Source organism: Larkinella sp., from assembly GCF_965227735.1.
Lineage (GTDB): Bacteria > Bacteroidota > Bacteroidia > Cytophagales > Spirosomataceae > Larkinella.
In genome coordinates, this window is sequence record NZ_OZ245776.1 from 1,787,562 (window position 1) to 1,902,904 (window position 115,343).

Below are 115,343 nucleotides of genomic sequence, written 5' to 3' on the forward strand. Positions count from 1 at the left end.
TTTTACATTTAATATTCATCATTTTACATTTAATATTTACAATTCTATCCCTTTACTGAAACCGGCATTTTGCAGGCAAATTACCCCGGTTGGCAGAACTATTTTTGAGTCGGTGTGGAGTTGTTCCAATTTTGATGCAAGTTTAAAACCAGACTGTTCGCATCATGAAAAAGCTCCTCTCCCTCGTTTTCCTGCTTTCCCTCCACCCGGTTTTTGGACAGCCCAAAGGACCCATCAAAGACAAGGCCTACCGGCAGGCCATCCAGCGGGCCGAACACTTTGTCGATTCCCTGCGAAAACGGCAGGACATTCCGGGCCTCTCGGTGGCAGTTGGCACGGGCGACAAAATTCTGTGGGCGGAAGGCTTCGGCTTTGCCGATCTGGAGGCTCAGTTGCCCGTCACGATCGACACGAAATTCCGCATGGGTTCGGTCTCGAAATCAATGACATCACTGGCCGTCGGAAAACTGGTGGAGGATGGAAAACTGGATCTCGACGCACCCGTTCAGCAGTATGTGCCGACTTTCCCGGCCAAAAAATACCCATTCACCAGCCGACACCTGGCAACACACACCGCCGGCATCCGGCATTACCGGAACAGCGACCCGCTGGCGTGTCCGAAACGGTATGCCACGGTGCAGGAAGGCTTGTCGATCTTTGATCAGGATAGTCTTTTGTTCAAACCGGGTACGGCCTATAACTACTCGACCTACGGCTATTCGCTGCTGAGTGCGGTGATCGAAGGCGCGAGCCAGACGGATTATTTGTCATACATGCAGACGGCGGTTTTCAACCCGCTGGCGATGACCAACACCGGTGCCGATTACAGCGACAGCATTGTGACCAACCGCGTGCGGTTTTACGAACACCGGAACAAGAAGCTGGTTCATGCTGCGGCCGTAGACAACAGCTACAAATGGGCTGGTGGCGGTCTTCTGTCGACGCCCGTCGATCTGGTGAAACTGGGCGCAGGACTAATCCGGAACACCTCGCTTCGGAAAGAAACGGTGACCTTGCTCTTTGCCCCGCAACACCTGCTGGATGGAAAAAACACGCAGTACGGTTTGGGCTGGCGCAATGGCACCGACCCGCAGAACCGGAAGCTGATTCACCACGGCGGACTGATCGACGGGGGCCGGACGTTTCTGCTGTTGTATCCGGAAAACGATCTGATTGTGGCCATTACCGCGAATATGAGTGGCGTCAGCATCAATCTGCCCGAAGCCGAAGCCATTGCGGGGTACTTTTTCGCCATGAAGCGATGAGAAAGTCGACGGTTATTCTCCTGCACGCGGGCTACTGGCTCCTCTACGCGGTGGTGGTTTCGTTGCTTTTTGTACTATCCAACGAGACGCCCGAATTGGCTTTCAGGGATTGGGAGGACTGGCTGACCATTCTGGCGATTTCGCTACTCACCGGATCAATCAGTTTCTACGCGTTTTATTCGTGGCTGGTTCCTGCCTATCTGCCAACCCGGAAGATCCAGAAATTCGTCCGATGGGGGCTGGTGGTTACGATCGCCATCACCGGGGGAATCATAGCGTTGATTGCGGTGGCCCTTTCGGTATTGCTTTCGGTGGTCTTTGAAAATTTTTTCCTCATCAGACTCTCCGTGAGTGATCTGCAAATACTGTTTATCATCCTGTCGTTAATTGCGCTGGTCAACGGCATTCTGGGCACCACCATCCGGGGGTTCATTACCTGGTATACCGACATTCATGTCCGGGAAACACTGGCCAACAAGGCTTTACGCATGGAACTGGCTTTACTGAAAGCCCAGATCAATCCCCATTTTCTGTTCAATACCCTGAACAACATCGATATCCTGATCGAACACGACGCGCCGAGGGCGTCGCTGTATCTCAATAAACTTTCTGATTTGCTGCGGTTTGTGTTATATGATACCCAGGCCGATTTGATTCCGTTGACGCAGGAACTGGACTACATCCGAAAGTACATTGACTTGCAAAAAATCCGGACCACCAATGAACGCTTTGTGAAACTGCAAATCGACGGCCCAACCGATGATGTCCTCATTGCGCCGATGCTTTTTGTGCCGTATATTGAAAATGCGTTCAAGTATGCGACCAACAAGAAGGTCAGCGACGCGATCCGCATTCAGATTTCGATTGACGAAACGCAGATCCGGTTCCAGTGCGTCAACGTCGTCGACCCCGGTAAAACCGGGTTGGATACGCCCGGCGGTCTGGGCAACGACCTGATTCGGCAGCGGTTAACGCTGCTGTACCAGGATCACTATACGTTGACGATTCAGGCGACGGAAGATGAATACCACGTTACCCTGTTGTTACCCGTAAAAGCGCATGAACTGTCTGCTCATTGAAGATGAACCCCTGGCGATGCTGCGGCTCAAAGCGTACGTGCAACGGGTACCGTTTCTGACGTTGAGCCATGCCGTCGACAACGGCATGGAAGCCATTCCGATCCTGCAACGGGAACCCATCGATCTGGTCTTTCTGGATATTGAAATGGACGGTTTTTCGGGAATCCAGTTGCTGGAAGCCCTGCCAAAACGCCCCGCCGTGATCCTGACCACGGCTTTCGACCAGTACGCACTCAGGGCCTTTGACCTGCAGGTCGTTGATTACCTGTTAAAACCGTATCCATTCGACCGTTTTTTGCAGGCCGTAACCCGCGCACAGGAAGGCTTGAAAACCGCCCCAGCCGAAAACCACCCGCCGTTTCTGTTTGTCAAAACCGAATACCGGCTCCAGAAAGTTGCTTTTGATGACATTCTGTATATTGAAGGCATGCGCGACTACCGGCGCATTCACCTGCGTACCGAAAAAATCATGACGCTGGAAACCTTCGGCGATCTGGAGCGACACCTGCCCCGACACCGGTTTTGCCGGGTGCATAAATCCTGGCTCGTCGCCCTCGACAAAATCGAATCCATCGAACGCGACCGCATCACCATTCAGCAGGCCCTCATTCCGGTTTCGGATACCTACCGGGAACGGTTTTATCAGGCAATTGGACGGGCAGGATAGCAATTTGGACGGTCGTGCCCGGTACAGAACCCGCCCAAAACCAGCAACAAACTGGCATACTTCAGGTTTATTTAGTATTTTCCGACGGTTTTTGCCTTTTCTGAAAAAAGCACGAAGCGCACTACTTTCTCGATTTATGAAACCACTCTTCCGACTAAGTCTTGCCCTCGTTGTTCTGCTCACCCTGTCGTCCGTGGTCTGGCTGACCGTCCGGGAAGATCGCGTCGATTTTAACACGCAAATCAAACCGCTGCTCAACAAAAATTGCATTGCCTGCCACGGTGGTGTCAAGAAAGCGTCGAATTTCAGCCTCCTTTTTGAACACGAAGCCCTGGCGGCCGCCAAATCCGGCAAACACGCCATCATTCCCGGCAATGCCGACGCCAGCGAGCTGATCCGCCGGCTCACGCTCACCGATCCGGACGAACGGATGCCGCTGGAAGCGCCCCCACTGAAAAAGGAAGAAATTGAGTTGCTCCGCGACTGGATCAATCAGGGGGCCGAATGGGGCAATCACTGGGCGTATCAACCCGTTGAGAAACCGGAAGTACCCCAAATCGGAACGTTCTGGTCGAGGCTGGGACTGGTTGAAAACGATGAGGTAAAGTGGGCGAAAAACGAAATTGACCACTTTGTTCTGAATAAGGTTTCGCAGGATAAAGAATTTGCTCCGGTGCTAAAACCGTCGCCCGAAGCCGACCGCGCCACGCTCATCCGCCGGGTGTCGCTCGATCTAACCGGCCTGCCGCCAACGGAGCAGGAAGTAACTGATTTTCTGAAAGATACCTCACCGAATGCCTACGAAAAAATGGTGGATCAAGCCTTACAATCCCCGGCTTACGGCGAACGCTGGACCGGCATGTGGCTCGATCTGGCCCGCTATGCCGACACCAAAGGCTACGAAGCCGATCTGGCGCGGCCCATGTGGCGGTATCGCGACTGGCTCATCAAGGCCTTCAACGCAGACAAACCGTTCGACCAGTTTACCATCGAACAACTGGCGGGCGATTTGTTACCAGACCCCGACGGAAAAACCGACAAGAACGAATCGGTAATTGATAATCCGTTGATTGCGACTGCTTTTCACCGCAATACAATGACCAACGACGAAGGCGGAACGCAGGATGAAGAGTTTCGCGTGGCCGCCGTGCTGGACCGGGTCAACACGACCTGGGACGTCTGGCAGGGCACCACGTTTGGCTGCGTGCAATGCCACAGTCATCCGTATGATCCGTTTACGCACGAGGATTATTACAAATACCTGGCGTTCTTTAACAACACCCGCGATGAGGACGTGCCCAGCGACACGCCGACTTTGCGGTTTTACAAGGCAGCCGATTCCATCAAAGTGCAGGAATTAAACGACTGGGTCAGTCGACACGCGACGAACCCGCAGCAGGTGAAAACCGCCAATCGGTTCACACGACTCACCGAACCCAAAGTCAATTCGCACAGTTTCGATCAGTACGTCAAGGCGTCGCTGATGGGTGCGATGTATACCGCCATTCAGGACGGTGGTTCGGCGCGGATCAAAAACATGGATCTGAACGGAAAAAACCGCCTGATTCTGGCGTGGGGGACCAAGGCCGAAGATGCCGTAATGACCATTCGTCAGGACAGTGTGAACGGCCCGGTTTTGACCCGGCAACCCGTCCCGAAAACCGGGAGTCCGTGGAGAGATACCACGCTGGTCTTCGCGCTTCCCAACGTGTCGGGGCGGCATCACCTGTACCTGACGCTTAGCAGCCCGAAAAATCCGAAAGAATGGGTCATGGTCAAGTGGGTTTCGGTGCAACCCGCCCTGCCGGGTCAGCCGGAAACCGCCCTGGGCGAAATGGATCACAAACTGACCGAAATTCTGAATGCCAAAGCCGAACTGGTTCCGGTGATGCAGGAGGGCGTTGGCGATCAGGTGCGGGAAACCTTTGTTTTTGAGCGCGGAAACTGGCTGGTAAAGGGCAAGAAAGTGCGTGCCGACGTGCCGAAATCGCTGCCACCGATGCCGGCCGATTTGCCCCGAAACCGCCTGGGTCTGGCCCGCTGGATGGTGAGTCGTGAGCACCCGCTGACGGCACGGGTGGCCGTCAATCGCTTCTGGGAGCAGTTGTTCGGAACCGGGATTGTCGAAACCGTCGAGGACATCGGCACGCAGGGCATTCCGCCCTCCCACCGCGAGTTGCTCGACTGGCTGGCCGTGGAGTTCATGGAAACCGATCACTGGAGCGTCAAGAAACTGCTCCGGCGCATCGTTCTTTCCGCCACCTATCGCCAACGTTCCAGCGTTTCGCCCGAAGCCCTGGACCTGGACCCCTGGAACAAAATGCTGATGCGGGGGCCGCGCGTTCGGCTGACGGCGGAGCAGGTGCGCGATCAGGCGCTGGCAACCACCGGATTACTGAGCAAAAAGCAGTTTGGCCCCAGCGTCATGCCCATCCAGCCCGACGGCATCTGGCAATCGCCCTACAGCCCGGAAAGCTGGAAGCTGAGTCAGGGCGAAGACCGCTACCGCCGGGCGCTGTACACCTACTGGAAACGGACGGCACCGTATCCGTCGATGATCACCTTCGACAGTCCCAGCCGGGAATTCTGCCAGTTGCGCCGGTTGCGCACCAACACGCCGTTGCAGGCCCTGGTGACGCTGAACGACCCGGTGTATGTGGAAGCCGCCCAACACCTGGCCGACTGGATGCGGTATCAGGGAAAAACGCCGGAACAGCAGATTCAGGCCGGTTTTCAGCGGATCATGCTCCGGCCGCTTTCTTCTGCCAAACTGGCCGTGCTCACGCAGTTATACCGCACGACGAAAACGCATTACCAGCAACAGCCCGAAGAAGCCCGGAAGCTGCTGGCCTGCGACGATGGCACGCCCGAACTGGCGGCTTTGGCAGTAACGGCCAACACAATGCTGAATCTGGATGAGGTGGTGACGAAGGAATAGGGCAACACCCTCAAAACCAGACGCCAAAATGAAGGCCCGGCTCACCTCTCTGATATGCCCCGGGCTTTTCTTCGGGAGCTTGAAATGAATCGCCCTAAGGGATGCTTAAGGGCCAGGCGTAGCTCCGCCACCCGCTTGCACGAATGGGGCATAGACATTCAAATGTCGTTACCGACAATACAAAAAGTAAAATGCAATAAGTACAAATATTTCATCAGAAAATACAAATTTACAGGTAACGTACGACAAAAGTTTCGTATCTTACAGAGATGGTGGCAAGTGTAACAGAAGGCAACAACATAACAACATCTAAGAACAATGCAAGACATACTATTTGACTTTATATCAAAATACATCTCTCTGACAGAAGATGAGAAGAACGCAATACTTTCGTTAGACCTATTCCGCTCAGTAAAAAAAGGTACGATTTTACTCAAAGAAGGACAGAAATCACAAGAATGCTATTTTGTTTTGAAAGGATGCATGCGGAAATATTACATCATAGATGGTGAAGAAAAGACAACGGCTTTCTACACAGAAATGGACGCCTTAACACCTCATTGTGTTATGAATAGAGCCCCTTCTGACTATTTCATTAGTTGTGTTGAAGACAGTATTCTTACCGTTTCAAATGCTGATATGGAAGTAGAAATAAACAGTAAATTTCCAAAGTTTGAGACAATGTGTGGAAAATTATCGGAAGAATTGTTAGCCAAACAACAAATCAATTTTGACGAGTTCAAGACTTCTTCACCTGAACAACGATACCTGAACTTACTACAAAACAGACCGGACCTTATTCAACGTGTTCCACAACACCAACTAGCGAGCTATCTGGGAATCAAACCTCAATCATTAAGCAGACTAAGAGCACGGATTCTTGAAAAAAAGAGCTAAAACGTATTTCTTAACTTAAGTGAACGAGTGACAGTATCTCGCCAATCTACTTTTGCAGTATCGTTTCACACAAAAGAAAAGAAATGCAAAAGAAAAATTTATGGATTGGACTTGCCTTCTTGTGGGCAAGCAGTTTACAGGTGGATGCTCAACCTGCCAAACAAGACAGTACCTATAAAAAGTGGTTTGTTGGGAGTTCATTCCTGATGTTAGGAAATTTTTCCAAAGTAGGAAACCCTGAGTATGTACAAGTAAATGTTGGATATAGGATAACACCTAAAGATGTTGTTTCCTTTGAATTTAAAAGATCCATTTATTCTTGGCCATTAGGTATCCCTTTTGGACCATCATTTGATGCACCGGGACTAAACTATCCTGGTCATGCACGCATACTTGCACCTACAATAGGATACCAGCGTTTTTGGTGGAAAGGAGTTTATACATCCGTTCATGCATTGAATGCTTTTGAAAAATATATAGATGAGAATAAAAAAAAGATTGGCAATGGATACACGTTATATCTGAATTTCCATTTGGGTTACCAGTTTAAATTCTTTAAAAACCGGTTCTTTTTTGAACCAGCTATTGGATGTAGTTATTGGCCTGTAAGAACTAATGTTCCAGAATCTTTTAAATTAGCGGAAGAAAAATGGCCTAACTACTTTATTCAGCCTGGGCTTCATTTTGGGTTTAATTTTTAGCATCCTAACCGGAAAATTAACCGGATATTTTTTTAACATAATAGTACTCCCATCAGCAGCTTCCTCTGTTCAAGAATAGGTTTTTTATAAAACCTTCATACACGTATAACCATAAATAATTACTAAAATGAAAAAGATCGGCATTTATTCCGTGTTGTTTTTGTTCACGGCATTTCTTAGTTCATGTGGCATCGGCACCGCCCTTGTTACCAACCACAATCAAAACGCCACTGAGGTGCACTTAAGTGGGAACAACTTCAAAGTAATTGATCAGGTAAGTGGAAGTTCAGAGACGTCTTACATATTGGCAATTGGAGGGAAGAACAAAAGGCAATTGTACGAAAATGCGTATTCAGCGATGATGAAGAAAGCCAACTTGCTGAATGGTTCCAAAGCCGTAATCAACGTGATGACAGAGGAACACTTCGGTGGTTTTGCCCCTTTCTTTGTCAGAAGAACTATAACTGTGAGTGCTCACGTAGTGGAATTTACAAGGTAAATTAAAAGAAATGGGCGGTGCACTCTATTAAAAAAGGCAAAACGTATTTCTTAACTTAAGTGAACGATTTATGGCATTTCACTAATCTAAATTTGCAGCATCGTTTGACATAAAAACAAAAGAAATGCAAAAGAAAATTTTATTCATTGGTTTTGTCTTAATGATGACAAGCACGTTCCACCTCAAAGCACAATATGACAAAACGGACAACTACAAACGCCATTTCGTCGGTAGCACGTTGTTTGTATTGGGCAATCTGGATAAAGTAAACCCTCCGGGCTTTGCTCAACTGAATGTAGGTTATCGGATTACAGGAAAAGATGTTATTTCTCTCGAACTAATAACCTGGAAACATGCATGGCCACTTGGCATTAACCCTTTTTATAATAAGGCCTACGGAACACCTGAAGAGAAATTTCCTGGTTATATAAGAGAATATGGAATTGGTCTAGCTTATCAAAGGTATTTTTGGAAAGGTCTTTACGCAGCAGTACATGCAATGCCTATGTGGCAAACATTTAAGAATGAAAGCGGTGATAAGGTGGGTAATGGCTTCATTATTTTCAATACTTATCGAATTGGTTATCACATCAAACTCTTTAAGGATAGATTTTTTATTGAACCATCACTTGGTATTGCCGGCCGTCCTGTTTTCACTAAAATGCCTGATGGTTTTAAAGAAAAAGATGACAAGTGGCCAAAATGGACACCTGAACCCGGGCTGCATTTCGGTTATAACTTTTGATAAAATAGCAGTGGATTAAAAATTGTCTTTCATAAATCATAAAGACAGACAAAATACCGGCCACCAACAGGCGTTTGGCAAAAAAGTGGGCTCAGTGCTTAAATGAAGCTTTGTGTTTCGTATCAAGTTCAGTGCTGGCAGACAATTTAGTGCTTCGGAATCCGCTCTTTCAACAGCACCTGTTCCACTTCTTCCTTGTAGTTGCGACCAATCGGAATCTGATTGCCGTTCACCACCAGCCGGTTGCGCTCGATTCGGGTGATTCTCGAAACGGCCACGATAAAGGATTTGTGAACACGCATAAACCGGCTGACGGGGAAAATGTCGTGCATGAATTTGATGGAACCTTTCAGGACGATTTTGCCGGTATTGGTGTAAATAATGGCGTAATCTTTCAAGCCCTGAATGTGGGTCACTTCGTCAAAATTCAGCTTGATCCGCTGCACCCCGCTTTTGACAAAAACCGACCCCAGCGGGGCTTCTGCCGGGTTTTCTTCAATAGTAGTGTTTTGATCTTGCAGGGCCAAAAAGTCCCGGATTTTTTCCATCGCCAGCAAAAACCGGGGGTACGAAATGGGCTTCAGCAGAAAGTCGATGACGCCCAGCTCAAAGCCTTCGAACGCATAGTCGCGGTAGGCCGTCGTGAAAACCGTGATGGGCGGGTGGGGCAAGGCGGCTCCGGCGATCCGGTTCAGAAACTCGATGCCGTTCATTTCGGGCATTTCAATATCCAGAAACAGCACATCGGCTTCGTGGTTTTCGAAGTACGCCAGCGCGGCCCGGGCCGTATCGAAGGGGTGGATCGACCCGACGAAAGGCAACCGGCGAAGGTAATCTTCCAGAATACCACGCGCCAGCGGCTCGTCGTCGATCACTACGCAGTTTAGCATACTAGTTGACTCGCCCCTAAATCTCCTTGAGGGGAACGGGAAAAAATTAAGCTCAATTAACTATCTGTTTCCGGGTATCGCTCAACCACGAATCGCCAACTCTGAAATTTCGTTCCTGATCTTTCAAACGAATCGGTATTTTCATGACATTTTGATTTAATCCGAACCCGTGCAAGATTCAAACACCTGTATGGTCTTGAAGACCTTGCAGGTGTGGCCAGCTCAATTTATCGCAGAAAATACGATTCGCAGTGACGCCTTGTAGCTATCCGGCCCATCTTCGGTGTGAAACGTGTACCGACCGGGGTACAGCAGTTCCAGGCGTTTGCGAAGGTTGGCCAGACCAATACCGCCTTTTGCAGTTTTTGGACTGGCCGCCGGTTTGCTGTTCTCCACCGTAAATTGCACTTCGGACGGATTGACGTGCAACGTGCTGTGCAACCGGGCGTTTTCGGCCTGTTTGCCCACGCCGTGTTTAATGGCATTCTCGACCAATGGCAACAGCAAGAGCGGGGCAATTTCCTGCCCATTGGTATTGCCGTCGATTTTCAGGCTGATGTCCGAATACTCGCGGTATCGGATGCGCTCCAGGTCGATGTAATTCTGCAAATAGTTGATTTCCTTTTCCAGCGGCACGTAGGCATTGTCGCTGTCATACAGCATGTATTCCATCATTTCGGACAATTTCAGCACCATGTCCGGCGCCAGATCGGATTTCCTGAGCGTCAGGGCATACAGGTTATTCAGGCTGTTGAACAGAAAATGCGGGTTCACCTGCGACCGTAAAAAGTTGACTTCGGCCTGTAATTTCTCGACCACGATCCGCTGCAACATCCGCTGCTGTTCATACCAGTCGATGCTCAGTTTCAGCGCCACCATGAGGCCCAGATACCAGAGCGTACTGAAAAAATTGTAAGACAGCGCTTCCACCCAGTCGCTGTTGCGCATCGGCCCCAGGACATAGCCGTAGAGGTAATAATCGAAAAGCCCCTGAAAAATCAGGTAGCCGAGGATGGAGAGCAGCACCATTGAAACATAGCGGGCATACCGTTTTTTCAGCAAATAGCGGGGCAGGAAATAGTGCAGGTTCAGATACGCAATGCCAATCAGCAGACCAATGCGGACTACGACGCAAAGGGCAAAATACGACAGGCTGGCTTTGTAGATCAGATACTTTTTTTCGTAGAGAAAAAAACCGGTAATCAGGATCCAGTAGGCCGCATGAACCAGTGCATATTTGACCGGAACAGTTCGGTTGGAAAGCGGCAACTTGATGGATCGGTCCAGAAAGTCCATACAGAAAACGAGTCTTGACGGGAAACCGCCGGGTGGCAGTCAACTGTAAATGAATACAAAAGGCGAGTGGATTAAAAATTATATCGACCAACGACCCAAAAAGTAGAGGAAAGGATTGGGTCCTGCGGTTGATCTACTTTCCCGGTCGTTGCTCTACTTTTTTTTAGAATGACGGATTGATCGGGTTGTTTTGTGTCAGAACCAGTCACCATTCCGCCAAACGACCATGAAAAAGCTACATTTTCCGCTATTCATCCCCCTCCTTTTCAGCGTTCTAAACGCGTTCAGCCAAACGGCCAAAGTAGGCGGCCCCTGCGAAGGCTGCGAAGCGATTTACGAAAACCCGGTGCCGTTCGATAAACTCGACAGTGTTGTCAAACTCCCCGATGCGGCCTGGGACGGCAAAAAACCGCTGGGAATCAACGGAACGGTGTACAAAGCCGATGGCAAAACCCCGGCGCCGGGCGTCATTCTGTATGTTTACCACACCGACGAAACCGGACATTATTCCCGGAAAGGGGATGAAAAAGGCTGGGCCAAACGGCACGGTTCCATCCGCGGCTGGATACGCACCGACGCGAAAGGGGCCTACAAGTTTGTCACCCTCCGCCCGGCCCCCTACCCTGGTGCCAGCGATCCGGCGCACATCCACATCTTTCTGAAAGAACCGGGCCTGAACGAGTATTACATCGACGAATTTCTGTTTTCCGATGATCCGCTTTTGACCGCCGACAAACGCCAGAAGCTGGAAAACCGGGGTGGAAGCGGTATTCTGGTGCTCAAGGATGTCGGCAACATGTACAAGGCCGAACGGAACATCTACCTCGGCAAAAACATTCCGAACTATCCGGTGACGCCGTAGTCAGCGGCTGGCTTTTTTTGTTTTCAAAACCGGTGCCGGGGCTTTCAGCAAAGGCTGGAGTTTGGCCGCAAACTGCCGGTAGCCTTCTGCGTTGGGATGCAAACCATCGCTGAAAAGCGCTTCGTCGATTTTGCCGTCCGGTTTCAGGAAAACCAAACCGGGCTGGGCAAAGTGAATGTTGGCTTCCCCGGCCATCTGCGCCAGTTCTTCGTTTAGGTTGACCAATCGTTTTTCTTCGTTTCGGCGCGGCAGAATCCCGATCAGCAGAATATCGGCCGTGGGTTGCCGTACTTTGATGGCCTGCACCAGAAACTTCAGTCCGGCGGTGATCTCCGCATCCGAGTTGTGCTGCAGGTTATTCGTTCCGATCATCAGCACCACCTGGGCGGCAGAATAGCCATCCAGTTCGCCGTGGTATACCCGCCACAGCACATTTTCGATGCGATCCCAGCCGTAGCCCATGTTCTGAACCCCCAGCGGTTCCAACGCGGTTTTCCAGGAATCGGCACCAGCCGCACGGGGCGCAATGGGTTCGCCACCCCAGTAGTGCGTGATGGAGTTCCCCAGGTAAACGATTCGGGGCGGGTGGGTTTTCAGCCGGGCCAGAATTTCGTGGTGGCGGGTCTGCCAGTCGTAAATCCGGGAATCGCGGGACTGGGTGCGTGGTTTTGTAGTCGAAACCGTTCCGGACGGTTCGTTGAGAATACCGCGCAGACTGCGCTCGTAGGCTTCGGCGTATTGCTGCATGCCCAGATCAGACGGGTGCGTCCCGTCCACCATCGCGTCCGAATCTAGGTTGATTTGTGATTTGGGCAACAGATACAATTGATCGATGCCCTCCCCTTTCAACTGGGTAAAGGCCCGGCGCATTACTTCATTGACATCCGTGTAATATTTCCGGCGGAGTGGACTAACGCCCCCATCGGTGTAGCCCGCGTGTTCGACCAGCAAAATGGGCGTCGTCGGCTGTTTGCTCCGCAGGTTTTTAACGGCGTCCACAATGAGCGTATAGACGTCGGTGTTGGACACCAGGTTGGGCAGGCAATCCAGAACGTAGATTTTGGCTTCGATCTGCGCCACCCGGTCCACCACTTCTTTTTCCAGCCGACCGTTGCCGGAAAAGGCCAGATTGATCAGCGGCCGGTCCATTTTCCGACCCAGAATGGACGTCCATGCCATCCCGGCCCGCGAGGCACAAGCGCCCTGCGCAATGGACGTTCCGTAGACGACGATGGGTTTATCGTCCCGAATGGGCAGGGGCGTGAGCGTAACGCCTTTCGGAACGCCGATTTCGAGCCACTGAACGGAATTGTAAAGCGGCAGATACAGGCGGTATTCGCGGCCTTTCTGGTGGTAGGCATCATTCGGTTCCAGGTTGGCAAACTGGTACTGGATCGTATCGCCGAATGCATATTTTCCGTTGCACCACAGCCAGTCACCGTCACTATTACCGGCATACAGATCGACGCCACTGACGCCCGTTGCGGGCATATGCGGCATGCTCTGTTTCCCCTTGACAATGTAGCGAACCGTGATCCGGTCGGTGCTGGCCCGGAAGCGGATCATCAATCCGGCCGCATTGCGCGACAAATCCCAGACGGCTTTCCGGACACTTTTTTCGGCTTCAGCCGGTAAGCGGTCGTAGGGACTCAGAATGTCTTTTCCCCGCCAGGCCTGTCCTTCGATCACCGGGAATTCGGATTGGGCGGGGTTCCACCAGACAAAGTCGGCTGGCGTTTGGGCCAAAACCGCAACGCCATGCAGGGAAACGAACAAGCAAACGAAAAGAAGCCATTTTTTCATACAGGGTCAGGGTGCGCGCGAGGGCAACGGAAGGGTGAAATCTTCCAAAAATACGCAGGAAGTTGACAAAATAAACACCCCGACCCCAGTTATGACGTTGCTACCGACTACGGTCCGACGCTTCCACCGACCTTCGTCACCATACTGCTCGTGGTGAAGGTGGTGGATTGCGTTCCCAGGGTGTAAGTTCCGCTCGTATACAAACCATTCACGTTGGTACCACCGGCTACGCTCCCGCCCGCATATACCTTGTACGACTGCCCGGTTTTCAGTTTCGGACTCGAAAAAAGCATCGTCGTGTAGGTTTTCGGAATCAGGAAGGTCAACACTTCGGCGCCCTCGCCCGACTGAATGTGCATCAACTGATTGGCGGATCCTCCGCCGAGCAGGACCGAAGGCTGGGTGCTGACACTCGCCGTTGGCGTACTCGTAGCCCCAGCCACACCGACCGCGATACCGCCGGTTATTTTGAATGTATTCCGGTCGCAATCAAACCCTTCTTCGGGAGCGGAAGCCCCCACGGAGACGGTTTTACCACCCGTGATGGTGATTTTCCCGTTCGAGTCGATACCGTCATTCGAGCTGCTATAGGCATACACCGTGCCGCCGTTGATGTAGATGAAGGTTCCGGCGTTGATGCCATCGTCCTTCGTTTTGGCAATGATGTTCCCGTTATTGATCGTCAACACACTCTTGCTTTCGATTCCCTCTCCGGCCGATGAGTTGATCGTGATGGTACCGCCGTTGATGGTCAGATACGGATCGATTGTCGTGTCGGTATCATACGAAGCCGCGATGCCTTTATCCACCACATTGATCGTGAAGGTGCCGCCATTGATGACGATGTAGCCTTCTTCGCACTGAATTCCGTCGCCCAGCGTGGTCATGGTAACCGTGCCACCGTCGGCAATAAAGGCGTCATTGGTATGAATTCCATCGGATGCGGCACTGGTGATGGTCATGGTTCCGCTGATCAGCCGAATGTAATCGTCGCTGGCAATCGCGTGTTTGTAATTCCCTTTCAGATTTAGGCTTCCGTTGCCGCTGAAGATCATCTGTCCTTCGCTGAACAGCGTCGCTTTCATGTCTTCCGTTCCGCTGGCGGTATACGTCGCACCATCCGTCAGCGAATTGTTGGTGTTATCAGCCAGGACAATGAATGCTCTTTTCTCCGACTGGATGTTGATGGCGGGGCCGTCGGCATTCGTGATGTTGACGCCGTTCAGTGTCAGTTTGAATTTCTTATCGGAGTAAATTTTGACGGAACCGTTCGTCGTGGTTCCGGCCAGCACAAAATCGACGCCCGTTGCGGTGGAGGTGATGACGACGTCGCCGTTGGTCTCTGCAATCGATACGCCATTTCCCGCCAGGGGATTGGTAATGCTGACTGTCGTGCCGAACGTGATGCTAACGGTGGACGAAAACGTCGAGTTCGCCAGCAAATCATCCGCGTTGGCGGCCTTGTCGGTATTGCCTTCCGGCGTTGCGGAGGAGGTCGTCGTGCTGTCGATGGCAACAGAGCTGCCGGTGGTGGTGCCCGTTCCGGTAGTGCCGGTTCCGGTGGGCGTCAGGTCCTCGCTTTCTTTGGAGCAGGCCAGCAACAGGGCCATCAACAGAAGTTTGGAACCCAGACCGACAATGCGTTTTACAGGTGGTTTCTCTACAATTCTCTTTAAAATCGGTTGGTGTCTCATTCTTATGATTGTGTATGGGAAGACTCACTACCAACCGATACGCGGATGGCTTCCCAAACGTTGCCACAACGAATACTTTTGAGGTAAATAGACCGAATGTGTCGGTTTTATCGACACAAGTCAAGTTATTACACAGAGTTGATCAGAGGACATCAGAGCTTATCAGAGATTTTCTAAGATACTTTTTTCCTCTGATAAACCCTGATTTCCTCTGATCAACTCTGTTTAACAATCACAATCCGTACTGATCCAGCAAGTACACCAACGCCGTCATTGAAGCCGCCCCCAGTTCCAGTTCCCGCTTGTTGATCGCTTCAAAATTGTCGGTGCCCGTGTGGTGAAAATCGAAATACCGCTGGGAATCCGGCTTGAATCCGAACAAAACCGTCCCCAACTGCGCCAGCGGACCAATGTCTGCCCCTCCCGAACCCGCACCGATTTCGTGCAATCCGTAGGGAGCAAATAGCGGTTTCCACGGCATCACTTTGGCCCGTTGCTGCGCCGTTCCGACGATGCCGAAACCGCGGGGTGTAAAACCGCCATTGTCGGACTCGACGGCGGCAATGTGTTTCTCGTTGTTCTTTTTGGCGTAATCCGCATAGCCGACTCCACCCCGCAACCCATTTTCCTCGTTCATGAACATCACCGCCCGAAGCGTTCGTTTTGGCTTGATTCCCAGGGATTTGAAAGTTCGCAACACGTCGATGGACTGCATGCAGCCGGAGCCGTCGTCGTGTGCGCCCTGGGCCAGATCCCAGGAATCCAGGTGACCACCCACGACGATAATTTCATCCGGTTTTTCCGAGCCTTTGATCTCGCCCACAACGTTGTAGGATTTGGCGTCGGGCAGGGTTTCGCAATTCTGCTTGAAATAAAACGTCAGGTTTGCATTCTCTTTCAGCGACTTACTGAGCAACTCCGCTCCGTTGGTACTGATGGCCGCCGTCGGAATCAGCGGCACCCCCGTGGCATAACGCATCCCGCCCGTGTGCGGATTGTCGTCCAGCACGGTGGTCATCGAACGAACAATGGCGCCCACTGCGCCGAGTTTCCCGGCTTCGTTCGCACCGTTTGCCCTTTGTTCAACCGCCCCGGCGTAGGCTTCAAAGGTGTTCAGTTTGGTCGGGTCCATCGGGCGGTTGTAAAACACGATCTTGCCTTTTACCTTTTCCGGTCCCAGATCCCGCAATTCCTGAAAGCTCTTCACCTCAATCACCTGAGCTTCAACGCCTTTCGGGGCCGTGGCTACCGAACCGCCCAGGGCCGCAACCGGGACGGTTATTTTTTGTTTCCCATTCCGTATATACGCCACTTCTTTGGCCCCGCGAACCCAGTGCGGCACCATCACTTCCTGCAAAAACACCCGGTCGAACCCCTCCTTTTCCATCAGTTGCTTCGACCAGTCGACAGCTTTCTGCGCACCTTCCGAACCGCTCAGGCGCGGACCAATCTTTTGGGTCAGCTCTCGCAGCCATTCGTACGACGGGCTATTGGTCAGGATTTCGTTGTAGATTTTACGAATGGTGACGGAGTCGGTCGATTGCGCTTGAACACCGGTTGCGAAGAGGCAGAAAGCAAGGAGTAGTTTTTTCATCGGGGGTTGGGGTATCTCCTAAAAAAAGAAAACCCGGCCTGATTTCCAAAGCTGGGTTAAAAGTTATGCAATTCGTCCAATTGGTTATCCGGGAATTGCTATTTGGTTGACTTTTCAGGAACGGTTTTCAGTAGCTTCCTCATCGCGGTTTCTACCACCTGCTGGTACGAGCGCGTTCGCGTCTTGTTGTACATTTCCAACTCCTCCACGATCGCAGGCAGGTAAATAAATTTTCGATCTTCGATATAATGGGTTCTTAACCGTTGCGCATCGGCATGATTGCCAAGGTTTTGAGCGATTACGATCTCCCCCGCCCGTACAAAGTGTTCGTATAAACAGGCCTTCCAACGGGTATAGCCCTGGTTGGCCATGTCACTCTGAATGGGTATGAAAAGCGTTTCGGTTCCAGTAATGAGTTCCGGGGGGAGCTGGTCGATAGCGGGGTTGACAAACGAATGACCAAACTCATGGGTACTGAGTTCCAACAGGTGTTTTCTGTCGTCAAAACCCATATCTAAATTGGACTCATTGCTAAAATTTTGAAGTCCGAAAGGACCGAAAACATGAAAAATTGGGGTTTTATCCTGTACCGTATAGCTGACTCCAAATCCCATACCCGTAGGAATGGTAAGGCTCGGCACCAAGGTATACCGATCGAACCGTTGCCCATAGAAATCTTCCAGCGCGGGAATAAACCGTTTATCCGGCAGGCCCTTTTCCACCTGAGCCAAAGCGTTCGCATACTTGTTTTGATTCTGCCGGAAGTAGGTATCAAAATCGACTTCCCGATAGAGTTGATTCATCGCTTCAATAAAAAGAGCAGCGTTCTTTCTGGCTTCTTCCGGGTCTCTTTTTGCGGAAAACCGGAGGTAGGCACTTTCTCTTATCTCGTCTTTCAGTTTGGCATTGGGAAAATTATCCAGTTGGATCAACAGATGAATCAAATAATCCAGCCAAATGTTCTCGGCAAAAGCAACCACAACCGCCAGGTGTTTGCTGTTCTCGTAGGTTTTGTATTGTCGGTATAAACCAAGCCCGTAGCCATACCAGTCCCTTTTTCGGATCGCGCGTCCTCGCAAATAGGTATCGTTATTTTCCAACTGACGGCCTTCATAGCCCAGGAAGTACGCAAAACCCAACAGCTCTACATTCCGATTGGTTTGTATTTGAATGGCGGCAACGGTGCGGTTAGGGAGCGCGTCGGACTGCTGACCAAAAACAAAGGGCGACCAGAAGAAGACCGCCAGAAAAAACACGAACTTTTGCATGACTGAAGATTGAAGCGTGAAGCACAAATCAACTCAATCCAGCTTCGTCATGCGCTCAGAAACGGTTTTCCGGACGTCCGGAATCGTGTTTCCGGACGTTATAGCCCTGATATGAGGCCCGTAAGGCGATTGGCTACCCTTCTTTTTTTTCCAGCAGAAAGTATGAGGGCGCTTGTCCGGTGTGTTGTTTAAATACCTGATTGAACGTTGATTTCGAATTAAATCCCGCTTCAAGCGCCAGGGCCAGTAAGGTTTTGTGGTGTTCTGCCGGATCATTCAGTTTTCGAATGACGGCTTCCACCCGGAAGCCATTGACAAAATGAGTAAAGTTTGCAGCACACCGGGTATTGATCAGATACGACACATACCGGGACGGTAGCTGGAGCCGTTTGGCCACGTCATCCACCGTCAATTTCGATTGCGTATAGAGGGCATCCTGCCGGAAAACCGTTTGCAACCGTTCCAGTTGTTTCGCATCATCATAATGCAGAAATTCTGGCTTTTCCGACGATTTTACATCAGGAAGAACAGGCAGGGTAAAAAAGGCGGGATTGGCATACCCGATATAACCAAAGGCAAACAGAAACAGAGTTAGTACGATTTCCAGACCCGCAAAAACCGGCCATTTCAACAGTACGCCAGCGGCCCAGATGACCGTTGTAAGCAGCAGAAAACAAAACAGGCTATACAGCCGCACAAACAAACCGAATGACAATCGGAATGCATGCTCTTTTAACGACCGGTGAAAAAAGATCAGTTTCCGGCCATAAAACCAAAGGGCGATGGCGGTGCCAAAAATCGGCAGGAGTTCCGTAAGCAGAAACCAGCCTGGATTGTCGAGCAGCGAAGGTAATGCTCCGGTGGAACGGCGGTAGAAACTCCAGCCAGACCGCACGAGCACTTCCACACCCGCAGGCAGGTAAAAAAGCCCGTATTTTGGCCGAAAGGCATACCCAGGTGTCGTCGTTAATTGGGCAAAAAACCAGATTGAAGGGGGCAGTAACAGGTACGATTGCAGATTCCAAAACGGAAAAGAAGCGGGCGAGTCATGATACTGCACCTGCATGCCCCAGGCGTTGAGCAGTTCGAGCGCGATGACATAAAGAATGATGCCCAGGAACAGGTTCGACCGTTCCTGGCGCAATCCTTTTATTACCAATGCCAAACTGAGCAATAACCCTTGCCCGGAGGCCAGAAGAAAGGCAATCGCTTTCCCGGTTTCCATCACATATGAATCGCCCGGTTATCCGTCGCAGCCAGGCACGCTTCCTTGATGGCTTCCGTGTAGGTCGGGTGGGCGTGTGAAATCCGGGCAATGTCCTCCGCCGAAGCCCGGTATTCCATGGCCACAACGCACTCGGCAATCATGTCGGCCGCGCGGGCACCGATGATGTGCATGCCCAGAATTTCGTCGGTTTGCTTGTCGGCCAGCACTTTCACCAGACCGTCTACATCCATCGAAGCGCGGGCGCGACCCAGGGCTTTATACGGAAATGAACCCACTTTATAGGCCTTGCCTTCCTGCTTCAGTTCCTCTTCGGTGAAGCCCACACTGGCGACTTCCGGCCAGGTATAGACCACGCCCGGAATCAGGCGGTAATTGATGTGCGGTTTTTGCCCGGCCAGAGTTTCTGCCACAAAAACACCTTCTTCTTCGGCCTTGTGCGCCAGCATCGCGCCCCGAATGACGTCACCAATGGCGTAGATGTTCGGGACTTTCGTTTGCAGGTGGTCGTTCACGTCGATGCGCCCGCGGTTGTCGGCAGCCAGTCCGGCGGCTTCGAGGTTCAGGCCATCGGTATACGGTCGGCGGCCGACCGAAACCAGGCAATAATCTCCTTCGAGCGTAATCTGTTCCCCTTTGGGCGTATCGGCTTTCACGATCACCCCTTCGCCGGTATTTTCAACGCTGGTAACTTTATGGCTGAAGTAGAAATCGGCACCCAGCTTTTTAACGGCTTTTTGCAGTTCTTTCCCCATTGTTTTGTCCATCGTCGGAATCATCGAATCGGCGAACTCCACGAACGACACTTTCGAACCGATGCGGGCATATACCGAACCCAGTTCGGCGCCAATCACCCCCGCCCCAATCACGATGAGGTGCTTCGGTATTTCCTGCAACGTCAGGGCTTCGGTCGAACTGATGATGCGTTTTTTGTCGATCTGCATCGACGGAAACGAAGTTGGTTTGGAGCCGGTCGCAATGATGAAATTTTTCGCCGTGATCTGCTCTTCGCTGCCATCGTCTTTCTTGACTTTCAGCGTACTGGCATCGATAAACGACCCAAATCCCTGGTGAACCGTGATTTTGTTTTTCTTCATCAGAAACGAAATTCCGGTCACGTTGGCTTCCACAACGCCTGCCTTCCGTTTGATCATCTGGGGCAGATCGACCTGCAAATCCGCCAGTTTAATCCCGTGTTCGGCGAAGGTATGGGCGGCATTGTAGTAATGCTCCGAAGAGTCGAGCAGGGCTTTTGACGGGATACAGCCGACGTTGAGGCAAGTGCCACCCAGCGTCTTGTATTTTTCCACGATGGCCGTTTTCATGCCCAACTGGGCGCAGCGAATCGCGGCCACATAGCCGCCCGGCCCGGAGCCGATGACGATGACGTCGTATTGCATAAAATTACAGATCTATTTGCAGGTAAATTGTCTCTATACAAATGTAGGACGGAGTGTAAACCGCTTAGCCAACGAGCATGTTCTGGCTCGAAAGGCGGTTTTACAATCCGTCCTACTACTTATTCTTATACGCCCAGTAAAATTCGGGCCGGGTCTTCCAGCAACTGTTTTACGCGAACGAGGAAACTCACAGAGTCTTTGCCATCGATGATCCGGTGATCGTACGAAAGCGCTACGTACATGATCGGGCGCACGACGATTTCGCCGTTGACTACCACCGCCCGTTCCACGATGTTGTGCATACCGAGAATGGCCGACTGCGGGGCGTTGATGATCGGCGTCGACAACATGGAGCCGAAAATACCGCCGTTGGTGATCGTGAATGTCCCACCGGTCATCTGCTCGATCGTCAGTTTGTTGTCCCGCGCCAGAACGGCCAACCGGATAATTTCTTTTTCGATTCCGGCAAAATCCATGCTCTCGGCATTCCGGATTACCGGCACCACCAGACCGCGCTCCGTCGAAACCGCGATGGAAATATCACAGTAATCGTTGTAAACAATCGAATCGCCGTCAATTGTGGCATTCACATTCGGGAAGTCCTGCAAGGCAATGCAAATCGCTTTGGTGAAGAACGACATAAAGCCCAGACCAACCGCATTTTTGTCCTTAAACTTATCTTTGTATTTGGCCCGTAAATCCATGATCGGTTTCATGTCGACCTCGTTGAAGGTCGTCAGCATAGCCGTTTCATTTTTCACGGCCACCAACCGGCGCGCAATGGTTTTCCGCAACGAACTCATGCGTTCGCGCCGTTGTCCACGGTTGCCACCAGCGGGAGCCGGGGCCGAAGCGACCGGAGCCGGGGCCGGTTTGGGGGCTGGAGCAGCCGTCGGTTGCGGGGCCGGGGCAGCCGGTTTTTCGGCTTTTACCGCATCTTCCTTCATAATCCGGCCACCAATGCCGGTGCCGTTCACTTCTTTCGGGTCGATGCCTTTTTCGGCCAGAATTTTGGCGGCTACCGGCGACGGGTGATTGGCCGCGTAGCCATCGGCCGACGCGGCTGCCGGTTGTGCGGCTGGCTGAGATGCCGGAGCAGGTGTAGGTTGGGCAGCGGGTTGAGCCACGGCGGCTCCCACTTCAATCCGGCAGATTACGGCACCAATGGCCAGCGTGGCACCGGCTTCGGCCACAATCCGGAGGGTACCGGCGGCTTCGGACGGCAACTCAAACGTGGCTTTATCGGATTCGAGTTCGCAAAGAACCTCGTCCAAAGCGACCTGATCACCATCCTTTTTATTCCAGGAAGCAATCGTCACTTCCGTGATCGACTCGCCAACCGGGGGCACTTTCATTTCAATGCTTTTCGAGGCTGCGGCAGCAGCGGGTTCAGGGGCCGGTTGGGGCGCGGGTTCCGGTTTGGGCGCTTCGGGCTGCGGAGCCGGAGCCGCTTGTTCAGCCGGTTTTGGCGCCGGTGCTTCCGCTTTCGGAGCCGCGCCATTGGACGCCCCTGCTGCTTCGATGGTACACAAAACCGCACCGATGGGCAACACATCGCCTTCCTGCGCCATAATGTGCAACACGCCATCGGCTTCGGCCGGAAACTCAAACGATGCCTTGTCCGATTCCAGTTCGCACAACACCTCGTCTCTCTTCACCGAATCGCCCTCTTTCTTATGCCATGCCCCAACGGTTACTTCCGTAATGGACTCCCCAACCGGGGGTACTTTCATTTCTATTGCCATTTTCTCTTAGTTTTCAGTTGTCAGCTACCCGCGATGGGAAACCGTAAACTCTTATTCAAACGCCCGGCGGATAATGTCGGCCTGCTCCTGAGCGTGGACTTTGGAATAGCCGGTTGCGGGCGACGCGCTGTTTTTCCGCGTAATGCCACGCAGTTTCAAATCCAGGGCCGAACGCAGCAGGAAGGTCCAGGCCCCCATGTTCGACGGTTCTTCCTGTACCCAAACCAGTTCGGCGGTTTTGCTATAGCTGGCCAGAATGGCATCCAGTTGCTTCTGTGGGAACGGATGCAGTTGTTCCAGCCGAATGATGGCCACGTCTTCCCGCTTATCCGCCTGCTGTTTTTCGAGCAATTCGTAATAAATTTTACCGGTACAGAGCAGAATCCGTTTCACTTTCTTGCCCGTGGCAAAACCGTCGGGCAGCACTTCTTTGAAACTCCCCCTGGTAAGGTCTTCCAGGGGTGAAACTACTTGTGGATGGCGTAATAATGATTTGGGCGACATCACGATCAGCGGTTTGCGGAACGGCCAGGTCAACTGACGACGCATCAGGTGGAAGAAGTTGGCCGGGGTAGTTACATTGGCCACCACCATATTGTATTCTGCCGACAGTTGCAGGTAGCGTTCCGGGCGGGCGTTGGAGTGTTCCGGTCCCTGGCCTTCATAACCGTGTGGCAACAACATCACCAGACCGTTCATCAATCCCCATTTTGATTCACCGGACGAGATAAACTGATCGATAATCACCTGGGCACCGTTGGAGAAGTCACCAAACTGGGCTTCCCAGATCACCAGCGCGTGGGGCGTGGCCATGGCATAGCCGAACTCGAAGCCCAGAACACCGTATTCCGACAGCAGGGAGTTGTAAATCTGCATTTTCTGCTGACCATCCTGAATGTGATCCAGCAAGCTATACGACTGGTTGGTTTCCGAATCGTGCAGAACGGCATGGCGGTGCGAGAACGTTCCGCGCTGCACATCCTGACCGCTCAGACGAACCACCTTGTTTTCGAGCAGAATGGACCCGTAGGCCAGCAGTTCCGCCGTGCCCCAGTTGACCTGCTTATTCTCAAAAACCATCTGCCGACGGTCTTTCAGTAGTTTATCGATTTGCTTGAGCGGTTTAAAACCGGTCGGAATCGTGACGAGTGCGTTCCCGATTTTTTCGAGCGTTTCCATCGGCACACCGGTTTCGGGCGACCGTTCGAAATCTTCCGGCGTACTGACCCGCAACTCGGCCCACTCCCGATCCAACCGCAACGGTTTGTAGGGAATCTCGGCCTTTTGCTTCACCATGTCGAGCCGGTCCTGCAATTCTTTCTTGAACTCAACGTCCATGTTAGACGCCAGTTCGGCATCGACCTCGCCCCGCTCGATCAGGCTTTTGTTATAAATTTCGCGCGGATTGGCGTGTTTTTCGATGATGTTATACATCGTCGGCTGCGTAAACTTGGGCTCATCCGACTCGTTGTGCCCGTAGCGACGGTAACAGACCATGTCGATAAAAACATCCCGGTTGAATTTTTCCCGAAATTCGACCGCCAGTTTGGCACAGAAAACCACCGCTTCCGGATCGTCGCCGTTGACGTGAAAAACCGGAGCATCGATGATTTTGGCAACATCCGAGCAATAAATCGACGAACGGGCGTCTTCAAAATCAGTCGTAAAACCAACCTGGTTGTTGATCACGAAATGGAGCGTTCCACCGGTTTGGTAGCCGGCCAGTTTCGCCATCTGGGTCACTTCATACACAATACCTTGACCCGCCACAGCCGCATCGCCGTGGATCAGAATCGGCATAATCTTGTCGAAGTTGCCCGCGTATTCTTCATCGGCCTGCGCCCGCACGAACCCTTCGATGATCGGATTAACCGCTTCAAGGTGCGACGGATTCGGGGCCAGTTTCAGGCTGATCTGCTTGCCCGTCGACGATTCGATCAGGCTCGAATAGCCGAGGTGGTATTTTACGTCACCGTCGCCAAACACCTGGTCGGGAACGTTGCCTTCAAAACCACTGAAAACGCTTTCGTAGGATTTGCCCAGGATGTTGACCAGCACGTTCAGACGGCCCCGGTGTGCCATCCCGATCATCACTTCTTCAACGCCCAGTTCCGACGCGTAGTTGATGATGGCGTCCAAAGCCGGGATAGTGGTTTCTCCGCCTTCGAGCGAGAACCGTTTCTGGCCTAAATATTTGGTATGCAGGAAATTCTCAAAAACCGTTGCTTCATTCAGTTTCGTCAGAATCCGTTTTTTCTCCTCAATCGTTGGGTCAAAAACCAGCGCTTCTTTCTCGATTTTATTCCGAAGCCAGTTTTTAACGTCAATTTCGCGGATATACATATACTCGAAACCGATGGTGCCGGCATAAATTTTCTCCAGCGATTCCATAATTTTCCGCAGCGAACTCGGCCCGATTCCCAGCAGTGTCCCGGCTTCAAAAACTGTGTCAAGGTCGGCTTCGGTCAGGGCATAATCTTCCAGACCAATCCGTGGACTGCGGTCTTTCCGGTTCCGGATGGGGTTGGTTTTAGCCAAAAGGTGCCCCCGCGAGCGATAGGCTTTTATCAGACTAGCTACCGATACTTCCTTTTCTGCGTGTTTGGTGTCAATAACCGGTTTTGAAGTCGTTTGGTCGGCGTTGCTGTGGCCGTTGCCATTTCCATTTTCGCCATACGACTGGGAAAACTCAAAACCTTCAAAAAATTTTTGCCAGCTTCCATCCACTGAGCCGGGGTCTTGTTTATAAGCCCGGTATAAATCGTCGATGTAGGCTGCTTCTGAGTTAGCTATATACGAGAATCTGTCCATAATTCGGGATCACCCATGTTCGAATGGCAAAGTTAAACGATCAAATAGAAAGATGTCTTCTATTTATTCAATTCTTTATAAATACACCTACAGTTTTGCTTTGGTAACAAGAGCCGCTCGAAATAAGTTAAAAAAAAGGAAGAAAGCAGGAAACGAAGACCGGATAAAAGGGCCTCCAACGGCCGCCTGATCCATGCTTCGTTTCCTGCTTTCTTCCTTTTTTCTTTTCCCTGCTTACACCAGGTTATTCTTGAAGGCGTAGGCGACCATTCCCGCCGTGTTTTTCGTGCCGGTTTTTTCCAGAATCCGCAGGCGGTGGCCTTCGACCGTGCGCGGACTGAGGAAGATTTTCTCACTGATTTCGGCCGTCGACAACCCTTCACAAATCAGTTTAAGCACTTCTTTTTCGCGCTCCGACAGCAGCACTTTACTATTATAGAGTGTCGAGGTGGAGGTTTGTTTGATGACGGTAGTGGGTTTGTTCACCATTTTCCGGTGCATGACCTTGGAGACGAAGTCGTTCAGGTATACGCCGTCGTCCATCACCCGGTGAACGGCTTTTTCCACTTCGTCCAGATCTGCATCTTTCAGCACATACCCGCTCACGCCTTTTTCGAGCAGGTGGAGCACAAACCGGTCTTCATCGTGCATGGTCAGCATGATGATTTTGACGTCGGGGTGGTTTTCCCGAATGTATTCTGTGGTGGCAATGCCGTCCATCACCGGCATTTCCAGATCCAGCAACACCACATCGGGCATTCGGCGGGTGAGTTTGTCGATCAGTTCCTGTCCGTTGCTGGCTTCGAGCACCAATTCAAAATCAGGCACCTGGCTCAACACGGAAGCCATTCCTTTCCGGAATAAATTATGATCGTCGGCTAATGCAATCTTGATCTTTTTCATGGTTAGGGGCTAGATGGCTATTATGGCTGAATGGTTCGAAATGGTTGGATGGTCAATGGCAGGCTGGGTAGAGGGTTAACCATTCAACCATTTTAACCATCCAACCATTTTAACCCTGTTAACCATCTATTCTATACCGCTTCCACTTCAACCTCAACTTCTGGTTTCAAATTTTTAACCTGGATGTGTATCCGGGAACCACGGCCTTCTTCCACGTCGAACGTAACATGCCCGTCGATGACGTTCAGGCGGCTTTCGATATTTCGCAGACCCAGCCCGCGCTTTTTGTCTTTCAGAATCTCGTCCAGATCAAACCCGCGCCCGTCGTCGATCACCGACAGCAAAATTCCGGTGGGCTGGCAATGCAAATCGATGATGATGTTTTCGGCATTGGCGTGTTTGATGGCATTGTTGATCAATTCCTGCGCAATGCGAAACAGCGTCAGATCCAGTTGTGGAAGCAAGGTCGGCATTTTATCCGAACACGACAACTCGACGTGAACTTCGCCGTTGCTGGCTTTCTCGGCCAGTTCTTCGAGGGCCGACACAAGGCCAAAGCGTTCGAGGGTGGTGGGAACCAGGTCACGGCTGATGCGCCGGACGTTGGCAATGGTTTCGTCGAGAAGCGAGCGGGTTTTCTGCACCAGCACCGTCGAACCGGGATCATTGTGTTCAACGGTTCGACCCAACTGATTGAGGCTCAACTTGGTAACCGACAACATCGTACCGATCTCGTCGTGCAAATCCTGCGCAATCCGCCGGCGTTCGTGTTCCTGCGCCTGAAGGGTGGCAGCCAGGAGGCCTTTGCGGTATTTCTCCTGCCATTCCTTCAGAATCAGTTGCTGACGAATTTGCTTTTGTTGGTAATAAGCGACAAATACGATGATGAAAATCGCCATCACCAGCAAAACGGCCGTTCCTACGGCAATATATAATTTCATGTCCTCGTTCACAGCGAGCCCGAAGCGAAGTGCGTTCCCATACACGGGGATAATTAAACCAATTTGCGAAATATAAAACTCTGGCACCAGAACCGCAAGAACGATGTATTAAACGGTCAGCCGGTCTGTTACCCGAAATTCCCGCCTGCGGAGCCAGAAACTGACCAGCAGGACCAGGTAGAAAAAAGCCGAGAACGTTCGGACAATGGTGATGTACAGATAGTAATGCGAATCAAGAGATGAAAGCCATCATGTACAGCCCTGCGGCCAGCCTACCCAGACAGTGCAGTAGCAACCCTTTCTGAGAACGAACTTTGGAAGCCGTTTGGATGTGAGTTTTTTCAATTAGCCAATTAAAGAACGATTCCACCGGCTGACGGATCGAACTGACATAACTCGAATAAAGCTGGTCGGCGGCATCCAGCCGTTTTTGACCCTTTTTAAGTTTAATGGGCGTCACCATTTCGACCTGCTGCTGACAAAGCTGCGCTTGCAAAGGGGCCGAAGCATAGATTTTGTCTCCGACCAGGATCCGTTGCTCTACATAGGGCAACGTGGTCTGTTTGAGAACCGTCAGGTCATTGGCCGATGCGGGAGTAAAGTAAAAATGCTCCGGCAAAGGAATCGTCTCCCGGCGATCAAAGCCCACAAAGTGCAGTTTAAGGCCGTGGTAGTACAGCTTTTTAGTCGCGCAGAATCCTTTATCGGCCCAGTCCCGAGCTACTTTAGCTTGATAAGGCCGTTTGGAGACAATGATCGGCAGGGAATCGACCAGGCTAATGTGGTGATGACAAGGTCGGGTCTGCAACTGATGAACTAGCTCATCGATCAATACCTCGAATTGCCAGCTCACTTGATTGAGTCGGTAGTTGAAGGCTTGATAAGAGGGTAGTTTAGGAAACCAATCCAGCCAGTGATCCACGATGTAATCATAACTCTGTCGCATGGTGTAGCGTTGTTTAAGCAGCCCAAACAGATAAATCGTTATCAGTTCCTGGTCAGTAAAATCGGGTTGTCGATTATTACTTTGCCGTTGGAAATGTAAGCACAAGTGCCTATCATAGCACCGGCAAACGTAGTCGTAGAGAGCAATAAGTTGTAGTTGTAGCATTCTACAAACTTACATCTCAGACTGCGTTTGTCCATTTTAGTCTAATTCAACTCTTGATTCGCATTAGTAACTGCCGTTTGAACTCAAGTCCCCCAACGTCACCTTGACGAACAGAAAAACAAACAACGTGCCAGCCGCATGGACAATGGCCCCGGCGCTCACCCAGAACATGGAATGAATCAATAAATTCTGGATCTGCATCTTCGTCAGGATGTAATGAAAATACAGAAGTGCATACAAAATCATGATGATTCGTTGCACACCGAGGGCTACACCGGCAATATTGGTCCAGCTAAAATCGTACAGAAAGACCAATACATAAATCACAAAACCGCTTAGAATCAGCGTCCGGTTTCGCCGGGATTTTAGCTCAATCCAATACGCTACGGCAAATCCGCTCATTTCAACGAGCGAATTTAAATTATAGAGGTATAAGTTATTCTGGCGAAAGGCAGCATCGTGAATTTGGATCAAACTGATTACGAATGAAAAAATCAGCATTCGCAACAACCAGCGGTTTGGCTTGTCCAGAAAAAAATAATTTACCAGACCTGTTCCGATGGCGAGCAAAATGAACAGATCTGGCAAAAAAGAATCCGGATACTTGAGTATTAACCGGACGTAAGGATGATCAATCATCATTTTAACAGACTTCTATTTCCCTACGGATTGCACTCGGGCGGACACAAGGGGCCGTCGGCTAACTGCCCTTCCCGACCGGACGGCATATCTTTCATTCCGGCTTCGGCAGGAACGGTCAGTTCCAGAATTTCCCGGCCACTTTTGTCGATGCCCACCAACACAACGCGCGGCACCAGGTGCTCATTTCCGTTGACGGTTTCCCGGCGTTTGGCGTGATAAACCCGGATGCCGATGCAGCCCGGCTGAGCCAGAATCTGCTGCAAATTATCGCTGCCAAAAAACTCGGAGCGAACCGTATCGGCCTGCGGAATCTGTTGTTGTTTTTTACGCTCCTGATAAGCACCTTTGAACTGATCGGCTTCGTCTTTGGAAATAAAGCGTCCCGCACCGGGGTTAATATTACTCATGATAAAAAGAGGTTTTAATAGACTTGTGATGTTGTAAATCGTTTCCCAAAGTTGCACAAGCCTGTTATGGAAAGCAATCTTACCCAGGCACCTTTGAGTAAACGGAAAAATGAACGGTAATATGTTGACTGTTTCTGTTTGTGATTCATAAATTAATCCCGTAGTTTGTTAAAATAAAATGCAAATTACGGGATTAATGTGGATCAATCGAAATCAGCAAAAGCATATTATTGACTTAATTGCGTTCTACCCAGCTATAGCCCTCATCGGTTCACGCCAGGTGGGAAAAACGTCGCTGGTAAAACAACTTCAAAATTATTTACCGAAGCCAAGTCTGTATTTAGACATCGAAAGGGCAGCCGACCGTCGGAAGCTCTCCGATCCTGACTTATTCCTGTCAGCTTATGAGAATCAGACCGTTATCCTCGATGAAGTCCAGTTGATTCCGGACATATTCCCCGAGATGCGATCATTGATCGACCGGCATCGGGAACCCGGGCGTTTTATTCTGTTAGGTTCTGCCTCCCCAAAGCTGCTAACCCGTAGTGGGGAATCGCTGGCTGGTCGAATCGCCTATATTGAGTTGGAACCGATTCATGTTCGTGAAGCAACTGAAGTACCTTTTGAACAGCACTGGCTGCGGGGCGGTTATCCGGAGTCCTTACTAGCGCCAACGGACGCCCTCTCGTTTAGCTGGCGCGATAACTTCCTGAAAAACATTGCCTTTCGGGATTTACCGGCCCTGGGTTTGACGCAATCACCCGTAAACATTCAACGGTTTATGATCATGCTGGCAGGTTTACAGGGCGGTCTTGTGAATATCTCTCAATTGGCCAATTCGCTCGCCGTAACCCGAACGACCTTAATCGATTTCGTTGATTTTCTGGAACACAGTTTTCTGTGTCGCCGATTACCACCTTACTATACCAACATTGGAAAACGGCTCACCAAAATAGCGAAATTCTATTTTAGGGACAGCGGCCTGGTTCATCAGTTGTTAAATATCGAAAACCGAAATCAATTGTTTGGTCATCCGTTGGCTGGTGAATTGTGGGAAGGTTATGTTATCCAGCAGATCGTTACGCGTTTATCGACCGGTACACAGGCCTATTTTTACCGAACCCATGATGGCAGTGAACTTGACCTGGTGCTCGTACAGGGCAATCGGCCGGTTGTAACTATAGAAATCAAGTTGTCGAACGCGCCCACCTTAAGCCGGGGTAACACCATAGCCATGCAGGATTTAAAAACCGAACACAATTTTATCATAACCCCCTCCGCCGGTGACTATCCCCTGCGCCCAAATGTTCAGGTAACGGACATTCAAACGATCTGGGCACATCTAATAGAGATTGGGGTTGTGGTGAATGTGTGATGAACTGATCCAACTGAGTTTATGTAAAAACCACACGTATAGCATCCGGTGTAATTATCTTTATCGGATTTACTGACCCCAAAGCCGACCTTTGAAAAAAGACTAAAAATCATATATCGCTTCAGCGAAGAACCTAAATGAAGGTTTTGGACTGGATTTTTGCCAAAAAAACCACAATACAGTCTTTGGTTATTCTACTGAATAGAATCGTATGTGTAAAACAAGTACCGACCATTGCATCCAACTGTTGATTGAGCTTTTCAGGGAATCTTATAAGCACAATTCTGAAAAAATTAAAACTTATGGTATTAATTACCGAAGAATATCTCATGACCTAGATATATAAGAGTGCTGATTGCAAACCAGTATCCCATCTTAAATAGAATAATATTTCGATTTTTATTTTCCAGGGTAGCAGTCCCGATTGTTTTTATTAATTCCTTCTTTTCATCTTTAGTAATCGATCCGGCTTCATCTTTTTTTTGAAGTTTAGTCCTGTTAATTATATTTTTGGGCATTTGTTCTAACGATTGGTACATTAAAATAAAAATAAATGAAATTAAGAAACAAAAACCAAACACTGGCTTCATAGTAGACGCTGCACCTGCTTGTACAAATAGTACGGCGCCTTTTTTATTTAGAATAGGATCCCATTCGCCCCAAAATTTCTTTTTCATTTTACTGTTTGGCGTTGCCATTTAAAAGTTACAAAGTTCTTTGATTACGGTTTTTATTTCCTGATGCGGAGTGCTCTGGAAAAAACCGGGAAAACAACTGCTTCCGGCTTTTGTTTTAACTTTAATTTCTTTATTCACAGTGCTGTGGGCAAGGCACTCCTTCATCTCCCGCCTTTCCACCACCACCAGCGGTTTTTGCATTTGGATCAGTGGTGTTTTGGATGTCTTTCTTGTCCTTGTCGATTCCAACCAGAACAAGCGTTTTTTGCCCGTCTTTATCTTTCACAAAATAATCCCGGATGCCAACGCAGCCTTTCTGAGCCAGAATGGCATCGATGGTTGTCTTACCAAACGCAACGGCACGCGTTTCAACATCGCCTACTTCTTCGTGATAGGCTTTGACTGACTCCGGGCCGTATTCATTGGAACCAGACTACCCACGCGATCTGCAACGCGTTGTTCTTCGGTAGTGAGGGTAGAAGCTTGGGTTGGCGACACTTCTTTGTCTTTCTGGCAGGCAAACACCATTGTAACCAATAATACGGCAGGAATTAACAGTTTTTTCATAAATGCGAAGAAATGGTTAAAATGAGCCGGAAAGATAATAGATATATTTGTACACACAATTTCAATCAGACATAATTTTCTTTATCATACTTTGTAACCCAGAAACCAATTGTTGAAAATAGACAAAACAAAATGTACATTACTTGGCGAACCTGCCAATAGAAATAAAAAATACTATATTCTACATTTTCAGATAAAACAACTTTTGCAAATAGAAAAATAAAAAATGTACCAGCGGCCTGTATAATTAATCCACTACTTACCCAAAATAAAGGATGTTTAAGTATATTTATTATTTTAAGTTCTGATATAATAGTGTTAAAATATAGAATACTAATACCCATACTGCATAAATCAGCTATCGTTAATATACCGGATGAAAACTCAGTTGATGACCAGAGGAAGGTTCCTAAAAAAGCGGATATAGCTATCAGTATAGCGATCCATTTTCTAATTTTTAAATTCTGTACGGCCTGATAGTAAATTAATCCGACTGTAACTATTTCAACGAAACCAAATATATTGTATAAGAAATGATTATTTATCTTATAAATAGCTGATAAGTTTGAAATGAAGTCCCTAATGAATACCGTTGTGTAGTATATCAATAGAAACTTCATTGATGCATTTAAATGTTTTAAGTAAACAACACCTATAATAATCGGTATTAAAGTAACAAATTCAATTGCTAGTATTCCAGAGTAAGTGGAGTAATGATTTATTAGCTTTTCTAACATTTGAGAAGCTATTCTAACTTGTAAGTTAACAAAACTGTGGACAAGGTGCACCATCCGCCAGCGCATCACCATCTCCCCGATCTTTCAATCCTTCGGTATCCTCGAAGATATCGGAACCGTCGGCCCGGACACCCACCAACACCAGCCGGGGTTTGAGTTCGCCTTGGTCTTTGGTGGTGGGGTCGCCATCAGCGTCTTCGTAGCGTTTGCCGTAATACACCCGGATGCCAACACAATCTTTGCGGCCCATCAACTTGCTGATGCGGTTGATGCCGAAAAATTCCGCTTTGGTAACGTCTTCGGGCTTGAGTCCCAGCTTCTCTTCTTCGTAAACGCGGTGCAGGCGGGTACGGCTTTTGGCGTCGGCGGCCGTGATGAAGGAGCCAACATCGCCGTGAAATTTGTCGGAGGGTTTACGCGATTCTTGCATGGTAGAGCAGATTAATTTGCTTTACCAAGTTAAAATGAATTCGATTGGGATGGGTGGAGGGCCGGGAAAATCAGGTATAAATACGTAACCATTCAGGGAATATCCCGTACTTTTCCGTGTTTTGTCACCATCCGGTAAAAAAAAGTATTTCTTCTTTCCTCTTCCTATATTTCTTCTCTACCATTCTTATTATCTTCCCTGCACATTTGCAGAGAGTTGGTGCGTCCTGTCACCGATAGGATGAGCCGATTTTCTCATCTCATAGGTTAGGTTTGGAAAAGGCCAGGACGTTGTCCAGGCTTTTTTTTTAAAGAAAAAGGGAGTGAAGACTTGAAGCATGATTTAAAAACCATTCTTCAAGTCTTCACTCCCCTGGTCTCAACCGGTCTTTTTGGCTATTTCAGCAGATTCAATAAATACTGTCCGTAGCCGCTTTTCACGAGCGGTTGCGCAATGGTTTTTAGTTGCTCCGCGTCGATGTAGCCCATCCGGTAGGCCACCTCCTCGATCGAGCCGATTTTCATGCCCTGCCGTTCTTCAATCACCTGGACAAACTGACCTGCCTGCATCAGCGATACAAACGTGCCCGTGTCCAGCCACGCCGTCCCCCGATCCAGAATCCCCACTTTCAGTTTCTGGCGCTCCAGATACACCTTGTTGACGTCCGTGATCTCGTATTCGCCCCGCGGGCTGGGGGCCAGCTCTTTGGCGATCTTCACCACCTCGTTGTCATAAAAATACAAACCCGGTACGGCGTAGTTCGACTTGGGCTGTTCCGGTTTTTCTTCGATCGACAAGGCTTTGTTATCATCATCGAATTCCACCACTCCATACCGCTCCGGATCGTTCACCTTGTAGGCAAACACCACCCCGCCGTCGGGATCGTTGTTGGCCTGCAGCAGCTTCGACAGCCCCGAACCGTAGAAAATGTTGTCGCCCAGAATCAGCGCCACCTTGTCGTCGCCAATAAACTCTTCGCCGATCACGAAAGCCTGCGCCAGCCCGTTCGGCAGCGGTTGTTCGGCATACGCGAACGTACAGCCCACCTGCGAGCCATCCCCCAGCAGTTTTTTGAAGTGCGGCAGATCGTGCGGAGTCGAGATGATCAGAATTTCGCGGATGCCCGCCAGCAGCAGAATCGACAACGGATAATAGATCATCGGTTTGTCGTAAACCGGCATGAGTTGCTTGCTGACGGCCAGCGTCAACGGGTGCAGTCGCGTACCGGAGCCCCCGGCCAGAATGATGCCTTTCATAGTTTTTCAATGAGTGAATGATAGAATGAGTGAATGAGTGAATAAATGGGACAAGGACCCCTGTTTTTTATTCACTCATTCTATCATTCTATCATTCAAAATTAGCGGTTTTCGTACATGGAATCGTAATACTTCTGGTAGGCCCCCGAGGTGACGTTTTCGAGCCAGTCCTGGTTGGCGAGAAACCAGTCGACGGTTTTTTCCAGGCCTTCTTCAAACTGCAGCGAAGGCTCCCAGCCCAGCTCGTTCATTAGCTTGTGGGCGTCGATGGCATAGCGCAGGTCGTGGCCGGCGCGGTCGGTCACGTAGGTGATCAATTGGGCGGAGGTGCCTTCGGCCCGGCCCAGTTTGCGATCCATGATGCGGCACAGCAGATGCACCAGGTCGATGTTCTTCCACTCGTTGAAACCGCCGATGTTGTAGGTCTCACCGGTTTTGCCGTTGTGGTAAATCGTGTCGATGGCCCGCGCGTGGTCGATGACGTACAACCAGTCCCGCACGTTCTCGCCTTTGCCGTAGACCGGCAAGGGCTTGTTGGTCTGGATGTTATGAATCATCAACGGGATGAGCTTCTCGGGGAAGTGGTTGGGGCCGTAGTTGTTGGAGCAGTTCGACAGCACGATGGGCAGACCGTAGGTATTGCCGTAGGCGCGTACGAAGTGGTCCGAAGCCGCTTTGGACGCCGAATAGGGCGACTGCGGATCGTAGGAGGTGGTTTCGGTGAAGAAGTCTTCCGGATTGTGCAGCGAGCCGTAGACCTCGTCGGTCGAAACGTGGTAGAAGCGTTTGCCGGCGAAGTCGGCCTTCCAGCTATTTTTAGCCGCATTCAGCAGGTTGACGGTTCCAACGACGTTGGTCAGCACGAATGCCATCGGGTCGGTGATCGACCGGTCGACGTGTGATTCGGCCGCCAGGTGGATAACGCCATCGAAGGCATGATCCTGAAACAGTTGCTCCAGAAACGACGCATCCGTGATATCCCCTTTGACGAAGGTATAATTCGGCGCGTTTTCAATGTCCGTGAGGTTGGCGAGATTACCGGCATAAGTCAGTTTATCCAGATTAACAATCTGATAATCTGGGTATTTTGTCACAAACAGCCGAACGACGTGTGAACCAATGAAGCCGGCTCCGCCGGTAATCAGAATCTTTTTAGACATACGTTTTTACTCCGAAACGATTGAGTTTTTCAATTGCAAATTTTGTTCCCAGCGCCAGGCGTCCTGCAGCCCTTCGGCCAGTGTTTTTTCGGCGCGCCAGCCCATGACAGTATTAACTTTATCGACCTGTGCGTAGATCTTCTCCACGTCGCCCGGACGGCGCGGACCAATCGAATAATTCAGCTTGATGTTATTCACGTTTTCAAACGTCTGAATCAGTTCCAGAACGGTTTGCCCGTTGCCGGTGCCTACGTTAAAGACATCGTAATAACTGGTTTCCCCGCGCGAATCGAGCAACCGCAGCGCCTGAACGTGCGCCTTGGCCAGATCGACCACGTGAATGTAATCCCGGATGCAAGTCCCGTCGACGGTATCATAATCTCCGCCATGCACCGTCAGTTTCTCGCGAATACCGGCGGCTGTCTGGGTAATGAACGGCACCAGATTGCCCGGAACGCCCAGCGGCAACTCGCCGATCAGCCCGGACGGATGCGCTCCCATCGGATTAAAATACCGCAACGCAATCGATTTGACAGGCACGCCCGCCTTGACGGTATCCCGGATGATGTCTTCGCAAATGGCCTTGGTATTGCCATACGGCGACTGCGCCGGTAGCCGGGGGGTTTCCTCCGTCACGGGCAGGTGTTCGGGTTGCCCATATACCGTACACGACGACGAAAAAACCAGGTTCGGAACGCCATACCGCTGCATGGTTTCCAGTAATAACAAAGTAGAGTCGAGGTTGTTGCGGTAATACATCAGCGGTTTTGCCACCGACTCGCCCACTGCCTTGTGGGCTGCGAAGTGAATCACGCCCTGAAAATTCTCTTTTTCAAAGATTGCGCTGAGCGCTTCGGCATCGTTGCAATCCGCTTCGTAGAACGGAACGTCGTGGTTCAGTATCTGGCGTAGTCCTGCCAGTGCCGAGCGGTTCGAGTTGGAAAAATTGTCGATAATGACGGGTTCGAAGCCCGCGTTCAGCAGTTCGACGACCGTATGCGAACCAATAAAACCGGCTCCGCCAGTGACTAAGATTTTCATGTGGGTAATTACATTTAAGGCGTTATTTCAAAACGTTGAGTACGGTATCGAATAGAGCAAAAAACCTGCCGGTCTGGTGAATGGATTCGGATTACTGCCCACACGGGCATGAAAATCATTTTTTGGAAAATCGTGTTCCGAATTCGGATACAGCCCGTTTCTTGCGGGGCAAAAGTATAAAATTCAGTAGGTTTCTAAAAATAAGTTTTTATCTTCGGGTTATAGCGTTGCAGCACCGGCCCGGCAAAACCCCGGACCGCAACCCCTTGGAGTGGCATGATAAACGACAACGAAATAAAAGCCCTGATTTCTTTGCTGGACGATGAAGACCGGGAAATCACCGAACACGTTGAACAAAAAATCCGCGAATTGGGCGGCCAGTTGATCCCGTATCTGGAAAGTGAATGGGAAGATAGTTTTAGTCCTATTCACCAGAAGAAAATTGAAGAGTTAATTCACGATTTGCAGTACCAGTCCGTTCTGGAGCGAATTAGACTCTGGAAAGAAACCGGCGGAATCGACCTGCTGGAGGGCTTGTGGATTGTGGCTACGTATCAATATCCGGATTTATCGCTCGATAAAATCCGGCAGGAAATCAAGCAACTGTACCTGGATGTGTGGCTGGAAGGCAAGTCCGAAATGCACCCCATCGACCAGATCAAAACCTTAAATACCGTCTTTTTTAACAAACTGAAATTTGCCGCCAACACCAAACATTTTCATTCGCCTTCCAATTCAATGATCAATGTGGTGCTGGAAAGCCGGCGCGGCAACCCCATTTCGCTCTGCGTGATTTACATGCTGATCGCCCAGCAACTTGACTTGCCCGTCTACGGCGTGAACCTGCCCAGTTTGTTTGTGCTGACCTATAAAAAAGACCATACCCAGTTTTACATCAACGTCTTTAACCGCGGCCTGGTGTTTTCAAAGTCGGACATCGATCACTACATCGGGCAGTTGAACCTCAAACCGGCCGATACCTACTACCAGCCCTGCACCAACCTGGATATTATTCGGCGTGTGCTGCGGAACCTGATGCTGGCGTTCGAGAAAATCGGCGATACCGGCCGCGTGAAGGAAGTCGAGCAACTGCTGGATGCGGTTTATGACGAAGATGCCACCCCGCCCTTGTCGGATTACACGAATAAATGATGTAAGAATTAGATGGGTCATCCCTACGGGATTTTAATCTATAATCAAACCCGCTTGCTACAAAATGCTTCATCCCTACGGGATTGTTGGATTTGATAACCCCTTAGGAATGAATCATTTGGAAACAATCGGGTTTGAAAAAAAGAAGATCGAATCCAACAATCCCGTAGGGATGAAGCATTTTGTAGCCCCCGTTTTCAGGTATAGATTAAATCCCGTAGGGATGGAGCATTTTGTAGCACTAGGTTTAACCCAATACGAATCCAACAATCCCGTAGGGATGACCGATCTAATAAAACCTGATAAATCCGCACGTATGTTAAAACGCCACTGCTAACATCCCCGGCCCGGTTTCGAAATAATGAATGGTTAACGCCCGAACATCGTCGGGCAAGCGGACGTGGCCCGTTAAAAGCCCCGCACCGTCGGCAAACGGATCGATGTGCAGGTGTTCGCGGAAGGTGAGCTGGCGTTTGCCATAAAGCTTGTAAAGAGCCTCCTTGGCGCACCAGTACACCGCCAGCCGGTGCAGATCGCCGTTGGCGTGACTGATTTCGGCGTCGGACAACACGCGCGGCACCACCCGGATAAACTGCTCCCGAAACGGCTCGATGTCAATGCCTACGGTTTGGGTATGGTGCAACACCGCAGCCGCCCAGCCGGACGTATGCGAAATCGAAACATGCGCAGCCAAGCCAATCAGATGCGGTTTTCCATACTCGTCCTTATACAATCCCGCATAGGGCCAGTGTGCCTGAACCAGCGCCCGAACTGCAGCGCGGCAGGCCAGCCACTCCACACGCTGCGCCGGATGCGTGATCTCGACCAACTCCAGTTGCTCCGGCATGGTCAGCGTCAGCAGCGCGCGCAGGTCGTCTTCACTTTCTTCGATTTTCCACAACACCGCCGTACAGTCGGCCCCCAGTCGGTGGGTTTGATAAACGGACATATCCCGGTTTTCTGATTAGTTTTGCACGAAATTATAAAATAGCAGAAGCCGTGAAGTGAATAACATCGAATAATGAATATTGAATACCGAATATCGAAGCCGGGAACCCGCTACTCACTTCGATATTCGGTATTCAATATTCATTATTCGATGTTCTAAAGCTTGTCTCAAAGTATGCAAGTCCATAAAATTGACACTTTTGCCGGCCACCGCGACTGCGTGTATACGCTGGATGCCGGGGCCTCGCCGACCGAGTTTTTTTCGGCCGGGGCCGATGGGCTGGTGGTTCGCTGGCAGTTGGACAAACCGGATCTGGGTTCGCTGCTCGCCCGCATTCCGGCTTCCGTCTACGCCCTGGCGTTCGATCCGGAACGGAAACAGCTCTGGGTGGGGCAAAACTACGACGGTATTCACATCATCGATCCCATTCAGAAACAGGAAGTTCGCTCGGCCCAGATCACCTCAGCAGCTATTTTCGACATCAAAATCAGCGAAGGAACGGCCTGGATTGCCTTGTCCGACGGTGTGCTGGTGGTGATGGACGTGGCGGAGTTTGTCGTTAAAAAACACCTCAAAGTCAGCGATAAAAGCGCGCGGTCCATTGCCATCAATCCGAAAACCCGGGAGGTGGCTGTGGGCTACAGCGACAACGGCATCCGGATTTTCGACCAGGATGGCCTGACGCTCAAATCCGTCATTCCGGCGCATACGAACTCCGTTTTCACTGTTCACTATTCGCCCGACGGGCGGTATCTGCTCTCGGCGGGGCGCGATGCCCACCTGAAAATCTGGGATGTCAGGGACCGATACAGCCTGAAAAGTGATATTGCGGCCCATTTATTCGCCATTAATCACATCTGCTACAGTCCGGATGGCGCGTTATTTGCTACAGCCAGCATGGATAAAGCCATTAAAGTGTGGGATGCAGAGACATTCCGGCTGTTGAAAGTCATCGACCGGGCGCGGCATGCCGGACACGGGACATCGGTCAACAAATTGCTCTGGAGTCCGTATCAGCACCAACTCATTTCGGCCAGCGACGATCGACTGATCTCGGTCTGGGAAATTACCCGCTAGGTAAATGATTTGGTTACTTTTCGGCTTTTTGACAAATTTCAAACTAAAAAATTGATATTTTCGGTCGGATAACTTTACTTTTAGCAGACAAGTGACCATTTGTCACCATTAACCCTTTCAATTATGAAAATTACGCCCATCGAGATACGGCAGCATACATTTGAAAAAAAGGGATTCGGCGGCTACCGCCCCGACGAAGTCGATGCCTTTCTGGCGTCACTTTCGCAGGAATGGGAACGCGTTACGAGTGAAGGAAAAATGCTGAAGATGCAACTCGAACTGGCCGAAAAAGAACTCAGCAAGTTCAAGGACATCGAGATGACGTTGTTCAAAACGTTGAAAACCGCCGACGACACCAGCACCCAGATTACTGATCAGGCCAACAAAGCCGCAGAGAAATACCTCAGCGAATCGAAGCAGAAAGCCGATGAAATCCTGGCCGATGCCCGCAAACGTTCGACGCTGATGGTTCAGGACGCTGAAAACCAGGCCCGGTTTATTAAAGAAAATATCCTGAACGACCTGAAGTCGATGGAACACGACTTCAAGGCGATGGAGAAATACAAGGAAGGACTCATCAAGCAGATTCGCACACTGGCGGGCAATGCCATCGAAAGCGTCGACCGGTTTGAGAAGAAATTTGACCAGCAGTCGTTGCAGGCCAAAATCGATGAAGTGACCGCCCAACACACCGAAGACGAGCCGGTGGCAACCAACGAAGCCGAAACCCACCCTTCCGATACGGAATTGGTGGACCCGGAAACCCTGCACGTCGAAAACACGGACGATGCGCTGCAACACGCGGCCGAAGCAACCGAAACACCGGCGGATGAAGCCGTTGAAGATCCGGTTGCCGCCCAGGGCGAGGAAGTAGAAGAAGCGGGATTTCCAGCTTCGGAGCCTATGGCCGAAAAGGAATCCGAAGGCGAAGAGACCACCGAACCCCAGGCCGTTCACGAGGAATCGGACTCGGGCGAAAAGAAAAAAAGCTCCGGATCATTCTTTGATCAGATTTAATACAAAGCGGACGTCGAGTCCGCTTTTTTGTTCTACTTTTGGGCGAAAATCTAACCGGTTGGAAAGGCGGCCAAAAACCGTCAGGCCCCTCTTTATGGGAACTATTGCGCTCGAAGGTCTCGAATTTTTCGCCTACCACGGCTTCTACGACGAAGAACAGAAGATTGGCAACAAATACTCGGTCGACATCACGGTCGTGGCCGACCTGTCCGAAGCCGCCCGCGTCGATAAGCTCAGTACCACCGTCAACTACGGCGAATTGTACCGCATCGCCCACGAAGCCATGCAGCGCCCCGCCCGGCTGCTGGAACACATTTCTCACAACATCATCACCGAAATCCGGAAACGCTACCCCAACGTCGATTCGGTCGAAGTGAGCGTCTCCAAATTCAACCCGCCCATTGGGGGCGTTTGCCACCGGGCCAAGATCACCCTGCGCGGCTGAATCGCCGGGTTGGATTCCTGCAATTTATTTAAAAAAAAGTACCACGAGCGCTTGATTTATTCGTCCCGTAACTTCTATCTTTGCAAACAGCAACTTAGTGCGTTAAGCTGTCGTAGACAAGAGATGAAAGACATGAGATTATAGACCGATTACTTCAATGACTAGCGGTTTATGTCTTTACTCTCATTTCTAACTTCTTTGTTCTAAAAAATGAAAAACAACCTCCGCTGGCTCATTGTCTTTCTGCTTTTCATCGCAACCGGTCTGAGTTTTCTGGATCGGCAGGTGCTTTCCATCGCGATTCTGAAGATTCAGGAAGAGTTCAACATCACGGATGTTCAGTATGGCATGATCAATACCAGTTTCCTGATCAGTTATGCCCTGATGTTTACGCTCGGCGGCTGGCTTATTGACCGGATTGGCGGGAAAATGGGATTGGCCCTTTCCGTCGGCCTGTGGTCGATTGCCAATAGCTTGCACGCCGTAATGACCAGTTTCACGCAGTTGCTGACGTTCCGGTTTTTGCTCGGTATGGGCGAAGGCGGTTGTTTTCCCGGGGCTGCCTGGACGGTTTACCGCTGGTTCGACAAGAAAGAACGTGCGCTGGCCAACGGCATCGCCATTGGCGGTTCGGCCATCGGAGCCGTTGTGGCTCCTCCCCTAACCATCTGGCTTTCGGCCCATTACGGCTGGCGGGGCGGTTTTCTGATCCCCGGTTTGATCGGCATTGCCTGGGTCGTTATCTGGTTGTTGATCCCCTGGAAAAAGGAAAATCTGATTACTGAATCGCCAGTTCTGTCTGAAAAGAAGGAAACCGTATCGTTTCTGCAATTGCTCAAAAACCGCCCCACCTGGGTGTTTATTCTGGTGCGATTTCTGCTCGACCCGGTTTTTTACTTCATGATGTTCTGGATTCCGAAATACCTGAGTTCCGTACGGAATGTGTCTTTTGAGCGAATTGGCAGCCTTTTCTGGATACCGTTCCTGGCCCTGGGACTTTCCAATATCCTCGGCGGCTGGCTTTCGGGTCAACTCATTGCCCGTGGCTATTCGGTAAACAAAGCCCGGAAAACCGTCATGGGCATTGCGGCCGGACTCACGCTGCTGACCCCGGCCATCGAGTGGGTGTCGTCTGTAGAAGTGGCCATTGCGCTGATGGCGTTGTTCATGTTCGCCCACGGTTTCTGGATTACCAACTACATCACGTCGATTTCCGACATGTTCGGCCAGAAAGCGACCTCGACGGTAGTGGGTTTGTCGGGAACGGCGGGGGCGGTTTCGGGTCTGTTGCTCAATCCGTTGATGGGTGTCGTCATTCAGCAGTACTCCTACCGCCCGCTCTGGATCGCGTCGGGATTACTGTATCCCCTGGCGTTTGTGCTGTTTATCTGGCTGATTCCCAGGATTAAGCCGTTGTTCGGAGAGCCAGTTCCGGTAATTCCAGAAGGAATTCAGGCGGATTGATATAATCCGTGTAATGAAGAGTCATTTTTTTAACAGCCCACGGTTTTAACCGTGGGAAACGAATGGCGATGGGCCAAACCAATAACCGTTTTAACGGTTTTGCCCAATCATTATCAACAATCCAATAACCGTTGAAACGGTTTGTCGAATACCCATTTGACACTATTTGAACCCACGGTTAAAACCGGGGGCTAAATGAAATTTGTAACAATTAACTTAGTGCGTTAACTAAATAGAAAGAAGATACAACTTAGCAACTATGGAAAACGAATCGCTCAACCACGTGGCTTCCGTACAGACGGGTTTTGAAAAACGAAAAAAAACGCGCGCCCGGATCGGGGTCTTTGGCGTGGGCTACTTCAAATACTGGGGTCAATTTGACGGCTTGCTGGATGATTTACTGAAAAAACAGGCGGTTTTTATCGAACGCATCGAAGCCCTCGACAGCGTGGATATTGTCGATTTCGGACTGGTCGATGACGTGACGAAAGCCTACGAGATCGTTCCGAAACTCCAGGCCGCCAACCTCGACCTGATTTTCTGCGACATGCTGACCTACGCCACTTCCAGCACGTTCGGCGTCATTATCAAAAGCATCGACACCCCAATTGTGCTCGTCGCCCTGCAACCCGACAAAGCGATGGATTACAGCCGGGCGTCGACCTACCTGCAACTCTACAACGACGACATCTGTGCGCTACCGGAATTTGCCGGTGTAGCCGTTCGAATGGGCAAAAAAGTCCCGCAAATGGTGATCGGCACACTGTATGACGATCCGGCTGCGGAAGCTGAAATTGAGGAGTATTGCCGGATTGCCGCCGTTCTGCACGATCTCAAAACCGCCAAAATAGGGCACATCGGCCACCCCATCGAGGCCATGCTCGACATGCATTCCGACTCGACGATGCTGACGGCGCACTTCGGAGCGCACATTGTCCAGTGTGAAGCCCACGAAATTGTTACGCAGTACCAGCAGGCGACGGAAGAGGAGATTGAGGTCGTTCAGGATCGGATTCTGGCTTTTTTCGACACGCCCGACCCGGTTTCGGACCCCATTTCTGAAAAACTGCGGGACTCGGATCTGCGCATTGCCGCTCAGGTGACGGTGGCCCTCGAAAAATTTGTCAAGGCGAAAAAACTGGACGGACTGGCTTATTACTACGACGGGCCCGATGGCAGCGACACGCGGGTAGTGATGTCGAACCTGATCGTGGGCAACTCCCTGCTCCAGGGCGCGGGCTTCCCGATGTGTGGCGAGTCGGACCTGAAAACCTGCATTGCTATGCTCATCATGGAACGGCTGGGCATCGGCGGCAGTTTCGCGGAGTTTCACCCGGTCGATTTCAAGGAAGATTTTGTGCTGGTGGGTCACGACGGGCCGCACAACATCGCCATCGCCGACGGCCAGCCCATTCTGCGGAGCCTGAAAAAATACCACGGCAAACCCGGTTTTGGCGCGGGCGTCGAGTTCAAGATCAAACAGGGACCAATTACGATGCTGAGCATCAACTCGACCTACGAGGGAAAAATGAAGTTCATCATCGCCGAAGGCGAATCGCTGGCCGGACCCATCCCGCCAACGGGAAACACCAACACGCGCGGTTTTTTCAAACCGGACGTCCGGACGTTCCTGAAACGCTGGATCAAAGAAGGCCCCACGCACCACTTCGCGCTGGGCGTCGGCCACCACGCCGAAACGATCCAAAAAATTGCCGAGTACCTCAAAATCGAATCTGTCATTATTAATTGATAACCTCCGGTAAATCAGCGTACTAAACCCTCTTCCTATGAACCCTAATCTCTTCCATCGTCTGCGACTGCTGCTGGTCAGTGTGTTCGCTATCGGGATCGCCAGTACCCTTGCCCTGGCTCAGTCGGGTGGCAAAGTAACCCTTGGTGGCAAAATAACCGCCGAAGAAGACGGCCAGCCGTTGATCGGTGCCACCGTTACGGAAAAAGGCACGACCAACGGAACGACATCAGACACCGAAGGTGCTTTCAAACTGTCGGTATCGCCCAATGCCACGGTTGTCGTCAGTTTCATCGGCTATACGCCCCAGGAAATAGCGGTCAAAAACCGTTCGTCCCTCAACATTACGCTGAAAACCGATCAGCAGCAATTGCAGGATGTGGTGGTGGTGGGCTACGGAACCCAGCGGAAAAAGGATCTGACGGGCTCCATCGTCAATCTGTCCAGCAAGGACCTTGTCCCGGTTCCGTCGGCCACGAGCGTCGATCAGATGATGCAGGGGAAAGTTGCGGGGGTGCAGATCACGCAAACCTCGGGCGCACCGGGCGGGAACGTCAACGTCGTTATCCGGGGCATCAGTTCGATCACCGGCGGGAATTCGCCCCTGTATGTGGTCGACGGCTACGCCATCGGAACAGGCGGTGGTGGCTCCGATCTGAGCAGTTTCAGCTCCAGTTCCTATTCAGCCAGCAACATTGCCAGCAGCAGCGGAACCAACCGGATCAACCCGCTCAGTACGATCAACCCGTCCGATATCGAATCCATCCAGGTCTTGAAAGATGCCTCAGCCACCGCCATTTACGGATCGCGGGGAGCCAACGGGGTGGTGATCATTACGACCAAGCGCGGCAAGCAGGGAAAAACCACGATTAACTTCGAACACTCGACCGGTATTCAGCAACTGGCCAAAAAACTGGACCTGTTGACGCCCCGCGAGTATGCTCAATATGTGGCCGAAGGACGCGATAATGCCTGGGTGTTTGCCGGCGGAAAAGCCACCGACCCCAACAACCTCCGCAGCACGGCCACGCAGGTAAAACCGGGTTTCCGGACGCCGGATCAGTTTGCCAACTCCGGGTATGGCACTGACTGGCAGGACGTTATCTTCCAGCAGGGTCTGGTGCAGAACTACCAGTTGGCCGCCAGCGGTACCAGCAAAGACGTCAGCTATTACGTCTCCGGCGGTTATTTCGACCAGAAGGGCATTATCATCGGTTCTGATTTCAAGAAGTTTACCCTCCGCACCAACATCGACGCTCAACTGACTCCGAAGTTGAAACTGGGCGCGTCGTTTTCGGGGGCGCACTCGTACGGTGATTTTGCCCGCGCCGAAGGTCACCTGCAACACCGGGGCCTCATTTCGGCGGCTCTGGCCAGCGATCCGACCATTCCGGTCTACGATGCGAACGGCAATTTCTACTCCGAGTTCTCCGACCCGACGGGCATCCCGGTCGAACACCCGCTGATCATTGCGGCTGAATTCACCGATAAACGGAACAATACCAACGTTTTCACTAATAATTACCTGCAATACGAAATTGCGAACGGCCTGATTTTCAAGACGTCGGTGGGCGTCAATTATTCCAACAACATCACCCGCCTGTGGAAATCATCGAAAGTGGGGCTGGCCACCAGCCGAACGGGTGCGGCAACAGCCGGGGTAACGGAAGGCAAAAGCCTGAACTGGCTCAACGAGAATACGCTGAATTACCGGCACCGGTTTGGCGAAAAACACGACCTCGACGCGCTGGTGGGCTACACCGTTCAGAAAAATACCGATGAAATTCTGCAGGCCGGAGCCTCCGATTTCCCGACCGACGACGTGCCGTACCTGGCCGCCGGAGCCGTTACGTCCGGAACCAACTACAAAAGTGAATGGTCGATGATGTCGTGGCTGGCCCGCGTCAATTACACACTGGCCGGAAAATATATGTTTACAGCCACGATCCGGCAGGACGGCAGTTCGCGGTTTGGCCGTGAAAACCGCTGGGGGACGTTTCCCTCCTTTTCGGCGGCTTACCGCCTGTCCGACGAGTCGTTCATGAAACCGGTCGGCTTCATCAGCGATCTGAAAATCCGGGCGAGCTACGGGATTTCCGGCAACAACCTGATTCCGAATTATGCCAGCCAGGGTCTGCTGGGCATCTCGCGGAACGTTTCCAATGGGCAGGTAATTTCGGGCGTGGTGCCCAGCAGTCTGGCCAATACGGTTTTGACCTGGGAACAATCGGTGCAAACCAACATCGGTCTTGATCTCTCGTTGTTCCAGAACCGCCTGTCGTTTGTGGTGGATGCCTACCGGACCCACAAAAAGGACCTTCTGCTGAATGTCATTCTGCCCGCAGCCTCCGGTTTCAGCAGTTCCCTGCAAAACATCGGCGAAGTGGAGAACAAAGGGATTGAACTGACGATCAATTCGGAAAACATCCGCAAAGGCGCTTTCCAGTGGAATACGGACTTTAACATTAGCTGGAACCGCAACAAAGTGCTGGCCCTCAACTCCGAAACCGCCCGGATTCAAACGTCTGATTATCAGGTAGCGCAGGTGGGTTATCCCATCTCCAGCTTCCGGCTGCTCAACATTCTGGGCGTATTCCAGACGCAGGAAGAAGTGAACGCCAGTCCGAAACAACACCCCCGGGTACAGCCCGGCGATTACCGGTATCAGGACGCCGACGGCAACGGAACCATCACCCAGAACGACCGGGCCATCGTCGGCAATCCCTGGCCGGATTTCACCTGGGGCATGGGCAACCGCTTCACCTACAAAGGCTTGACCCTGAACATCAGCGTGAACGGTTCGCAGGGGAACGAGATTTATTTCCAGGGGGGCGAAGTGTCGCTGAACGGTGCCGGGGTGCAGAATCAACTGGGCATCATGGCCGATCGCTGGAAATCGCCGACGGAGCCCGGAGCTGGAACGATGTCGCGCGCCATTCGGAACGACTACGCCTTCGGATTCAGTGCCGGTACGACCAAGTACCTGTTCGATGGCTCGTTTGTCCGCATCCGGAACGTCAATCTGGCCTACGCGCTTCCCCAAACGGTGGTGAGCAAACTGAAGTTGCAGGCTCTCTCGGTTTATGTCGACGCAACGAACCTCTACACCTTTACCAAGTACCCCGGTTATGACCCCGAAGGAAGCACGACGGGCGACAACATTGCCCGTAGCGGGATCGACTTTTTTGCGTATCCCAACCCCCGGACGTACACGATCGGTTTGCGGGTAACTTTCTAATCCTGATTCCAGATACTGCTATGAAAAAGAACCTGTTAATCTTCCTGCTCCTGCTCGTTACGGCTACTTCCTGCAAGGACTTTCTCGCCCTGACGCCTGAATACCAGATCAGTGACCAAACGTTTTACAAAAATCAAAACGATTTCGAGACGGCCCTGACGGGCGTTTACAGCACCTTCCGCGGTTTGTTCAACACCAGTAACGTGGTGTATCTGGCCGATTTGACGACTGACAACACCGAAATTCAGTGGTCGTCGCCCTCGGTCAACGAGATGCAGCTCGACCAGAATGCGGTGGTTTCGACCAACTCGAATATTCAGGGTGCCTGGAACACGTGTTTATACACCATCTCCCGCAGCAATGCGATCATCAACCGCATCGACGGCGTCAATTTCGACCAAACCATCAAAGACCGCATCAAGGGGGAAGCCCAGTTCCTGCGGGCCTACAGCTATTTTTACCTCGTCCGGCTGTTTGGGAATGTGCCGATCATCAGTCAGGAATTCAGCAGTCCGGCCGAAGTGGCAGCCGCCGATCTGGCCCTGAAACCAGCCGCGCAGGTCTATGAAGTCATTCTGGCGGATTTGACCAGTGCCGAAACACTGCTGCCGGCTACGCTTAATTCCGACCGCACGAAGGCATCGCGCCCGACGGTAAAAGCCTTGCTGGGAAAAGTCCACCTGACGCTGAAAAACTACGACCTGGCCGCAACCAAACTGAAAGAAGTGATCGACGCCAAAAACTATTCGCTGGTACCCGATTACCGGACGCTGTTCACCAACGGCAACAACAACCTGGCCGAGTCGATTTTCGAAATTGAATACGTGGCGGGGCGCAGCATGGGCAACAACTATTCGGCCCTGTTTACGCCAGCCATCACCAGTATGGCAATTTTTCCGGGCAACCTCCAGGGCTCCGGGCGCATTGTGCCGACGCTGGATTTGATCAGAGCCTACGAAACTGGTGATGCCCGCAAAGCCATCTCGGTCAACGATTCGGTTTTGCTGATCAATGGCCGGAAATCATACAGCCGTCACGGTCTGAAATTCGTGGATTTCAAAGCCATTGACCTGTCCGACGGCACCATCACGTACACGGTTCTTCGGCATGCCGATGTGCTGCTGATGTACGCGGAAGTATTGAACGAACAGGGTAAAACCGCCGAGGCTCTGCCCTTTATCAACCAGGTGCGGACGCGGGCCAAATTGCCGGACTTAACCGGGCTTACCCAGGCCGGACTACGGACCGCCATCGAAAAAGAACGCCGGGTCGAGTTTCTGTTCGAAGGCCAGCGTTGGTTTGATCTGGTGCGGACGGGCCGGGCGCAAACCGTGCTGAACGCGCATTACGCCAGCCTGAATCTATCCTTTAAAGTGGACGATTTCGAGTTGATTTTCCCGATTCCGCAGAACGAAGTCGACCTGAACCCGACGCTGATCAAGCAAAATCCGGGGTATTGATGCTAACTATTACACAGAGTTAATCAGAGAGAATCAGAGGCAATTAGAGAAAAACCCTGATAAACTCTGATTTTCTCTGATCAACTCTGTGTAACAACTCATTCAAAAAATGCGCCTATTCATCCTATTAACCTTCCTGTTGTGGGGCTTCATTCCCACGGAGACCCCGAATCTGGACAACTCCACGTTGAAAGGAAAACCGTTCCACAACATCACGCTGGAAGCCTCGCTCAAACCGTTCAAGAAGAACGACAAGGCATATATTCAGCAGGTGGCGACGGAACTCTTCACCCAGTGGCAGTCGCTCCTGCGGCATACCGACACGGTTTCGGTGATGCTCTGGACGTCGGACGGATCGGAAATTCTGGACTACAAAGGCGATCTAAAACAGCCGCTGGAGTGGGCGCGGTACATCGGCAATCCCAACACGCAGCACGAAGTCGGGTCGGGGCCGAAGGAATTGTCGCTCCACGAACGCGCCTATCTGTACATGGAAAACCCGCCCCGGTTTACCTACGGCGACCTGAAATTCATCATCCAGACCTTGAAAGAAACGGGGCAAAAAATTACCGGCAAACCCGTGATGATCGGCGCCACGTTCGACCCCGGCCCGGAGTTTGCCAAGTCTGAGTTCAAGTACAAAAAACACCCGGAAATTCTGGGCGGCAATGCGATGGGCCACAAAACGATGGTCAGTTGCTACTCGACACTGAACGCCGATACAGATTCGTACGCCGGTTTTCCGAAAGGCATTCCCGCCAATACACCGTTCGGTACCTTCCTGGGTCGTCAGAGTCAACACTTTTTAACCGATCTGGGGTACGATTACATCTGGCTCAGCAACGGTTTTGGCTTTGGCGTCGAAGGCTGGTCGTCGACCGGCGCAACCTTTACGGGGAAGGCGTTTTTGCCGGAAAAACTGGCGACGACGAAAGAACTGATTGCCGGTTTCTGGAACCTGTTTCGGAAAGAATGCCCGAACTTCCAGATTCAGACGCGCGGCACGAACCTCTCCACCGGCGCGGATCTGGCGCGCGACGGCGTCGATCTGAAGCAGATTTACGGTGGAAAATACAACATGCTGCCGCCACCTAATTCGCCCTGGGCGGCTCTGGATGGCGACTTTGGGCTGGAAATGGTCGGTTACATGTCGCGCATGGCCGAGCTGCCCGACGAGCGGTATCTGTTCCGGTATTATACCCACGATCCGTGGTGGGTCAACAGCCCCTGGCTGGATCGGTACGGGCAGGAACCGCACGACATTTACCTGCCGCTTTCGGTCGCCCGCATCAACGCGAAGGGCGAAATCCGGTTGCCAACGCACCTGAATTTTCTGACCGCCGACAACTCCTATGGTGAGCTGCCCGCGCAGGTGCCCGACGAGGTGACGCCCCACATTCTGAAAGCCCGCTACGATTCGCCGACGGCACCGGGGCCGCTGGTCTGGGTCTATCCGTTCGAGGAATACCACACCTGGGCCTACAAACACCCGGACCGACTGCCGGAAATCTACTACGGCGACTGGCTCATCCGGCAGGCCATCAACAACGGTTTTCCGCTCAACACGATCATCTCGACCACTTCTTTCCAGAAAGTCGTTACTGAAAAACCGGCCTATTTCAACGAATCCGTTCTGGTGTCCATTGTGCCGGAAGCCGGTTCATCGCTCGAAAAAAAGCTGATCGACTTTGTACAGAATGGCGGAAAACTGCTCGTTTACGGCCCCGCCGACCATGCCGGAACGGCTTTTCTGAATCTACTGAATCTTCAGAATACGAAAGCCCTTGAAGGTGATTTTCAGGTCAAATCCAGTATCACGCTGGATCAACTGACCAAGCCCTACCCCAACAAAATTGTCCATCAGGCGCTGTTTTCGGGGGGCGGTGTCGCTACGCAGGTCAAAAACAAAACCGATGCCGGGACCAGAGTGCTGGCCAAAATGACCCAGACCGGCAGCGAACGCGATGTCGTTTGGGTGCGTGAAAATCAGACGTGGAAAGGCGGAAAAGTGGCCTACGTGCGCGGCACCAATTCGAGCAAGTTTACGGGCGGAAAACTGTTGACGCCCGACAATCCCGAGGAGCTGTTCACGGGGCCGTTGCTGATGCGGTATGTGCTGAACGAGTTTGGCATCGACTACCGGGTCGACAAGCGGAATCCGGCGGTGAAAAACCCGGTGTTGACCATTTCGCGCAGCAGCAACGGGTTCATGTTCTCCGGCTATTGCCCGAACACGACCATCACCCATCGGTTCAAGTTACCCCAGGGCGCGCCCATTCTGACGGGTTACGAAACCGAACTGGTCAAGGGTTATTCGGTGTATGCGATGCCCAAAGCCTGGCACCGCGAAAGCCGCTTTTTTGTCGATCAGGCCGAGGGCATGGTTTCGTGTCAGGAGATGACCTCGGGCGTACAACACATGAAACGCTGCGTGCGGTTGACGGGCCTGAAAAACGCGACGGTGCGGATTTACCCGGACGACGAGGTGACGGAACAAGGTCTGAACGTTTACACCAATGCCAGTTATCCCTGGAAAAAAGGAAAAACCGCCTTCAAATCCGGCGACAAAAAGTACGGAAAGCACTACGTCGTCGAAAACGTAAGCGGTGATTTAGTCGCATTCTGGTAAATTTTACCCCCAACCCCCTAAAGGGGGCTAAACTAGCGGATTTTCTAGCCCCCTTTAGGGGGTTGGGGGCAATTTTAAACCCTTAATCATTCCTCCCGATGAAATTCACTTCCTGCCTGTTGGGGATTGGGCTTTTCGTTTCGCTGGTTTCCTGCCACAAAACCGCATCCGAAACCGAAGCGATCAGCTATTCGACCTTGAAAGAAGGCTTCAAAAATCCACCCATTCAGGCCCGACCCAAAGTGTATTGGTGGTGGCTGAACGGTTACGTCGATACTCTCCGGTTGAAGGAAGAGCTGCTTGCCATCAAAAACGCCGGTATGGGGGGCGTCGATCTGTTCGAAATCGGCCTGCCGCCTGCCAGCGATCCCAACCAGATCATTCCCGCCGGGCCGGCTTTCATGAGCGAAGAGTCGGTCAAAAACATCCAACTGGCGATTCGGGAAGCCGGTAAGCTGGACCTGGAAGTGGGGCTCAACCTGGCCAGTAGCTGGAACGCCGGTGGCAGTTGGGTTCAGCCCCAGCACGCGGCAAAAACCATTTATTTTTCCAAAACGACGGTACAAGGCGCGGGTGAACAGGCGGTTAAATTGCCCTTTCCAACCATTACGCTCGATAAAAAAGGAAACCCAAGACCCATTCAATACGGAGCCGATGGCAAACCGGCTTACCACGAGGAAGTGGCCGTGATTGCCCTGCCCGCCGGTCAGACGTCCCAACTGGACACCACAAAAGTCATCAACGTGACGGCTTATTTCGATGCCAAAACCGGACAGCTTTCGTGGAAAGCGCCAGCGGGTTCGTGGGATGTTTACCGGTATGTCTGCTCCAATTCCGGCGAGCAGTTGATCCGCCCCACGCCCAATTCCGTCGGCCCGATCATCGACCATTTCGACTCCACGGCGACGCGGAGGCACGTTATGTATTTCATCGACCGGCTGAAACCGGGGATCGGCGACTTCAGCAAATCAGCGTTAAAAAACTTGTATTTAGCCAGTTACGAAGCCAAAGAATTTACGTGGACCCCGACCTTACCGGCCGCTTTCCGCAACCTGCACGGCTACGACCTCTACAAATTTCTGCCCGCGATCTACAACAAGGAATGGTACCAGCCGGAAGTAGCGGAGAACTTTCAGTTCGATTTTAACAAAACACTGTCCGAGCTGATGATTAACAACCACTATCGGAAAGCCAGGGAAATCTGCAACAGCCACGGCCTGCAAATCATTTCGGAATCGGGCGGACCGGGTCACCTGCACCACATTCCGGTCGAATCGTTGAAAGCACTCGGGGCGCTGGATGTGCCGCGCGGGGAATACTGGTACAACCGCGAGTTTTTCATGGAAAACGACAAGGATAGTCTCGTGGATATGATCTGGCTGGTGAAAGAAATTGCAGCCGCTTCGCACATTTACAAACGCGGGATCGTTGAAGAAGAGTCATTTACGAGTTACTGGGACTGGCAGGAAGGGCCGTCGGACCTAAAAGTGATTGCCGACCGCGCCTTCTGCGAGGGGATGAACCGGCTGGTGATCCACGGTTTTCCGCACAATCCGGCGGAGATGGGCCACCCCGGCATCGCCTATTTTGCCGGTACGCATTACAACGACCGAACAACCTACTGGCCGAAAGTCAAACCGTTCAACGACTACCTGGGCCGAATCTCCTACATCCTGCAAAAAAACGCTTTCGTGGCCGATGTCCTGCATTATTACGGCGACAACGTCCCGAACCTGATTCCACCCAAAAACACGCGGTTTTCGGTTGGGCCGGGCTACGATTACGAAGTCGTGAATACGGAAGTTTTAATGCGGGACCTGACCGTAGAAAACGGCGAGTGGGTGCTGCCGGGCGTCGGTCGCTATAAGGTGTTGAGTATCGGAACGGAAGGGCGAATTCCGGCGGAGGTTCGGGCGAAACTGAAAAAACTGGCGGAACAGGGCGGCCGTTTGGCGGACCAGAAACCGGCGTTACCTACCTTGACCGAGCTGAAAATCCGGCCGGATTTCAGCTACGCCGACCAGAAAGCCGACCAGCGCGAAACACCACTGGATCACATTCATTACCGAACCGGCGAGGTAGATTTTTACCTGATCCGCAACACAACAAATCAGTGGGTTTCCCGCAACTGTTTCTTCCGTCAGGCAGACAAAACGCCCGAAATCTGGAACCCGCTGACCGGCGAAACCGCTCCGGTGTTGGTGTATACGCAGGCGGAGGGACACATTCAACTGCCTGTTTCGCTGCCTCCCTACGGAACGTATTTTGTTGTTTTTTCCAAGGAAACCGCTCCGGCTCACCACAACGAAGTGACCGGTTCCGGCCCCCATCCACCGCATCTGGCCTTTACGCCCAACGGCCTGACGTTTTTACAGGCGGGGGCTTTTGAGGTAAAAAAAGAATCCGGTTTTGAGCAAATCGACAATACGCTGCCCGCCGTAACGCTGGAAGGTCCGTGGCAACTCCGCTTTCCCAAGGGCTGGGGCGCACCCGAATCCGCGACGTTTCCGAAACTCATTTCCTGGACTGATTCCGATCAGAAAGGCATCCGGTATTTTTCGGGAACCGGCACCTACCAAACGGTTTTTTCATACAAACCGGCTTCCAACCCCGCTCAGAATCAGCGGATTTACCTTGATCTGGGACGGTTGTCAAAAGTCGGTGAGGTTTGGCTGAACGATAAACCGCTGGGCATCGTCTGGACGCCCCCCTACCGCTTCGATATTACGGAGGTGGTCAAAACCGGTGAAAACACGTTGAAAGTCGAAGTGGCCAACACCTGGTCGAACCGGCTGACGGGCGACGCGCTCACCGGCGAAAAGTTCACCAAAACCAACATCACCAAAGCCAACAAAAATCGGGTTCCGTGGGGCGAATTGCCGCTGATCGAGTCGGGTTTGCTGGGGCCGGTGACGATTCAGACGATCAAAACCATTCGTTGAATCGCTACCCTGTCAGCGGTCGAAGACCCTGACAGCGGTAGCGACCGCCCTGGCAGCGGCTCTCCTCAAAGGTCTGGTAGAAACAACTCATCGCATGAAAACAGCACTGTTCTCTGTTGCCCTAACGTTTGTAACTATCTTTGCAAATGGGCAAACCGCCACGCGCCAATCCATTCGCGACGGCTTCAAAAACCCACCCCCGCAGGCCCGGCCCAAAACCTACTGGTGGTGGCTGAACGGCAACGTCGACACGGTGCGGCTGAAGGAAGAACTGCGAGCGATGAAAACCGCCGGGATCGGCGGGGTGGACATCTTTGAAATTGGCGTTCCGGCTTACAACAATCCCAGCAATATGGTGAAGGCTGGCCCGGCATTTATGGGAACTGAATCGCTGAAAGCCATCGAAATCGCGATCCGGGAAGCCACCCGATTAAACCTGGAAGTGGGTCTGAATCTGGCCAGTAGCTGGAACGCGGGCGGTAGTTGGACGTCTCCGCAACACGCGGCCAAGTCGATTTACGTCTCGAAGCTGACGGTGGATGGATCCGCGCAAAAACCAATCAAACTCCCCTTCCCGATCATTGCCAAAACCGATGCCAAAGGCAAACCGCTCCTCATCGAATTTGGCGCGGATGGCAAACCGGTTTTTCACCAGGAAATCGCCGTGGTTGCGCTGCCGGTGCGCGACAAAACCGGCTTTCTGGATACGACCCAAATCATTTCGCTTTCCCGGTATTTCGACGCTAAAAGTGAGACATTAAACTGGAATATTCCGCCCGGAAAGTGGGAAATTCACCGCTACGTTTGTTCCAATTCGGGCGAACCGTTAAAATTGCCCAGCCCTAACTCTACCGGGCCGATTATCGACCATTTTGATTCGACGGCTACCCGCGCCCATTTCCAGTATTTCATCGACCGTCTGAAACCGCTCTTCGGGGATTTTTCAAAAACTGCCCTGAAGACTTTGTATCTGGCGAGTTATGAAGCCACCGGTTTTGTCTGGACACCTTCGTTACCGAGTAAATTTCTTCAATTAAACGGTTATTCGATCGATAAATTTCTGCCGGTATTGTTCGATAAAACGCTGCTTAGTCCGGAACGAACCGCCCATTTTCAGCAGGATTATAACCGGACGTTATCCGAACTGATGATCCAAAATCACTACCGGAAAGCCAAAGAAATTACGAACCAATACGGTTTGCAAATCGCGTCGGAAGCGGGCGGACCCGGTCCTCCGCTGCACAACGTACCGGTCGAAACGCTGAAGGCGCTGGGTTCGCTGGATGTGCCGCGCGGGGAGTTCTGGAGCCGGTACCACTACTACGACGCCGACAGTGTGGACATCATGTGGCTGGTGAAAGAAGTGGCCGCAGCGGCCCACATCTACAAGCGCCGGATGGTGGAAGAAGAATCGTTCACGAGTTTTCACCACTGGCAGGAAGGGCCGTTCGACCTGAAATCCATCGCCGACCGCGCGTTTTGCGAAGGCATGAACCGCGTTGTTATTCACGGCTTTAGCCACAATCCGGAAGGCACCGGTTTCCCCGGCATTGTCTACGGAGCCGGCACGCACTTCAACACCAAACAGACATGGTGGTCGAAAGTAAAACCGTTCACGGACTACCTCGGCCGGATCTCGCACGTATTGCAAGGTACAAATTTCGTGGCCGATGTGGTGTATTATTACGGCGATAAAGTCCCAAATTTTGTGCCGCCCAAAAACACCCGGTTTTCGGTGGGAGCGGGCTACGATTACGAGATTATCAACACGGATATTCTGCTCAACGATCTGACCGTAAAAAACGGAAAACTGGCGTTATCGAACGGGGCTACGTTCAGCGTGCTGGCGTTGGGTGATGTGGAAAACCTATCGCCGAAAATTTGGGCCAAACTCCGGGAGCTGGCGAAAAAAGGCGCGGTGATCAGCGGCCAGGGATTTTCGAATGAAACCGCTTTGGCTTTGCTTAAAAAACGGAATATTGGGCCAGATTTCAGTGCTATCAATGCGTCATCAAGTGCTTTGGATTTCGTTCATTACCGCCACCAGACTACGGATTATTACCTGGTTCGAAACACCACCGATCAGCCTGTTTCGGCCAACGTTTCATTTCGGCAAACGGGTAAAACACCGGAAATCTGGAACCCGGTTACGGGCGAAACGGTGCCGGTTTCTGTTTTTAATCAGGAGAAACAACAGCTCGGGTTGCCGTTGAGTTTACCGGCGTATGGCTCCTGTTTTATTGTATTCAATCCGTCCGTTTCCAAACCGCCCTATACCGGTTTTGCGTCGGCCAATCCAATGCCGTTGTTTGAATACACACCCAACGGTTTGCGGTTTCTGCAACCGGGGACGGTCGAATTGACAGAGGCTAAAGCCGCCCTGAAGCGGATGAACACTGAAATCAGGACGCAGGAAGTCACAGGCCCCTGGAAGCTCGGTTTTGCCAAAAATTGGGGAGCGCCGGAGTCGGTCACGTTGCCAAAACTCATCTCCTGGACGGAATCCGACCAACCCGGCATCCGTTATTTTTCGGGCATTGGCACCTATGAGAAAGCCTTTCAATTTTCCACGGCTTTTGATTCGTCACAGAACGAGCGGGTCTTTTTAAATCTCGGAAAATTGTCGGAACTAGCGGATGTTTGGCTGAACGGTCAGCATCTGGGCATCAGTTGGGCCGAACCGCACCGTTTTGACATTACGAATCTGGTAAAAACCGGGGCGAATACGCTGAAAGTCGAGGTAGCCAACACCTGGTCGAACCGGCTGACGGGCGATGCCCTTACCGGCGAAAAATTCACGAATACCAACATTGCCATTGGGTATAAAGGAACGCCCTGGAAACAGGTTCCGCTCATCGAATCCGGTTTACTGGGGCCGGTTACGATCCAAACCATCAAAACACAAGTCGTAAAATGAGAAAAATGACGGGTTTTCTTTTCGCTGTCCTACTGAGTTTCGCCGGTATTTCTAAAGCGCAAAACCCGGCTATTGCCGACCCGGCGACGTATTTGGCCGATTTGCAGAAGGAAATGGTCATTGAGTGGCCCAAAAACCGAACGATAAATCTGGTCTTTCACGGCCATTCGGTTCCCGCCGGATACTGGCACAACCACGAAGTCCACACGCTCGAATCGTATCCAAATCTGGTGCTGGCGAAACTGAAAGAACGCTATCCGTATGCGGTAATCAATGTAATCGTGACAGCCATTGGTGGCGAAAATTCAGTGAAAGGTCAGGAACGGTTTGAACGGGATGTGCTGGTGCATAAACCGGATGTTCTGTTTATCGATTACGCCCTGAACGACCGGGGAGCCGGATTGGAAAAGGCGAAAGAAGCCTGGGAGAAAATGATTCAGTCGGCGCTTTCGAAAAATATAAAAATCATTCTATTGACGCCCTCGCCGGATCAACGGGTCGATATTATGGCTGCCGGAAACCCACTGGAACAGCACACCCGGCAGATTATAAAACTGGCCGAAACACACCACATCGGCCTGGTCGATTCGTATGCGCAATTCAAAAAAGTCACTACGAAAGGTGATTTAGTGAAGTATATGTCGCACGTCAATCACCCCAACCTGAAAGGGCATCAACTGATTACCAACGAATTGCTCAAGTGGTTTATGAAGTAATCGGTTTGGCGGGTCGGTAATCGTGTTCGGGGCTGGCAATGACGGCGAATTTGTATTTATCACCGTGGTAATACGAGCGTTCAATTTCAACCACTTTCTCGCCCGTACAGATCACCGCACTATCGAGCACAAAAGCCGGTGTGGGTTTACTGATCTCAAAATTGTTGGTATTGGGCTGCATGATCGTTACGCCCAGCGTTTGCTGCACCTCATTGATTTTCAGGTGATAGCTATTTTCATAGACTTTGAAATACGAAATTTCCGTCGGCATTTTATTGATCTTTGGACACAAGTTTAGCGAAATGTATTTCACTTCATCCTTAATCAATAAATCATCGGCATAGCGAAGTTGATGCAGTTTTAAAACCGGGCCGTCGATGATAAAATGCCGCCCGTTTATTTCGGATGAAATTCCATCGTCCAGAATGGTTTTCTCCAGAACGATATTTTTAGGCGTAAAACCTTCCGCAATTAAGCTATCGTGAAAACCGCGCCGGGTCGCATAGATGGACCCCAGCGTGCGGATTAAATGGTGGTCGTCGGTGCGGTTTAATACATACGTTCCCTTGCCTTTTATCCGCTTCGCCCAGCCTTTTGACTCGATTTCGAGCAGGGCTTTCCGCGCCGTTGTATTACTGATGTTAAAAAATTTAATCAGCTCATTTTCGGAAGGAATCTGGTCACCCGGCTGCAACTCGCCGGTTTTAATTTTCTCGATAATGCTATCGCTGATCGCAATGAATTTTGATTTCATTTCTGCTGATACCTATAAAAACCATTCACTGCCCGATTGCTGAGACGAAGACTCTGCTCTAAAAAGTAGTGTTTCACAACCGAAAGTACGGTAGTCTTGCCCAAAGTGCAAAATGTCCGGTTATCTATTCAGGAATACGAAGCGGCATCACGAAATAAACGCCCTGAATGGTATCGCCGTGGACTTCCGGTTGCGCGGCAAATCCCAAAGCGAGCTTCACCTGATGGTTGGCGGCCTTTTCGTAGAGGCTGTAGGACGAAACCTGGTAACAACCCAACGTCCGCGCTTTTTGGATGGCAGCCCGCTGCAACGCCGTTCCAATTCCCTGATTACGGCTTTCTTCCCGAACGGCAAACGCGTGAATCTTGGCTTCCGTCAGCAATTCTCCCTTCAGATACAGGGGCGGGCAGTTGGCTTCCGGACCGATCGGCTGAACCGCAATCCGAAGAAATCCGACAACGGCATTGACTTGCCAGGCAACGAATAGATAGCAGGGATGAGTGCGGGAATAATCGCCAACAACAAATTCCCGCTGATCCGGTGCGGTTTGTTCCAGACAGCTCAGAAATTCCGAATACCGGGGGTGGTTTTCGGTCCATTCTTCAATGAAAAAGGCGGATTTCAGCATGGCAATTTCACAAAAGAGCTATAAAAAAGCGCCAGTCTTCCCTGGAAGACGGCGCTTGTCAATTCGATCCGAATTGGATTATGCCGATACGACCTGTTGTTTCAGATCATCAAACGAAATCTCAAAATGCGAAGCATCGTAAATGCATTCGCCGTTCTGAATCAACAGAACCTGAGGGGATTGATGATCGACCCCGAACTCGTCGGCCACCTGCCCCGACACGGAACGGAATGCAATCAGGTCTAGATAATACGGTTTGATACCGGCCGAATTGCTCCAGTTGCGTTCCATTCGGCTCAAAGCCGTCGAACTGATGGAGCAGCGGGTGCTGTGTTTGAAAATCAATACCGGCTGTTCGGCCGACTCTTGCTTGATTTGGGCTAATTGGGCGTTGTCTTGCAGTTTGTTCCAGTTCATGATGCTTGTTCACACGTAACTACGTGCTTATAAGCCCGATTGAGCCGGAAAAGTTTCTTTCAGAATCAGTGAATCTTTAATTTTTCCATCATTTCACTCGACACTTCATCTGCATAGGCCCCGTAGGCACTGACCAACGTTCCTTTCATGCCATCGGTCGACTCGATCACGTACAGAATCGAGCTGTCGTCCGGGTTGCTCATACCTTCGAAACGGAACACGTCCACAATGTGAAACTGCTCGGGCCGAAGCTGGACGTTCGGCGTATGGCAAATCAGGCAGTCGTCGGCAATATTAAAGTCGTGCGTGTAGCCTTTTTTGGTGAGGTCGTCGAGGGCTTCGACAAGGGTATCATACGATTGCATGGGCTGATGCGTTAAAATATACCAATTGAGTTTGTAGTTTTACGGATCGAACCAACGAACATCCGCTTGCTTTCTGCACTGTATACGACCTCCATCCGACTTTACCAGGCTGCGCTTCAGGTTGCGGCCCGGTTTCACCCCAAAGCCCGGCTGGCGGTGGAGGGGCGCCGTGGATGGCTGGAACAAATAAACACAAAATTGGCTGATAATGCAGCACCGATTGTCTGGTTTCATGCGGCCTCGCTGGGTGAATTTGAACAGGGACGCCCGGTGATGGAGGCTTTTCGGCAACAGTATCCCGGCTATAAAATCCTGCTGACGTTCTTCTCGCCCTCGGGCTATGAGGTCCGGAAAAACTACGCGGGGGCTGATTATATTTTTTATCTTCCCTTCGATACGGCTGCCAACGCCCGGCATTTTGTCGAGCGCGTCGACCCGGCCATTGCGTTTTTTATCAAGTATGAATTCTGGTATCATTACCTGCGGGAACTGAAAGCCCGGCAGATTCCGACTTTTTCGTTTTCGGCGATTTTCCGGCCCGACCAGATCTTTTTCAAACCCTACGGCGGTTTTTATCGCTCTTTCCTGCGGTTTTTCAACCACATTCTGGTGCAGAATCAGGAGTCGGTCGATTTGTTGAAAAAGATCGGCGTGACCAACGTGACGCTGGCGGGCGACACGCGGTTCGACCGGGTGAAGCAGGTGGCCGATGCTAAAAAGGATATTCCAGTGGCCCGGTTGTTCAAAGCCGATACGCCCCTGCTGGTGGTGGGCAGTGCCTGGCAGGCCGACATGGACGTGCTGATTCCGTTTTTGAACCGTTTCGAGAAACCGCTGAAAGTCATCATTGCGCCCCACGAAATTCACGACGACGAAATCGAACGCTGGCGCAGCCAGCTCCCCGGCCCAACCATCCGGTTTTCGGAAGTTGCGAACCAGTTAACCATCCAACCATCCAACCATCTGATCATCGACAACGTCGGGATGCTTTCGTCGCTTTACCAGTACGGCGATTTTGCCTACATTGGGGGGGCTTTTGGCAAGGGATTGCACAACATTCTGGAAGCCGCGACCTTCCGGATGCCGTTGTTTTTCGGGCCAAACTATGGCAAATTTCAGGAAGCCGTGGATCTGGTGAAGGCCGGGGCGGCTTTTCCGGTTTCCAACTCCGCTGAACTGGAGACGGTTTTTACGCGGCTCTATGCGGATTCTTCCGTTGCTTCCGCTATTTCCGGCGATTACGTTACTCTGAATACCGGTGCTACGTCTAAAGTGATGGAGATTGTAGCAAAGGTTGTTACACAGAGTTAATCAGAGGAAATCAGGGTTATCAGAGATGCTGCAGAATCAAATTTCTCAGAAGATAATACAGAGTGCGATTGAGGTTCATCGGGCATTAGGACCGGGGTTGCTGGAATCTGCTTACCGGGAATGTTTAGGGTATGAATTAACCAATGCCGGCTTATTCGTTGAGCGGGAAAAACCGATGCCAATCATTTACAAAGAAATCAAACTTGATCACGGCTATCGGATGGATTTATTGGTGGAAAGAAAAGTTGTCGTGGAACTCAAAACCGTTGAGCAACTAACCGACGTGCATCTTGCCCAGATCCTGACCTATCTAAAATTGGGTCATTTTCACTTAGGTTTACTAATCAATTTTCACGTTACTTTGTTAAAAGATGGGGTTCGCCGAGTGGTCAATCCCGCATTTAAGCCCTCTGATCACCTCTGATGTTCTCTGATAAACCCTGTGTAACAACCCAAAAATAACCTTGCAAACCGGCTTAATCCTACGCTCCACCGGCTCCTGGTACGAAGTCCGCAACACCGACGGACACATCTACCGCGCCCGGCTGAAAGGCAAATTCAAGATTCAGGGCCTGAAGGTCACTAATCCGATTGCCGTGGGCGACCGCGTGCGCTTCGACCTGGAAGATGAACTCGAAAATACCGTCGTCATCACCGACATCGAGCCCCGCGACAATTACATCATCCGCAAATCCGTTCACAAAACCGGCCACGGACACATTCTGGCTGCCAACCTCGACCAGGCGGTTTTGATCGTTACACTGGCCTTTCCGCGCACGTCGCTCGGTTTCATCGACCGGTTTCTGGTCACCTCCGAATCGTTCCGAATTCCGACCACGCTGGTGTTCAACAAAGCTGATATTCTGAAAGACGAAGCCCTGGACTACCAGCGCGAAATCATCGATCTGTACGAAAACATTGGCTATCATTGTCTGGAAACCTCGGCCACCGAAGGCGAAAACGTCGCCGTGTTCCGGAATTTGCTGGACCAGAAAATCAGCCTGCTGGCGGGCCATTCGGGCGTTGGAAAATCCTCTTTGGTCAATGCCGTGGCTCCCGATCTGCACCTGCGTACAAATGAGGTTTCGACGTTTGCCAACAAGGGCGTTCACACCACGACCTTCGCCGAGATGTTCGAGATTGCGCCCGACACCTACATCATCGACACGCCCGGTATCAAGGAACTGGGATTGGCCGATATGGCGAAAGAAGAAATCAGCCACTATTTTCCCGAAATGCGCGACCGGCTGAACCAGTGCCGGTTTCACAACTGCCTGCACATCAACGAACCTGGTTGCGCCATCAAGGAAGCCGTCGGCACCGAAGAAATCGCCGAAAGCCGCTACTGGAGCTATCTGGGGATGGTTTCGGGCGATGACAACCGGAGGTAGTTAAAATACCCCCACCCCCTAAAGGCCGGGCTGTTAAATGCTTTCGCTTTTCGCCCCCAACCCCCTAAAGGGGGCTGAAACATCCGGATGGTTTAGCCCGGCACCGGCCGCCCGGCCTTTAGGGGGTTGGGGTATTTTAACTATTTAGGGCTTTTTTGACTTTTTCGTAGAAGACCGGGACTTTGGTTCGGGGGTCGCCCTTGCCGAGTGTTTCAATGGGGAGATACCCCCGGTAGCCCGATTGGCGGACAATCTGCATGATTTTGGACAAATCCGTCACGGTTTCCTGTCCGTCGACAAACAAGTTTTCTTTGATCTGCCACGTTGCCGCATGGGGTGCGACACGGGCGATCTGCGCGTAGGGATCGCCGATTTTAAAGCTACCAATATCCAGATTAACCGCCAGCCAGTCCGAGTTTACGCGTCTGACAATCTCCAGAAGCTGATCTGCTGTCTGAATAAAATCTGCATGGTTTTGCAGCACAATGATCACGCCCTGCCGGGCCGCGAACTCGACACATTCCTGAAGCGCATCCACGACCCAGGTCGTGACTTCTTCGCGATTATACCCGGCCTTGAGTTCCTTGCCAACCCCGGAGAAAACCCGCAAGACGGGCGCTCCGAACCGGGCGGCAAAACCAACCCATTTTCTGACTAGCTCGATTTCGGCTTTTCGGCGCGTTGAGTCGGGCAGGGTGAAGTCGTTCCGCACGCCGGTTCCGCTGATGTCGAGCCCCAGCCGGAATGCTTTCCGCTTGATGTCGTAAAGATAACGATCGTCGGGCAATGCCGGATAGCCGGGAAAGTAATAGGCGGTCGGATCAACCGCGTCGAAGCCCAGTTCCGCGCAAAAAGTCAGCACCTGTTCCAGCGTCATCTGCCCGCTCATCAGCGGTTCGTTGAACGAGTAAAGATTGCAACTGAGCCGAACGCGCTCCGGTTTATCCATTATCAAAGGACTTACCAAAGGCGCTTCAGACATGAGAAGTGGCACGCCAGCAAGAGCGGTTTTTAGAAAATTTCTGCGACCCGATTGCGACTTGTCCATCCATCGTTCATCATTCATAACTCATCGTTCAATTGGTGATCGCTGCCAGCAAATCCGCCTGCGTGATGATGTGAACCTGCTGGTTTTCGTCGCGCACCAGCAACGCCTTGTTGTCGCGGTCGATGAGGGACGACAGCACATCGACAGTATTGTCGAGCGCCACAAATTTGAACGGTTTATCCATCACCTCACCGACGGTGAGGTCTTTCACGGCGGGGTCTTCAATGAGTTTGCTGAGAATGGTCGAGTCGGTCAGGCTGCCGACGATTTCGCCGTTGGCTTCGGTCACCGGAATCTGCGAAATGCTGTGCTGGTTGAGCAGCCGGATCGCATCGCCCACTTTCAGATCCTGGTCGACGGTTGTTAACACGCCTTTCCCGTTTTTACTGCGGACAATGTCGCGGGCCGTCGAAAATTCGCGCGATTCCAGAAAACCGTGGTCTTTCATCCAGGTATCGTTGTAGATTTTGCCGAGGTAGCGCGTGCCGTGGTCGGGCAGCAGAATGATCAGCACATCGTCGTCGGTCAGGTGTTCCCGCGCCCATTCCAGCGCCCCATGCACCGCCGAACCGGTCGACCAGCCGACGAAAAGCCCCTCTTCTTTCGAAAGCCGCCGGGCCATAATGGCCGCGTCTTTATCGGTCACTTTCACGAAATGATCGATCAGGCTGAAATCGACGTTTTGCGGCAAAATATCCTCGCCGATGCCTTCCGTCAGATACGGATACACCTCACGCTGGTCGAAAATGCCGGTTTCCTTGTATTTTTTGAACACCGACCCGTAGGTATCGATGCCGACGGTAACCACGTTTGGATTCTGTTCTTTCAGGAATTTGGCCGTTCCGCAAATCGTCCCGCCCGTGCCGACGCCCGCAGCAAAGTGGGTGATTTTGCCTTCGGTATCACGCCAGATTTCGGGACCGGTGGTGTTGTAATGGGCCGCCGTGTTCGAGAGATTATCGTATTGGTTGGGGTAAATCGAGTTCGGAATTTCGCGGTTCAGGCGTTTGGCCACGGAGTAATACGAGCGCGGATCGTCGGGCTCCACGTTGGTCGGGCAAACGACCACATCGGCGCCCACCGCCCGCAGAATGTCGATTTTCTCCTTCGACTGTTTATCCGCCATCGTAAAAATGCATTTGTAGCCCTTCGCAATGGCCGCCAGCGCCAGTCCAAAACCGGTATTGCCGCTCGTGCCTTCGATGATGGTGCCGCCCGGCTGGATGATTCCGGCCTTCTCCGCGTCCTCGATCATCCGAACGGCGATGCGGTCTTTCACCGAGTTGCCGGGATTGAAATACTCGACCTTCGCCAAAACCGTCCCCCGGATGCCTTGAGTCACCTTATTCAGCTTCACCAGGGGCGTATCGCCGATGGTATCTATGATGGAGTTGTAATATTTCATGGTTTTGTGGTGTTGTTGTACGACGCCAGAAAAGTAACGATTTGTTTATGAAAATGGTCAAACGAACGGGATTGTTTCGCGAGTTCGTCAAAATCGGCTTTTTCGGCGACGGTTTTGGCTATCTTTTCCATTGTAAGCCGATCAGCCGCTTTTTTACCGTAAAGCCGGGTTTTTATTTCGTCCTGGTGTTTCGCTTCCAGGCTGTTTGGTGTTGGCTTTACTTCCTTCAAATTTACTTTATAACATTGGTAGTACAGCCAATGATCAAAAGCCTGAATTGGTACATATAGCACTATTTTCTTTTCAAATGTCTTGTGAAGTTTACCCAATTTTGCCACAAGTTCATTCCTGCGTTTTGTGTGGTGCATAAGCTCGGGCGGAAAATCGGCTTTATCAAGATCAATACCGATAATAAAAAGCTCATGACTTTCACTAACGAGGGCTTGTTCACAAAATTGCGCAGCTTTCTCGATGACTTTGGATGCACTTGGATTAGCAGAAATTGCAATCCGAATATTACTTCTAACGAACTGAACAGAACGGTTTTCTGCCATCCGTTTCAGATAGGCCGGAATAAACGCATATTCTGCAAATCCTTCGCCTACTAAGGTGTAAATAAGTTTAGTCATTGTCAGTAGGTACTCCGCCTAATAAACCGTAAAGCCAATTTTCTCCTAAATTTTCAGTAAAATCAATTTTATCTAAGCCCAATTCTTCGCTTTTTTTATGCGACGGTTCGATAATTTCCGTCAGCAGATTTTTAACAATGGTAGCTTCATCTTTATCAAACACAAAAACCGCTTCGGGCATTGACGAAAAAGCATTGACAACGTGCTCATTATGCGAAGTCAAAATAACCTGAACATCCTTTTCTTCGGCTAATTGAAAGATGAATTTCATCACCTCCCAAATTCGGCGCGGGTGTATGCCACGTTCGGGTTCTTCAAGGAGGAGAAGTTTGGGTGGATTGGGCTGATGAATAATGCAAAGCAGGGCAAGAAAATAAAGAACTCCTTCCGAGACTTCATTTGCCCAAAAGCCATTTTCCTCTTTATCAAAAAATCTAAGTCCAATTAAACTTTCGTTACCTGTCTTTACTGGAGGTGTCGTGAAATATGAAATTTCGGGAATGCATTTTGATAAATCACCTTGAATATTTCTTGCTACCTTTTTTAGATTATTTTCCAGATAGAAATAAAATGAAATAAGGTTGGAGCAATCAGCTAATAAATGAACTTCATCTGCTGAAAATTTAACTGGCTGGACAAGCTTTAACGGATCTGGCCTAAAAACTTTAGTTGACATATATTCAAAGAATTCCCTTCTATCCCCTCCAAAAGTTTGAATATCTGATTTCTCATCGTGCTCATCAACAAACCAATCGTCATTTTTTGTGTCTACATAAATAAAGTCACCACCATCTTTTACTTCTAAAACCTGAACATAATGATATTTATCTCTCCCTTCCTTTCCATAAGTTTGAGCCATATACTCGTCTGGGTTAGGAACAAAATCAAATTCATATTTAATATCTACCCTCTTATGTTTATACGAAACAGACTCTAATTCTGTGATCTTTTGAGAACCTAAACCGCCGAGTGAAAAAAACTCCAGCGCCTTCAAAAAATTCGTCTTCCCCGAGTTATTCGGACCGATCAACAGATTAACTTTCTGAAGGTCGAGGGTAACGTCTTTCAGGCTTTTGAAATTCTGGATGGAAACGCGCTTTAGCATAATCGTATGAGCTAAACCGTTGAAACGGTTTTTATTGAACGGGTTTGTTTTCATTCAAACCCACGGCTAAAGCCATGGGCTATTTACTTCTCTTTTCTTTCTTCTTTACTCCTTACTCTCCTCTTTCACTTCCTGACACAACTCCACCAACACGCCGTTCGTTTCTTTCGGGTGCAGGAAGCAAACCAGCTTGTTGTCGGCGCCCCGTTTGGGGGTTTCGTTCAGGGGCGTAAATCCTTCGGTTTTCAGGCGGTCGATTTCGGCGTAAATATCCGAGACTTCGAAGGCGATGTGGTGAATGCCTTCGCCCTTTTTTTCCAGAAACTTCGCAATCGGGCTGTCGGGGTGGGTGGCTTCCAGCAACTCGATCTTGGTCTGGTTTATTTTGAAAAACGAGGTCGTCACCCCCTCCGATTCCACGGCTTCGGCCTTGTACGGTTTCTCGCCCAACAACTTCGTAAACAGGGTATTGGAAGCCGCCAGGCTCTTCACCGCAATCCCAATATGCTCTACATTCGTCACCATTTTCCTGATTACCTCTGATGTTCTCTGATTAGCTCTGTGTAACAACTCGCCCCAAGTTAAAAGTTATTCCACAGAGTTTATCAGAGAACATCAGAGGTAATCTGAGAATTGAAGAGAAACTTTTCTTTTCGGGAAGCGGTTTTTACCTTAGCGTACAACTACTCCGTAAGATTATGGTTTCGGTAACCGATAAAGCCAAAGATAAAATTGTTGAACTCCGCCAGAAAGATGGCCTGAACGATAACTATGCCATCCGCGTGGCGGTGCAGGGCGGGGGTTGCTCCGGTCTGATGTACGATCTGCAATTCGATACGTCCCAGCAACCCAACGACCACATCGTCGAAGACAAAGGCATCAAAATTTACGTCGACCGGAAGAGCCTGCTCTACTTGGCCGGCACCGAGCTGGATTTTTCCGACGGCCTGAACGGCAAAGGATTTCAGTTCAAAAACCCCAACGCCAGCCGGACCTGCGGTTGCGGAGAAAGCTTCTCCGTCTAAGCAGCGACTGACACGATTCTTGATTAGGTTTGTTAAAGGCACCGTCGGCTTCCACGCGGTGCCTTTTTTTGGACACTGATTTCGCTAATTTTAACAATGATTCCCTTCCTTTTGTAGAAATTGGGGCATCTTTATGATCCTTTCACCGTAATTTGAGTTTCATGGCTCCCAAATCTATCAACGCTTCCCGCACCACGCTCACTGAGCTGATGATCCCCTCCTACGCCAATTTCGGTGGTAAAATCCACGGCGGTATTCTGCTGTCTCTGATGGATAAAGTCGCTTTCGCCTGTGCGTCTAAACATTCCGGAGCCTACTGCGTGACGGTTTCGGTGGAAGGCGTCAACTTCCGACAGGCCGTGGAAGTGGGAGAACTGGTTTCATTGATGGCGTCGGTCAATTACGTCGGCCGGACATCGATGGTGATTGGGATTAAAGTAATTGCCGAAAACGTCCGAACCGGTTCGGTCAAACACACCAACACCTCCTATTTTACGATGGTGGCCACCGACGACGATCACAAGCCGACCGAAGTGCCGCCCCTCCTGCTCGAATCACCGGACGATACCCGCCGGTTTCTGGAAGCCATGAAACGGAAAGAACTGAAGGAAATTCACCGGGAAGAATTCGACAACGAAAAATCCCGGCTGCGTGTCGAAGACGGCGGACTGGACATCCTGAAAAATGAGCGGTGTGTAGTGAAAAGTTAAGAAGTAGGAGTTGAGAGTTGGCCGCCCGTGCGGTTGGCTGACGCATTCTTAACTCTTCATTCTTTATTCTTAACTCCTAATTCGCCAGCTTCAGCGATTGCCAGGCGACCATCTGCCACTGCGTGCCTTTTTTGACGTAAACATCCGTGTAGCGCAGTTTGGTGTTGATGGTTTGCCCGTTGTTGGCAGCCTTGACTTGACAAATACCGCTTACCACCGCCGTATTGCCATACAGAAGCACTTTGCTCTCCAGCATTTCGATCGCATCGTAGCTTTGTTTCCCATCCCGGATCGATTGGATGAACGACTGTTTGGTGTCCTGATTGCCGTTGGAATGGTTATAAATCAGATCGTCGCCCAGCACTTTTTCCAGAACCGCGTAGTTTTTAGTGACTTGTGCCTCAAAACGCTGTTTTTCAATATCCAGAACCACTTTTTCACCCGAGGAAGGTTGGGCGTAGGCATAGGAAGAGATCAATACCCCGCAAAAAAATAGGAAGGATTTCATAGAAAGAAGAGTTTGGTTTAGGAATAAGTAGGGCCAGACGAATCCCCATTCGTCCGGCCAGTCGGTCAGAATATTTCCCGGGCAATTTTAACGATGTTATCCGATTTTCCCATCGTGTAAAAATGGAGTCCCGGCACACCGGCTTTTGTCAGTTCGCGGCACTGCTGAATGCACCAGTCGATGCCCACCTGCCGGGCCTGTTTGTCATCCTCACAGGCTTCCACGGCTTTAACCAAATCGGACGGCATTTCGAGGTGAAACAGCCGGGGCAACACCTGCAACTGCTTGCGCGTGCTCAGCGGTTTCAGGCCCGGAATGATCGGAACCGTAATGCCCGCTTCCCGACAACGCCGGACGAAATCGAAATATTTCTGGTTATCGAAAAACATCTGCGTCACGATGTAATCGGCGCCTTTGTCGATTTTCAGTTTCAGGTACCTGAAGTCGGTATCGTGGTCGATCGCTTCGAAGTGTTTTTCGGGATAAGCCGCCACGCCGATGCAGAAATTGCTGGGCGTCATGGCGTGCGAACCTTCGTGCAGGTATACACCCCGATTCATATTGGCAACCTGCGTCACCAGTTCACTGGCGTAGGCATAGCCATTTGTTTTGGGTTTGAAAGTATCGAACGGTTTGGCCGGATCACCCCGCAAAACCAGCACGTTGTCGATGCCCAGGTAATGCAGATCGATCAGAAAATCTTCGGTTTCTTCCTTCGTAAAACCGCCACAAAGCACGTGCGGTACCGGATCGACCCCGAATTTATGCATGATGGCCGAGCAAATGCCCACCGTTCCGGGTCGTTTTCGGGTGATGATTTTTTTAACCGTTCCGTCGGGCTCGACTCGTTCGATGTACTCCTCCCGGTGGTACGTCACGTCGATGAACGGAGGCTTAAACTCCATCAACGGCTCGATATTGTCTAACAGATTTTTGAGATTGTCGCCTTTGATCGGTGGGATAACTTCAATTGAAAAGATCGTTTTTCCGTTCGCCTGACGGATGTGATCAGAAACTTTAGCCATGTGTGTTGTTTGGAACCGTAGAACGACACCGGTCGCCCGGCACCGAGAATAAACCCGGCAAGGCTGTAGTTACCACCCAACCTTGCGTTGGCACAAAAATACGGGAAAAATTGGAGATAACCGGTCTATAGCTGTACCAAACCCCAGCGGATGGCTTCGAGCACCATACCGACGCGGGTTTTCACCTGCATTTTCAGAAAAACCGCTTCCCGATAGCCATCGACGGTCCGGGCGCTGACACACATTTTGTCGGCAATTTCGACGTACGTCAGTTCGCTGCACGCCAGCTTCAGAAATGTGAGTTCACGGTCATTGAGGTTGAAAAGGGCCGCCGGAGTTCCGTTTTCAGAGGGATTCAGACTCCGGACGAGTTGGGTGGTCATAAATTCGGAGTAGTGATAGCCTTTGGTGCGCAGGTCGTCGAGCGCCAGACGCAGTTCGGCGGGTCGGCAGCCTTTGAGTAGGTAGCCCCGAACGCCATTCCGAATCATCCGCACGATGTTCTCCTCGCGATCCATCATCGAGAGAGCCAGCACTTTACAGGCCGGGCAATGTTCTTTCAGGTACGCTGCAGTTTCAAAACCGTCCATCTCGGGCATGTTGATGTCCAGCAACACAATATCAGGACAGTTGCCCTGGCCGAGGTGCCGGATCAGATCGCGGCCATTTTCGGCCACAATACTTACTTCGTAGTTGTCGAATTTCTGAATCAGGTCAGCCAGGGCCTGAGCCAGCAGGCGGTGGTCATCGACAATGGCGATGGAGGTTTTTAAGGCGATAGAGGTTTCCACAGAGATATCGTTTAGTCAATGGCTTGAAATTAAGGCAAATCCGCACTCCATGCAAGTCATCTTAACCAATTATCAGACCGTATTTTTACTCACTGTGCAGGGTCAAGCTCATCCACGCGGCAATCGAATTTCAACGCGTGTCCCCCAACCCGGCTGACTAACGAGCGCGCATTCACCACCCAGCAACCGGGCGCGCTGTTTCAGATTCAGTAAGCCCGAACCGGACTTGCTCAGCGCACGTTCAGCGACTTCGCCGGCATCGAAGCCACGACCGTCGTCGGTGATGATGAGCACAAATTGATCGGGTGCATAATCGGCACTAACCTTCAGGTTTCGCCCTCCGGAATGCTTCATGGCGTTGTTGAGCGATTCCTGAACCATGCGAAAGAGGATGGTCTCCGTCTGTTCACCCAGCGAATACGGTGCGCCAACACATTGAAACTGGGTTTGAAAACGACCCGTACGCTGAATCCGCTCCATTTCCAGCGCGAGGCTCTCCTGCAAGCCATGCCGTTGCACGGTGCCACTGTCGAGTGTTTTGGAGAGCTGGCGCACATCTTCCATGGTGCGGGCCACCGTATCGAAGGTTTGCTTCATCGCCGGCGCGTGAGAACTTTCTGCCAGTTCTTCTTCCAAGACGCTAAGCTGGATCATGGCCAGCGAGAGCATCTGACCAATGTGGTCATGCAGTTCCTGCCCGATTTGCTGAAGGGTGTGGTTCTGAATTTCGAGTTGTGACTTAAGGAGTTCGCGCGCGTAGGATTCTTTGGCTTGCATGAGTTCCTGCTGGTAGCGAAAATTTCTCTTTTGGTATAGAAAAAAGAACGTAGCAACAAAAGTCACCAGCAATAGCATAAGGACGGTGCCCGCTATGATCACAATGACGACTTCATCTGCCGGGCTTTGCATATAAATCCAACTGCATAAAGGCTGTATAGCAATATATTTAAAACGTGATTAATTACATATAGCTTCTTGGCCAACCCCATATCTACCTTGTATAAATAATTCAGCAAACCCATTAGAAAAAAAGTACCTGCGTAAAAAAAAAGCACACCCGTACACACCCAAAATTCAGGGATACTCCAAATACGTTCTTCAGTATTAATATTAAATAATTCATAAAAATAAAACCCTGACCATGCAATCAATAAAACCGCTTCAACCATGAAGCAATTCGAATTAGGCGAATGAATATTCTGAAAAAACAATGAATTAAGTAAGCAAAAAAGTACAAAAACTGGTATAGAAGCACGAATCACTTTCCTGACGAGAGTGCTATCAAGGGTATTGATATAAAATAAAGCAACTAATGTATACTCAACCGGTTGATAAAAGTGATAAATGAAGTTGGAGTTTTTTATCATCCGCAGATGATAGTACCCGATTCCTTCTGCAATACACGTCACCACCAGCGACCACATCAGCCAGCGGAAGTTCTGGGTTAAAAACTTCCGCTGGCTGACGGCGATAATCAGGCTAATAAGTAGGAAACCAAGATAAACTTCAAGCATGACGTGTTTCAAGAAGTGGAGTAGGATCATCAGGAATAGGACAGCACTGGGCACCGTTGTCGACTGCCAATATCGTAATTGCATCTTTTACCGGAAGATCTTCGTTTCCATCTTTATCTATACCGATAAAAATAACCGTATTCCTGTGTTGCTTCCTTGTATCTACTCCAAAGTAGATAGCGACTTTTTTGTATAATCGTTCTTCTTCAGGCTTTTCAGTTTCAAAAAAGCATCTTTTTAGAAAACTTGGGTCATGCGCATATCCATTGAATTCGTTATATGGATCAAATAAACCAGGAGCATTCATATGCAAATTTCTACTTATCCAGTTTATTTGCCCTTTTTTTAAATCATCAAATTCAACAGAAGTGTCCTTACCGTCTTTATCAATTCTTCCTTTGTATATGGGAGTAATAATTTTACAATTTTGATCTACACCTGCAGCATATACATCTAGATCTCTATGTTTCTCTATTTTAGACTTACATCCAAAAAAGATAACAAGCTTGCTTATTCCAGGAGATTTAAGTATTCCATCAAATATAGTAGCATCGAAATATTTTTTTTCCTTATCCATACTTAAGTCAACATCAGTAATGTTAATCCAAGTTGTCTTTCTTCTATAAAATTCATCTTTCCATTTATGGAAATCTTCTCCGGTGATGGGCCCGGTATCAGGCTGTAGTACTAATTCACACTTTGGATCTTTTTGATGAGGAATAATTGCGGGCATAGTCGTACACGTTTATGGTTAGAAATAACTTTCCATAAAGTTGAGTAATTATCCGTAAAATAAAATCAGGTTCATTTTTAACGATCTTCAAGAAAAAACCTATACAATTGATTATCACATAAATACATCAAAAGGTACAGTATTTTACGGGAGCTCCCCCAGAAAATACGGGAAATTTCCCGGCATCTACCTGTTCGGTTTTATACTTTAGGACTTACGTCTGATAATTTTGATAAACTTGCTTTTTGCCCCTAAATCCTCTAAGGGGACTTGGACACAGCATAATCCGGATGCGCAAAGTCCGGCAGCGGCCGACCGCCCTTTAGGGGATTTAGGGGCAAAAGCGAAAGTCTTATACTTAAAAACTGACTACTTATTTCCGTAATGTATTTTCCTGCCCCAAACTTTATAATTACTTACCGAACTACTTAGCTTGAAGCGAAAGGAAGCCTCGGTCTGGTGAACCGTCGAAGTACCTTTGTACGAATTGGTCAAAAACCGCTTGACTGACCAAAAATGCGGTTCTACGCTCGAAAAAAGTCACCAGATAATAAATTAGCGTAACATTACCCCTTTTATCGGACTACCTTGCGACTCGTGCAGTTCTTGTCCGCGTTCTACTCAGTAATCAGTTCAATTTTCATTTCCTAACCATTTTTACGCATGAATACCAGACATTTTACACTCCGATCCCTGCTGGCTCTCTTGGTGGTCAGTGCGCTGCTTTTTGGCGTAACCAGTTGTTTTAAGGCAATTCAGGATCACCAGTTCCCGAATCCGACTACGTTCTCGGCCGTACAAGGCCCGCCAGTGGCCAGTGGCCTTAGCTCGCCGATTGGCATGGCCGAGGATAACAAAGGGTATCTGTGGGTTACGGAAGCCGGTAGCGGAACCGCCAGCCCCGCCAGTGGCCGGGTTTCGGTCATCACGCCCGGAGGCACGTTTACCGCCATCACCGGTTTTCTGTCCGCCGAAAGTCCGGAAGGCTCGCCCGAAGGGCTCAACCACCTGGCCTACAAAGATGGCAAGCTGTACATTTTGCACGGCGTTGATGACGCGCTGTACATTGCAGACATCTCCTCATTCGTTCCGGGCGTGACGGCTCCGATTCCGTTCGGTTCATTGACCAAAATCGACATTGGTACCTTTGTTCGGCAGCAGCATCCGAATGCCCCCGACCCGAAAGATTCGAATCCCTACAATTTAACATTTGGCCCCAACGGCGATCTGTTCATTGTCGATGCCGGTGGGAACGCCATCGTGCGTCGGGACAAGGATACCGGAGCCTTGAGTATCTACGCGATTTTCCCGGATGTACCGAATCCTATTTATGATGCTTCGGATCCGTTGAAAGGACCGGAGACCATCGACCCCGTACCAACCGGTATTGTCTTCAACGGGACCGACTTCCTGGTTACCACCCTGGTGGGATATCCTTTTCCGGCCAATCTTTCAACCATTTACAAAGTAAGTGCCATGGGTACCGCTCCGATTACACCGGTCGCTTATAAAACCAAATTCTCGGGCCTGACCGACATCGCGCTGACGTCGGGAGGCAAAGCGCTGGTGACGGAATTCGGCTTCTCAACTCCGCCCCGGGTTGCCAACGGCGATGTGGATGGAGACAGTCCGAGCGGAACATTGTTTTCAGGGGCTTTCCCGTACATCACGCCGGTAGACATACTGGTCAGTAATGCCGCCGACACCTATTATGTCCTGTATTATGGTTCAGGCATGATCGTAAAATTCACGGGAGGTAACTGATTTTAAAGTAGTTACTAAATAAAAGCGGCAATCCCATTACCCGGGATTGCCGCTTTTATTTAGTAATAGGAACAGCCTTGGCTTACAGTGTCAGCAATACCCCCGCCGACGCGTAATTGATCCAGGTAAAGGTGTAAATTTCGTCCGTATCCGCCCCGCCTTCAACGACCCGGTAGCCCAGTTTGAAACCCAGTTTCGGGCTGGCTTTGTAAACCGCTCCCAGAAAAACATCTTCGGCCCGACCCGCCTTTGCCCCCAGCGCGTCACCCTCCAGCAGCACGCTCCAGCGGTTGCCGGGCGAATAGGCCGCGTAGAAATTCAGCAAGGGAACGAAGCCAACGTTGTCATAATTGGCTCTACTTACTTCATTTTCAAACCGGGTGTCGGCATCCCGGATTTTGGCCGTAAAACCCGCGCCCACCCGCCAGCGGTCGTTGGCCACGAAGTCGTAGCGGTACGTAAGCCGGTAGGAGTTAAATTTGTAGTAAGCCGTCGTCGGTTGATTGGCCGGAAACAAGACGTTGTTAAAAGTAACATCCTGATCGAAATTCCCCTGATAACGAACTGTCAGGGGCGCATACAAGGCGGAAATCGTGTGCCGGTTGGCGATGGTGTAGCCCAATCGGACGCGGTAAAAAGCCTGGGGCTCTGCACTTAGCTGCTTCGCTAAATCAACCAGCGTACCTCCCTGATTGGGAATCCGTACATCGGTGTAATTCGTTCCGAGGACCAGCCCCGATTCAAGATCAAGTCGTAATTGGGCCTTCGAGGGCAATGTCATCAAAAGCAATAAAACCGGGGCAAGCGCCCGCGAAAAAGAAAGAAAGTTCATAACGTTGAGCATGTGGATACAAGCTAAACGCTTCAGGAACCAAATGGTTTTGCCAGTTTATACGGGCGTCGGTTCGTTTCGATTCAGTGCTGCACCAACGATACGGGACGCTGCCCGAACGCCGATGGTGAAGCCAAAAAAAGGCCCGAAGGCCAAACCGGCCGGGAAACTGGTAACGTACAAACCGGGCACGCTGCTCTGAAAAACCCCGTCCAGCACCGGAAAGCCGTTGTCGACAGCCAGCTCGTCCAGCAGCGACTCCTCCAGAAAGGGCAGCCGCCGAATGTCGACCTGGTAGCCCGTGGCCGCAATCACCGCATCCACCACCAGTTCTTCGCCCGAATCCAGCGTTATGCCTAAACCATCCGGTTTTTCGGTCACGGCCGTCACCTGCGTCCGGGGATGGAGGCCAACTTCCGGCTGAAAAATCCGATCGGCCAGCCAGGGTTCCAGCTTTAACCGCCCCTCCGTCCACAGATTCATCCGATGCATTTCCTGCTCATCAGTTGACAGGTTTCGGAACCAGCCGGGCTGATCGACCATGCCTTCGACCAGCGTTTCGACCCACGACCAATCCGATGGAATGAATTGGGGCGTATCGTGCCGGTAAGAGAGATCGATCCGGGCCACACCGGCTTCGCGCAGGAGGGCCGCCCACTCGAACGCACTCTGGCGACCGCCCACAATTAACACCCGTTTACCCGCATAACCAGCCATATCCACCGCATCGCGGGTGTGCCGGAGCCGGTCCGAAGGAATCAGTTTCGACAACAGAGTCGGAATATGGCTGTAGGAATAAAACCCGGTGGCTATCACCACCTGCCGGGCCTCCACCATCGAACCGTCGTCCAGCACCGCCCGGAAATGGCCATTGTTCCGACTGAGTTTGTTCACATAGGCCGTCTGTACCGGAATTTCTGCTCTTTTCAGAAACCAGTCCGTATACGCCAGATACACCTCCCGCGAGAGCGGTTTTTCCAGCGTGGGCGATTCTCCGCGTTCGGCCAGAAACCGTTCGATGGTCCATTGCCCGTCGGGGTCGAGGTGCCATTCGACACCCGAGCGCAGCAGCATTCCGGCGGGCATGTGCTGCTTCCAGAATTCCATCGGATGCCCAATCACCCGGAAATCGTGCTGCCGGTTTTGAAGATAGGATGCCAGGCCCAGCCCAAACGGGCCAGCCCCAATGATCAGGGTTTCGGGAGAAGGATTCATCATGATTCAAAGTGGTTGCAGGGTTTTGGGGGATGCGTCAGCGCGTCAGGCGGTAGAGCAGCAAAGCCGCCCGCTGAATCAGAAACGGGTATTCTTTCAGGTTGATGCTTTCTTCGATGCTGTGCGCGCCTTTTCCCGACGCACCGAGTCCGTCCAGACACGGCAGGTATTCCGCCACAAACGAAACGTCCCCCGCTCCCCGCGACCCCGGATCACCCGCCAGCACCGGCCCCAGGCCCATGTCGCGGCTGACCTGATCCACCACTTTCCGCAGGTTTTCGTTCTTTTCCGACGGTTCCATCGCCGGAATGCCGTCCTGAAACGTGATCGTCGCTTTGGTTAATGGCAGGCTTTTCTCTACGATTTCGCGCATCCGGGCGCGGGCGCTTTCTTTCTGTTTTTCCGAAATAAACCGCAAATCGCCTTTCACCAGTGCCGACGGAGCCACGATGTTGGTTTTGCCGTTGGTTTCGCCTTTGGCGGATTTGTTGTCATACCGCACTTCCGACCCGCCGATCATCAGGCCCGGATTGAACGTGAGGTATTGCTCCTGCCCCAGGGCGCGCCGAAATTCGTTCAGAATCCGGGCGGTTTCAAAAATGGCACCGTAGCCCAGATCACTGAATATCCGCGATGAATGCCCCGTTCGGGCCACCACCTTGAGCGTCCAGCTACTCGAACCGCGCCGACCGGTGGTGACGTGGGTCAGTCCCTGCGCCCCTTCGAACGCCAGGGCCAGGTCGCATTTTTTGGCCCGTTCGATGAAATCGCGCCGACTTTCGGGGCCGCCACTGCTTTCTTCATCGCCCGTGAAATAGGCCGTAATCGAGACATCGTCCAGCAATTTCTGGGCGTGAAGTGCTTTCAAAGCAGCCAGAATGAGCACGTTACCGCCTTTGATGTCGTTGGCGCCCTGCCCCGTAGCCGTCGAATCGTTCACCCGCGTAAAGGGATCGAAGGGAAGGCTTTTTTCAAAAACCGTATCCAGGTGTCCGATCAGAAACAGCTTCTTGCCACGTTTGCCCTGCCGCGTAGCCACCAGATGCCCGGCGCGGTTGAGGGAATCGGGCAGCGTTACCCACTCGGTTTTGAAGCCCAGTTTTTCAAATTCGTCGGCCAGGAGTTTACCATTTTCCCGGACGCCCTCGAGGTTGAGCGTTCCGCTGTTGATGTTGACGGTTTTTTCCAGAAACTTCTCCGTTTCCGGGTGAATTTGCCGGACGGTTTCGATCACTTTTTTCTCGGTGGGCGAAAGGGATTGGCTATAAACACCGGGAGCGATGCTTAGCAACAAGAGTACGCGAACGTAGCGTTTGGTCATAGCTCAGAATAAGCAGGTTGTTTCTCAAATTAAGCAGCGAATTTCATAAATGCTTCTTTTTTGAAAAACATTCCTTCAAGCATCAACCAGGGGAGATTATCTCCTGCGCGTGGGAAGTCTGCGTCAGGTGAAAGCAATTAAAATTCTGAAACGACAATACCCGGTTTTTCAGACCTGTTGCGAACTGGCAACGGGTTGCGGAACACAGACCACACGCGGAGCAACAACGGTTTGCCCGGCTTGTCGCCCCAGATTTTTCAGCATGTTGACGTGCGAACCCAGCGCATCCAGCAACGAGGTTTTCTGGTAATACGGGAGTCCGAACTCCTGCGCTGTGGCCTGCACGATGGGCGCAATGGCCGGGTAATGCACGTGGCCAATCGATGGAAACAAGTGGTGTTCGATCTGGTAATTCAACCCGCCGATGAACCAGGACAAAACCCGGGAAACCGAAAAATTGGCGGTGCTTTCCAGTTGGTGAATAGCCCAGGCATTTTCGATGTTGCCCTGATCGTTCCGAATCGGCGAATGAACTTCCTCAATGATGTGCGCCAACTGAAAAATGACGCTCAGCACGAAGCCCGCGACAAAGTTCATCAGCAGAAAACCGAGCGCCCACTGTCCGAAGGTGATGTCGGTTAATGCCAGCGGCAATACGCCGACAAAAACCACATAAAACAGCTTGCCCGCGAGCAAAATTAGGATTTCGCGCGACGAAAACGGCTTGGTCAGTTTCGATTTGGACTTCCGGTTGAACTCCCCGATCTGTTTGAAATCTTTCACCAGAAAGGAGAAGGTCATCAAACCGTATAGCAGGAAGGCATAAATGTGCTGGTAGCGGTGCATTTTTTGCAGGCGCTGCTGCTCGCACAACCTCAGGAACGGTTTGCCCGTAATGTCGCTGTCCAACTGGTCGATGTTGGTATAGGTATGGTGCAGGGTATTGTGCTGAACTTTCCAGTTATAGACGTTGCCACCGAGCAGATACAGACTGCCGCTGAACAGATTATTGACCCAGGCCGTGGTCGAAAACGAACCGTGGTTGGCGTCGTGCATGACCGACATCCCCACACCGGCAATCCCGATTCCCATAATGCCCGACAGAATGAGCATGGCCCAGGCCGGAAAGACATTGGTCAGAATCAGGATGTAAGGAACCAGATAGAGGCTAAGCATAAAAATTGCTTTGCCCACCATGGGCGAACCACCCGATTTGCAAATGGCATTTTCCTGGAAGTACTGCTCAATTCTTGTACGGAGTACCGGAAAAAAAGTAGACTTGTCTTTGTTCAGAAACTTTACGTTTGTAGTCGTCATGTTTAACTTCCTGGGTTACTAGGTACCTGTCAACCGGCTATTCACTGACGACTGTATCGCTCCCCTACTTCTAAATTGTGCGTATTGTTGCTTTTGCTAACAATGTATACCCTATAACGTTGAAAATCGTATTTTATACTGTGTCTATGAAATATATATATTAATACCACTTCCGGTTTCATTTTACATTCCGTTCCCCCAAAGCGTTCGATCGCGGCCAGTATGGTAAAATAGCATATGAATCGGGTAGTAAAACAGAAGCGATCTTCAACTATTTGCTTTTCCTTTGCAGTGGAAATGAAAGCGGGAAGATTGACACCCGACACACTATGGAAACACTCGTCTGCACCACGCCCGGCCAGTTTGAATACCGTCCCGGCCTAAAACCGGAGCTTACTCCGGGCCACGCCATTGTAAAAATTCAGCGCATCGGCATCTGTGGAACCGACCTGCACGCCTTTGAAGGAACGCAGCCGTTCTTCGAGTATCCCCGGATTCTGGGTCACGAACTGGCCGGTGAGCTGGTCGATTTCGATGATGCGCCCGGTTTTCAGCAAGGCGAACGGATTACGTTCATGCCCTATTTCTACTGCGGAACCTGCGTGGCCTGCCGCGTGGGAAAAACCAACTGCTGCGCCCAGCTTCGGGTTTCGGGCGTTCACATCGACGGCGGCATGGTCGAATACCTGAGCGTTCCGAGCTATTCGCTGATTCACGGCGACGGCCTGAGCCTGGACGAACTGGCGCTGGCCGAACCGCTGTCCATCGGCGCCCACGGCATTCGGCGGGCGGACGTGCAGCCCGGTGAGTTTGTGCTGGTGGTGGGCGCCGGGCCGATTGGTCTGGGGGTCATGGAGTTTGCGCGCATTGCGGGTGGTCAGGTCATCGCGATGGATGTGAATGAATCCCGGCTGGCGTTTTGCCGGGAGAAACTCCGGGTGCCCTACACCATCGACGCCCGCTCGGCCGACGTGGCCGAACAACTCCGCGAGATGACCAACGGCGACATGCCAACCGTGATTGTCGACGCCACCGGCAACCGGACGGCCATCAACAACGCCTTTCAGTATATGGCCCACGGCGGGCGGTATGTGCTGGTCGGTTTGCAGCGGGGCGACGTCTCTTTGAGCCATCCGGAATTTCACAAACGCGAAGCCACGCTGATGAGCAGCCGGAACGCCACCCGGCAGGATTTTGAACACGTTCTGGCCTGTCAGAAAAAAGGATTGATCGATCCGGTCACCTACATTACGCACCGGGTTCAGTTTGGTCAGGTCCGGGACGAATTCGCTGGCTGGCTGAATCCGGCCAACGGCGTGATCAAAGCGATGGTGGAACTCAACAACTGATCCGGCAGCATTTGCAGCTTAACAAGCCGGTTTTTGATGCAAAAACAATAGGGTTCCCGCGCCGAATTTGGTATCTTGCCTTTACGTATGAAAGACATTAAAGACCGTTCGCGCAGGCTTCGATTCTACCGAAAAATTCACGGGGTATTGGGCGGAACCCTCTTCTTCTTTTTCTTAATCATTGCGGTGACGGGGCTGCTGCTGGGTTGGAAAAAACATTCCGGCGGGGTATTGCTGGCGAAATCCTACAAGGGCGTTTCAGCCGATCCGAAAACCTGGCTGCCCGTCGATTCGCTCCAGAAAATTGCGTTCAACACCCTGCGCGATTCAGTTTCCGCCGAGCTGTCGCCGGAACTGGACCGGATCGACATTCGTCCGCAGAAAGGCATGGTAAAATTCGTTTTTGCCGATCACTACGCGGGCATCCAACTGGATTGCACCACCGGCCAGGTCTTACACATCGAAACCCGCCGGTCGGATTTCATCGAAAAACTGCACGACGGTTCCTACCTCGACGCCCTGGTCAACCTGGACGAACAACCGTTCAAACTCCTCTACACCAGCGTCATGGGTATCGCGTTAATCCTGTTTTCAGTCACCGGTTTTTACCTCTATTATGGCCCGAAACGGATTCGCCAGGAGAAGCTGACGCGGTCGGCCAAGTTGGTTTAGAGTTTTTGCCTATTGCCCCCAACCCCCTAAAGGGCAGGGCTGTTAGTTCTTCCGCTTTTTGCCCCCAACCCCCTAAAGGGGGCTTCAAAATCCGGATGTTTTAGCCCCCTTTAGGGGGTTGGGGGCAACTTAAAACCTCGCCCGCAGCGAAACGATGACGTTCCGGCCGGGGGCCACGATTCCCGAGCTGTAGGGGCGATACCGCTGATCGGTGAAGTTTTCTACCCCCGCATTGATCGACAACAGATCCGTGAGTTGGTAATGCGCCTTGAAATTCAGCGTGTACCAACCCGGCGAATACGGTTTTCCGTCGGCGTCGATAGCATACATGTAATCCTTGCCCTGCTCTTCCTGCGCCAACTCGCTGTTGGCCACCTTGTCGTTATACATCCCGTATAGTTCCAGCCGCAGCTTTTTGGCCGTGTAACTCAGCCGGGTGATGCCGAACCAGGGAGCCGCGTGACGCAGCGGGCTGGTGGTGCCGTCGTCCAGTTCTTCGTCACCTTTCTGGTAGGTGAAGTGTGACGACAGGCCGAATCCGGCGGGGAGCTTGATTTCCAGACCCGCCTGAATCCCGTAGACCGTCGCTTTGGCCGCATTCTGAATCGCCTGAACCTGACTCAATTCGCCATTGTACTGAATGCTGTCCTGTCCGTTCAGCGTAAAATTCCGCCGAACCAGCGCGTTGTCCAGGTACGTGTAATACGCCGTCAAATCGACTTTCACGCGGTTTCCGAACACTTTGGCAACGCCCACTTCCGCATTGTAGGCATACTCCGCCTTCAGATTCGGATTGGGAATGACCACCGAACCCGGCTCCGATTCAAACACCTTTCCGACATCATCGACGTTGGGCGAGCGAAAACCGGTGGACAAATTCGCACTCAAACTCCAGGTGCTGGCCGGGTGATAAACCAGTCCCGCGCTGCCGGTCAGGGCACCGTTGTTAAGTTTCGCGGTGGTAAACGGGAACGGGTAAAATGTGGTTTCGAACGTTGAATTCAGGACAAACTGGTTGTAGCGCGCTCCGGCCTGAAACGTCAGGTTGTCGCTGGCTTTTAGCTGGTACGTCAGGTAAGCCGCATACGAAGCCCAGTTCGATTTGGGGTAACGCGGGGCACCCGGAACGGACACATTCGTAACAATATCCAGATTCGTAGCCGTCGAAACCACATCATCGTAGACCGCTTCCAGTCCATAAAACAGCTTCTGTTTGTCGTTCAACTGCTTGTTGAAATCGATACTGGCCGAAAAAGCATTCACCTTTTCGAGCGTCGTCCGCCGTTCCGAGTCGTTCAGATCGCGGTCGATGCGGCTCTCTTCGAAAAACTGGTGGGCCAGCCGAATGCTCATCTGGTCGTACAATCCCCCACTTGCGGTATTGGTGATGGTCAGGTTGTTCATCATCCATTCCTGCGGGCCGTAGTTCCATTCCGCACTGCGCGGCAGATTCCGGCGGTAGCGCAAAAGCCGGTCGTAGCGCGCGTAGTTCGACGTGGTCGAATACTGAAAACCGTAGTTGAAATCCCAGCGGCCGTTCGGTTTGAACCGAATTTTCTGCAACAGATTGATCTGCGAATAGCCCGTCGGACGCTGCACCCGCTGATCCTGGTTCTGAATCACCCGATCCTCGCTGTCGATCCGCTCAACGTATTCCTTGCGCAGGTATTCGTCCGGCCCGTGCGAACCCATGCGCAGATCGCCGAAATTGTTGTGGGAAATGCTGGTGGCAATTCCCCATTTTTTCCAGCCGACACTGACGTCGGCGTGGCCCGTCAGCTCGCTGTTGGCGGACGAATACCGCCCCACCGCCGAACCCGACACCAGCGGTTTTGCACTGTCCGACAATTTGGGCATCAGCGTGTAGAAACTCATCACACCCCCAATGGCATCACTGCCGTACATGACCGAACCCGGCCCAAAAACCACCTCCGTGTTTTCGATGGAAAACGGATCAAGCGAAATCACATTCTGCAGGTTCCCACTCCGAAAAATAGCTGTATTCATCCGCACGCCGTCGACCGTAATCAGCAGACGATTGGTCGAAAAACCGCGAATCATCGGGCTTCCTCCACCCTGCTGGCTTTTCTGGATGAACACTTCGCCGGATTGGCCCAGCAAATCGGCGGCTGTCTGCGGATTCTGAAACGCCACTTCCTTGGCCGAGATCGTCGTAATTTTGACCGGCACATCCCGGCTCGACTGATTCCAGCGGTTGGCCGTCACCACCACCTGATCCAGCGACAGCGACGCCGGTTTGAGGTACAAAGACAACCCGGATTTCGCCAGTTCGTCGTAGCTCACGGTTTGGGTCTGGTAGCCAACGGATCGGATTTCGATTCGGTCCGCACCCTTGAAAGCGGTGATGTCTACCTTGCCTTTGGCCCCCGAAAGCAGCAAAACCGTCGGTTCCTGGCTCGAAAGCGTCACCCGTTCGAGCGGCCGGGAATCTTCCCGGTCTTTGATGGCAATCACCTGGGCGTAGCTTTCCGCATAGGCCCCGAGCAACGCCCAGAGAATTATATATTTTTTCATATCTAACCGGTTGGGAAGTCTTCAGTATTCGTTTCACATGCATTCAGACACACGAATTCAAAGCTGACGGAAAATGGTCAGCCGGAAATCAAACGTACACGATGTAAAACGACTGTTCAGGCGGAAGCTGCGGAGGAGTGAGGGCCACGTAGAGGGCAAACTGGTTGATAAAACCGCCGACCCTCGGTTCAGGAAACCAGTGGGTCGGGAGCGAAAGCCAGGAAAGCAGTTCCTGGCAGAAAAGGGGTTGTAAAAAGGGAGAGGCTTCGGTCGATTTTTCTTCCTGCTGCGCATCTTTTTCGAGCAATTCCAGCGACGCCAGTTGTTGGTTCAGGCGGGTTTCTTCTTTGTCCCACCAGCACTCGTAAAATACACTGTCGCCGACCACCGTCGTTGCGATCAGGTCATACATCTGCCCCTGGTATTCAAACTCGTGGTCGTGTTCCCAGCGCAGGGTGGTTTTGATTTCGGAAACGGCAAATTTCAACGTCACCCGCTGCGATTCCGTACGGCCCTCTTCCAGACGGTTTTCCACGTCTTTCCTGACCCGGTATTTTTGGGATTGCAGGAGCGTATAGGTTCCCCAGAAAGGCAAACCCAGCGTCATCAGGAGCAGTATGAGTATCGACGTCCTCAATCCGGCAAATGGTAAAGTTTATGGCAAGCGGAACACGGGTTGGTTTCAAAAAAACAGGAACCAGCTAACCGGAACTTTCGTCCTGATTAGCTGGTAATGGGCAGGGTTAGTTAGTCAATTTACAAACTCTTGATAGTCTTCGTCTTCAGAATCGACTCCAGTTCGCCCAGGTGCTGATTCAGTTCGGCCGACAGTTCTTCGTACACTTTATACGAGCCGTCGGTCGGTTTGGCATCTCCGGTTTCAACGCTCCGCCACAACGACGCCAGGCGGTTGTTGAGCTTGATCGGGAAGTTCAGCGGATCCTGACCACTCTGGTTGCGGATCTGATACAGGTTTTCTTCCACGATGCTCAGTTGTTCGATGATCTTTTTGTTGGCCGGGCTGTTGGTTTTGCCCAGTTTTTCTTTCAAATCCCGAATCTGAACCACCGCGTCGTTGGCCTTGCTGGTCTGGTCACGGAGTTTGATGGCCAACTGGAATTGCTCCTGAACGTCGGCATCGCTTACACCTTTCAAACGCGGATCGAGCTTGATTTCAAACGGTTGCGTGAGGGTTTTGCCAGCGGTCGTGAGCCGGATCTGGTATTTTCCCGAAGGAGCCAGCGGTCCCATCGTGGGCCGCGCACTCCAGACAATCATGCCTTTGAACTCGGTGGCTCCCGGATACCGCATGTCCCACTCGAAGCGGTTCAGACCGGCATTTTTCGTCGGCGGTTTCACCCGTGGAGCGCGTGGATTGTCCTCTTCCATCTCAGCCGCCGGGGCTTTTTCACCTCCCGCTGGTGCGTCAACGCTGTCGAAGCTGCGAACCAGATTGCCTTTCGAATCCAGAATTTCAATTTTCACCTTGTCGGACGGTTTCGCCAGGTAGTACTGGAAAACCGCATTCTGAACCCGACGGACGGCACTATACGGTTTGAAAAAATGCACGTCGGCTTTGGCCACTTCGGGCGAAAATTCCCGAATCGGCGCCACATCGTCCAGCACATACATCGAACGACCGTGGGTTCCGATCACCAGGTCTTTTTCGGTTACGATCAGATCGGAGATCTGGGTATCGGGCAAACCCAGTTGCATCGGCTGCCAGTTGTCGCCATCGTTGAACGACACATAAACACCGTGTTCCGTACCGGCATACAACAAACCGGGCTTCGTCAGGTCTTCCCGAACCGTGTGGGCGTAATGCCCGGCACCAATGCCGGTCACGATTTTTTTCCAGGTTTTTCCGTAGTCATCCGTTTTCCAGAGATACGGGGCGCGGTCGTCCATCTGATACCGTTTGGCGGCAATGTAAGCCGTTCCGGGCTTGTGCCGCGACGCGTCGATGATGCTGATCCGGGTGTGTTTCGGCAAATCCTTCGGCGTAATGTTCTGCCAGGTTTTGCCGTGATCGCGGGTGATGTGTACCAGCCCGTCGTCGGAACCGGCCCAGATCGTGTTGACATCGTGGAACGAAGGCGCGAGCGCAAAAACCGTCGCGTAGATTTCCGGGCCGTTCATGTCCATCGTAATGACCCCGCCACTTTTTCCGAGTGAGGCCGTATCGGCCAGCGTCAGATCCGGGCTGATTTTCTGCCACGACTGCCCTTCGTTGGTCGACATCCAGACGTGCTGTGAACAAACGTACAAACGGTTCGGATCGACCGGCGAGAACACGATGGGATACGTCCACTGCCAGCGTTCGGGTAACGCACTGGAGGGTTCGCCGGAGAAAAACCGGGGATACACCTGCACATCCCGCACCTGACCGGTGGCCCGGTTGTAGCGCGTCAACAACGCCCCCTGGCTACCGGCGTAGAAAATATCCGGGTTTTTGGGATCCTGGGCAATGTAGCCGCTCTCTCCTCCCCCAACGTCGTAATACCGCTCCGATTTCTTAAGTGAATTGGACCGGGCCTGCATGTGATTCCAGCCTTCGCTGGCCACGGCCACAGTCGAGTTATCCTGCTGGGCACCCGCCACGTGGTACGGAAAATCATTGGTCACCGTGATGTGGTACAACTGCGCCGTCGGGAAGTTTTCGTCCGTCCAGGTTTTGCCGCCGTTGACCGAAACCGTTCCGCCACCGTCGTTGGACGACACCATCCGCATCGGGTCGGTCGGGTCGATCCACAGGTCGTGGTTGTCACCGTGGGGCACCGTAATCGTTTTGTCAAATTTCACCCCGCCGTCCGACGATTTGAAAAACCCGACATTCAGGCAGTATACGCCGTCTTTGTCTTTCGGATCGGCGTAGATGCGCGAGTAATAGAACGCCCGCTGACGCAGTTTCCGCTCGGAGTTGACGTATTTCCAGGTCATCCCGGCATCGTCGGACCGGTATACCCCGCCGTCGTTGGCTTCCACAATGGCCCAGACGCGGTTGGGATCGACCGGCGAAACCGTCACCCCAATTTTACCGACCGGCCCTTTCGGCATCCCCGGTTTGTTGGTCAGTTCAGTCCAGGTGTCGCCCCCGTCCGTCGATTTGAACAAACCGCAGGCACCACCGCCCCCCCACATTTTGTAGGGTGTGCGATACACCTGCCAGATTGATGCGTAGATCACTTTCGGATTCGTGGGATCGATGATGAGGTCGGCCGCACCAGCTTTGTCGCCTTTGTACAGCACTTTTTTCCAGGTTGTACCGCCGTCGGTTGTCCGGAAAACACCCCGCTCTTCGTTCGGGCCGTACGGGTGGCCCAGAGCCGCCACGTAAACCGTATTCGGGTCGGTGGGATGCACGCGAACCCGGGCAATGGCCTGTGTCTCTTTCAGACCGATGTTTTTCCAGGTTTTGCCGGCGTCGGTGGTTTTATAGACACCGTCGCCCTGCATGATGTTGCCCCGGAACTGGGTTTCGCCGGTTCCGATGTAGACCACATCCGGGTTGGTTTCCGAAACGGCCACCGCTCCCACCGACGAACTTTGTAACTGGCCGTCGGTAACAGGAGCCCAGGTGTTCCCGCCATCGACGGTTTTCCATAAGCCACCACCAACCGCGCCAAAATAGTATTCCTGTTTGCGAGAGGAACTCCCCGAAGACCCCAGCGAGCGCCCCCCCCGGTTGGGACCGATGTTGCGCCAGGTCATTCCTTTAAAATGCAGGGAGTCGGTCGCCAGCACGGGCGAAGACGACTGAGCCGCGGCCGGCTCGGTCAGCAGAAGTCCCCCTAAAGCCGTCAGAATGAGACAGTGGTGTAATTTCATAGACTGTTTTTCAAAAAAAGTATGTAGGGTTAATTTAACGCTTCATCAGGAGATCAGGATGGGTTATTTATTGAGCGTCCAATTCCGGGTCGATTCTCTAGCGGTAGCCTTCGTTCTGGTCCAGATTTTTGTTGGAATCGATGTCCGCCAGGGGAATCGGGAAAACCTGCCGCCCCGCGTTCGTCAGCGTAATCGGCGGACCATTTTTCCGGGCCACGGCCACCAGTTTGGTCAGGGCCTGGTTGGTCCGGACCAGATCAAAGAAGCGGTGGCCTTCAAACGCCAGCTCAATTTTCCGTTCCTGCCAGATGGCCTGCAAGGTCGGCTGCAAACCCGTGACCGTCGAAGCGGCCAGTCCGGCTCGTGTCCGGATTCGGTTCAGATCGGCCAACGCACCGGTCAGGTTTCCGGTTTGGGCCAGGGCTTCCGCCCGGTTCAGATACACCTCGGCAATCCGCAGAATATGAACGTTATCGATGTTACCGGCTTTCTGGTATTTCGTCGAGTAATACACCCCCACCACATTGTCACGGGCCGTCATTTTTCCCCGCACATCGTTCGGATTGGCAATCAGTTCGGCGTAGAAACCTTCGTGAATGGCAATGTCGCCCCGCCCCCCCATGCTGGACGGAAAATACCAGTTGCGAAGACCGCTCTGGTCGGTGGAACCAAACGCCAGTTCGAAGATGGATTCGGTGGAAAAAGCCCCCGAGAAAATCGATTCGTAGGAGCCCAGCAGCGCATATTTACTGTCGTTGATAACCAGGTTGGCATACTCGATCACTTTCTGCGGCTGGTTGGTATACAGATACAGGCGGGAAAGCAACGCCCGGGCGGTTCCCTTCACGGCCTGCGAGCGGGTGGTTGTGATGTTCGCGTGCGTCTCCGGCAGCAGTTCCAGGGCTTTCAGAATGTCGCTTTCCACCTGCGCATAAGATTCGGCCAGCGTAGACCGGCTCGGAAACAACGAATCGTCGACCTGCTTGGAAGGCTTCAGCACCAGCGGAATGCCCAACGTCCCCACGACGCCCGGCACGCCCCCGTATGACCGGGTCAGGTCGAAAAACGTCAAACCCCGGATAAAATACGCCTGACCCAGAATGGCGTTTTTGGTGGCATCCGGAATGTCCGTCAGGCCCGGAACGGCTTCGATCAGCGTGTTGGCGATGTTGACCGCGCGGTAGGCCCGGGTCCACAGGGCGGCATTTTCGCGGTTGGCCGGTGCCGTAACGTAGGTATCCATTTCCCGGTAAAAATCCCAGGTTCCCACGCTCTGCGAAATATCGGCTGCAACATCGCCCATTAGGATGAAGTTTCGCCCGTAATAGTTTCCGTCCTGGAGCTGGTTATACATCCCGGCCATGGCCGCCGTGGCACCTTTCAGGTTGGTCACGGCCACGCTTTCCGACACCTCGGCCTGCGGTTCCTGATCCAGCACATCACAGGCCGTCAATACACTGCACAAAGCAGTGGTCAGAAGAATATGATTCAGTCTTTTCATGGCGTCAATTTTAAATGGGTACATCCTATCAGTAGCGGTTGAGAACGGTTAAAAACTCACGTTGATACCAGCCATATACACCCGTGGTTGCGGCATCGTGTAGAACTCGATGCCCTGCGTGAGGTTGGTAGCCGCCGTTCCGGTCAGTTCCGGATCCAAACCGGTGTACTTCGTGAAGGTCAGGACATTCTGACCGGACACGTAAACCCGCGCGCTCGACAGTTTGATTTTGCTCAGCAGCGTCGCTGGCAGGCTGTAGCCGATCGAAAGGTTTTTCAGACGCATGTACGAACCATCTTCCAGAAAGCGCGAAGGGCGCAGGTTGCCGGAATAGTTTTCGGCCGTCATTTTCGGGATCATCGTCTCATCACCCGGTTTTTGCCAGCGATCCAGTTGGCTCGTCATGAAGTTGGTGTTCCGCGTGCCGCCGTGTTCCTGGAAGAAGCGGTTCCAGTGTAACTGCATGTTTCCATACGAATACTGGAAGAAGAACATCAGGTCGAAGCCTTTGTAAGACAGCGTATTGGTGATCCCGCCGAAGAAATCCGGGTTGGCGTTGCCCACGATCTTGCGATCGACGTTGGCGTCAAACTTGCCATCGCCATCCACATCGGTAAAGATGGGCGCTCCTGTTTCCCGGTTGACGCCGGTTTGCTCGTGGAAATAGAACGAATACATGGAGTAGCCTTCCTGATACCGGTAGATATCCCGGTTGTAAACGGTAAACGGCGCGGCCAGTTTGGTCAGGCGGTTTTTGTTCGTGGCAATGTTGAAGTTCACATTCCAGTCGAGCTTATCCGCTCCACCGCGCAGCACATCGGCGTTGATACCCAGTTCGACCCCGCTGTTCTGCACCGAACCGTAGTTCTGCACCAGCGTGTTGAAACCAGACGTCCGGGGAACCGGAACAGCCAGCAACAGATCGCGCGTATTCTTGACGTAATAGTCGGCGGTAATTTTCAGGCGGTTTTTCAGCAAGCCCAGATCAAGCCCAACGTTGGTTTGCTCCGTGGTTTCCCATTTCAGGTTGGGATTGGCCAACTGGACGGGAGCCGTTCCCGGCAAGTTCACATACGCCGAAGAACCGGATACATCGCCCAGGTCGTTCAGGTTGCCCCCCCAGAGGCCCAGGGACTGAAAGTTTGTAATCCCGCTCTGGTTTCCCGTAAAACCGTAGCTGGCCCGGAGTTTCAGCACATTGATGGCCGACACCGATTTCATAAACGACTCCTCGGAGAGCAGCCAGCCCACGGCCACCGACGGGAATGTTCCCCAGCGGTTGGCTACCCCAAACCGGGAAGAACCATCGCGCCGGATGTTGACCGTTGCCAGGTATTTGTTTTTGTAGTCGTATACAAACCGGCCAAACAACGAAGCGATTCCCCAACTGGAGCCTTCAGACGTACCGGTTTGAACAGCCGCCGAAATGATTCTGCGGAAATCGTTGCTGGGAAACTGCTGGCCCGTAGCCGACGTCCGGCTGAAAACCGACTCCTGAACGGAGGTTCCAACCAAGGCATTGATCGAGTGATTGCCGAAACTCCGCTGGAACGTCAACACGTTCTCCTGCACCCAGTTATCATCCCGCGTGTTGACCGAACGGGCCGAACCGTTGACCGCAGCACCGTTGTTCAGAAACGTGTCGTCGTAGAGATCTTCCTGGATGTTGCTGTAATCCAGACTGAAGCTGGACCGCAGACTCAAACCCGGTATAATATCGTATTGGGCGTATACATTGGCCAGAAACCGGTTGGTCGACATCGTGATGTCGTTGTGTTCAACAGCCGCCAGCGGGCTTTCGAAAGTTCCGAATTTGGTATACGAACCATTGGTCTGGTAGAAGGGCAGGTTGGGCGGCAGAAAGAATGAGCCTTCCAGCGCACCGGAAATGTTGTCGTCGTTCCGAACCCGGTTCCGGAAATTGCGGGAGAACAGCACGCTGGTTCCGACTTTCACTTTGTTGATGGGCGTGAAGTCGAGGTTGACCCGGCCACTCGTCCGTTTGAAATCCGAGCCTTTGATCACCGCTTCCTGAAAGAAGTTGTTGACCGAAACCAGGTACTGAATTTTGTCGGTACCGCCCGTAATCGACAGGTCATGGTTGCGCAGGAGTCCGTTCTGGAAAACCGGCTCTCTCCAGTCGGTGTTGATGGTTCCGGCCGGATTGGCATACGGAGCCGTCTGGCCGTTGTTGACCGAGGCTTCGTTGATCAGCGTTTCGAAGGTCGTTCCGTCGACCACGGCGGGTTTGCGCCACAGGTTTTGCGTACCGATATAAGTACCAAAGCTGATCTTCGCTTTTTTATTGGCTCCGCGTTTGGTGGTGATCAAAACGACGCCATTGGCCGCCCGCGCGCCATAAATCGCGGTGGCCGAGGCATCTTTCAGAATTTCCATGGAGGCAATGTCGGCCGGGTTGATGTCGGCGATGGGGTTGGTGGTGCTTCCGCCCAAACCAATTGCGGAAAGGCTGCCCGACTGGATCGGAATCCCGTCGACGACATACAGCGGATCGCTGGAACCGTTGATGGAAGTGGTTCCGCGCACCCGGACCATCATGCCGCCCCCGGGCGTACCGGAGTTGGCGCTCACCTGCACCCCGGCGGCCCGTCCCTGCAGGAGTTGGTCGCTGCTCGGAGCCGGAATGTTTTCGATGGCTTTGCCGCTCACCGACGCAATGGAACCGGTGATGGTTTTCTGGGCCTGTGTTCCGTAGCCGGTCACAATCACTTCCGATAAGATCTTGGTATCGGTCACCAGAACCACATCGATTTTCGACTGGTTTCCAATGGTCACTTCTTTATTCTGGAATCCAATGGACGAAAAAACCAACGTTCCGCCTTTGGTACCGACGCTGAGCTGATAGGCGCCATTGGCATCGGTCGTCGTGCCAATCGAAGTGCCTTTCAGCACCACATTCACACCCGGTATGCCGGTATTTTCTTCCTGGCTGTTCACGATCCCTTTCAGGATGCGGTCCTGCGCATGCAGAAGATGGGCGGAAAAAATAAGAATAAGAACAGTAGCAATTTGCTTCATGATAAGTTGATTTTGGGTTACACAAACTCCGGTGGAGGTGGGCAACGGACGTAGCAGCCTTCCCGGATCTACTCAGTCCGGTGATTGGGGTCGATTCATTTCCGTTTGCAAACAGGTTACGCTCTCGCCGGACACACGTGGCACACAAGCCAGCGCACCGGCGGACAGATCGGACGCCGTAGACGAGTCGGTATTCGTGTATTTGAAAAACCAGCGGCTGTTAGTGTGCAGGCCTGGCAGTGCTATATAAGAAAGTAGTAGCCATGATAACTCGTGGTTAGAAATGGGAAACTCCGTCTGAATTGGTTTCAAACGGCTACTTTTCTTGCTTGACTGGAAGGGAATAAACAGAGCTGGCGGATGACGCAAACCCTGAAAACACAACTGGAGAGTTACGAAGAATATTCTTTGGCAAATTTAGGAAAAAGCCAATTTTAATACAAAGAAAATGATCAATAATATTTTCTTTTATTTTAATCTTCAACAGTGTTTTTTATTGTGAAACCAAAATACAGCTTATTATTTTCTCCACCCATCGTTAAATAGACGGAATATATTGTACATCGAAACAATTGGATTAGTGCGCATTTATATTGGTTTTTCCCCGATTGTTCAAAACAAAATAAACTGAATTTTGCACTATTCTTTTATATTGTTTTTTCTATCTGCGAAAATCATTACTTATCAAAATTAAAATACTATTAAACTTGACATCGGTTGGATTGCTTCTAATATTTGGGAGGAGTTTACGAATTATTGACAAGGCTTACCAACCGTTACCCGCTTCCAGCCGCACTCGAAGCGCGTAGCGAAAACCAGCAGTTGACATAACAACTGTATCGGGTTGTCATTGACAATCCTGATCATTCATCATTGCGTATTGGAACAGGTTTTTACAACCTGAACGAATTTTTGTGTGCATTGCCACTCTGGAAGGGGAGCAGCAGGAAAGCACAGAAAACGGTCTGGGATTTTGTAAAAGAACCTGAAGATCTTGCTTGATTGGTATACCGGCCCGACTGTCTCCGACCGACGAGTTATGTGCGGCCTGACCCGGCGTGTTCGGAGCAGTCGTTGCCCGGTGTTTTACCAGCAAATACTTCCCACAGATGTCGTGCTCCTGGGCCTATGCCTGACTTGCATGGCCCTGTACAACTCTTATCTTTCGTTCATGAAAAATCATTTATCAGCATCTTTTTTAGTCAATCGGGCCTCAGCCGCCGTTGCGTGGGTTGTGCTGGGTCTGGTCCTGATCCCCGACCTGGCCGTGGCCCAGCGAAAAGCCAAAACCGCTTCCTCCTCTCCCGCCGTTTCTACAATTTCGGAAAGCCTTTTCAATGGCTTACGGTGGCGTAACGTCGGGCCGTTCCGGGGTGGGCGCTCCCTGGCAGCCGCCGGTCACGTCGACCAGCCCCTTACTTATTATTTCGGAACTACCGGCGGTGGCGTCTGGAAAACCGTCGATGGCGGGGCCAATTGGCTTTCAATTTCCGACAGTACATTCAAATCCAGTTCGGTAGGTGCGATTGTTGTAGCCCCCTCCGATCCGAACGTCATCTACGTCGGCATGGGTGAGTCCGACATTCGCAGTAATATTTCGTACGGCGACGGTGTCTACAAATCGACCGATGCCGGCAAGACCTGGAAACACATGGGCCTGAAAATGGCCGATGCCATTGGCAATATTGAAGTCCATCCCCAAAACCCCGACATCGCTTACGTCGCGGCTCTGGGCAATCCGTTTGCGCCCAACAAGGAACGCGGTGTTTTCCGCACCACCGACGGCGGCAAATCCTGGAAACACATTCTGGCCAAAAACGACAGCACGGGTGCCGCCGTGGTGGAACTCGATCCCAACAACCCGTCGATCGTTTACGCGTCGATGTGGCAGGCCTACCGCAACAGCTACATGATGAGCAGCGGTGGACCGGGTTGCGGTTTGTACAAATCGACCGATGGAGGAGACACCTGGATCAGCCTGCACGACAAACCGGGGATGCCCAAAGGCCTGCTCGGAAAAATTGGCATTACGGTTTCGCCGGTTAACTCCAACCGCCTGTATGCGATGGTTGAGAATGCCAAAGGCGGTTTGTACCGTTCCGACGATGCAGGCATGACCTGGCAACTGATCAACGAAGACAAAAACCTGTGGCAACGGCCGTGGTATTACATGATGCTGGCGGCCGATCCGCAAAACGAAAATGGCCTGATCATCCTGAATGTAAACGCGTTGAAATCCTATGACGGCGGTAAAACCTTCTCCCGGATTCCGGTTCACCACGGCGATACGCACGACATCTGGTGGAATCCGAAGAACCCCCAAAACTTCATCATTGCCGACGACGGCGGGGCCGAAGTGACCTACAACGGCGGAGCAACCTTCTCCGACATCGACATTCCGACGGCGCAGTTTTACCACGTTTCGCTGGACAACGACTTCCCGTATAACCTCTACGGTGCGCAGCAGGACAACTCGGCCATCCGGATTGCCAGCCGCACGACGGACTTCTCGATTGGTGCCGGAGCCTGGTATCAGGTGGCCGGTGGCGAGTCGGGCTACATCACGTCCGATCCGAACAACCCCGAAGTGACGTTTGGCGGAAGCTACGACGGTTTGATCACCCGCTACGACAAGGCGACCGATCAGAACCAGCGCATCAACGTCTACCCGGATTACAGCATGGGCGCTCCTTCCGCCGACCGGAAATACCGGTTTCAGTGGACGTTCCCGATTGTTTTTTCTCCGCACGATCCCAAAGCCCTGTATGTGACCTCGCAGCACGTTCACCGCAGCTACGATTACGGCCATACCTGGGAAGACCTCAGCCCGGATTTGACGCGCAACGACCCGAAAACGCAGGGTGATACGGGCGGACCGATCACGAAAGACAACACCGGTGCCGAAACGTTCCCGACGGTTTTCACCTTCGCCGAATCGCCCATCGAGAAAAATGTATTCTGGGCGGGTTCCGACGACGGGTTGATGCACATCAGCCGCGATGGTGCCAAAAGCTGGCAGAAAATTACCCCGCCGACTTCACAACTGCCGGAATGGGCCATCATGAGTATGATTCACCCCTCCGAACACACGACCGGCAAGGCGTATCTGGCGGCCAAACGCTACATGTCGGGCGACCGGAAACCGTATCTGTTCAAAACGACGGATTACGGAAAAACCTGGACGGCAATCACGGCCGGCATTCCGGCGGACGAATATTGCCATGTCGTTCGGGAAGACCCCAACAAAGCCGGTTTGCTGTATGCCGGTACCGAACGCGGTGTGTATGTGTCATTCAACGATGGAACCTCCTGGCAGAAGCTGAATCTGAACCTGCCCATCACGCCCATCCGCGACCTCCAGATTCACAAACGGGAAAAAGACCTGGTGGTGGCCACGCACGGCCGGTCGTTCTGGATCATGGACGACATTACACCCCTGCACGAGATCGCCGATCAGCAGGCCAAAGGCACGTTAGCCGGAAAATCGGTGCATTTGTTCAAACCGCGTCCGGCTTACCGGATGGACGGCGGCACCGAAAATCTGCGCAGCGGCCCGTCACTGGACGAAGGCGAAAACGCGCCCAACGGTGTGCTGGTACGGTATTACCTGAAAAACAAACCGGCCAAAGAACTAAAGTTGCTCTTCATGACCACGGCGGGTGACACGATCATTACGTATTCCAATACCAAAGACAAGAAGGGAGCCCCGCTGAAAATCGCGAAGGAATTTTACGACGATGCGACGGCGAAAAGACCGGGAACGGCTCCGGCTCTACCGGGCATGAACGCCTTTGTCTGGGACATGCGGTATCCGGATGTAACCCCGGTCGATGGCATCAACGTGATGTGGACCGGCCGCGGAACGGGGGCCAAAGTGGTGCCGGGACAATACAAAGTCCGGCTTTTGATGGGGGATTCGCTGGTGGCCGAACAGCCATTCGAAATCCTGAAAGATCCCCGCCTGAAACTGACGGATGCCGACTACAAAGCGCAGTTTGACCTGTTGTCGAAAATCAACAACAAACTGTCGGAAACGCACAAGGGCGTCAACCAGATTCGCCAGATCCGGAATCAGGTGAGCGGGTACATGAAGGACGTGAAAGACCCGGCGGTGGCGGCAAAATTCAAGAAAGTAACGCAGCCGATGCTCGAAACGCTGGACAAACTGGAGTCGGAGCTGATGCAACCGAAATCAAAAGCGCAGCAGGACGCCCTGGCCTATCCCATTCGGCTGAACGATAAGCTGGCGGGCGTTAGCTCGGTGGTTTCGTCGGCCGACACCAAGCCGACCAAAGCGTCTTACACGGTTTACGAAGCCCTGGAAAAACAGGTCGACGGTTCGCTGACCAAATTGAAAGAAGTGATCAACCAGCAGGTTCCGGAGTTCAACCGCCTGGTGACCGAGCAACGCATCCCGGCCATTACGCCCTGACGATTTTGTGAGATATGAGAGGAAAGAAGTGAGAGCAAAGACCAGTTTTCCTGGCTTTCACGACTTTCTTCTTCTCGCATCTCACTGTTTTTGCAACGGTTACCAACGAAAACGAGCCACATCTTCCTCTTTCTGGAGGTCGCATAGCGACCAAATGTTTGTAGCGTACGTTTCACCGCAGCATCCTTTTTGGTCGCGTAGCGACCCAACGGCATCTTTTATCAGATCGCTACGCGACCAAAAAAATCAAATTCAACCTGCTTTCTACAAACATTCGGTCGCTAAGCGACCCGTATGGCATCCGGAATGTCCCGATTCTACCCGAAATCTGTTCGCCGGAAATTATTTATTTTATTAGATTTATTCCTCAGGCATTTCCTGGCGAAAACCGCCTGAACGAATGCAAAAAGCCGTTACCAGATCTCCTTTGTCCTGTTTTCAATCGAACCGTTTGCTTTCCCCAGAAATGCCTTACCCAACGGTTTTATGTTTACTTTGTCCGCTCAATTACCATCTCTTTACCGGCACTTTTGACGCGCTTTGCCGGTTCCTGCCTGCTACGTCTAGAAAAAATTTCTGCCACCGGAGGAGACAGAAAGCAGATTCCGATTAAATCCCTACCAATTCATACTATTACAGTAATATTTATTGAGTTCCGTCCATTACATAAGTTAAAATCGTTTATTATTTAGATTTGTAAAGAAAATTATCAAAAACCGCTCACCCTCTTTTTTACGCACAAACGACTTCATCAACAACCCTTTTTCAGCTTTCTGAGACCACACGTACATGAAGCGAGACACTATTTTACTGATCGGAGCCAACGGACAAATCGGTACGGCTCTGCTCCCCCGTCTACAGGATCGTTTCGGAATCGACGCCGTGGTGGCGTCGGATTTACGAATGCCGACCCTGCCGCAGGGGCCATTTGAAATCCTGGATGCCACGCAACCGGACGAGCTGGCCCGGCTGATCCGAAAGTATAATATTACCCAGATTTATCACTTGGCCGCCGTTCTCTCGGCCAAAGGCGAATCTGACCCGATCAGTGCCTGGAATCTGAACATGCAAACACTGCTGAACGTCTTTGAAGTAGGCCGGACCTATAAACTTGATAAGGTGTTCGTTCCCAGTTCCATTGCGGCTTTTGGCGATCATTCACCCAAATATGAAACACCGCAAACCGCCTACATGGACCCATCGACGGTGTACGGCATCAGCAAAGTGGCCGCCGAAAACTGGTCGATGTATTACCACAAGCGATACGGGTTGGACATCCGCTCGCTGCGGTATCCCGGCGTCATCAGCTACCAGTCCATGCCGGGCGGAGGAACCACGGATTATGCGGTCGACATTTACCACAAAGCCGTTCAGCACCTGCCATTCGAGTGTTTTCTGTCCGAAAACACCCGGTTGCCCATGATCTACATGGACGATGCAATTCGGGCAACGATGGAACTGATGGAAGCGCCCGAAGATCGGGTTCAGGTGCGGACCTCGTATAACCTGACCGGCATGAGTTTTACACCCGCCGAACTGACGGCATCCATTCAAACGTATTTTCCGGATTTCGTGACCCGCTATAAACCGGATTTCCGGCAGGAAATTGCCGATTCGTGGCCCAAAACCATCGACGATTCGGCGGCCCGGCACGACTGGGGCTGGCAACCGCACTACGACCTGCCCGCCATGACCCGCGAAATGATTACCCAGCTTACCCTAATTTACGATCCACAATCCCAATTGAAATAACATGACTCCTTACGAAACCACCCGCGCATCCTTTCAGCAGGAACTGGACAGCATCAAAGAAGCCGGTCTCTATAAATCCGAGCGGATCATTGTCTCTCCGCAGTCGGCGGTGATTGCCGTAAAAGACGGACAAAAGGTCCTGAATTTCTGTGCCAACAATTACCTGGGCCTTTCCTCCCACCCCGACGTTATCGAAGCGGCTCACCAGGCCCTTGCGAGCCACGGTTTCGGCATGTCGTCGGTGCGGTTTATCTGCGGTACGCAGGACATTCACAAGGAATTGGAGCAAAAAACCGCCGAGTTTGTCGGCGCGGAAGACTGCATTTTGTACGCGGCTGCCTTCGATGCCAACGGGGGGGTGTTCGAACCTTTGCTGAACGAAGAAGACGCCATCATTTCGGACGAACTCAACCACGCGTCGATCATCGACGGAATCCGGCTGTGCAAGGCCAAACGGTTCCGGTATAAACACAACGACATGGCCGATCTGGAGGCTCAGCTACAGGCCGCTTCCTCGTCACGTCGTAAACTGATTGTTACCGATGGCGCCTTTTCGATGGACGGAACCATCGCCCAACTGGATAAAATCTGCGACCTGGCCGACCAATACGGTGCCATGACGATGATCGACGAATGCCACGCCAGCGGTTTTCTGGGCCGAACAGGTCGCGGCACCGCCGAATACCGCAACGTTCTGGGGCGAATCGACATCATCACCGGCACCTACGGAAAAGCACTCGGCGGGGCTTCCGGCGGTTTTACGGCGGCCCGGAAAGAAATCGTTGAACTGCTCCGCCAGCGGTCGCGGCCCTATCTGTTTTCCAACACGCTCGCGCCCTCGATTGTCGGCGCGTCGCTGAAGGTGCTGGAGTTGCTGAATGGGTCAACTCAGTTGCGGGATAAACTGGAAAGCAACACGCGGTATTTTCGGGAAGCGATGACCGCGGCCGGTTTCGACATCATCCCCGGTGAACACCCGATTGTGCCGATCATGCTCTACGAGGCTCCGCTGGCGCAGGAATTTGCCGCCCGGTTGCTGAAAGAAGGCATCTACGTCATCGGTTTCTTCTACCCGGTTGTGCCCAAAGGCAAAGCCCGGATTCGGGTTCAGATTTCGGCGGGTCACGAGCCGGAGCATCTGGAAAAAGCGGTGGCGGCCTTCACCAAAATTGGTCAGGAACTGGGCGTGATTCCCGCCTGATCGAGTTCATTCCCCTACCATACAGCCTGGGGCCGGTTGGAACACACCGGGTAGGGGAATTTGTGTTCATGTCATTGCGTTGCGTTTCGGCAGAAAGAATACAACCCACTGTAAATCAATGACAAAAGAAAGCAAAACCGTTATCCAGGCCATTGCGCTGGGATTGGTCAGTAACCTGTTTCTCTCTGTCGGGCTGATTGTCAACAGTCTGATGGCTTTTTCCGGTTCACACTGGGCCTGGACGGCCTCCCTCCGGTATTGGCTCCTGCTTCCTTTTCTGCTGGTTATTGTTGCCGGTAACCGTCAGTTAAAACCGCTGCTGGTCGTCCTGAAACAGATGCCCGGCACGTTTCTGATCTGGGGCAACATCGGCTTCGGAATTTTCTACGCCTTCCTGACGTTTGCTTCGCTTTTCGCACCCGGCTGGCTCGTGGCCGCCGGTTTTGAAATCACCATTCTGGCGGGTTTGCTGCTGGCGCCGTTCATTTATTCGGATCACCGGGCCATTATTCCCCGGAAGGCCCTGCTGCTTTCGGCCCTGCTCGTGGTCAGCATTGCGGTGATGCAGCTTGAGAAAATGCAGTCCTTCCACCTGGGTGATTCAACGCTGATTAGCCTGGGCTTAACGCTGGTTGCCGCCTTCTTGTGGCCGCTCGGCAACCGCAAACTGATGCTCGATCTGGAACACCGCAACATTCACCTGAGCGCCTGGCAACGCGTTCTGGGCATGTGTCTGGGGAGCCTGCCGGTTTTGATCCTCCTGGCGGTGTACGGTTTTTACGAATCCGGCCCGCCAGCCAGAGTGCAGGTGTTTTCGTCCTTGATGGCGGCCCTTTTTTCGGGCGTTCTGGGAAGCGTTTTATTCTTCAAAGCCATTCAACTGGTCCGGAAAAATCCCACGGCCCTGGCCACGGTCGAAGCGACCCAGGTCACCACCATCTTCTTTACGCTGCTTGGTGAGATCCTTTTCAAAGGCGTCGGCTGGCCCGGTTTCTACGGCAATCTGGGCTTTCTCATCATGCTGCTCGGACTGGGTTACTACGTTTTTCTGTCGGTCCAAAGCAATAAACCCAAAAAAGTCCTGCAACCGGATCACGTTCACTGACGCTCCCGAACGGTTTTAATAAGCCGCCTGCAACGCTTCCAATGCCCCGGCCAGATACACCAGCGGAGCGTTCCAGTTGATGGCAATTTCGTTGGACGCATAGGAACAGGATGCGTCGATGAACAGCTCATCCGCCGACGTGGCCGTGTAGCCTTCACATTTGTCCTGCTTGGGTGCGTTGCCGTTGGGACCGCCCGACAACAGCCCCGGAACCGGCGCTTCGATGCCATCGGCCACCGAGGGCCGGTGGTGCGGATTCATGACCGGCTTATCGCCAAAACCGGTGACGAAGCAATAGCCGGTGGCATTGCGGCCCAGCAAATAATCGAAGTTGGTCAGGGCGTTGTGAAGGTATTTTTTGTCGTTCGTCAAGCGATACGCCTGAACCAGTGCAATGCCCTGATTGGCCGCGACCGCGCTGCTGCCCCAAATGTAATCCCGCACCGACTTGCCCATGACGGTTTGGTAGGCCTGTTTCTCCACCTCACGGATTAGTTCGTCGGCAAAACCGGTCAGCCGTTTTTTAAGTTGCGGAAGGTCTTTCTGACCCAGTGGTGTCAGGCTTTTTTCGAAACGGGCCAGGGTATAATACCCCAATAGTCGAACCTGCGCCCAGGAGGGCAAGGGCATTTTGTCGTCCGGAAACAGGTCGACCGCCGTATAGTAAGCATCGTTCTTCGTGGTTACGTACAATTCAGCCGCGGCCCAGATCCACTCGTCGCTGGCGTCGCGGTCGCCGTATTCGCCAGTCACCACGTCCGGATCAAATGCCTCATTCATCGCATTCTGACGGTAGTACAAATCCGGGTTTTTCTTCGCCCACGCCCACGCCCGAACGGCAGCCGTCACGCAGGAGTCCGACAAACCCGGCAGTTCCCGGCTCAACGGTTTGAAAATTCGTCCGGCCTGCGCCATTACAGCCGCAAAGTCGAGAGCCGCCGTGATGCTTTTCTGAACGACATACCGCTCCTTCGTGGCTTTGTCGGGCATCACCATGCCATCGAACCGGGCGTTGGTCAGTTTGTGGTAGACCCCGCCATCAGCCGGGTCCTGCATGGTCAGCATCCAGCGTAAGTTCCAGAGCGACTCGTCCAGAAGGTCCGGTAATTTGTTATCACTTTCGGGAATAGCGGTTTTGAAGGTCTGGCAAAACTGCGGAAAGTCTTCGTAGAGGGCCAGCAGCGTTCCGGTGGTAATGCCTGAATTGACAATGTATTTGTTGTAATCTCCGGCATCGTACCACCCGCCCGGCGACGACAGAACCGTACCCGCCGGACGCCCTTCCGAAATCGCCGACGGATGCACCAGCACCTGCGCATCTTCCCGGACATGCCCTGCCGGACGGCTCCACTGCCCGGCGTATCGGGCGGGTAAGTCCGTCGAAACCCGCTGGTAATAAAAGCCTTTCAGCGAACCGGTGGCCACGGCGCGGTGAACATTGGGTTTGATGTCGAACGGATAGGAATGCCCCAGACCGGGAATCAGAACGACAAACGTACCGGTGGCTTTCAGCGCGGAGAAATCCGCCGTTCGGGCGGTTTTGCCCGAAATGGCATTTTGACTGGCTTCGCTCAGCGTGCCTTTGAAGACCGTTTTCTTCAAATCCGGCGTGGTGATCCGAAATTCCCCCGGGGCATCGCCAACGACAATGGCGACTTTGGCGGCATTGGGGTAAAAACCGACCTGATTCAGGCGGATGTTGGTGGATAGCGGCTGGGTTTGGGCAAAACCGGCGTTCAGCACCAGCAGAAAGACTAGCAAAACAGAAAGGTGGGCAGGCTTTGGGAATCGCATGGACGTAGATTTTGGTCAAATCTACAACGATTCCGGGCGTTTAGGGTTTCTTCAGGATCAAAATTGGATGAAAAGCAGGGTGCAAACCCGGTTCTTATCTATTTCTTACACCGCCCCTACATAGTCTTTCAAATGACACCGGAGTCTTCGCAGCGATTGCATAATGTGGTATTCGACGGTTCGTTCCGGGATGCAAAGCTGAAGCGAAATTTCACGAACGGAGTGGTTTTCCATCCGGTTTAACCGGAAAATCTGCCGGGTTTTGTCGGGCAGATGCGCGATGCCCAGTTCCAGGGCTTTGGTCAGATCGTCGTAAGCCAGCAAATTTTCGGTATGGCAATCGTGGTCGGACAGGCTGGCAATCTTGAAATTTTCGTATTTCTGCCGAACCAACACGGCTTTGATTTGATTTAGTATTTTGTATTTGACTGCTCCGAATAAATAATTCTTCAGGTCATCGATCTGAATGCTTTGCCGCCGTTCCCACAAATCCACAAAAAGATCCTGAACCAGTTCCTCGGCGTTCTCCTGCGAATACAATTTTTTCCGGGCTACGGCAAAAAGCGGATGCCAATACTTGCGGTAAATCGCCTGAAAAGCCTCTTCGTCCCCAGTTTGGAAGAGTTTTACCAAAACGGCATCACATAAAACCGAGTAGTCCATAGAAGATAGCGATAGTGGGTCTGCCTGACTGTTCCGGAGAAAATTGCTCCCCGAATAGAATAAATTAATATTCTAAGATTCCCATTTTATGCCTACACGCTATCCTGTACTTACCTGTGTTTACGTACCCGTAAAACGGGTTACAACAAGTCAATTCCCGGATTAGTCCTAATTTCACCGAGCAGTTCTTTACAGAATGTCCATGGCGTATTCTTACCTATAACAAAACAAAGAATTTTTAGAAATTACCTGCACGATAATATAAATATTTAATTATTTAACAGTACGATTTGCGGTTTATCACCGCAAGATTGACGTACCGTTATAGTCAATTCCTTTCCCACTACCGGCGATTTCGGATTTGTGACTGAGAATGCAAACGAATCATAAAAGCTTTTTGGAAATGCTTCAGCGCTACATGGATGGCGTCTGCTCATCTGAGGAAAAACAGATGATGGACTACTGGTATAGCTTGCTGGATCAGGATCAGGAAGAAAAAACCGGTAAGCTTTCCAGACAGCAACTGGAAGAAAAGCTATGGACAAAAATTCAGCACCGGGTCCAGCGGAAAAATGAATCCGAAAATCACACAATCAATCTCAAATGGTGGCAGCACGACGAATGAAGCACCGTTGCCCCAGAACCTTTTCCTTTTTTTCACTAAACCCAAGACCGATGCCCACAACCCTCTACCGATGCTCCCGAAAGCGGCCGAACCGATCCTGATCTGCCCCGCCACGATTTGCTCTTTTCCGTTAAATCAAACGCCGAACTATCTGACTATAAGCTAGTTCTTAAACAGCAAAAAATTATCCATTGTTCTACTTCCTTAACAAAAAAGCAATGAAAAAACGCTTACAATTCATACCCATACCGGGTACTTTCATTCGGGCTTCGCTCCTGTTCTGTCTGCTGATGCTCACAGTAACGGGTCTCTATGCCAATGAAAACGCCCCCCTCGACCGGACCGTCACCGGCACCGTTAAAGATGAAAAAGGCGAAGGCCTGCCGGGTGTCAGCGTCGTGCTGAAGGGTTCTACCAAGGGAACCTCTACCAACGCCGATGGCAGCTACCGTCTGGATGTTCCGGAAAACAACGCCACCCTGATTTTCTCCTTTGTGGGGTATCTGTCGCAGGAAGTAGCCGTTGGCAACCGGACCCGGGTCGATGTGCAACTCGCGGTTGGCGATCGTTCTCTCGAAGAAGTCGTCGTGGTGGGATACGGTTCGCAGCGGAAGCAGGATATTACCTCCGCCGTCTCGGTCATCAGCATGAAAGACATCGGCGAACAACCGTCCAACAACATGAACCAATTGTTGCAGGGTCGGGCCGCGGGTGTGGTCGTAAAATCGAAAAGCGGTGCGCCCGGTGGTGTATTCGAGGTGCGGGTGCGGGGTGTCGGTTCGTTGGGAGCCGGTAGCAATCCATTGTATGTGATCGACGGTTTTGCGGTCGGAACCGACGTTGGACAAAACCTGAACCCGAACGACATCGAGAGCATTTCCGTCCTGAAAGATGCGGCTTCTACGGCCATTTATGGAGCCAGAGGTTCCAACGGGGTAGTTTTGATTACCACCAAAAGCGCCAAGGAAGGAAAGACGAATGTGAATTTCTCGCTTGATTACGGGATGCAGACGCTTCCGGACAGCCGACGCGTAAAAATGCTGAACGGTGTGGAATTCGCCCAGTTCAAGAAGGAAATTTATGAAGATCAAGTTCGTATTCTGCAAAAACGCGAACCCACACTGGAAGAAGTGCCGATCGGGTATCGCTATCCGGAACAAACCAAATATTCAACCGACTGGTACGGTCTGATTCTGAACAATGGTGCTCCCTACACCGATGCGAACTTAACGGTTTCTTCCGGTCAGGGGCCGCTCAAAGCCTTGCTGTCGGTTGGTTATTACAAGGAAAACGGTGTGATTAAAGAAACCAATTACGACCGGATTTCGGTGCGGTCTAACCTGGGCGGGCAAGTCAATAAGTTCATCAATGTTGGCTTGAACATCAACGGAACGTATACCCGCCAGAAGCTGGCCAGTACAGACGGTCGGAGTGCCTTGTTGGGCGGTGCCTTGCTGATGGACCCGCGCGATACGCCTTACAACCCCGATGGCAGTCTAAAACCGTATAGCAATGGTGTCGACGGCGTTTTTGGCTTTCCAAACCCACTATATGTGCTAAAAAATGCCCTCCGCCGAAGAAGCATTGCCGACCTGTTGACCAATGCCTTCGTCGAAGTTACGTTTCTGAAAGATTTCAAATTCAGAACGTCGGCGAACGTCAAACTGAACAACAATACGTATAAAGAGTACATTCCGTCGACCATCGGTGCTTCGGTAGCAACGGGGACGGCCGGTGCTCCTCCGCGAATTGCGACCGAAAACGACAATACCGCCGAATTGATCAACTACTCGCTGGACCAGTTGCTGACCTATGTGCCCAGAATTGGCGAACAGCATAATCTTGATTTTTTGGTGGGGTATACGGCCCAGCAGGAGCGCGTGCGAGCATTTACCGGAACCGGTAATACCTTCCCGGATGACCTGGTTCCGTATCTGGGAGCCGCTTCCATCCGGTCTGCCACTTCCTCCGAATTTGGCTGGGTTAACCTGGCGGCACTGGCCCGGGTAAACTATTCCTACAAAGACAAATACCTGTTCTCGGGTTCGTTCCGGCGGGAAGGCAGTTCCCGGTTTGGGGCGAAAAACAAATATGGTAATTTCCCGGCTGCCTCCATCGGCTGGCGGGTGACGGAAGAGTCTTTCATGCCCAAAACTGATTGGCTGACCGACCTGAAACTCCGGGCCAGCTTTGGGGTGACGGGGAACAATGACATCGGTAACTACCCCAGTCTGGCCTTCGTGGGCGCCAACAACTACATCCTCGGCAATGCGTTTGCCGCCGGGAAAGTGGTCAGTTCGTTTGCCAACTCCGGGCTAAAATGGGAGAAATCGAATCAGTTGGACGTCGGGATGGATCTGGCCCTGTTCAACAACAAGTTGACGGTGAACCTGGAGTACTACAAGAAGATTACGAACGACATGCTACTGCCCATTTCGATTCCGGCCGTATCCGGTTTTACCTCCAGCTTGGCCAACATCGGGAAAGTGCAGAACAAAGGGGTTGAAATCGGAGCTGATTTCCGCACCAACATCGGGGCCATCAATTTCCGCACCAACGCCAACATTACGTTCAACCGCAGCAAAATTCTGGAAATCAAAGGAGCGAACGACATGCTCTGGTATGGCGGTTTCTACGGCGGTTACAACGTTCAGAAAGTGGGACGCCCCATCGGGATGATCTATGGCTACCGGAAGTTAGGCATTTTCAACACGCAGGCTGAAATCGATGCCGCTCCGAAACAGGATGGTGCTATTCCGGGCGCGATGAAATTCTTCGATGCCACCGGCGATGGCGTTATTTCTTACGATACGCAGGATATGGTGGAAATCGGTAATCCAAATCCGGCCTTCACCTGGGCCTGGACCGTGGCCGCCGACTACAAACGCTTCGATCTGAACATCCTGTTCGTGGGTGCGCATGATTTCGACGTCTACCGGAACATCGAGGCTTCCACGATGAACATGGACGGTGTGTTCAACGTATTGGACAAAGCAAAAGACCGCTGGCGGTCACCTGAAAATCCGGGCTCCAATCCCAACGCGAAAAACTCACAGGGCGGAACCAGCTACTTCAAATGGTCGCGGGAAAGCAGCGAACGGTACGTTTACGACGGCAGTTATGTCTGGCTGAAATCCGTTACGCTGGGCTATACGCTTCCGAAAGTGAAATCCATTCTGAGCGATGCGCGGATTTTTGTGACCACCAACAACCTGTTCCTGTTCACGAAATACCCCGGTAATAACCCCGATGCGGGTGTACGCGGTGGCACCGAGCTAAACAACGACGACGAGTCGTATCCGATTCCCAGAACATTCGCTGCCGGTCTCAAAGTAAACTTCTAATTGACACAGACATGAAAAAAATAACCGCTATAGGTACACTGCTTTTTTGTCTTGCCCAGTTTTCGTGCAAAGATGATATGCTGGTCACCACCGACCCGACCCGGATTGGCACGGACCTCTTCTACAAGAATGAAACCCAGTTGCTGCAAGCACTGAACGGCGTATATGGTCAGCTCCAGACGATTACCGGCTCGGCCTATATTTTTCAGGAGTTTCCGTCGGACAATACGACCCTCGATTTTAACCCGCTCGACCGCGGAGGTGCGGCTGGCTGGGAGGCTTTTGAATTCTCGACCGTTAACCAGGGAAATGGTGAAATTGCGAACGTCTGGAACCAGTATTATTCCATGATGTACAATATCAACTACGCGCTGGAAAAAATGGAGGGTAGTGCGGTCGATGCAGCCGCTAAAGGCCCAATCGAAGGTCAGTTGAAGTTCATTCGGGCCTATGGCTACTTCAATCTGGTTCAGTATTTTGGCGATGTTGTACTGGTGACGAAGACCCTGGCCAATCCGGATCCTGCTTTCGATCTGACGCGCTCTCCACAGGCTGAAGTCTGGGCACAGATTGAAAAAGACCTGAAAGAAGCCGTTGCCCTGCTACCAGCTACCTACCCGGCAAACCAGTTGGGACGGGTGACCAAAGGGGCCGCCTTGAGCCTGCTGGGCAAATCGTATCTGACGCAGAAGAAATACGCCGATGCCGTTACGACCCTGAAGCAGGTCACCGGGTACACCCTGAACCCACTTTATGCCGACAATTTTAACCCGGCGAAGAAAAATGGCCCTGAATCCATCTTTGAGATTCAGTATCAGGGCGGCAATGACCTCGGCGAGCAAAGTAATTTCGCGTATCTGTTTGCACCCCGGCTGTCGGCCGGTGCCGTGACCGGTTTTGCCAACACCACGCCGAGTGGCCGGAACATTCCGACCAACGACATGATTGCGGCCTACGAAACCGGCGACTTGCGCAAAGATGTGTCGCTGAAAACCAGCTACACGCTGAGTGGCAAGGAAGTCGCCATCCCGTATATCATCAAGTTTACGTATCCCCACACCATTACGGGCCGGACGGACAACAACTGGCCGGTGTTGCGGTATGCGGACGTACTGCTGATGCTGGCCGAGTCGATCAACGAAGCCACCGGGCCTTCGGCGGAAGCGTTCGATTACCTGAACCAGGTGCGCAAACGGGCGGGTCTGGCGGCCAAAACCGGCCTGGATAAAGTTGCCCTCCGTGACGCGATCATGAAAGAACGCCGGGTGGAACTGGCGTTCGAAAACCACCGCTGGTTTGATTTGCGGAGAACAAAAACACCCGCCGAATTAACCGCTTTCATGAACGCGTATGGGGCGAAAGAAAAGGCAAAACCGACTGTCGACCGGGGCGGTATTGCCTTCAACGCACTGGATTATGTGTATACGGACAACGAATATTACCTTCCGATTCCGGCCCCGCAAATTTTGATCAGCAGCAAACTGACCCAAAATCCGGGGTACTAGAGGAAAGTGCAGGATAGTTAATCGTAAAAAATGCACCTTATTGGATGGATTAATGTTAAATTAGGATTGATCCGTGCAGTAAGGTGCATTTCCTATAAAACCCTCAACTAATCCCTTTTACAAAGTGACCATTTTGACAGAATCCTTTTGGCTTTGGCAGTTTCTGGGTCGTTTGCATCCGCTGATCGTCCACTTTCCGGTCGGTTTGCTCTGCGTCGCCCTGTTGCTGGAAATCATTGGCTGGTCCCGCAAATCCAACGACATGCGGGCCGGCATTACGGCACTGGTCTGGATCGGTGCCATCAGTTCGGTAGTGGCCGCGGTATTTGGGCTCATTTTGATCAACCAGGAAGAATACGGCGGAGATACCGTCACCGTTCACCAGTGGTCGGGGCTTACGACCATGGCCCTGGCCCTTGTTACCGGTTTTGCGCTTCGTTCGGGACGGCTGGGGTTGTACCGGAGCCTGCTGTTTCTGACGGTTTTCGGCGTCACCATCGCCGGCCATTATGGTGCCTTGCTGACCCACGGCGAAGACTATTTGACCAGCGTTCTGCCTTTTGGTAAGGACTCAAAAGCACCTTCAACTACAGATTCGAATCTGGCCTTCATCAGCAATACCAATCAACCCCTCAATGACAAGCAGATCGAGGACCTGAACCTGGAAGTCCGGTCAATTCTCGCCCACAATTGCTACAGTTGCCACAGTGCGACCAAAACCAAAGGAGAACTGCGGCTGGATAAGAAAGAATTGCTCTTCAAAGGGGGCGAAAACGGCGTTATTCTGAAGGCCGGTCATCCCGAAGACAGCGACATGATCAGGCGGGTCAAGCTCCCGGCGGGACACGACGACGCCATGCCGACCAAAGGCAAGCGACTGACCGACAAAGAAATAGCGATCCTCGAATTCTGGATCAAACAAGGTGCGCCCTGGCCCAGCGGTGCCGAAAAAAGCATTTACCGCGTGGCGGCTCTGGAACCCCGGATGCCCGCGATTCCGGCCGCTACCGGCGATTTGACCAACCCGGTCGACCGGTTTGTCAATGTCTACTTCCAGAAAAACAAAGTAGCCTGGAAAACCGTCGTCGACGACCGCACCTACCTGCGCCGGGTATATCTGGATGTGGTTGGTTTATTGCCGACACCCGATAAAATTGCCTCCTTTACGGCGGATACCCGACCGAACAAGCGGGAAATTCTGGTGACCGAGCTGCTGAACCGCAACGAAGACTACGCCCAGCACTGGCTCACGTTCTGGAATGATGCGCTGCGCAATGACTACTCCGGAACCGGTTACATCACCAAAGGACGCTTCGACATTACGAAGTGGCTCTACAATTCCCTCAAAACGAATAAACCGTATAACCAGTTTGTGCGCGAACTGATCAGCCCGACCGAAGAATCAGCCGGATTTATCAAAGGCATCAAATGGCGGGGAACGATCAATTCGAGCCAGAGCACCGAAATGCAGGCGGCTCAGAACGTGTCGCAGGTGTTGCTGGGCCTGAACCTGAAGTGCGCTTCGTGCCACGACAGCTTCATCAGCGACTGGAAACTGGCCGACGCCTATGCCTTCGCCAACGTTTTCTCCGACACCACCCTGGAAATTCACCGCTGCGACAAACCAACGGGCAAAATGGCCGGCACGGGCATTTTGTTCAAAGAACTGGGAACCATCAACGGAAAAGCCCCTACCGAGCAGCGGCTCCGCGAACTGGCCGAGTTTATGGTGCAACCGAAAGACGGTCGGCTCTACCGGACGCTCGTGAACCGGATTTGGGCGCAGTTGATGGGTCGCGGTCTGGTCGAGCCGGTCGATATGATGGACAACGAACCCTGGAGTCAGGATTTGCTGGACTGGCTGGCGTCTGATTTTGCGGCCAACAACTACGACATCAAGCGGTTGATGACCACCATTCTGACCTCGAAAACCTACCAGTTGCCGTCCATCAGCGTGAAAGATCCGGCCCTGCTCACAGCGCCGACCTTCGTGTTTGAAGGCATGGTGCGCCGTCGGCTGTCGGCCGAGCAGTTTGCCGATGCCGTCAGCATTGCCTTCAATCCTGTTTACGGGGATTCTTCGCTGGCTACCAAACTTTTACCGGAAACCATCAAGCAGGAAATCCCCTTCCCGCGGGCGTCATTGGTGAAAAACGACCCTTTCCTGACGGCTTTGGGACGCCCCAACCGCGAAACCGTCAGCACCAGCCGGACCTCGCAGGCCAACCTGCTCCAGGCACTTGAGCTGACCAATGGGGCCAAGTTCAACGACGCGTTGAAAAAAGGCGCGCAAATCTGGAAAGCCAAATATCCGTCGTCGGACCTGATCGTCAAAGAACTGTATCGAAACGCCCTGGGGCGCGAACCGCAACCGAAGGAACTGGCCGTTGCCGAGAAAATTGTGGGTAAAACCCCAAGTATCGAAGGCATTCAGGACTTGGTCTGGGCCATTAGCTTACACCCTGAATTTCAGTTGATCAATTAAAAACCACGAAACCTGTTAAGTCTTGGCGACTTAACAGATTTTAAAATAGAACACCATGAAGAACAGTTGGAACAGACGGGAATTTCTGCAACGCGCCAGTGCTGCTACGATGGCGGCTCTGGCGGCAGGCGCTCCCATGGCAAGCCTCCTGTCAGGCTGTAAAACCAAGAAAATCGGCCAGACCGACGGAACCGCCGACACGGTTATCCTGCTTTGGATGGCCGGTGGCATGGCCCATACCGAAACCTTCGACCCGAAGCGCTACACGCCTTACGAAAAAGACATGGAGGGCAACAGGGTGCTGAGCACGTTCAAATCGGTTCCTACGGTTTTGGACGGCATTCATTTCTCGGAAGGACTTCAATCCATCGGCCAGGTGATGGACAAAGGGACGCTGATTCGCTCGTATGTCTCGGCCGACCTGGGACACATTCTGCACTCGCGTCACCAGTACCACTGGCACACCTGCTATGAACCGCCCCAAACCGTGGCAGCTCCGCACATCGGCTCCTGGATTGCCAAGGAACTGGGGCCTAAAAACCCGGTGATTCCGGCCTTCATCGACATCGGCCAGCGGTTTACGGTGGGCGAAGCGGAAGAACTGAAGGCGTTTCATACCGCCGGTTTTCTGGGAAATGAATTTGGTCCCTTCTTCATTCCCGACCCCAGTCAGGGACTGGAAAGCGTCCGGCCACCGGTAGGCATGAACGCCAGCCGGTTCGAGCGTCGCAACCAGCTTTACAACGACCTGGTGAGCAACAGCCCGATTGGGGAATTTGGCAGCGATTACCAGAAAGAATCGCTCAAACGGTCGATGGAACAGGCGTATATGCTGCTGAATTCACCGGAAGCCAAGGCGTTCGACCTCAGCACCGAGCCGAAGGAAAGTTATGACATTTACAATACCGGCAAGTTTGGGCTGGGTTGTTTGCTGGCGCGTCGGCTGACAGAACAAGGTGCCCGGTTTATCAGCGTAACCACTGAATACGAACCGTTTAAAGGGTTCGATACGCACGAAAACGGCCACACCCGGATGGCCGACATGAAAAAGCTGATCGACGGCCCCATTGCGCAACTCATCAAGGATCTGGACAAAACCGGGCATCTGGACCGGACGATGGTGATTCTGGCCAGCGAGTTCAGCCGCGACATGATGGTAGAAGGCCGCCCCGGCGAAAAAGTGAAAGAGCAGGTCAATCAGCCGGACATTCTCTCCGACATGAAATTCTACGGGATGCACCGCCATTTTACCGACGGAGCTTCCGTGCTCATGTTCGGTGGCGGCATCAAAAAAGGGTTTGTATACGGAAAAACCGCCGATGAACGGCCCTGCAAAAGCATCGAGAATCCGGTCAAAATCGATGGTATTCACCAGACCATCTACCATGCCCTGGGCGTTGCCCCGGATACCCAGTACGAAATCGAAAAAAGACCGTTCTACACGACACCTGACGGAAAAGGGAAAGCCGTTATGGAGTTGCTCGCCTGATACACGGCGTCATTTTACGCGAATCCTGAGACTTCGGGATTCGCGTAAAAAACTCCTCTACCTAAAAAAACAGGCTTTTTTACTCAAAACAGTAGAGTAAAGGATAGTCATTGGCCTGTCTTTTTGTTAATTGAACTAATTTTATAAATACTTGGAATTTGCTCATTCAATTAATTGGATCGTAGTATTTTTTCCACTTGCTTTAATAATCTTAAACAATACCATCCCTGTAACCTGAACTGTACATTTAACCAGCTACAACCATGTGTTAATCAAAACCCGTTATCAAAACACTATGATGCTGAACCGTCGTGTTTTTAGCAACCGGATCGATGCTTGAAAAGAGTGTCTTTTTTGAACCCTGGGACTTCGAGATCCCTAAACCTTCCAACATCTCTATTATGAAAAAACGCATTACCTCATTGGGCAACTCCCAACGCTATGCAAAACAGCTCCTGGTACCGTGCCTGTTTGCCAGCTTATTCACCACGCCTGCCTGGGCCAATTCCGATGACAACAAGAAGGGCCCGGAAAGCCGGTCGCCGATAAACCGGGAAGTTCTTCTGGCCGATGTTACCGGTACGGTAACCGATGAAGCCGGCACCGGTTTGCCGGGTGTCAACGTCGTGGTAAAAGGTTCCAGCTCCGGAACGACCACCGATGCCGAAGGCCGGTTCAAAATCTCAATACCCAACGAAAGAGCCGTTCTGGTGTTCAGCTCGGTGGGGTATCTGAAACAGGAAATCACCGTCGGAAGCCAGACCAGCCTGACGATCAAACTGGTTCCGGACGACCAGACGCTGTCGGAAGTCGTTGTCGTGGGCTACGGTAGCCAGTTGAAGAAAGAAGTAACCGGTGCTGTTCAGACGGTAACGGCCAAAGAATTGAAAGATATTCCGGTTTCGCAGATCACCCAAAAATTGCAGGGTCGTCTGGCAGGGGTTCAGATCAACCAGGCCACCGGTAAACCGGGCCAGGGCATGTCGGTTCGGATTCGGGGCCAATTGTCAGTTTCGGCCGGTAGCGAACCCCTGTATGTGGTCGACGGTTTTCCGATTACCGGGAGCATTGGCGCCATCAACCCGGATGAAATTGAAGATATTTCCGTTCTGAAAGACGCGTCATCGACTTCGCTCTACGGTTCGCGGGCAGCCAACGGCGTGGTGCTGATCACGACCAAACGCGGAAAGGTCGGCCAGACCAACATCAGTTTCAACGCTTTCGCCGGCGTGCAGCAGGTGCCGGAACGGGGTCGGATCAAAATGCTGAACGCCGTTGAATTCGCGCAGTTCAAGAAGGAATTCTACGAAGACATGAACCAGCCTGTTCCGGTTGAATTCCAGAACCCGTCGCAATATGAAGGCAAAGACAACGACTGGTATGGTGCCTTGCTGCGGACCGCACCCATGCAGAGTTATAACCTGACAATTACGTCCAACACGGAAAAATCCAGAACCGCCATTGTGGGTGGGATTTTCAACCAGGAAGGGGTCGTTCTGAATAACAAGTACCTGCGGTATTCGCTGCGGATGAATACGGATTACGACATCTCCCAGAAAGTGCGCGTCGGGTTCAACATCGCTCCGCAGTACGTTTTTGACAACACGCCCCGCACCGACGGTGACCGCGGAACCGGGATTCTGTTCAACGCCCTGCACACCTGGCCGGTAATGCCCATTCGGGATGCCGACGGCAACCTGACCAAGTTCAACCAGTTTCCGGGCAGCACGGGGAACATCTTTGCCTACCCGAACTGGGTGCGCGCTGCAGAAGAGCTGGTCAACGAAACCAAACAGACCAAGTTGCTCAGCAATGCGTATGTTCAGTACAGCCC

Annotated in this window: 91 protein-coding genes (1 of these 91 only partly in view); 42 read left to right on the forward strand and 49 right to left on the reverse strand. The window is 51.9% G+C overall.

Going from position 1 to position 115,343, the window contains the following annotated elements:
- Positions 1-164 precede the first annotated feature (164 nt).
- From ACO064_RS06830 to ACO064_RS06865, 8 genes are all read left to right on the forward strand, one after another.
- Positions 165-1,265 (forward strand): serine hydrolase domain-containing protein, encoded by a 1,101-nt coding sequence (locus tag ACO064_RS06830; RefSeq protein WP_421826643.1) that lies wholly within the window; start codon positions 165-167, stop codon positions 1,263-1,265.
- Positions 1,262-2,344 carry a sensor histidine kinase gene (locus ACO064_RS06835; protein WP_421826644.1) on the forward strand — a complete coding sequence of 361 codons (1,083 nt, stop codon included), beginning with the start codon at positions 1,262-1,264 and terminating at the stop codon, positions 2,342-2,344. Before ACO064_RS06830 ends, ACO064_RS06835 begins: the two co-directional genes overlap by 4 nt.
- Complete coding sequence (locus ACO064_RS06840) at positions 2,325-3,011, forward strand: LytR/AlgR family response regulator transcription factor (RefSeq protein ID WP_421826645.1); 687 nt, start codon at positions 2,325-2,327, stop codon at positions 3,009-3,011. Before ACO064_RS06835 ends, ACO064_RS06840 begins: the two co-directional genes overlap by 20 nt.
- Positions 3,012-3,147: 136 nt before the next feature.
- Positions 3,148-5,949: a DUF1553 domain-containing protein gene (locus tag ACO064_RS06845; protein WP_421826646.1), complete on the forward strand. Its 2,802-nt coding sequence runs from the start codon at positions 3,148-3,150 to the stop codon at positions 5,947-5,949.
- Between the two features lie 318 nt (positions 5,950-6,267).
- On the forward strand, positions 6,268-6,846 hold the full coding sequence (locus ACO064_RS06850) for a Crp/Fnr family transcriptional regulator (protein ID WP_421826647.1): 579 nt from the start codon (positions 6,268-6,270) through the stop codon (positions 6,844-6,846).
- Positions 6,847-6,929: 83 nt separating this feature from the next.
- On the forward strand, positions 6,930-7,547 hold the full coding sequence (locus ACO064_RS06855; RefSeq protein ID WP_421826648.1) for a hypothetical protein: 618 nt from the start codon (positions 6,930-6,932) through the stop codon (positions 7,545-7,547).
- Between the two features lie 127 nt (positions 7,548-7,674).
- Complete coding sequence (locus tag ACO064_RS06860; protein WP_421826649.1) at positions 7,675-8,046, forward strand: DUF6567 family protein; 372 nt, start codon at positions 7,675-7,677, stop codon at positions 8,044-8,046.
- Positions 8,047-8,170: 124 nt separating this feature from the next.
- Positions 8,171-8,791: a hypothetical protein gene (locus ACO064_RS06865; protein ID WP_421826650.1), complete on the forward strand. Its 621-nt coding sequence runs from the start codon at positions 8,171-8,173 to the stop codon at positions 8,789-8,791.
- 146 nt (positions 8,792-8,937) lie between these two features.
- Here ACO064_RS06865 and ACO064_RS06870 read toward each other — a convergent pair whose 3' ends face one another.
- Both ACO064_RS06870 and ACO064_RS06875 read right to left on the reverse strand, forming a co-directional pair.
- A complete protein-coding gene (locus ACO064_RS06870) occupies positions 8,938-9,681 on the reverse strand; it encodes a LytR/AlgR family response regulator transcription factor (protein ID WP_421826651.1) in 744 nt (247 codons plus the stop codon).
- A gap of 222 nt (positions 9,682-9,903) precedes the next feature.
- The gene (locus ACO064_RS06875) at positions 9,904-10,977 is read right to left on the reverse strand and encodes a sensor histidine kinase (RefSeq protein ID WP_421826652.1); all 1,074 of its coding nucleotides are present in this window, start codon (positions 10,975-10,977) and stop codon (positions 9,904-9,906) included.
- A gap of 226 nt (positions 10,978-11,203) precedes the next feature.
- Between ACO064_RS06875 and ACO064_RS06880 the strand changes: the two genes are divergently transcribed.
- Positions 11,204-11,839, forward strand: coding sequence for an intradiol ring-cleavage dioxygenase (locus tag ACO064_RS06880; RefSeq protein ID WP_421826653.1), 636 nt, complete (start codon positions 11,204-11,206; stop codon positions 11,837-11,839).
- Here the strand turns inward: ACO064_RS06880 and ACO064_RS06885 are convergent, their stop codons facing one another.
- The 13 genes from ACO064_RS06885 to ACO064_RS06945 form a co-directional block, all read right to left on the reverse strand.
- Complete coding sequence (locus ACO064_RS06885; RefSeq protein WP_421826654.1) at positions 11,840-13,642, reverse strand: SGNH/GDSL hydrolase family protein; 1,803 nt, start codon at positions 13,640-13,642, stop codon at positions 11,840-11,842.
- 107 nt (positions 13,643-13,749) lie between these two features.
- On the reverse strand, positions 13,750-15,336 hold the full coding sequence (locus ACO064_RS06890; RefSeq protein ID WP_421826655.1) for a carbohydrate-binding domain-containing protein: 1,587 nt from the start codon (positions 15,334-15,336) through the stop codon (positions 13,750-13,752).
- A 232-nt stretch (positions 15,337-15,568) separates the two neighbouring features.
- On the reverse strand, positions 15,569-16,930 hold the full coding sequence (locus ACO064_RS06895) for a M28 family peptidase (protein WP_421826656.1): 1,362 nt from the start codon (positions 16,928-16,930) through the stop codon (positions 15,569-15,571).
- A gap of 98 nt (positions 16,931-17,028) precedes the next feature.
- On the reverse strand, positions 17,029-18,198 hold the full coding sequence (locus ACO064_RS06900) for a DUF4932 domain-containing protein (protein WP_421826657.1): 1,170 nt from the start codon (positions 18,196-18,198) through the stop codon (positions 17,029-17,031).
- A 133-nt stretch (positions 18,199-18,331) separates the two neighbouring features.
- Positions 18,332-19,423 carry a helix-turn-helix domain-containing protein gene (locus tag ACO064_RS06905; protein WP_421826658.1) on the reverse strand — a complete coding sequence of 364 codons (1,092 nt, stop codon included), beginning with the start codon at positions 19,421-19,423 and terminating at the stop codon, positions 18,332-18,334.
- Positions 19,423-20,823, reverse strand: a complete 1,401-nt coding sequence (gene lpdA, locus ACO064_RS06910; RefSeq protein WP_421826659.1) for a dihydrolipoyl dehydrogenase — start codon at positions 20,821-20,823, stop codon at positions 19,423-19,425. The genes ACO064_RS06905 and lpdA overlap by 1 nt, the downstream gene beginning before the upstream one ends.
- Positions 20,824-20,948: 125 nt before the next feature.
- On the reverse strand, positions 20,949-22,568 hold the full coding sequence (odhB, locus tag ACO064_RS06915; RefSeq protein WP_421826660.1) for a 2-oxoglutarate dehydrogenase complex dihydrolipoyllysine-residue succinyltransferase: 1,620 nt from the start codon (positions 22,566-22,568) through the stop codon (positions 20,949-20,951).
- A 51-nt stretch (positions 22,569-22,619) separates the two neighbouring features.
- Positions 22,620-25,379 (reverse strand): 2-oxoglutarate dehydrogenase E1 component, encoded by a 2,760-nt coding sequence (locus tag ACO064_RS06920; RefSeq protein WP_421826661.1) that lies wholly within the window; start codon positions 25,377-25,379, stop codon positions 22,620-22,622.
- Positions 25,380-25,613: 234 nt separating this feature from the next.
- Positions 25,614-26,282: a response regulator transcription factor gene (locus ACO064_RS06925; protein ID WP_114407305.1), complete on the reverse strand. Its 669-nt coding sequence runs from the start codon at positions 26,280-26,282 to the stop codon at positions 25,614-25,616.
- 131 nt (positions 26,283-26,413) lie between these two features.
- Complete coding sequence (locus tag ACO064_RS06930; RefSeq protein WP_114407306.1) at positions 26,414-27,223, reverse strand: sensor histidine kinase; 810 nt, start codon at positions 27,221-27,223, stop codon at positions 26,414-26,416.
- Between the two features lie 232 nt (positions 27,224-27,455).
- A complete protein-coding gene (locus tag ACO064_RS06935) occupies positions 27,456-28,334 on the reverse strand; it encodes an IS982 family transposase (RefSeq protein WP_421826662.1) in 879 nt (292 codons plus the stop codon).
- Between the two features lie 63 nt (positions 28,335-28,397).
- A complete protein-coding gene (locus tag ACO064_RS06940; RefSeq protein ID WP_421826663.1) occupies positions 28,398-28,922 on the reverse strand; it encodes a hypothetical protein in 525 nt (174 codons plus the stop codon).
- A 74-nt stretch (positions 28,923-28,996) separates the two neighbouring features.
- The gene (locus tag ACO064_RS06945) at positions 28,997-29,383 is read right to left on the reverse strand and encodes a hypothetical protein (RefSeq protein ID WP_421826664.1); all 387 of its coding nucleotides are present in this window, start codon (positions 29,381-29,383) and stop codon (positions 28,997-28,999) included.
- Between the two features lie 178 nt (positions 29,384-29,561).
- Between ACO064_RS06945 and ACO064_RS06950 the strand changes: the two genes are divergently transcribed.
- Positions 29,562-30,758 carry an ATP-binding protein gene (locus ACO064_RS06950; protein ID WP_421826665.1) on the forward strand — a complete coding sequence of 399 codons (1,197 nt, stop codon included), beginning with the start codon at positions 29,562-29,564 and terminating at the stop codon, positions 30,756-30,758.
- Between the two features lie 308 nt (positions 30,759-31,066).
- On the opposite strand, the gene ACO064_RS06955 is transcribed toward ACO064_RS06950, so the two are convergent.
- The gene (locus ACO064_RS06955) at positions 31,067-31,456 is read right to left on the reverse strand and encodes a hypothetical protein (RefSeq protein WP_421826666.1); all 390 of its coding nucleotides are present in this window, start codon (positions 31,454-31,456) and stop codon (positions 31,067-31,069) included.
- Positions 31,457-31,636, reverse strand: coding sequence for a hypothetical protein (locus tag ACO064_RS06960; RefSeq protein ID WP_421826667.1), 180 nt, complete (start codon positions 31,634-31,636; stop codon positions 31,457-31,459).
- A 64-nt stretch (positions 31,637-31,700) separates the two neighbouring features.
- Here ACO064_RS06960 and ACO064_RS06965 point away from each other — a divergent pair, with 64 nt between their 5' ends.
- Positions 31,701-31,841, forward strand: a complete 141-nt coding sequence (locus ACO064_RS06965) for a hypothetical protein (protein WP_421826668.1) — start codon at positions 31,701-31,703, stop codon at positions 31,839-31,841.
- A 226-nt stretch (positions 31,842-32,067) separates the two neighbouring features.
- Here the strand turns inward: ACO064_RS06965 and ACO064_RS06970 are convergent, their stop codons facing one another.
- The 5 genes from ACO064_RS06970 to galE all read right to left on the reverse strand — a co-directional run bounded on the left by ACO064_RS06970 (position 32,068) and on the right by galE (position 36,626).
- Positions 32,068-32,739 carry a hypothetical protein gene (locus tag ACO064_RS06970; protein WP_421826669.1) on the reverse strand — a complete coding sequence of 224 codons (672 nt, stop codon included), beginning with the start codon at positions 32,737-32,739 and terminating at the stop codon, positions 32,068-32,070.
- Positions 32,740-32,764: 25 nt separating this feature from the next.
- Positions 32,765-33,169, reverse strand: a complete 405-nt coding sequence (locus tag ACO064_RS06975; RefSeq protein WP_421826670.1) for a hypothetical protein — start codon at positions 33,167-33,169, stop codon at positions 32,765-32,767.
- 395 nt (positions 33,170-33,564) lie between these two features.
- Complete coding sequence (gene rfbA / locus ACO064_RS06980) at positions 33,565-34,425, reverse strand: glucose-1-phosphate thymidylyltransferase RfbA (protein ID WP_421826671.1); 861 nt, start codon at positions 34,423-34,425, stop codon at positions 33,565-33,567.
- Between the two features lie 101 nt (positions 34,426-34,526).
- Positions 34,527-35,585, reverse strand: a complete 1,059-nt coding sequence (gene rfbB, locus ACO064_RS06985; protein WP_421826672.1) for a dTDP-glucose 4,6-dehydratase — start codon at positions 35,583-35,585, stop codon at positions 34,527-34,529.
- Positions 35,586-35,591: 6 nt separating this feature from the next.
- A complete protein-coding gene (galE, locus tag ACO064_RS06990) occupies positions 35,592-36,626 on the reverse strand; it encodes a UDP-glucose 4-epimerase GalE (RefSeq protein ID WP_421826673.1) in 1,035 nt (344 codons plus the stop codon).
- Positions 36,627-36,905: 279 nt separating this feature from the next.
- Between galE and ACO064_RS06995 the strand changes: the two genes are divergently transcribed.
- Positions 36,906-37,778: a transglutaminase-like domain-containing protein gene (locus tag ACO064_RS06995; RefSeq protein WP_421830996.1), complete on the forward strand. Its 873-nt coding sequence runs from the start codon at positions 36,906-36,908 to the stop codon at positions 37,776-37,778.
- A 64-nt stretch (positions 37,779-37,842) separates the two neighbouring features.
- Complete coding sequence (locus tag ACO064_RS07000; protein WP_421826674.1) at positions 37,843-38,115, forward strand: hypothetical protein; 273 nt, start codon at positions 37,843-37,845, stop codon at positions 38,113-38,115.
- On the opposite strand, the gene ACO064_RS07005 is transcribed toward ACO064_RS07000, so the two are convergent.
- On the reverse strand, positions 38,098-38,727 hold the full coding sequence (locus tag ACO064_RS07005; protein WP_421826675.1) for a 4'-phosphopantetheinyl transferase family protein: 630 nt from the start codon (positions 38,725-38,727) through the stop codon (positions 38,098-38,100). The two genes, ACO064_RS07000 and ACO064_RS07005, sit on opposite strands and share 18 nt — an antisense overlap.
- A 174-nt stretch (positions 38,728-38,901) precedes the next feature.
- On the opposite strand from ACO064_RS07005, the gene ACO064_RS07010 reads away from it, so the two are divergent.
- The 11 genes from ACO064_RS07010 to ACO064_RS07060 all read left to right on the forward strand — a co-directional run bounded on the left by ACO064_RS07010 (position 38,902) and on the right by ACO064_RS07060 (position 58,382).
- Positions 38,902-39,804 carry a WD40 repeat domain-containing protein gene (locus ACO064_RS07010; protein WP_421826676.1) on the forward strand — a complete coding sequence of 301 codons (903 nt, stop codon included), beginning with the start codon at positions 38,902-38,904 and terminating at the stop codon, positions 39,802-39,804.
- A 123-nt stretch (positions 39,805-39,927) separates the two neighbouring features.
- On the forward strand, positions 39,928-40,821 hold the full coding sequence (locus ACO064_RS07015; RefSeq protein ID WP_421826677.1) for a DivIVA domain-containing protein: 894 nt from the start codon (positions 39,928-39,930) through the stop codon (positions 40,819-40,821).
- Positions 40,822-40,915: 94 nt separating this feature from the next.
- Complete coding sequence (folB, locus tag ACO064_RS07020) at positions 40,916-41,266, forward strand: dihydroneopterin aldolase (RefSeq protein ID WP_114407317.1); 351 nt, start codon at positions 40,916-40,918, stop codon at positions 41,264-41,266.
- 210 nt (positions 41,267-41,476) lie between these two features.
- Entirely contained in the window at positions 41,477-42,730 is a 1,254-nt protein-coding gene (locus ACO064_RS07025; RefSeq protein WP_421826678.1) for an MFS transporter, read from the forward strand.
- Positions 42,731-42,989: 259 nt separating this feature from the next.
- A complete protein-coding gene (locus ACO064_RS07030) occupies positions 42,990-44,480 on the forward strand; it encodes an arabinose isomerase (protein WP_421826679.1) in 1,491 nt (496 codons plus the stop codon).
- A 37-nt stretch (positions 44,481-44,517) separates the two neighbouring features.
- Positions 44,518-47,718 (forward strand): SusC/RagA family TonB-linked outer membrane protein, encoded by a 3,201-nt coding sequence (locus tag ACO064_RS07035; RefSeq protein WP_421826680.1) that lies wholly within the window; start codon positions 44,518-44,520, stop codon positions 47,716-47,718.
- Positions 47,719-47,738: 20 nt separating this feature from the next.
- The gene (locus ACO064_RS07040; protein WP_421826681.1) at positions 47,739-49,178 is read left to right on the forward strand and encodes a RagB/SusD family nutrient uptake outer membrane protein; all 1,440 of its coding nucleotides are present in this window, start codon (positions 47,739-47,741) and stop codon (positions 49,176-49,178) included.
- A 109-nt stretch (positions 49,179-49,287) separates the two neighbouring features.
- Complete coding sequence (locus ACO064_RS07045; RefSeq protein WP_421826682.1) at positions 49,288-51,807, forward strand: hypothetical protein; 2,520 nt, start codon at positions 49,288-49,290, stop codon at positions 51,805-51,807.
- A gap of 98 nt (positions 51,808-51,905) precedes the next feature.
- Positions 51,906-54,749, forward strand: coding sequence for a glycosyl hydrolase (locus ACO064_RS07050; protein WP_421826683.1), 2,844 nt, complete (start codon positions 51,906-51,908; stop codon positions 54,747-54,749).
- Between the two features lie 94 nt (positions 54,750-54,843).
- On the forward strand, positions 54,844-57,666 hold the full coding sequence (locus tag ACO064_RS07055) for a glycosyl hydrolase (protein ID WP_421826684.1): 2,823 nt from the start codon (positions 54,844-54,846) through the stop codon (positions 57,664-57,666).
- Entirely contained in the window at positions 57,663-58,382 is a 720-nt protein-coding gene (locus ACO064_RS07060; protein WP_421826685.1) for an SGNH/GDSL hydrolase family protein, read from the forward strand. The genes ACO064_RS07055 and ACO064_RS07060 overlap by 4 nt, the downstream gene beginning before the upstream one ends.
- On the opposite strand, the gene ACO064_RS07065 is transcribed toward ACO064_RS07060, so the two are convergent.
- The 4 genes from ACO064_RS07065 to ACO064_RS07080 form a co-directional block, all read right to left on the reverse strand.
- On the reverse strand, positions 58,372-59,136 hold the full coding sequence (locus tag ACO064_RS07065) for a GntR family transcriptional regulator (protein WP_421826686.1): 765 nt from the start codon (positions 59,134-59,136) through the stop codon (positions 58,372-58,374). The two genes, ACO064_RS07060 and ACO064_RS07065, sit on opposite strands and share 11 nt — an antisense overlap.
- A gap of 124 nt (positions 59,137-59,260) precedes the next feature.
- Positions 59,261-59,764, reverse strand: a complete 504-nt coding sequence (locus tag ACO064_RS07070; RefSeq protein ID WP_421826687.1) for a GNAT family N-acetyltransferase — start codon at positions 59,762-59,764, stop codon at positions 59,261-59,263.
- A gap of 78 nt (positions 59,765-59,842) precedes the next feature.
- Positions 59,843-60,181, reverse strand: coding sequence for a bacillithiol system redox-active protein YtxJ (gene ytxJ / locus ACO064_RS07075; protein WP_421826688.1), 339 nt, complete (start codon positions 60,179-60,181; stop codon positions 59,843-59,845).
- Positions 60,182-60,246: 65 nt separating this feature from the next.
- On the reverse strand, positions 60,247-60,546 hold the full coding sequence (locus ACO064_RS07080; protein WP_421826689.1) for a phosphoribosylpyrophosphate synthetase: 300 nt from the start codon (positions 60,544-60,546) through the stop codon (positions 60,247-60,249).
- A 66-nt stretch (positions 60,547-60,612) separates the two neighbouring features.
- On the opposite strand from ACO064_RS07080, the gene ACO064_RS07085 reads away from it, so the two are divergent.
- Genes ACO064_RS07085 through rsgA form a run of 3 tightly spaced genes read left to right on the forward strand, consistent with a single transcriptional unit; the run spans position 60,613 to position 63,248 of the window.
- Complete coding sequence (locus tag ACO064_RS07085) at positions 60,613-61,857, forward strand: 3-deoxy-D-manno-octulosonic acid transferase (protein WP_421826690.1); 1,245 nt, start codon at positions 60,613-60,615, stop codon at positions 61,855-61,857.
- A gap of 25 nt (positions 61,858-61,882) precedes the next feature.
- A complete protein-coding gene (locus ACO064_RS07090; RefSeq protein WP_421826691.1) occupies positions 61,883-62,281 on the forward strand; it encodes a GxxExxY protein in 399 nt (132 codons plus the stop codon).
- A 40-nt stretch (positions 62,282-62,321) separates the two neighbouring features.
- On the forward strand, positions 62,322-63,248 hold the full coding sequence (rsgA, locus tag ACO064_RS07095; protein WP_421826692.1) for a ribosome small subunit-dependent GTPase A: 927 nt from the start codon (positions 62,322-62,324) through the stop codon (positions 63,246-63,248).
- Positions 63,249-63,384: 136 nt separating this feature from the next.
- Here the strand turns inward: rsgA and ACO064_RS07100 are convergent, their stop codons facing one another.
- The 5 genes from ACO064_RS07100 to mce form a co-directional block, all read right to left on the reverse strand.
- On the reverse strand, positions 63,385-64,197 hold the full coding sequence (locus ACO064_RS07100; protein WP_421826693.1) for a sugar phosphate isomerase/epimerase family protein: 813 nt from the start codon (positions 64,195-64,197) through the stop codon (positions 63,385-63,387).
- A gap of 127 nt (positions 64,198-64,324) precedes the next feature.
- Entirely contained in the window at positions 64,325-65,701 is a 1,377-nt protein-coding gene (locus ACO064_RS07105; RefSeq protein ID WP_421826694.1) for a cystathionine beta-synthase, read from the reverse strand.
- Positions 65,698-66,330 (reverse strand): DUF4276 family protein, encoded by a 633-nt coding sequence (locus tag ACO064_RS07110; protein ID WP_421826695.1) that lies wholly within the window; start codon positions 66,328-66,330, stop codon positions 65,698-65,700. The genes ACO064_RS07105 and ACO064_RS07110 overlap by 4 nt, the downstream gene beginning before the upstream one ends.
- Positions 66,323-67,489 carry an AAA family ATPase gene (locus ACO064_RS07115; protein WP_421826696.1) on the reverse strand — a complete coding sequence of 389 codons (1,167 nt, stop codon included), beginning with the start codon at positions 67,487-67,489 and terminating at the stop codon, positions 66,323-66,325. Before ACO064_RS07115 ends, ACO064_RS07110 begins: the two co-directional genes overlap by 8 nt.
- 51 nt (positions 67,490-67,540) lie before the next feature.
- The gene (gene mce / locus ACO064_RS07120; protein ID WP_421826697.1) at positions 67,541-67,960 is read right to left on the reverse strand and encodes a methylmalonyl-CoA epimerase; all 420 of its coding nucleotides are present in this window, start codon (positions 67,958-67,960) and stop codon (positions 67,541-67,543) included.
- A 173-nt stretch (positions 67,961-68,133) separates the two neighbouring features.
- On the opposite strand from mce, the gene ACO064_RS07125 reads away from it, so the two are divergent.
- Together ACO064_RS07125 and ACO064_RS07130 are read left to right on the forward strand one after the other, a co-directional pair.
- Entirely contained in the window at positions 68,134-68,460 is a 327-nt protein-coding gene (locus tag ACO064_RS07125) for a HesB/IscA family protein (RefSeq protein WP_421826698.1), read from the forward strand.
- A 161-nt stretch (positions 68,461-68,621) separates the two neighbouring features.
- Positions 68,622-69,170: an acyl-CoA thioesterase gene (locus ACO064_RS07130; protein WP_421826699.1), complete on the forward strand. Its 549-nt coding sequence runs from the start codon at positions 68,622-68,624 to the stop codon at positions 69,168-69,170.
- A gap of 76 nt (positions 69,171-69,246) precedes the next feature.
- On the opposite strand, the gene ACO064_RS07135 is transcribed toward ACO064_RS07130, so the two are convergent.
- The 6 genes from ACO064_RS07135 to ACO064_RS07160 all read right to left on the reverse strand — a co-directional run bounded on the left by ACO064_RS07135 (position 69,247) and on the right by ACO064_RS07160 (position 73,741).
- On the reverse strand, positions 69,247-69,678 hold the full coding sequence (locus tag ACO064_RS07135) for a nuclear transport factor 2 family protein (RefSeq protein WP_421826700.1): 432 nt from the start codon (positions 69,676-69,678) through the stop codon (positions 69,247-69,249).
- Between the two features lie 65 nt (positions 69,679-69,743).
- Positions 69,744-70,703 carry a methylenetetrahydrofolate reductase [NAD(P)H] gene (metF, locus tag ACO064_RS07140; protein WP_421826701.1) on the reverse strand — a complete coding sequence of 320 codons (960 nt, stop codon included), beginning with the start codon at positions 70,701-70,703 and terminating at the stop codon, positions 69,744-69,746.
- 125 nt (positions 70,704-70,828) lie between these two features.
- Complete coding sequence (locus tag ACO064_RS07145; protein ID WP_421826702.1) at positions 70,829-71,494, reverse strand: response regulator; 666 nt, start codon at positions 71,492-71,494, stop codon at positions 70,829-70,831.
- A 108-nt stretch (positions 71,495-71,602) separates the two neighbouring features.
- Positions 71,603-72,271, reverse strand: coding sequence for a sensor histidine kinase (locus ACO064_RS07150; RefSeq protein WP_421826703.1), 669 nt, complete (start codon positions 72,269-72,271; stop codon positions 71,603-71,605).
- A 98-nt stretch (positions 72,272-72,369) separates the two neighbouring features.
- The gene (locus tag ACO064_RS07155; RefSeq protein WP_421826704.1) at positions 72,370-73,008 is read right to left on the reverse strand and encodes a hypothetical protein; all 639 of its coding nucleotides are present in this window, start codon (positions 73,006-73,008) and stop codon (positions 72,370-72,372) included.
- Positions 73,001-73,741 (reverse strand): hypothetical protein, encoded by a 741-nt coding sequence (locus ACO064_RS07160; protein ID WP_421826705.1) that lies wholly within the window; start codon positions 73,739-73,741, stop codon positions 73,001-73,003. Before ACO064_RS07160 ends, ACO064_RS07155 begins: the two co-directional genes overlap by 8 nt.
- Positions 73,742-74,404: 663 nt before the next feature.
- Here ACO064_RS07160 and ACO064_RS07165 point away from each other — a divergent pair.
- The gene (locus tag ACO064_RS07165) at positions 74,405-75,505 is read left to right on the forward strand and encodes a ScyD/ScyE family protein (RefSeq protein WP_421826706.1); all 1,101 of its coding nucleotides are present in this window, start codon (positions 74,405-74,407) and stop codon (positions 75,503-75,505) included.
- Positions 75,506-75,587: 82 nt separating this feature from the next.
- Here ACO064_RS07165 and ACO064_RS07170 read toward each other — a convergent pair whose 3' ends face one another.
- From ACO064_RS07170 to ACO064_RS07185, 4 genes are all read right to left on the reverse strand, one after another.
- A complete protein-coding gene (locus tag ACO064_RS07170) occupies positions 75,588-76,337 on the reverse strand; it encodes a hypothetical protein (protein ID WP_421826707.1) in 750 nt (249 codons plus the stop codon).
- 57 nt (positions 76,338-76,394) lie between these two features.
- The gene (locus ACO064_RS07175; RefSeq protein ID WP_421826708.1) at positions 76,395-77,555 is read right to left on the reverse strand and encodes an NAD(P)-binding domain-containing protein; all 1,161 of its coding nucleotides are present in this window, start codon (positions 77,553-77,555) and stop codon (positions 76,395-76,397) included.
- 34 nt (positions 77,556-77,589) lie between these two features.
- Positions 77,590-78,873: a M20/M25/M40 family metallo-hydrolase gene (locus ACO064_RS07180; RefSeq protein WP_421826709.1), complete on the reverse strand. Its 1,284-nt coding sequence runs from the start codon at positions 78,871-78,873 to the stop codon at positions 77,590-77,592.
- A gap of 168 nt (positions 78,874-79,041) precedes the next feature.
- Complete coding sequence (locus ACO064_RS07185; protein ID WP_421826710.1) at positions 79,042-80,190, reverse strand: fatty acid desaturase family protein; 1,149 nt, start codon at positions 80,188-80,190, stop codon at positions 79,042-79,044.
- Between the two features lie 329 nt (positions 80,191-80,519).
- On the opposite strand from ACO064_RS07185, the gene ACO064_RS07190 reads away from it, so the two are divergent.
- Both ACO064_RS07190 and ACO064_RS07195 read left to right on the forward strand, forming a co-directional pair.
- A complete protein-coding gene (locus tag ACO064_RS07190; protein WP_421826711.1) occupies positions 80,520-81,539 on the forward strand; it encodes a zinc-binding alcohol dehydrogenase family protein in 1,020 nt (339 codons plus the stop codon).
- Positions 81,540-81,626: 87 nt separating this feature from the next.
- The gene (locus ACO064_RS07195) at positions 81,627-82,211 is read left to right on the forward strand and encodes a PepSY domain-containing protein (protein WP_421826712.1); all 585 of its coding nucleotides are present in this window, start codon (positions 81,627-81,629) and stop codon (positions 82,209-82,211) included.
- A gap of 129 nt (positions 82,212-82,340) precedes the next feature.
- Here ACO064_RS07195 and ACO064_RS07200 read toward each other — a convergent pair whose 3' ends face one another.
- The 5 genes from ACO064_RS07200 to ACO064_RS07220 all read right to left on the reverse strand — a co-directional run bounded on the left by ACO064_RS07200 (position 82,341) and on the right by ACO064_RS07220 (position 93,114).
- On the reverse strand, positions 82,341-84,746 hold the full coding sequence (locus ACO064_RS07200; RefSeq protein ID WP_421826713.1) for a TonB-dependent receptor: 2,406 nt from the start codon (positions 84,744-84,746) through the stop codon (positions 82,341-82,343).
- 88 nt (positions 84,747-84,834) lie between these two features.
- Complete coding sequence (locus ACO064_RS07205; protein ID WP_421826714.1) at positions 84,835-85,383, reverse strand: hypothetical protein; 549 nt, start codon at positions 85,381-85,383, stop codon at positions 84,835-84,837.
- A 119-nt stretch (positions 85,384-85,502) separates the two neighbouring features.
- Positions 85,503-88,574, reverse strand: a complete 3,072-nt coding sequence (locus ACO064_RS07210; protein ID WP_421826715.1) for a VPS10 domain-containing protein — start codon at positions 88,572-88,574, stop codon at positions 85,503-85,505.
- Between the two features lie 97 nt (positions 88,575-88,671).
- A complete protein-coding gene (locus ACO064_RS07215) occupies positions 88,672-90,075 on the reverse strand; it encodes a RagB/SusD family nutrient uptake outer membrane protein (protein ID WP_421826716.1) in 1,404 nt (467 codons plus the stop codon).
- A gap of 48 nt (positions 90,076-90,123) precedes the next feature.
- Positions 90,124-93,114, reverse strand: coding sequence for a SusC/RagA family TonB-linked outer membrane protein (locus ACO064_RS07220; protein WP_421826717.1), 2,991 nt, complete (start codon positions 93,112-93,114; stop codon positions 90,124-90,126).
- A 1,171-nt stretch (positions 93,115-94,285) separates the two neighbouring features.
- Between ACO064_RS07220 and ACO064_RS07225 the strand changes: the two genes are divergently transcribed.
- From ACO064_RS07225 to ACO064_RS07240, 4 genes are all read left to right on the forward strand, one after another.
- A complete protein-coding gene (locus tag ACO064_RS07225) occupies positions 94,286-97,546 on the forward strand; it encodes a WD40/YVTN/BNR-like repeat-containing protein (RefSeq protein WP_421826718.1) in 3,261 nt (1,086 codons plus the stop codon).
- 789 nt (positions 97,547-98,335) lie between these two features.
- Entirely contained in the window at positions 98,336-99,298 is a 963-nt protein-coding gene (locus tag ACO064_RS07230; protein WP_421826719.1) for an NAD-dependent epimerase/dehydratase family protein, read from the forward strand.
- Between the two features lies 1 nt (position 99,299).
- The gene (gene kbl / locus ACO064_RS07235) at positions 99,300-100,499 is read left to right on the forward strand and encodes a glycine C-acetyltransferase (RefSeq protein WP_421826720.1); all 1,200 of its coding nucleotides are present in this window, start codon (positions 99,300-99,302) and stop codon (positions 100,497-100,499) included.
- A 118-nt stretch (positions 100,500-100,617) separates the two neighbouring features.
- On the forward strand, positions 100,618-101,604 hold the full coding sequence (locus ACO064_RS07240) for a multidrug resistance efflux transporter family protein (protein ID WP_421826721.1): 987 nt from the start codon (positions 100,618-100,620) through the stop codon (positions 101,602-101,604).
- Positions 101,605-101,619: 15 nt separating this feature from the next.
- On the opposite strand, the gene ACO064_RS07245 is transcribed toward ACO064_RS07240, so the two are convergent.
- On the reverse strand, positions 101,620-103,398 hold the full coding sequence (locus ACO064_RS07245) for a glycoside hydrolase family 9 protein (RefSeq protein WP_421826722.1): 1,779 nt from the start codon (positions 103,396-103,398) through the stop codon (positions 101,620-101,622).
- 105 nt (positions 103,399-103,503) lie between these two features.
- On the reverse strand, positions 103,504-104,061 hold the full coding sequence (locus ACO064_RS07250) for an RNA polymerase sigma-70 factor (RefSeq protein WP_421826723.1): 558 nt from the start codon (positions 104,059-104,061) through the stop codon (positions 103,504-103,506).
- A 403-nt stretch (positions 104,062-104,464) separates the two neighbouring features.
- On the opposite strand from ACO064_RS07250, the gene ACO064_RS07255 reads away from it, so the two are divergent.
- The 6 genes from ACO064_RS07255 to ACO064_RS07280 all read left to right on the forward strand — a co-directional run.
- On the forward strand, positions 104,465-104,686 hold the full coding sequence (locus tag ACO064_RS07255) for a hypothetical protein (RefSeq protein WP_421826724.1): 222 nt from the start codon (positions 104,465-104,467) through the stop codon (positions 104,684-104,686).
- Between the two features lie 218 nt (positions 104,687-104,904).
- Complete coding sequence (locus ACO064_RS07260) at positions 104,905-108,030, forward strand: SusC/RagA family TonB-linked outer membrane protein (protein ID WP_421826725.1); 3,126 nt, start codon at positions 104,905-104,907, stop codon at positions 108,028-108,030.
- An 11-nt stretch (positions 108,031-108,041) separates the two neighbouring features.
- Positions 108,042-109,535: a RagB/SusD family nutrient uptake outer membrane protein gene (locus ACO064_RS07265; protein ID WP_421826726.1), complete on the forward strand. Its 1,494-nt coding sequence runs from the start codon at positions 108,042-108,044 to the stop codon at positions 109,533-109,535.
- 124 nt (positions 109,536-109,659) lie between these two features.
- Positions 109,660-112,020: a DUF1549 domain-containing protein gene (locus ACO064_RS07270; RefSeq protein WP_421826727.1), complete on the forward strand. Its 2,361-nt coding sequence runs from the start codon at positions 109,660-109,662 to the stop codon at positions 112,018-112,020.
- Positions 112,021-112,075: 55 nt separating this feature from the next.
- On the forward strand, positions 112,076-113,509 hold the full coding sequence (locus tag ACO064_RS07275; RefSeq protein ID WP_421826728.1) for a DUF1501 domain-containing protein: 1,434 nt from the start codon (positions 112,076-112,078) through the stop codon (positions 113,507-113,509).
- A gap of 401 nt (positions 113,510-113,910) precedes the next feature.
- Positions 113,911-115,343, forward strand: the start of a protein-coding gene (locus ACO064_RS07280; protein WP_421826729.1) for a SusC/RagA family TonB-linked outer membrane protein. It continues 1,777 nt past the right edge of the window; the window shows 1,433 of its 3,210 coding nt (coding positions 1-1,433); it begins with the start codon at positions 113,911-113,913; its stop codon lies off the right edge, out of view.

Coding starts and splice junctions, on each gene's coding strand:
- ACO064_RS07170 (WP_421826707.1), bottom strand. CDS start 76,337: ATGAACTTTCTTTCTTTTTCGCGGGCGCTTGCCCCGGTTTTATTGCTT.
- ACO064_RS06925 (WP_114407305.1), bottom strand. CDS start 26,282: ATGAAAAAGATCAAGATTGCATTAGCCGACGATCATAATTTATTCCGG.
- ACO064_RS06950 (WP_421826665.1), top strand. CDS start 29,562: ATGCAAATTACGGGATTAATGTGGATCAATCGAAATCAGCAAAAGCAT.
- ACO064_RS07190 (WP_421826711.1), top strand. CDS start 80,520: ATGGAAACACTCGTCTGCACCACGCCCGGCCAGTTTGAATACCGTCCC.
- ACO064_RS06850 (WP_421826647.1), top strand. CDS start 6,268: ATGCAAGACATACTATTTGACTTTATATCAAAATACATCTCTCTGACA.
- ACO064_RS06875 (WP_421826652.1), bottom strand. CDS start 10,977: ATGGACTTTCTGGACCGATCCATCAAGTTGCCGCTTTCCAACCGAACT.
- metF (WP_421826701.1), bottom strand. CDS start 70,703: ATGGCTAAAGTTTCTGATCACATCCGTCAGGCGAACGGAAAAACGATC.
- ACO064_RS07185 (WP_421826710.1), bottom strand. CDS start 80,190: ATGACGACTACAAACGTAAAGTTTCTGAACAAAGACAAGTCTACTTTT.
- ACO064_RS06860 (WP_421826649.1), top strand. CDS start 7,675: ATGAAAAAGATCGGCATTTATTCCGTGTTGTTTTTGTTCACGGCATTT.
- ACO064_RS07260 (WP_421826725.1), top strand. CDS start 104,905: ATGAAAAAACGCTTACAATTCATACCCATACCGGGTACTTTCATTCGG.
- ACO064_RS06870 (WP_421826651.1), bottom strand. CDS start 9,681: ATGCTAAACTGCGTAGTGATCGACGACGAGCCGCTGGCGCGTGGTATT.
- ACO064_RS07135 (WP_421826700.1), bottom strand. CDS start 69,678: ATGAAATCCTTCCTATTTTTTTGCGGGGTATTGATCTCTTCCTATGCC.
- ACO064_RS07155 (WP_421826704.1), bottom strand. CDS start 73,008: ATGCTTGAAGTTTATCTTGGTTTCCTACTTATTAGCCTGATTATCGCC.
- ACO064_RS06835 (WP_421826644.1), top strand. CDS start 1,262: ATGAGAAAGTCGACGGTTATTCTCCTGCACGCGGGCTACTGGCTCCTC.
- ACO064_RS06890 (WP_421826655.1), bottom strand. CDS start 15,336: ATGAGACACCAACCGATTTTAAAGAGAATTGTAGAGAAACCACCTGTA.
- ACO064_RS06845 (WP_421826646.1), top strand. CDS start 3,148: ATGAAACCACTCTTCCGACTAAGTCTTGCCCTCGTTGTTCTGCTCACC.
- ACO064_RS07225 (WP_421826718.1), top strand. CDS start 94,286: ATGAAAAATCATTTATCAGCATCTTTTTTAGTCAATCGGGCCTCAGCC.
- ACO064_RS07035 (WP_421826680.1), top strand. CDS start 44,518: ATGAACCCTAATCTCTTCCATCGTCTGCGACTGCTGCTGGTCAGTGTG.
- ACO064_RS07100 (WP_421826693.1), bottom strand. CDS start 64,197: ATGGATAAACCGGAGCGCGTTCGGCTCAGTTGCAATCTTTACTCGTTC.
- ACO064_RS07195 (WP_421826712.1), top strand. CDS start 81,627: ATGAAAGACATTAAAGACCGTTCGCGCAGGCTTCGATTCTACCGAAAA.
- ACO064_RS07040 (WP_421826681.1), top strand. CDS start 47,739: ATGAAAAAGAACCTGTTAATCTTCCTGCTCCTGCTCGTTACGGCTACT.
- ACO064_RS06855 (WP_421826648.1), top strand. CDS start 6,930: ATGCAAAAGAAAAATTTATGGATTGGACTTGCCTTCTTGTGGGCAAGC.
- ACO064_RS07130 (WP_421826699.1), top strand. CDS start 68,622: ATGGCTCCCAAATCTATCAACGCTTCCCGCACCACGCTCACTGAGCTG.
- ACO064_RS06830 (WP_421826643.1), top strand. CDS start 165: ATGAAAAAGCTCCTCTCCCTCGTTTTCCTGCTTTCCCTCCACCCGGTT.
- ACO064_RS07265 (WP_421826726.1), top strand. CDS start 108,042: ATGAAAAAAATAACCGCTATAGGTACACTGCTTTTTTGTCTTGCCCAG.
- ACO064_RS07175 (WP_421826708.1), bottom strand. CDS start 77,555: ATGATGAATCCTTCTCCCGAAACCCTGATCATTGGGGCTGGCCCGTTT.
- odhB (WP_421826660.1), bottom strand. CDS start 22,568: ATGGCAATAGAAATGAAAGTACCCCCGGTTGGGGAGTCCATTACGGAA.
- ACO064_RS07005 (WP_421826675.1), bottom strand. CDS start 38,727: ATGTCCGTTTATCAAACCCACCGACTGGGGGCCGACTGTACGGCGGTG.
- ACO064_RS07160 (WP_421826705.1), bottom strand. CDS start 73,741: ATGCCCGCAATTATTCCTCATCAAAAAGATCCAAAGTGTGAATTAGTA.
- rfbA (WP_421826671.1), bottom strand. CDS start 34,425: ATGAAAGGCATCATTCTGGCCGGGGGCTCCGGTACGCGACTGCACCCG.
- ACO064_RS06945 (WP_421826664.1), bottom strand. CDS start 29,383: ATGAGTAATATTAACCCCGGTGCGGGACGCTTTATTTCCAAAGACGAA.
- ACO064_RS06865 (WP_421826650.1), top strand. CDS start 8,171: ATGCAAAAGAAAATTTTATTCATTGGTTTTGTCTTAATGATGACAAGC.
- ACO064_RS07180 (WP_421826709.1), bottom strand. CDS start 78,873: ATGACCAAACGCTACGTTCGCGTACTCTTGTTGCTAAGCATCGCTCCC.
- ACO064_RS06930 (WP_114407306.1), bottom strand. CDS start 27,223: ATGAAATTATATATTGCCGTAGGAACGGCCGTTTTGCTGGTGATGGCG.
- mce (WP_421826697.1), bottom strand. CDS start 67,960: ATGGTGACGAATGTAGAGCATATTGGGATTGCGGTGAAGAGCCTGGCG.
- ACO064_RS07110 (WP_421826695.1), bottom strand. CDS start 66,330: ATGACTAAACTTATTTACACCTTAGTAGGCGAAGGATTTGCAGAATAT.
- ACO064_RS07150 (WP_421826703.1), bottom strand. CDS start 72,271: ATGCAAGCCAAAGAATCCTACGCGCGCGAACTCCTTAAGTCACAACTC.
- ACO064_RS06840 (WP_421826645.1), top strand. CDS start 2,325: ATGAACTGTCTGCTCATTGAAGATGAACCCCTGGCGATGCTGCGGCTC.
- ACO064_RS07275 (WP_421826728.1), top strand. CDS start 112,076: ATGAAGAACAGTTGGAACAGACGGGAATTTCTGCAACGCGCCAGTGCT.
- ACO064_RS06885 (WP_421826654.1), bottom strand. CDS start 13,642: ATGAAAAAATGGCTTCTTTTCGTTTGCTTGTTCGTTTCCCTGCATGGC.
- ACO064_RS07065 (WP_421826686.1), bottom strand. CDS start 59,136: ATGAAATCAAAATTCATTGCGATCAGCGATAGCATTATCGAGAAAATT.
- ACO064_RS06905 (WP_421826658.1), bottom strand. CDS start 19,423: ATGGAAACCGGGAAAGCGATTGCCTTTCTTCTGGCCTCCGGGCAAGGG.
- rfbB (WP_421826672.1), bottom strand. CDS start 35,585: ATGTCTAAAAAGATTCTGATTACCGGCGGAGCCGGCTTCATTGGTTCA.
- ACO064_RS06920 (WP_421826661.1), bottom strand. CDS start 25,379: ATGGACAGATTCTCGTATATAGCTAACTCAGAAGCAGCCTACATCGAC.
- ACO064_RS06970 (WP_421826669.1), bottom strand. CDS start 32,739: ATGTTAGAAAAGCTAATAAATCATTACTCCACTTACTCTGGAATACTA.
- ACO064_RS07060 (WP_421826685.1), top strand. CDS start 57,663: ATGAGAAAAATGACGGGTTTTCTTTTCGCTGTCCTACTGAGTTTCGCC.
- ACO064_RS06960 (WP_421826667.1), bottom strand. CDS start 31,636: ATGCAAAAACCGCTGGTGGTGGTGGAAAGGCGGGAGATGAAGGAGTGC.
- ACO064_RS07050 (WP_421826683.1), top strand. CDS start 51,906: ATGAAATTCACTTCCTGCCTGTTGGGGATTGGGCTTTTCGTTTCGCTG.
- folB (WP_114407317.1), top strand. CDS start 40,916: ATGGGAACTATTGCGCTCGAAGGTCTCGAATTTTTCGCCTACCACGGC.
- kbl (WP_421826720.1), top strand. CDS start 99,300: ATGACTCCTTACGAAACCACCCGCGCATCCTTTCAGCAGGAACTGGAC.
- ACO064_RS06895 (WP_421826656.1), bottom strand. CDS start 16,930: ATGAAAAAACTACTCCTTGCTTTCTGCCTCTTCGCAACCGGTGTTCAA.
- ACO064_RS06955 (WP_421826666.1), bottom strand. CDS start 31,456: ATGGCAACGCCAAACAGTAAAATGAAAAAGAAATTTTGGGGCGAATGG.
- ytxJ (WP_421826688.1), bottom strand. CDS start 60,181: ATGAACTGGAACAAACTGCAAGACAACGCCCAATTAGCCCAAATCAAG.
- ACO064_RS07250 (WP_421826723.1), bottom strand. CDS start 104,061: ATGGACTACTCGGTTTTATGTGATGCCGTTTTGGTAAAACTCTTCCAA.
- ACO064_RS07030 (WP_421826679.1), top strand. CDS start 42,990: ATGGAAAACGAATCGCTCAACCACGTGGCTTCCGTACAGACGGGTTTT.
- ACO064_RS07230 (WP_421826719.1), top strand. CDS start 98,336: ATGAAGCGAGACACTATTTTACTGATCGGAGCCAACGGACAAATCGGT.
- ACO064_RS07070 (WP_421826687.1), bottom strand. CDS start 59,764: ATGCTGAAATCCGCCTTTTTCATTGAAGAATGGACCGAAAACCACCCC.
- ACO064_RS06975 (WP_421826670.1), bottom strand. CDS start 33,169: ATGCAAGAATCGCGTAAACCCTCCGACAAATTTCACGGCGATGTTGGC.
- ACO064_RS07165 (WP_421826706.1), top strand. CDS start 74,405: ATGAATACCAGACATTTTACACTCCGATCCCTGCTGGCTCTCTTGGTG.
- ACO064_RS07115 (WP_421826696.1), bottom strand. CDS start 67,489: ATGAAAACAAACCCGTTCAATAAAAACCGTTTCAACGGTTTAGCTCAT.
- ACO064_RS07125 (WP_421826698.1), top strand. CDS start 68,134: ATGGTTTCGGTAACCGATAAAGCCAAAGATAAAATTGTTGAACTCCGC.
- galE (WP_421826673.1), bottom strand. CDS start 36,626: ATGAAAATCTTAGTCACTGGCGGAGCCGGTTTTATTGGTTCGCATACG.
- ACO064_RS07010 (WP_421826676.1), top strand. CDS start 38,902: ATGCAAGTCCATAAAATTGACACTTTTGCCGGCCACCGCGACTGCGTG.
- ACO064_RS07215 (WP_421826716.1), bottom strand. CDS start 90,075: ATGAAAAGACTGAATCATATTCTTCTGACCACTGCTTTGTGCAGTGTA.
- ACO064_RS06935 (WP_421826662.1), bottom strand. CDS start 28,334: ATGCTACAACTACAACTTATTGCTCTCTACGACTACGTTTGCCGGTGC.
- ACO064_RS07255 (WP_421826724.1), top strand. CDS start 104,465: ATGCTTCAGCGCTACATGGATGGCGTCTGCTCATCTGAGGAAAAACAG.
- ACO064_RS07210 (WP_421826715.1), bottom strand. CDS start 88,574: ATGAAATTACACCACTGTCTCATTCTGACGGCTTTAGGGGGACTTCTG.
- ACO064_RS06880 (WP_421826653.1), top strand. CDS start 11,204: ATGAAAAAGCTACATTTTCCGCTATTCATCCCCCTCCTTTTCAGCGTT.
- ACO064_RS07220 (WP_421826717.1), bottom strand. CDS start 93,114: ATGAAGCAAATTGCTACTGTTCTTATTCTTATTTTTTCCGCCCATCTT.
- ACO064_RS07080 (WP_421826689.1), bottom strand. CDS start 60,546: ATGCAATCGTATGATACCCTTGTCGAAGCCCTCGACGACCTCACCAAA.
- ACO064_RS07240 (WP_421826721.1), top strand. CDS start 100,618: ATGACAAAAGAAAGCAAAACCGTTATCCAGGCCATTGCGCTGGGATTG.
- ACO064_RS07015 (WP_421826677.1), top strand. CDS start 39,928: ATGAAAATTACGCCCATCGAGATACGGCAGCATACATTTGAAAAAAAG.
- ACO064_RS07025 (WP_421826678.1), top strand. CDS start 41,477: ATGAAAAACAACCTCCGCTGGCTCATTGTCTTTCTGCTTTTCATCGCA.
- ACO064_RS07245 (WP_421826722.1), bottom strand. CDS start 103,398: ATGCGATTCCCAAAGCCTGCCCACCTTTCTGTTTTGCTAGTCTTTCTG.
- ACO064_RS07090 (WP_421826691.1), top strand. CDS start 61,883: ATGCTGCAGAATCAAATTTCTCAGAAGATAATACAGAGTGCGATTGAG.
- ACO064_RS07105 (WP_421826694.1), bottom strand. CDS start 65,701: ATGAAATATTACAACTCCATCATAGATACCATCGGCGATACGCCCCTG.
- lpdA (WP_421826659.1), bottom strand. CDS start 20,823: ATGCAATACGACGTCATCGTCATCGGCTCCGGGCCGGGCGGCTATGTG.
- ACO064_RS07055 (WP_421826684.1), top strand. CDS start 54,844: ATGAAAACAGCACTGTTCTCTGTTGCCCTAACGTTTGTAACTATCTTT.
- ACO064_RS07045 (WP_421826682.1), top strand. CDS start 49,288: ATGCGCCTATTCATCCTATTAACCTTCCTGTTGTGGGGCTTCATTCCC.
- ACO064_RS06900 (WP_421826657.1), bottom strand. CDS start 18,198: ATGCAAAAGTTCGTGTTTTTTCTGGCGGTCTTCTTCTGGTCGCCCTTT.
- ACO064_RS07000 (WP_421826674.1), top strand. CDS start 37,843: ATGCTTCATCCCTACGGGATTGTTGGATTTGATAACCCCTTAGGAATG.
- ACO064_RS07200 (WP_421826713.1), bottom strand. CDS start 84,746: ATGAAAAAATATATAATTCTCTGGGCGTTGCTCGGGGCCTATGCGGAA.